At 60.4% G+C, this 110,001-nt stretch carries 111 protein-coding genes and 1 pseudogene (1 of these 112 only partly in view); 52 read left to right on the top strand and 60 right to left on the bottom strand.

All coding sequences use genetic code 11. The features are described 5' to 3' along the window. The 3 genes from AC07VX_RS23305 to AC07VX_RS23295 all read right to left on the bottom strand — a co-directional run. A protein-coding gene (locus AC07VX_RS23305) for a TIGR02677 family protein (RefSeq protein WP_493166992.1) crosses the window boundary here: on the bottom strand, nt 1-816 show its 5' portion. Its footprint begins 687 nt before the window's first position; 816 of the gene's 1,503 nt are visible here — the first part of the coding sequence; it begins with the start codon at nt 814-816; its stop codon lies beyond the left edge, outside the window. 193 nt (nt 817-1,009) lie between these two features. Continuing rightward, a complete protein-coding gene (locus AC07VX_RS23300) occupies nt 1,010-2,953 on the bottom strand; it encodes a UvrD-helicase domain-containing protein (protein WP_493166993.1) in 1,944 nt (647 codons plus the stop codon). Continuing rightward, complete coding sequence (locus AC07VX_RS23295) at nt 2,950-3,747, bottom strand: hypothetical protein (RefSeq protein WP_493166994.1); 798 nt, start codon at nt 3,745-3,747, stop codon at nt 2,950-2,952. Before AC07VX_RS23295 ends, AC07VX_RS23300 begins: the two co-directional genes overlap by 4 nt. 266 nt (nt 3,748-4,013) lie before the next feature. On the opposite strand from AC07VX_RS23295, the gene AC07VX_RS23290 reads away from it, so the two are divergent. From AC07VX_RS23290 to AC07VX_RS23280, 3 genes are all read left to right on the top strand, one after another. Next, the gene (locus AC07VX_RS23290; protein WP_493166995.1) at nt 4,014-4,655 is read left to right on the top strand and encodes an MBL fold metallo-hydrolase; all 642 of its coding nucleotides are present in this window, start codon (nt 4,014-4,016) and stop codon (nt 4,653-4,655) included. A gap of 128 nt (nt 4,656-4,783) precedes the next feature. Beyond that, on the top strand, nt 4,784-5,455 hold the full coding sequence (locus tag AC07VX_RS23285; protein WP_493166996.1) for a helix-turn-helix transcriptional regulator: 672 nt from the start codon (nt 4,784-4,786) through the stop codon (nt 5,453-5,455). A 79-nt stretch (nt 5,456-5,534) separates the two neighbouring features. Beyond that, nucleotides 5,535-6,167 (top strand): Crp/Fnr family transcriptional regulator, encoded by a 633-nt coding sequence (locus tag AC07VX_RS23280; RefSeq protein WP_493166997.1) that lies wholly within the window; start codon nt 5,535-5,537, stop codon nt 6,165-6,167. On the opposite strand, the gene AC07VX_RS23275 is transcribed toward AC07VX_RS23280, so the two are convergent. The 4 genes from AC07VX_RS23275 to AC07VX_RS23260 form a co-directional block, all read right to left on the bottom strand. Beyond that, nucleotides 6,150-7,079 (bottom strand): M48 family metallopeptidase, encoded by a 930-nt coding sequence (locus AC07VX_RS23275; protein ID WP_493167100.1) that lies wholly within the window; start codon nt 7,077-7,079, stop codon nt 6,150-6,152. The genes AC07VX_RS23280 and AC07VX_RS23275 overlap by 18 nt on opposite strands. 349 nt (nt 7,080-7,428) lie before the next feature. Next, the gene (locus AC07VX_RS23270) at nt 7,429-8,190 is read right to left on the bottom strand and encodes a hypothetical protein (RefSeq protein ID WP_493166998.1); all 762 of its coding nucleotides are present in this window, start codon (nt 8,188-8,190) and stop codon (nt 7,429-7,431) included. After that, nucleotides 8,180-8,554, bottom strand: a complete 375-nt coding sequence (locus tag AC07VX_RS23265) for a hypothetical protein (RefSeq protein ID WP_493166999.1) — start codon at nt 8,552-8,554, stop codon at nt 8,180-8,182. The genes AC07VX_RS23270 and AC07VX_RS23265 overlap by 11 nt, the downstream gene beginning before the upstream one ends. A gap of 28 nt (nt 8,555-8,582) precedes the next feature. Continuing rightward, entirely contained in the window at nt 8,583-8,954 is a 372-nt protein-coding gene (locus tag AC07VX_RS23260; protein WP_495122027.1) for a hypothetical protein, read from the bottom strand. A gap of 121 nt (nt 8,955-9,075) precedes the next feature. Here AC07VX_RS23260 and AC07VX_RS23255 point away from each other — a divergent pair, with 121 nt between their 5' ends. Both AC07VX_RS23255 and AC07VX_RS23250 read left to right on the top strand, forming a co-directional pair. Next, complete coding sequence (locus AC07VX_RS23255; protein WP_493167001.1) at nt 9,076-10,743, top strand: hypothetical protein; 1,668 nt, start codon at nt 9,076-9,078, stop codon at nt 10,741-10,743. Further along, nucleotides 10,740-13,400 carry a DUF2726 domain-containing protein gene (locus AC07VX_RS23250; protein WP_493167002.1) on the top strand — a complete coding sequence of 887 codons (2,661 nt, stop codon included), beginning with the start codon at nt 10,740-10,742 and terminating at the stop codon, nt 13,398-13,400. Before AC07VX_RS23255 ends, AC07VX_RS23250 begins: the two co-directional genes overlap by 4 nt. Before the next feature lie 14 nt (nt 13,401-13,414). Here the strand turns inward: AC07VX_RS23250 and AC07VX_RS23245 are convergent, their stop codons facing one another. Together AC07VX_RS23245 and AC07VX_RS23240 are read right to left on the bottom strand one after the other, a co-directional pair. Further along, nucleotides 13,415-14,773, bottom strand: a complete 1,359-nt coding sequence (locus AC07VX_RS23245; protein ID WP_493167003.1) for a helix-turn-helix domain-containing protein — start codon at nt 14,771-14,773, stop codon at nt 13,415-13,417. A 120-nt stretch (nt 14,774-14,893) separates the two neighbouring features. Further along, nucleotides 14,894-15,268: a hypothetical protein gene (locus AC07VX_RS23240; RefSeq protein WP_493167004.1), complete on the bottom strand. Its 375-nt coding sequence runs from the start codon at nt 15,266-15,268 to the stop codon at nt 14,894-14,896. A 191-nt stretch (nt 15,269-15,459) separates the two neighbouring features. On the opposite strand from AC07VX_RS23240, the gene AC07VX_RS23235 reads away from it, so the two are divergent. Further along, on the top strand, nt 15,460-15,996 hold the full coding sequence (locus AC07VX_RS23235) for a hypothetical protein (RefSeq protein WP_493167005.1): 537 nt from the start codon (nt 15,460-15,462) through the stop codon (nt 15,994-15,996). 190 nt (nt 15,997-16,186) lie between these two features. Here AC07VX_RS23235 and AC07VX_RS23230 read toward each other — a convergent pair whose 3' ends face one another. The 6 genes from AC07VX_RS23230 to AC07VX_RS23205 are packed head-to-tail and all read right to left on the bottom strand — an operon-like array spanning nt 16,187 to nt 23,435. Further along, nucleotides 16,187-17,641, bottom strand: coding sequence for a TniQ family protein (locus AC07VX_RS23230; protein ID WP_493167006.1), 1,455 nt, complete (start codon nt 17,639-17,641; stop codon nt 16,187-16,189). 9 nt (nt 17,642-17,650) lie between these two features. Continuing rightward, nucleotides 17,651-19,234 (bottom strand): ATP-binding protein, encoded by a 1,584-nt coding sequence (locus AC07VX_RS23225; protein ID WP_493167007.1) that lies wholly within the window; start codon nt 19,232-19,234, stop codon nt 17,651-17,653. Next, nucleotides 19,221-21,368 (bottom strand): TnsB C-terminal domain-containing protein, encoded by a 2,148-nt coding sequence (locus AC07VX_RS23220; protein WP_493167008.1) that lies wholly within the window; start codon nt 21,366-21,368, stop codon nt 19,221-19,223. Before AC07VX_RS23220 ends, AC07VX_RS23225 begins: the two co-directional genes overlap by 14 nt. Nucleotides 21,369-21,376: 8 nt before the next feature. Beyond that, entirely contained in the window at nt 21,377-22,219 is an 843-nt protein-coding gene (locus AC07VX_RS23215; RefSeq protein ID WP_493167009.1) for a TnsA endonuclease N-terminal domain-containing protein, read from the bottom strand. A gap of 22 nt (nt 22,220-22,241) precedes the next feature. After that, nucleotides 22,242-22,823 (bottom strand): hypothetical protein, encoded by a 582-nt coding sequence (locus AC07VX_RS23210; protein WP_493167010.1) that lies wholly within the window; start codon nt 22,821-22,823, stop codon nt 22,242-22,244. A gap of 45 nt (nt 22,824-22,868) precedes the next feature. Next, nucleotides 22,869-23,435 carry a hypothetical protein gene (locus AC07VX_RS23205; protein WP_493167011.1) on the bottom strand — a complete coding sequence of 189 codons (567 nt, stop codon included), beginning with the start codon at nt 23,433-23,435 and terminating at the stop codon, nt 22,869-22,871. A gap of 345 nt (nt 23,436-23,780) precedes the next feature. Here AC07VX_RS23205 and AC07VX_RS23200 point away from each other — a divergent pair, with 345 nt between their 5' ends. Then, nucleotides 23,781-24,215: a hypothetical protein gene (locus tag AC07VX_RS23200; RefSeq protein WP_493167012.1), complete on the top strand. Its 435-nt coding sequence runs from the start codon at nt 23,781-23,783 to the stop codon at nt 24,213-24,215. Nucleotides 24,216-24,343: 128 nt separating this feature from the next. On the opposite strand, the gene AC07VX_RS23195 is transcribed toward AC07VX_RS23200, so the two are convergent. The 3 genes from AC07VX_RS23195 to AC07VX_RS23185 all read right to left on the bottom strand — a co-directional run bounded on the left by AC07VX_RS23195 (nt 24,344) and on the right by AC07VX_RS23185 (nt 25,950). After that, nucleotides 24,344-24,787, bottom strand: a complete 444-nt coding sequence (locus AC07VX_RS23195) for a hypothetical protein (protein WP_493167013.1) — start codon at nt 24,785-24,787, stop codon at nt 24,344-24,346. Nucleotides 24,788-24,798: 11 nt separating this feature from the next. Further along, nucleotides 24,799-25,329 (bottom strand): hypothetical protein, encoded by a 531-nt coding sequence (locus AC07VX_RS23190; RefSeq protein WP_493167014.1) that lies wholly within the window; start codon nt 25,327-25,329, stop codon nt 24,799-24,801. 81 nt (nt 25,330-25,410) lie between these two features. Beyond that, the gene (locus tag AC07VX_RS23185) at nt 25,411-25,950 is read right to left on the bottom strand and encodes a hypothetical protein (RefSeq protein WP_493167015.1); all 540 of its coding nucleotides are present in this window, start codon (nt 25,948-25,950) and stop codon (nt 25,411-25,413) included. Nucleotides 25,951-26,656: 706 nt separating this feature from the next. Here AC07VX_RS23185 and AC07VX_RS23180 point away from each other — a divergent pair. Both AC07VX_RS23180 and AC07VX_RS23175 read left to right on the top strand, forming a co-directional pair. Beyond that, nucleotides 26,657-27,094, top strand: a complete 438-nt coding sequence (locus tag AC07VX_RS23180; protein ID WP_493167016.1) for a hypothetical protein — start codon at nt 26,657-26,659, stop codon at nt 27,092-27,094. A gap of 3 nt (nt 27,095-27,097) precedes the next feature. After that, a complete protein-coding gene (locus AC07VX_RS23175) occupies nt 27,098-27,664 on the top strand; it encodes an HAD domain-containing protein (RefSeq protein ID WP_493167017.1) in 567 nt (188 codons plus the stop codon). On the opposite strand, the gene AC07VX_RS23170 is transcribed toward AC07VX_RS23175, so the two are convergent. Beyond that, on the bottom strand, nt 27,661-28,059 hold the full coding sequence (locus AC07VX_RS23170) for a helix-turn-helix domain-containing protein (RefSeq protein WP_493167018.1): 399 nt from the start codon (nt 28,057-28,059) through the stop codon (nt 27,661-27,663). The two genes, AC07VX_RS23175 and AC07VX_RS23170, sit on opposite strands and share 4 nt — an antisense overlap. 77 nt (nt 28,060-28,136) lie before the next feature. Here AC07VX_RS23170 and AC07VX_RS23165 point away from each other — a divergent pair, with 77 nt between their 5' ends. Further along, on the top strand, nt 28,137-28,970 hold the full coding sequence (locus AC07VX_RS23165) for a DUF8758 domain-containing protein (protein WP_493167019.1): 834 nt from the start codon (nt 28,137-28,139) through the stop codon (nt 28,968-28,970). On the opposite strand, the gene AC07VX_RS23160 is transcribed toward AC07VX_RS23165, so the two are convergent. Next, nucleotides 28,927-29,418 carry a DUF488 domain-containing protein gene (locus tag AC07VX_RS23160; protein ID WP_493167020.1) on the bottom strand — a complete coding sequence of 164 codons (492 nt, stop codon included), beginning with the start codon at nt 29,416-29,418 and terminating at the stop codon, nt 28,927-28,929. The genes AC07VX_RS23165 and AC07VX_RS23160 overlap by 44 nt on opposite strands. A gap of 232 nt (nt 29,419-29,650) precedes the next feature. On the opposite strand from AC07VX_RS23160, the gene AC07VX_RS23155 reads away from it, so the two are divergent. The 5 genes from AC07VX_RS23155 to AC07VX_RS23135 all read left to right on the top strand — a co-directional run bounded on the left by AC07VX_RS23155 (nt 29,651) and on the right by AC07VX_RS23135 (nt 33,066). Next, the gene (locus AC07VX_RS23155) at nt 29,651-30,529 is read left to right on the top strand and encodes a hypothetical protein (RefSeq protein WP_493167021.1); all 879 of its coding nucleotides are present in this window, start codon (nt 29,651-29,653) and stop codon (nt 30,527-30,529) included. Between the two features lie 19 nt (nt 30,530-30,548). After that, the gene (locus AC07VX_RS23150; RefSeq protein WP_493167022.1) at nt 30,549-31,583 is read left to right on the top strand and encodes a GGDEF domain-containing protein; all 1,035 of its coding nucleotides are present in this window, start codon (nt 30,549-30,551) and stop codon (nt 31,581-31,583) included. A 562-nt stretch (nt 31,584-32,145) separates the two neighbouring features. Beyond that, nucleotides 32,146-32,589 (top strand): H-NS histone family protein, encoded by a 444-nt coding sequence (locus tag AC07VX_RS23145; protein WP_493167023.1) that lies wholly within the window; start codon nt 32,146-32,148, stop codon nt 32,587-32,589. A gap of 21 nt (nt 32,590-32,610) precedes the next feature. After that, nucleotides 32,611-32,793, top strand: a complete 183-nt coding sequence (locus AC07VX_RS23140) for a hypothetical protein (RefSeq protein ID WP_493167024.1) — start codon at nt 32,611-32,613, stop codon at nt 32,791-32,793. Nucleotides 32,794-32,817: 24 nt separating this feature from the next. Continuing rightward, the gene (locus tag AC07VX_RS23135; protein ID WP_493167025.1) at nt 32,818-33,066 is read left to right on the top strand and encodes a hypothetical protein; all 249 of its coding nucleotides are present in this window, start codon (nt 32,818-32,820) and stop codon (nt 33,064-33,066) included. Nucleotides 33,067-33,751: 685 nt separating this feature from the next. Here the strand turns inward: AC07VX_RS23135 and AC07VX_RS23130 are convergent. The 4 genes from AC07VX_RS23130 to AC07VX_RS23115 all read right to left on the bottom strand — a co-directional run bounded on the left by AC07VX_RS23130 (nt 33,752) and on the right by AC07VX_RS23115 (nt 38,342). Further along, nucleotides 33,752-34,018 (bottom strand): hypothetical protein, encoded by a 267-nt coding sequence (locus AC07VX_RS23130; protein WP_493167026.1) that lies wholly within the window; start codon nt 34,016-34,018, stop codon nt 33,752-33,754. 119 nt (nt 34,019-34,137) lie between these two features. Next, nucleotides 34,138-34,260, bottom strand: a complete 123-nt coding sequence (locus AC07VX_RS23125; RefSeq protein ID WP_493167027.1) for a hypothetical protein — start codon at nt 34,258-34,260, stop codon at nt 34,138-34,140. A 175-nt stretch (nt 34,261-34,435) separates the two neighbouring features. Next, a complete protein-coding gene (locus AC07VX_RS23120; protein ID WP_493167028.1) occupies nt 34,436-34,975 on the bottom strand; it encodes a hypothetical protein in 540 nt (179 codons plus the stop codon). 1,390 nt (nt 34,976-36,365) lie between these two features. Continuing rightward, the gene (locus AC07VX_RS23115) at nt 36,366-38,342 is read right to left on the bottom strand and encodes a methyl-accepting chemotaxis protein (protein WP_493167029.1); all 1,977 of its coding nucleotides are present in this window, start codon (nt 38,340-38,342) and stop codon (nt 36,366-36,368) included. A gap of 715 nt (nt 38,343-39,057) precedes the next feature. On the opposite strand from AC07VX_RS23115, the gene AC07VX_RS23110 reads away from it, so the two are divergent. Continuing rightward, complete coding sequence (locus tag AC07VX_RS23110) at nt 39,058-41,199, top strand: putative bifunctional diguanylate cyclase/phosphodiesterase (RefSeq protein WP_493167030.1); 2,142 nt, start codon at nt 39,058-39,060, stop codon at nt 41,197-41,199. On the opposite strand, the gene AC07VX_RS23105 is transcribed toward AC07VX_RS23110, so the two are convergent. The 5 genes from AC07VX_RS23105 to AC07VX_RS23085 all read right to left on the bottom strand — a co-directional run bounded on the left by AC07VX_RS23105 (nt 41,196) and on the right by AC07VX_RS23085 (nt 47,322). After that, nucleotides 41,196-42,032: an HD-GYP domain-containing protein gene (locus AC07VX_RS23105; RefSeq protein WP_493167031.1), complete on the bottom strand. Its 837-nt coding sequence runs from the start codon at nt 42,030-42,032 to the stop codon at nt 41,196-41,198. The two genes, AC07VX_RS23110 and AC07VX_RS23105, sit on opposite strands and share 4 nt — an antisense overlap. Nucleotides 42,033-42,106: 74 nt before the next feature. Then, nucleotides 42,107-43,237, bottom strand: a complete 1,131-nt coding sequence (locus AC07VX_RS23100) for an FAD-dependent oxidoreductase (protein WP_493183963.1) — start codon at nt 43,235-43,237, stop codon at nt 42,107-42,109. After that, entirely contained in the window at nt 43,234-43,941 is a 708-nt protein-coding gene (locus AC07VX_RS23095) for a TIGR04282 family arsenosugar biosynthesis glycosyltransferase (protein WP_493167033.1), read from the bottom strand. Before AC07VX_RS23095 ends, AC07VX_RS23100 begins: the two co-directional genes overlap by 4 nt. Then, nucleotides 43,916-44,587 (bottom strand): TIGR04283 family arsenosugar biosynthesis glycosyltransferase, encoded by a 672-nt coding sequence (locus AC07VX_RS23090; RefSeq protein ID WP_493183962.1) that lies wholly within the window; start codon nt 44,585-44,587, stop codon nt 43,916-43,918. Before AC07VX_RS23090 ends, AC07VX_RS23095 begins: the two co-directional genes overlap by 26 nt. A gap of 584 nt (nt 44,588-45,171) precedes the next feature. Beyond that, nucleotides 45,172-47,322, bottom strand: coding sequence for a dihydrolipoyl dehydrogenase family protein (locus tag AC07VX_RS23085; protein ID WP_493167035.1), 2,151 nt, complete (start codon nt 47,320-47,322; stop codon nt 45,172-45,174). Nucleotides 47,323-47,469: 147 nt separating this feature from the next. Here AC07VX_RS23085 and mtnP point away from each other — a divergent pair, with 147 nt between their 5' ends. The 10 genes from mtnP (at nt 47,470) to AC07VX_RS23035 (ending at nt 55,145) form a co-directional block, all read left to right on the top strand. Then, a complete protein-coding gene (gene mtnP, locus AC07VX_RS23080) occupies nt 47,470-48,351 on the top strand; it encodes an S-methyl-5'-thioadenosine phosphorylase (protein WP_493167036.1) in 882 nt (293 codons plus the stop codon). A 142-nt stretch (nt 48,352-48,493) separates the two neighbouring features. Further along, complete coding sequence (locus AC07VX_RS23075; RefSeq protein WP_493167037.1) at nt 48,494-48,799, top strand: BufA1 family periplasmic bufferin-type metallophore; 306 nt, start codon at nt 48,494-48,496, stop codon at nt 48,797-48,799. Nucleotides 48,800-48,826: 27 nt separating this feature from the next. Further along, nucleotides 48,827-49,732, top strand: coding sequence for an MNIO family bufferin maturase (gene bufB, locus AC07VX_RS23070; RefSeq protein ID WP_493167038.1), 906 nt, complete (start codon nt 48,827-48,829; stop codon nt 49,730-49,732). Then, a complete protein-coding gene (locus AC07VX_RS23065; protein ID WP_493167039.1) occupies nt 49,729-50,511 on the top strand; it encodes an HvfC/BufC family peptide modification chaperone in 783 nt (260 codons plus the stop codon). Before bufB ends, AC07VX_RS23065 begins: the two co-directional genes overlap by 4 nt. 86 nt (nt 50,512-50,597) lie before the next feature. Next, a complete protein-coding gene (locus tag AC07VX_RS23060; RefSeq protein WP_493167040.1) occupies nt 50,598-51,053 on the top strand; it encodes a DoxX family protein in 456 nt (151 codons plus the stop codon). A 711-nt stretch (nt 51,054-51,764) separates the two neighbouring features. Beyond that, entirely contained in the window at nt 51,765-52,532 is a 768-nt protein-coding gene (locus AC07VX_RS23055) for a DUF6969 family protein (protein ID WP_493167041.1), read from the top strand. After that, entirely contained in the window at nt 52,529-52,909 is a 381-nt protein-coding gene (locus AC07VX_RS23050; RefSeq protein ID WP_493167042.1) for a thioredoxin family protein, read from the top strand. Before AC07VX_RS23055 ends, AC07VX_RS23050 begins: the two co-directional genes overlap by 4 nt. 12 nt (nt 52,910-52,921) lie before the next feature. Next, nucleotides 52,922-53,647, top strand: coding sequence for a cytochrome c biogenesis CcdA family protein (locus tag AC07VX_RS23045; RefSeq protein ID WP_493167043.1), 726 nt, complete (start codon nt 52,922-52,924; stop codon nt 53,645-53,647). A gap of 49 nt (nt 53,648-53,696) precedes the next feature. Beyond that, the gene (locus AC07VX_RS23040) at nt 53,697-54,149 is read left to right on the top strand and encodes a GNAT family N-acetyltransferase (RefSeq protein WP_493183961.1); all 453 of its coding nucleotides are present in this window, start codon (nt 53,697-53,699) and stop codon (nt 54,147-54,149) included. A 105-nt stretch (nt 54,150-54,254) separates the two neighbouring features. Beyond that, a complete protein-coding gene (locus AC07VX_RS23035) occupies nt 54,255-55,145 on the top strand; it encodes a hypothetical protein (RefSeq protein WP_493167044.1) in 891 nt (296 codons plus the stop codon). Between the two features lie 172 nt (nt 55,146-55,317). Here the strand turns inward: AC07VX_RS23035 and AC07VX_RS23030 are convergent, their stop codons facing one another. The 7 genes from AC07VX_RS23030 to arsS are packed head-to-tail and all read right to left on the bottom strand — an operon-like array spanning nt 55,318 to nt 61,437. Further along, nucleotides 55,318-56,019, bottom strand: coding sequence for a haloacid dehalogenase type II (locus tag AC07VX_RS23030; RefSeq protein ID WP_493167045.1), 702 nt, complete (start codon nt 56,017-56,019; stop codon nt 55,318-55,320). A 19-nt stretch (nt 56,020-56,038) separates the two neighbouring features. Then, nucleotides 56,039-56,872 carry a phosphate ABC transporter ATP-binding protein gene (locus AC07VX_RS23025; RefSeq protein WP_493167046.1) on the bottom strand — a complete coding sequence of 278 codons (834 nt, stop codon included), beginning with the start codon at nt 56,870-56,872 and terminating at the stop codon, nt 56,039-56,041. After that, entirely contained in the window at nt 56,869-57,732 is an 864-nt protein-coding gene (pstA, locus tag AC07VX_RS23020) for a phosphate ABC transporter permease PstA (protein WP_493167047.1), read from the bottom strand. The genes AC07VX_RS23025 and pstA overlap by 4 nt, the downstream gene beginning before the upstream one ends. Continuing rightward, complete coding sequence (locus AC07VX_RS23015) at nt 57,722-58,489, bottom strand: PstC family ABC transporter permease (RefSeq protein WP_493167048.1); 768 nt, start codon at nt 58,487-58,489, stop codon at nt 57,722-57,724. The genes pstA and AC07VX_RS23015 overlap by 11 nt, the downstream gene beginning before the upstream one ends. A 58-nt stretch (nt 58,490-58,547) precedes the next feature. Further along, on the bottom strand, nt 58,548-59,405 hold the full coding sequence (locus AC07VX_RS23010; RefSeq protein ID WP_493167049.1) for a phosphate ABC transporter substrate-binding protein: 858 nt from the start codon (nt 59,403-59,405) through the stop codon (nt 58,548-58,550). After that, complete coding sequence (locus tag AC07VX_RS23005; RefSeq protein WP_493167050.1) at nt 59,396-60,439, bottom strand: methyltransferase domain-containing protein; 1,044 nt, start codon at nt 60,437-60,439, stop codon at nt 59,396-59,398. The genes AC07VX_RS23010 and AC07VX_RS23005 overlap by 10 nt, the downstream gene beginning before the upstream one ends. Before the next feature lie 2 nt (nt 60,440-60,441). Continuing rightward, nucleotides 60,442-61,437, bottom strand: coding sequence for an arsenosugar biosynthesis radical SAM (seleno)protein ArsS (arsS, locus tag AC07VX_RS23000; protein ID WP_493167051.1), 996 nt, complete (start codon nt 61,435-61,437; stop codon nt 60,442-60,444). A gap of 146 nt (nt 61,438-61,583) precedes the next feature. On the opposite strand from arsS, the pseudogene AC07VX_RS22995 reads away from it, so the two are divergent. Beyond that, a pseudogene (locus AC07VX_RS22995) lies at nt 61,584-61,739 on the top strand (IS3 family transposase); the annotation flags it as partial. A 151-nt stretch (nt 61,740-61,890) separates the two neighbouring features. Here AC07VX_RS22995 and AC07VX_RS22990 read toward each other — a convergent pair. Continuing rightward, nucleotides 61,891-63,144, bottom strand: coding sequence for an NADH-quinone oxidoreductase subunit D (locus AC07VX_RS22990; RefSeq protein WP_493167052.1), 1,254 nt, complete (start codon nt 63,142-63,144; stop codon nt 61,891-61,893). 369 nt (nt 63,145-63,513) lie between these two features. Here AC07VX_RS22990 and AC07VX_RS22985 point away from each other — a divergent pair, with 369 nt between their 5' ends. After that, nucleotides 63,514-64,149 carry a sigma-70 family RNA polymerase sigma factor gene (locus AC07VX_RS22985; protein WP_493167053.1) on the top strand — a complete coding sequence of 212 codons (636 nt, stop codon included), beginning with the start codon at nt 63,514-63,516 and terminating at the stop codon, nt 64,147-64,149. Continuing rightward, nucleotides 64,119-64,364, top strand: coding sequence for a zf-HC2 domain-containing protein (locus tag AC07VX_RS22980; RefSeq protein WP_493183960.1), 246 nt, complete (start codon nt 64,119-64,121; stop codon nt 64,362-64,364). The genes AC07VX_RS22985 and AC07VX_RS22980 overlap by 31 nt, the downstream gene beginning before the upstream one ends. Nucleotides 64,365-64,417: 53 nt before the next feature. Here AC07VX_RS22980 and trxB read toward each other — a convergent pair whose 3' ends face one another. Then, entirely contained in the window at nt 64,418-65,389 is a 972-nt protein-coding gene (gene trxB, locus AC07VX_RS22975; RefSeq protein ID WP_493167055.1) for a thioredoxin-disulfide reductase, read from the bottom strand. Nucleotides 65,390-65,701: 312 nt separating this feature from the next. Continuing rightward, nucleotides 65,702-66,043 (bottom strand): thioredoxin family protein, encoded by a 342-nt coding sequence (locus tag AC07VX_RS22970; protein WP_493167056.1) that lies wholly within the window; start codon nt 66,041-66,043, stop codon nt 65,702-65,704. A gap of 402 nt (nt 66,044-66,445) precedes the next feature. Between AC07VX_RS22970 and AC07VX_RS22965 the strand changes: the two genes are divergently transcribed. Then, nucleotides 66,446-67,465 (top strand): methyl-accepting chemotaxis protein, encoded by a 1,020-nt coding sequence (locus AC07VX_RS22965; protein WP_495122026.1) that lies wholly within the window; start codon nt 66,446-66,448, stop codon nt 67,463-67,465. A gap of 158 nt (nt 67,466-67,623) precedes the next feature. Here the strand turns inward: AC07VX_RS22965 and AC07VX_RS22960 are convergent, their stop codons facing one another. Then, nucleotides 67,624-68,193, bottom strand: coding sequence for a carboxymuconolactone decarboxylase family protein (locus AC07VX_RS22960; RefSeq protein ID WP_493167058.1), 570 nt, complete (start codon nt 68,191-68,193; stop codon nt 67,624-67,626). Nucleotides 68,194-68,339: 146 nt separating this feature from the next. Then, entirely contained in the window at nt 68,340-69,182 is an 843-nt protein-coding gene (locus tag AC07VX_RS22955; protein WP_493167059.1) for a cupin domain-containing protein, read from the bottom strand. A 139-nt stretch (nt 69,183-69,321) separates the two neighbouring features. On the opposite strand from AC07VX_RS22955, the gene AC07VX_RS22950 reads away from it, so the two are divergent. Then, nucleotides 69,322-69,828: a YHS domain-containing (seleno)protein gene (locus AC07VX_RS22950; RefSeq protein ID WP_493167060.1), complete on the top strand. Its 507-nt coding sequence runs from the start codon at nt 69,322-69,324 to the stop codon at nt 69,826-69,828. Nucleotides 69,829-69,989: 161 nt separating this feature from the next. On the opposite strand, the gene AC07VX_RS22945 is transcribed toward AC07VX_RS22950, so the two are convergent. Continuing rightward, nucleotides 69,990-70,319, bottom strand: coding sequence for a thioredoxin family protein (locus AC07VX_RS22945; RefSeq protein ID WP_493167061.1), 330 nt, complete (start codon nt 70,317-70,319; stop codon nt 69,990-69,992). A 153-nt stretch (nt 70,320-70,472) separates the two neighbouring features. Next, the gene (locus tag AC07VX_RS22940) at nt 70,473-72,428 is read right to left on the bottom strand and encodes a methyl-accepting chemotaxis protein (protein WP_493167062.1); all 1,956 of its coding nucleotides are present in this window, start codon (nt 72,426-72,428) and stop codon (nt 70,473-70,475) included. 366 nt (nt 72,429-72,794) lie between these two features. Between AC07VX_RS22940 and AC07VX_RS22935 the strand changes: the two genes are divergently transcribed. Then, on the top strand, nt 72,795-73,640 hold the full coding sequence (locus tag AC07VX_RS22935; RefSeq protein ID WP_493183959.1) for an alpha/beta hydrolase: 846 nt from the start codon (nt 72,795-72,797) through the stop codon (nt 73,638-73,640). A 45-nt stretch (nt 73,641-73,685) separates the two neighbouring features. Here AC07VX_RS22935 and AC07VX_RS22930 read toward each other — a convergent pair whose 3' ends face one another. The 3 genes from AC07VX_RS22930 to AC07VX_RS22920 all read right to left on the bottom strand — a co-directional run bounded on the left by AC07VX_RS22930 (nt 73,686) and on the right by AC07VX_RS22920 (nt 76,134). Beyond that, entirely contained in the window at nt 73,686-74,435 is a 750-nt protein-coding gene (locus AC07VX_RS22930) for a cupin domain-containing protein (RefSeq protein ID WP_493167063.1), read from the bottom strand. 64 nt (nt 74,436-74,499) lie between these two features. Continuing rightward, complete coding sequence (locus tag AC07VX_RS22925; RefSeq protein ID WP_493167064.1) at nt 74,500-75,282, bottom strand: SDR family NAD(P)-dependent oxidoreductase; 783 nt, start codon at nt 75,280-75,282, stop codon at nt 74,500-74,502. A 117-nt stretch (nt 75,283-75,399) separates the two neighbouring features. Next, nucleotides 75,400-76,134: a cysteine hydrolase family protein gene (locus AC07VX_RS22920; RefSeq protein WP_493167103.1), complete on the bottom strand. Its 735-nt coding sequence runs from the start codon at nt 76,132-76,134 to the stop codon at nt 75,400-75,402. A gap of 231 nt (nt 76,135-76,365) precedes the next feature. Between AC07VX_RS22920 and AC07VX_RS22915 the strand changes: the two genes are divergently transcribed. Together AC07VX_RS22915 and AC07VX_RS22910 are read left to right on the top strand one after the other, a co-directional pair. Continuing rightward, nucleotides 76,366-77,310: an AraC family transcriptional regulator gene (locus AC07VX_RS22915; RefSeq protein ID WP_493167065.1), complete on the top strand. Its 945-nt coding sequence runs from the start codon at nt 76,366-76,368 to the stop codon at nt 77,308-77,310. Between the two features lie 147 nt (nt 77,311-77,457). Next, a complete protein-coding gene (locus AC07VX_RS22910) occupies nt 77,458-77,925 on the top strand; it encodes a nuclear transport factor 2 family protein (RefSeq protein WP_493167066.1) in 468 nt (155 codons plus the stop codon). 11 nt (nt 77,926-77,936) lie between these two features. Here AC07VX_RS22910 and AC07VX_RS22905 read toward each other — a convergent pair whose 3' ends face one another. Continuing rightward, nucleotides 77,937-78,512, bottom strand: coding sequence for a TetR/AcrR family transcriptional regulator (locus tag AC07VX_RS22905; RefSeq protein WP_493167067.1), 576 nt, complete (start codon nt 78,510-78,512; stop codon nt 77,937-77,939). 222 nt (nt 78,513-78,734) lie between these two features. Between AC07VX_RS22905 and AC07VX_RS22900 the strand changes: the two genes are divergently transcribed. After that, nucleotides 78,735-79,019 carry a glutaredoxin gene (locus tag AC07VX_RS22900; protein WP_493167068.1) on the top strand — a complete coding sequence of 95 codons (285 nt, stop codon included), beginning with the start codon at nt 78,735-78,737 and terminating at the stop codon, nt 79,017-79,019. Nucleotides 79,020-79,120: 101 nt separating this feature from the next. Further along, a complete protein-coding gene (locus AC07VX_RS22895; RefSeq protein ID WP_493167069.1) occupies nt 79,121-80,209 on the top strand; it encodes a LysR family transcriptional regulator in 1,089 nt (362 codons plus the stop codon). A gap of 126 nt (nt 80,210-80,335) precedes the next feature. On the opposite strand, the gene AC07VX_RS22890 is transcribed toward AC07VX_RS22895, so the two are convergent. The 4 genes from AC07VX_RS22890 to AC07VX_RS22875 form a co-directional block, all read right to left on the bottom strand. Further along, nucleotides 80,336-80,974, bottom strand: a complete 639-nt coding sequence (locus AC07VX_RS22890) for a pyridoxamine 5'-phosphate oxidase family protein (protein ID WP_493167070.1) — start codon at nt 80,972-80,974, stop codon at nt 80,336-80,338. 128 nt (nt 80,975-81,102) lie between these two features. Then, nucleotides 81,103-81,774, bottom strand: coding sequence for a PDR/VanB family oxidoreductase (locus AC07VX_RS22885; protein WP_495122025.1), 672 nt, complete (start codon nt 81,772-81,774; stop codon nt 81,103-81,105). 240 nt (nt 81,775-82,014) lie between these two features. Continuing rightward, nucleotides 82,015-82,929: a pyridoxamine 5'-phosphate oxidase family protein gene (locus AC07VX_RS22880; protein WP_493167072.1), complete on the bottom strand. Its 915-nt coding sequence runs from the start codon at nt 82,927-82,929 to the stop codon at nt 82,015-82,017. 51 nt (nt 82,930-82,980) lie between these two features. Continuing rightward, nucleotides 82,981-83,358 (bottom strand): DsrE family protein, encoded by a 378-nt coding sequence (locus AC07VX_RS22875; RefSeq protein WP_493167073.1) that lies wholly within the window; start codon nt 83,356-83,358, stop codon nt 82,981-82,983. A 144-nt stretch (nt 83,359-83,502) separates the two neighbouring features. Between AC07VX_RS22875 and AC07VX_RS22870 the strand changes: the two genes are divergently transcribed. Further along, nucleotides 83,503-84,072: a TetR/AcrR family transcriptional regulator gene (locus AC07VX_RS22870; protein ID WP_493167074.1), complete on the top strand. Its 570-nt coding sequence runs from the start codon at nt 83,503-83,505 to the stop codon at nt 84,070-84,072. Nucleotides 84,073-84,138: 66 nt separating this feature from the next. Here AC07VX_RS22870 and AC07VX_RS22865 read toward each other — a convergent pair whose 3' ends face one another. The 4 genes from AC07VX_RS22865 to AC07VX_RS22850 all read right to left on the bottom strand — a co-directional run bounded on the left by AC07VX_RS22865 (nt 84,139) and on the right by AC07VX_RS22850 (nt 89,480). Continuing rightward, a complete protein-coding gene (locus AC07VX_RS22865) occupies nt 84,139-84,357 on the bottom strand; it encodes a GDCCVxC domain-containing (seleno)protein (RefSeq protein ID WP_493167075.1) in 219 nt (72 codons plus the stop codon). 167 nt (nt 84,358-84,524) lie between these two features. Further along, nucleotides 84,525-84,842: a DUF4148 domain-containing protein gene (locus AC07VX_RS22860; protein WP_493167076.1), complete on the bottom strand. Its 318-nt coding sequence runs from the start codon at nt 84,840-84,842 to the stop codon at nt 84,525-84,527. 262 nt (nt 84,843-85,104) lie between these two features. Further along, nucleotides 85,105-88,443, bottom strand: coding sequence for a UvrD-helicase domain-containing protein (locus AC07VX_RS22855; protein ID WP_493167077.1), 3,339 nt, complete (start codon nt 88,441-88,443; stop codon nt 85,105-85,107). Between the two features lie 5 nt (nt 88,444-88,448). Beyond that, nucleotides 88,449-89,480, bottom strand: a complete 1,032-nt coding sequence (locus AC07VX_RS22850; RefSeq protein ID WP_493167078.1) for a hypothetical protein — start codon at nt 89,478-89,480, stop codon at nt 88,449-88,451. A gap of 93 nt (nt 89,481-89,573) precedes the next feature. On the opposite strand from AC07VX_RS22850, the gene AC07VX_RS22845 reads away from it, so the two are divergent. The 10 genes from AC07VX_RS22845 (at nt 89,574) to AC07VX_RS22800 (ending at nt 101,217) form a co-directional block, all read left to right on the top strand. Further along, a complete protein-coding gene (locus AC07VX_RS22845; RefSeq protein ID WP_493167079.1) occupies nt 89,574-90,605 on the top strand; it encodes a TauD/TfdA family dioxygenase in 1,032 nt (343 codons plus the stop codon). A 78-nt stretch (nt 90,606-90,683) separates the two neighbouring features. Continuing rightward, entirely contained in the window at nt 90,684-92,051 is a 1,368-nt protein-coding gene (locus tag AC07VX_RS22840) for an HNH endonuclease (RefSeq protein ID WP_493167080.1), read from the top strand. Between the two features lie 599 nt (nt 92,052-92,650). After that, complete coding sequence (locus AC07VX_RS22835; protein ID WP_493167081.1) at nt 92,651-93,142, top strand: H-NS histone family protein; 492 nt, start codon at nt 92,651-92,653, stop codon at nt 93,140-93,142. Nucleotides 93,143-93,608: 466 nt separating this feature from the next. Then, nucleotides 93,609-93,992, top strand: coding sequence for a hypothetical protein (locus AC07VX_RS22830; protein WP_493167082.1), 384 nt, complete (start codon nt 93,609-93,611; stop codon nt 93,990-93,992). 76 nt (nt 93,993-94,068) lie between these two features. Further along, on the top strand, nt 94,069-95,301 hold the full coding sequence (locus AC07VX_RS22825) for a TolC family protein (protein ID WP_493167083.1): 1,233 nt from the start codon (nt 94,069-94,071) through the stop codon (nt 95,299-95,301). After that, the gene (locus tag AC07VX_RS22820) at nt 95,298-96,773 is read left to right on the top strand and encodes an efflux RND transporter periplasmic adaptor subunit (protein ID WP_493167084.1); all 1,476 of its coding nucleotides are present in this window, start codon (nt 95,298-95,300) and stop codon (nt 96,771-96,773) included. The genes AC07VX_RS22825 and AC07VX_RS22820 overlap by 4 nt, the downstream gene beginning before the upstream one ends. Next, nucleotides 96,770-99,901, top strand: a complete 3,132-nt coding sequence (locus tag AC07VX_RS22815) for an efflux RND transporter permease subunit (protein WP_493167085.1) — start codon at nt 96,770-96,772, stop codon at nt 99,899-99,901. The genes AC07VX_RS22820 and AC07VX_RS22815 overlap by 4 nt, the downstream gene beginning before the upstream one ends. Nucleotides 99,902-100,080: 179 nt before the next feature. Continuing rightward, entirely contained in the window at nt 100,081-100,404 is a 324-nt protein-coding gene (locus AC07VX_RS22810; RefSeq protein WP_493167086.1) for a hypothetical protein, read from the top strand. A 20-nt stretch (nt 100,405-100,424) separates the two neighbouring features. Beyond that, on the top strand, nt 100,425-100,652 hold the full coding sequence (locus tag AC07VX_RS22805) for a hypothetical protein (RefSeq protein WP_493167087.1): 228 nt from the start codon (nt 100,425-100,427) through the stop codon (nt 100,650-100,652). After that, complete coding sequence (locus AC07VX_RS22800) at nt 100,645-101,217, top strand: helix-turn-helix domain-containing protein (protein ID WP_493167088.1); 573 nt, start codon at nt 100,645-100,647, stop codon at nt 101,215-101,217. Before AC07VX_RS22805 ends, AC07VX_RS22800 begins: the two co-directional genes overlap by 8 nt. A 4-nt stretch (nt 101,218-101,221) precedes the next feature. On the opposite strand, the gene AC07VX_RS22795 is transcribed toward AC07VX_RS22800, so the two are convergent. Beyond that, a complete protein-coding gene (locus tag AC07VX_RS22795) occupies nt 101,222-101,503 on the bottom strand; it encodes a hypothetical protein (RefSeq protein WP_493167089.1) in 282 nt (93 codons plus the stop codon). Nucleotides 101,504-101,540: 37 nt separating this feature from the next. On the opposite strand from AC07VX_RS22795, the gene AC07VX_RS22790 reads away from it, so the two are divergent. The 3 genes from AC07VX_RS22790 (at nt 101,541) to AC07VX_RS22780 (ending at nt 102,345) form a co-directional block, all read left to right on the top strand. Further along, nucleotides 101,541-101,777: a hypothetical protein gene (locus tag AC07VX_RS22790; protein ID WP_493167090.1), complete on the top strand. Its 237-nt coding sequence runs from the start codon at nt 101,541-101,543 to the stop codon at nt 101,775-101,777. After that, nucleotides 101,774-102,109, top strand: coding sequence for a hypothetical protein (locus AC07VX_RS22785; RefSeq protein ID WP_493167091.1), 336 nt, complete (start codon nt 101,774-101,776; stop codon nt 102,107-102,109). The genes AC07VX_RS22790 and AC07VX_RS22785 overlap by 4 nt, the downstream gene beginning before the upstream one ends. A 62-nt stretch (nt 102,110-102,171) precedes the next feature. After that, the gene (locus tag AC07VX_RS22780; protein WP_493167092.1) at nt 102,172-102,345 is read left to right on the top strand and encodes a hypothetical protein; all 174 of its coding nucleotides are present in this window, start codon (nt 102,172-102,174) and stop codon (nt 102,343-102,345) included. 72 nt (nt 102,346-102,417) lie between these two features. On the opposite strand, the gene AC07VX_RS22775 is transcribed toward AC07VX_RS22780, so the two are convergent. Beyond that, nucleotides 102,418-102,789, bottom strand: a complete 372-nt coding sequence (locus tag AC07VX_RS22775; protein ID WP_493167093.1) for a hypothetical protein — start codon at nt 102,787-102,789, stop codon at nt 102,418-102,420. A gap of 106 nt (nt 102,790-102,895) precedes the next feature. Here AC07VX_RS22775 and AC07VX_RS22770 point away from each other — a divergent pair, with 106 nt between their 5' ends. After that, nucleotides 102,896-103,555, top strand: coding sequence for a GGDEF domain-containing protein (locus AC07VX_RS22770; protein WP_493167094.1), 660 nt, complete (start codon nt 102,896-102,898; stop codon nt 103,553-103,555). A 90-nt stretch (nt 103,556-103,645) separates the two neighbouring features. Here AC07VX_RS22770 and AC07VX_RS22765 read toward each other — a convergent pair whose 3' ends face one another. From AC07VX_RS22765 to AC07VX_RS22755, 3 genes are all read right to left on the bottom strand, one after another. Then, on the bottom strand, nt 103,646-108,160 hold the full coding sequence (locus AC07VX_RS22765; protein WP_493167095.1) for an NACHT domain-containing protein: 4,515 nt from the start codon (nt 108,158-108,160) through the stop codon (nt 103,646-103,648). A 129-nt stretch (nt 108,161-108,289) separates the two neighbouring features. Further along, nucleotides 108,290-108,529: a hypothetical protein gene (locus AC07VX_RS22760; protein WP_493167096.1), complete on the bottom strand. Its 240-nt coding sequence runs from the start codon at nt 108,527-108,529 to the stop codon at nt 108,290-108,292. Continuing rightward, on the bottom strand, nt 108,526-109,239 hold the full coding sequence (locus AC07VX_RS22755; protein ID WP_493183958.1) for a hypothetical protein: 714 nt from the start codon (nt 109,237-109,239) through the stop codon (nt 108,526-108,528). Before AC07VX_RS22755 ends, AC07VX_RS22760 begins: the two co-directional genes overlap by 4 nt. Before the next feature lie 194 nt (nt 109,240-109,433). Between AC07VX_RS22755 and AC07VX_RS22750 the strand changes: the two genes are divergently transcribed. After that, complete coding sequence (locus AC07VX_RS22750; RefSeq protein ID WP_493167098.1) at nt 109,434-109,916, top strand: hypothetical protein; 483 nt, start codon at nt 109,434-109,436, stop codon at nt 109,914-109,916. The last annotated feature ends 85 nt before the right edge of the window (nt 109,917-110,001 follow it).

Genomic DNA, 110,001 nt, shown 5'->3' with positions numbered 1-110,001 from the left:
GGTGCTCAGAAACCAGCCGCGAAGTCCCTTCCAGCGCTCGGTCCAAGTCTGCCAATGCCGAGTCGTCGCATCCAGGGCATCGGCTTCATTGCCGGGTGCCGCATCCGTCGCCTCGCGCTGCGCAACCTCCCAGAGAAGCGATCGCATGAAGGGTTCAAGCGCAACAATCAACTGGCCGATGCTCTCCGAGCGCCGCACGAGATCACCCAGGAAGCGGTTGATGTAGTCGATGAGCTGCTTCTTGTAGCGTGCCACGGTCGTGGCCTCCGCGCGCTGCAGATCGACTCCGCGAGCAACTCCCGACATGAACGCCTGCGCGTTCTCAGCCAATCCCTCGAACCGGTGCACCAGGTCCCGCAGCCCCTCATGGACCTTGATGACATCAGGCGGGCCCTCGGTGACGAGGAAATGAAGTGCCTTTAGCCGCGTCGCGATATCCTCGAGCGCTACCGACTGAAGTTCGGCGCGGCGCTTCATTGCCTCTGAGAACACCTCAAGCGACGATTCAACGGCTTCGCCGCCCAACGAGAGTCGATAAAGGAAGCGCGCTCGGTAGAAGTCGGCCAAGTTCGAGACCCGCGTGGTATCCGGCTGGGACTCCAAATTGCCCCAGTCCGTCAGCTGCTGCAGCGCTAGCGCAAGCTCCTCGGGCGTGGGTCGAGCATCACCCCAAGCGCCCTCCAGCAAAATCTCGTCCGGCCTCAGAGAAAGCCTGAACTGACGTCGTGCCGAGGCGAAGACACCCAAAATACTTCGATAGATGCGAGCCTTGTCAGCCGTCACGTGGCTGAACAGCTTGGTGTGTTCTTCCTTCATGGAACCTCCTCCCAGGCGGTAGCGGCGAAGTCGACGAGAAACGAACGGTGCGGATGGACGTCAAGCCGACACGCATCGGCGCTCAATTAGGACGTTGTCGATAGCTCATGGCGTGAGCTAGCAACCCCTATCGAATTCTTTAAGCCCACAAAGCATCTAGCGTGCCGCACCGCCGCTGTAGCAACGATCCCCCTTATTCGCTAGCTGGCGGCAGCGCAGTAAGTGCCTCCTGCTTGAAGACTGCGCTTCGCGGCAGGATCCCACTCGCCACGACGTTTTCTACGATGGTCGCCGGGTCGGCAACAAAGAACGTCAGCACCAACCCTCGCCGGGCGCGAGTGCAGCATACGTACAGCAATCGCAGCGTTCGGCTCCAGGTGTTTTCGTCACCGTCCTGGGCTCGTGCACGATCTGCAGCACGGGCATCAGCGCTGGCGAAGACCCGCTCGTAGTTGTAGGTTCGGTAGTCGCTCTCCTCCTCGTCCATCACGACGATGACGCGGTCGAACTGGGCGCCCTTCACGCCGTGCTGCGTGGCATAGGGGGAGCCTTCTGAGACATAGCGCTCATAGGGCCGAAGCTCTTGTGCAGCGCACCCGAAGAACTTGAGCATTGCCCCATCCGATGATCGCCCTTCGGTAGGCGCTGCACCGGCGGTCTCGGCCTCTTGAGCAACATCGCCAATGCCTCCGACGAACCCAAGTACACGCTCATAGTGCTCGTCGAACCCGAATAGGCCGGCGTCGCGGAGATGGAGAGCAATATCGCCAACGGTGGTGCCTGCCTCATCCAGCATGGCGACAAGTCTCAAAACGGCTGCGTGCAGCTGTCGCAGCACATCTGCGGCACGGCGGCCGACCAGTGCGTCAGGCGCCAGGCGCGGGCTGAACTCTCGGAGCAGGTTCATTGCTGCGAACTCGTTGCCGGCCTTCACGGCTGCAACGATCGGTAGCGCGAAACTGAGGAAGGGTCGAACGGGCCAACCGGTGCCGTCCTGCATCCCCTGCTTCATGGCCTCCGACGTCTTGTCGTTCAGCGCCGAGTAGATGCCGCCGAATCCGAGCCGGTTGGCGGCCATGCGGTGCACGATGACAAGAATCTTGACCGCGTTGTCTGGGGTCGTCCAACCCCCGTCGTTGTTCGTCGCCGCGTTCCACGCCCGGACTCTTGCCAGGGTCTCCGTTCGGTTCAGCGTGTTCGGCAGGACGAACATCCGGGCTGAGCCTTCCACCGGCTTGAGGTCCCCATCGACCCGCTCGTGCAGCCCGCGGACTTGCTCCATGCCGTCGCCCTGCGCGCGCACGGCGTTGGCGACGTCAAGAATCTGCTTGGCGCAGCGAAAATTCTCCGGTTTCGTGATGGCCCGCCAATGGTCTTCGAGCGGGATGTCCCCCGCGCCTCTCATGAAGATCGACTGCATAGGGTCGCCAAAAAAACCGAGGCAGAACTTGCCCCGCATCTGAGCCTCCACTTCCTTGAAGGACTTCACCACCCCCGGGAACGTGTCCTGACTCTCGTCGATGAACACGAATGGGTAGTTCAGCGCCACGACCCGTCGGAACAGCGGGCGGTTTTGCAACAGGAAGTCGGCGAGCTGAAGAATGTCCTCGTGACCGAGGATGCCCTTCGCGTAGTCACTGCCCACGCCGTAGTTGAAAGTCTTGACGTTAGCCACAGCCTCCAGGCTTCGGGCATAGCGCTCCTGGTCGGCCTTGTTCCTGTCGCGCCTGGTCTGCCGAACACGCGAGCAGTAGTTCTCGAACTCTTCTTCCACCTCGGAGATCCGCCTGCGGATGTCGTTCTGAAGCCAAACCTTGATGTCGGCCTGAAACGTCTTGGCAATGGACCAGTAGAAGCTATGGATGGTCGAGACATGGACCAGCGGGTCGCCGTTGACGTCCGCCAGGATTTCGTTGGCGGCGAGGTCGGTATACGTGATGCACGCGACCTTCTGTTTCTTCGACCGCATGCTGGTGCCGTGCTCCGACATCACCCAGTCCAGCGCCTTGATGAGGGAGGTGGTCTTGCCGGAACCAGCGCCGGCACGGACCACGAAGGGCTGCGGCGGCGTCGCGGCAATGCACGCGTGGATCTCGCGATCGGCGTCGGTGTCCGGGCTATCGACTCGCCTGCTCATGCCGTCTGCCCCTCGCCAGCAATGACAGCGACAACACCGGCTGCAGTCGGCTCACTCGTCGCGACCTCCGTGGCGATGGCCGCGTCCGCCTCAAGCTCGTGGGCCACTTTGGCTTCGAGCCAGGTCAAGCCCTCGGCGATGTACGCGGGAACCTTCCAGCCATTGAGCGGCCCACTTGCGAGGACCTCCAGTGCAAAGCGGGTCTTGTCGAAGTTCTTGCCGACCACTCTGTCGTGCAACTTCTCAGCCAGCTCCTCGGGGCTGCTCGGCGCGCGCCTGAGCTTTAGGCCGACCGCCCGGTTGACCTCTGCCTGGCACCAGTCGGCGTTCTCAAGACCAAAGGCCTCCTCAAGCGTGCGGCCGCAGAGCTGCGAGGTCGCCGCACCCACCGTCACCGAAACCTTGGTCTGATAGGCCACCCGAACCTCAGCGCTGGAACCCTCGGCCAGCGACAGCGTCTTTTGCTCCGCCGTGACTTCCCAGAGTTCGGCCACCGACCGCTTCTTCGGGATCCAGCTGATGAGGGTTTGGTTAGACGTGACGGCACCTTCCACGTGCGCATGGTAGGTGCTGCCACGCTTCTTGGACTTCTTCTTGCCGCCCGGTTCTGCTTCGTCGTCGTCTTCGAGCTCGAAGGGCTTCAGGTCGTCATCCTCGTTATCTCCGTCGACGGCGCCGCCAGCTCCTGCGCCTTGCGCGGCGGCATCCTCGGCATCCGTCTTGACCGTCACGCTTGAAAGCTGCGGAAACGTCGGATTGGGTACCAACTCAACTGCACTGATCAGGCGTTGCATCAAGGTCGCTCGTCGCATCTGACATAACGTCATGCCGAATTCGCATGGGATGAATGCGGCTGAGCAGTCGTTCTCAGCGGCCGTTGGTCTCTGTGGGTCAATGAATTTGTTTTCCGTTTGGCGGCCAAGGGCGGCCAAGCCCAGCGGGCTCATCCCTGTTGGGAGAGTTAAAACTTTGACAGCAAGTGGCGCACGCCTCTTGAGGACCGGATCAACACATTGACGCCAAGATCAAAACATTGTTATTAGCCACCAACAATGCAGCCATGCTCCAGTACCTGACCCTGCCCGTCACCCCCTTCCAGCAGAACTGCTCCATCGTCTGGTGCGACGTCACCCGGGACGCCGCCGTCATCGACCCCGGCGGTGAGCTGCCGCGGCTGCTGGCCGCGGTGAAGGAGCGTGGCCTGAATCTCAAGGCCATCTGGCTGACCCATGCCCACATCGACCATGCCGGCGGCACCGGACAGCTGGCGCGCGAGCAGGGCTTGCCCATCATCGGGCCGCACCCGGGCGACCAGTTCTGGATCGACGGCCTGCCGCAGCAGAGCAAGATGTTCGGCTTTCCGCCGGTCGAGGGTTTCAAGCCCGACCGCTGGCTGGACGATGGCGACGCCGTGCAGATCGGCCAGGAGACGCTGGCCGTGCGCCACTGTCCCGGGCACACGCCGGGCCATGTCGTCTTCCACTCGGCCTCGGCGCGGCGCGCCTTCGTTGGCGACGTGCTGTTCGCCGGCGGCATCGGCCGCACCGACTTCCCCGGCGGCAACCATCGGCAACTGCTCGACGCCATCCGCACCCGGCTCTGGCCCATGGGCGATGACACCGTCTTCATTCCCGGCCACGGGCCCGAGAGCAGCATCGGAACGGAACGCCGCAGCAATCCCTATGTTGCAGATGGCGTCTGAGCCACGGAACGCTTCGCTGTAATTCGTTCACAAACGCATCCAGCAACATTTACGCCCGTGCCCAAACATGCTCTCCTACGCTTTGAGGATGGCTCGCATGGGGTGGGCCGAGGAGTGCTTAGATGTGGATGTCCGAGTTTGTGCAGCCGGGCCAGGCGCCCGGTTCCCGTCCCCGAGAGCGCCGTGCGGCGGCCTCGCTGTCCAACCAGTGGATGAGCCTCGTGCTGGAGGAGCTCGACCATGGCGTCGTGCTGCTCAATGGTGCCGGCCGGGTGCTGCATACCAATCTCGCCGCGCGGGCCTCGCTGGATGACAACCATCCGCTGGAGCTCGTCGGCCAGCACCTGCGCGCCCGCCTGCTGACCGACGCCGTGCCGCTGGCCGAGGCGCTGGAGGGCGCCGAGGCGAGCGGCCGCCGCTGCCTGCTGCGCCTGGGCGACGAGCGCGCCGAGTGTGGCCGCGCCAACGTCGTCGTCGTGCCGCTGAACCGCGACGTCAGCCAGGCCGCCGTGCTGCTGATCCTGGAACGCCGCCAGCTCTGCGGCGACCTGGCCGCGCAGTGGTTCGCGCTGCGCTACCAGCTCACGCCAGCCGAGACCGAGGTGCTGAAGGCGCTGTCCAACGGTGTCAAGCCCACCGAGGTCGCCCAGCGCCAGGGCGTGGCCATCTCGACGGTGCGCAGCCAGATCCAGAGCATCCGCGCCAAGAGCGGCGCCGACAGCATTGGTGAGCTGATGCGCCAGCTGGCACTGTTGCCGCCGCTGGTGTCGTCGCTGCGGCCGGCCAAGCTCGTCAACTGACGCGCGTTTGAGCGCGGGGCCGCCCCAAGCCGGCCCGCGTTCAGCGGGGCCGGACTGGGCGAGGGGCTAACATTCCCCGATGGCTGACGACTCCCTCGACAACGACTACCAAGCCCTGCCGCCGTCGCTGCGGCTGCTGGCCGCGCGCGGCATGGCGCGCAGCTACCGCAAGGGCATCGTGCTGATCGAGGAGGGCTCGGTCGGCGACAACCTCTACCTGATCCTGTCCGGCTCGTTGCGTGCCTTCAGCAGTGACGCCCGCGGCCGCGAGATCACCTACGGCGTCTACGGCGCCGGCGAATACGTCGGCGAGATGAGCCTGGACGGCGGGCCGCGTTCGGCCAGCGTCATCACCGAGGAGGCCAGCCGCCTCGTGATGGTCACGCGTGCCAGCCTGCTGACCCACATCAGCGAGCACCCCGAGTTCGCCTTCGAGCTGCTGACCAAGGTCATCCGCCGCGCACGGGCGGCCACGCTGTCGACCAAGCAGCTGGCGCTGAACGACGTCTACGGCCGGCTGAAGAATCTCGTCGACGAGTCCACCGGCGACGGCCGCCACCTGGCGCTGACCCACCAGGGCATGGCCCAGCGCCTGGGCTGCTCGCGGGAGATGGTGTCCAAGCTCGTCAAGGACCTGGAGCTGGGCGGCTACCTGCGCCGCGTCGCCGCCGGCGAATACCAGCGCCTGAAGACCCTACCCGCCCGCTGGTGAGTTCGACGCCGCGGCCTTGAGCGGCGGCGCGATGGGGAAGCGCTTGTCGGGCCGCGGCGCGCGGGCGTAGAGGCCGGCCACCTTGGGCAGGTTGGCCTGGATGTCGGTGATGCGCGTGCCGCTGGACGGGTGGGTGGACAGCCACTGCGGCGGCGCGCCCTTGTTGGCGGCCATCATCTTTTCCCACAGCCGCACGGCGGCGGCGGGGTCGTAGCCGGCGCGGGCCGACAGCTCAATGCCGACGAGGTCCGCCTCGCTCTCGTCGTCGCGGCTGAAGCGCAGGTTCACCAGCTGCCCGCCCAGGCCGGCCAGGCCGCGACCCAGGTTGCCCAGGCCCAGCAGCGCCGAGCCGAGCTCGATGACGCCGTTGGTGACTGCCGACTTGCCGACCCGCTCGCGGGCGTGTTCGCGCAGCGCGTGCGCCACCTCGTGGCCCATGATGGCGGCCACCTCGTCGTCCTCCAACTTGAGCTTTTCCAGGATGCCGTAGAAGAAGGCGATCTTGCCGCCCGGCATGCAGAAGGCATTCAGCTGCGGGCTGCCCAGCAGGTTGACCTCCCACTTCCACTGTCGCGCGCGGTCGTTCCACTCGTAGCTGAAGGGGATGATGCGCTGGGCGATGTAGCGCAGCCGCTGCAGCTGCGGGTGCTCCATGGGCGCGAGGCCGCGCTGCTGGGCGGCCTCGCGCATCATCTGCGCGTACTGCTGGCCGCCGGCACCTTCCAGCTGCTCCGCGGACACGAAGCCGGTGAACTTGCTCTTGGGGCCCACGTCCACGCCCTCGCGCGCCCAGGCGGGCGTGAGGGCCGGCGACAGGGCCGCCGCACCGAGCAGGCCGGTGAACAGGCGCCGGCCGCGCTGGGCGGGCGGCGCGCAGCGGCCGGCGGCGCAGTCGGCGCAGGCGCCGAACATGCGCGTCGGCGGGTTCGAGAAACGCAGCTCCTCGCTGACCTTGAACTCATGGGCATCCATGCCGGCATTGTGCTTCGACGGTGATGGCCCCGTCGTAGGACGTGGTGGCCGCCAATAAACGCGTTTTGCAGCGCCCCACGCGAAAAGCCGTTCTTGCAGGGGACAGGACAAATAGTTGTTTCGGACGGGCCTGAAATTGAGCTGCATCTCCGGCAATAAAGTCATTTCGAACAGGCGGGGTAGCCAGTGCCGGCTGGCAGGCGCAGCGCGCCTTCAGGTTGCGCAGGTGGACTTTTCCAGCTCGAACTGGATTTACACGCTGAACGCTAGAAAACGACCGTTCTGGCGCTCACAGGGCAGCCTTCTTGGCTGACGCCCTCTTTGCGGCTGCCTTCTTAACCGCCACCTTCTTCGCCGCAGCGACCTTCTTGGAGGGGGCGGCTTTTCTTGCCGGAGCCGCCGTCTTTCGAGCGGGGGGCGCGGCCTTCTTTGCGGGAGCACCCTTTCGCGCGGGTGGAGCGGCTTTTTTTGCAGGAGCTGCCTTCTTCGCTGGGGCGGCCTTCCGCGCCGGAACTGCCTTCTTTGCTGCTACCGCCTGCAGGATGCCGGTCGAGCCGGGTCGAAGCCCCGGAAACTTGCCGCCAATGGAACCCACCTTTGGCTTCGTCGTTTTGGCTGGCAGCGTGGCAGGCGCGGGCTTCGAACGGCGCTTCTCCGCAGCGCGCCGACTCGCGAGGGCGTCGAGGCCGTCGTTGAGCCAGCTCACGGGCTTCTGTGTGAAGTACTCGGCCACCGTCCGTCCGAGTTGTATTGGCTTCTGCCCTTTGCTCACCGCACCGCGCATGTCCACGTAGACGAGCCAGTCGGTACTCGCGTGGTTTTCAGCCTGGTACAGGAACACGGCGGTTCCGTCGACCTTCATGTGGGCGACCCGGCATTCGCCTGATGCGTCATGCCGCTTCAACAACTTCGCCAGGGTCGCGACGGTCGCCTCTGTTGCCTGGAACTGAACCGCTGGGAAAAAGTTGTAGTCAGCGAAGGACGCTGGCTCCGCGGCCTTGATGGGCGGCACCTTGTCCGGTCGTACCGACGGGTTGGAATCAGCTGGCATCAGGCGTCCATTCGAAGCGGGGTTTTAGGCTCTCCGCCTTCGTGTAGCGAACCTTTCGGATTTCCACGGTGATGCAAGCAAATTCACCGCCGTTTCGGTCCTCGACCCAGGGGCTATCCGAATGAAGATGCCAGTACACCTCCGAGGGAGTCTCACAGAACGGCGTGGGCTTCACGTCGGTCTCGAATTCAATCCCGTCGACTCCATCCTTCAAAGGGCCTGGCATGGCGCGAACCACGGGGTGGTCGTTCCCGTACATCGCCTCCTTGCCCCAGATTTCACCGGTGTGGACTTGGGCGATGACCGTAAAGAAGTCCTGCTTGTGGTTACCTGTAGCGACGCGATGAAATATCCGCTTGGTCATGATGCGGTGACGGCTCCGTGGTCAGCGGTCAGTGCAGCAGCTCGCGGCGCACATCGTTCCCGGTGGCCTCGAATTCACCACCCACATCTGCTTCGCCTTGGCGAACCAGCGCCAGGTTCAGTGCATCAACCTCGGCCTGAACATCGGCGGCCTGGCGAGCGAATTCATCGCGCACTTTCTCAGCCTCCAGCAGCTCTGCCTTCTTCGCCTCAATCAGCGCCCGGACGGCTTGGATGGTGTCTTCCGAATGTTCCATCCGCACATTGTGCCCACCGGTTGCGGGCCGGGTCGGCGAGCTCAACACCGCAGGCCTTGTTGACAGCGTTCGGCGCTGCTGCTTACCATTTGCGCGCGGTTCAAGCCGAACCGCGGGCAAGTTGGCGCCCGTCAGTGCACGCATCGGTCCTCACCGACACGGCAAAGCCAGTTCGAATCGCAAGACTCCCTTCCCGGCTCGATGACCTCCACTTGGGGAGCCGGACAACGCGTGCCGTCCCTTGATGCTCTCCGGGAGTTCATCTATGGCAGCCGCTGCTGCGCCGACGGCGCATCCCGCTTCCCCTTCCGACCTGCAGGCTACGGCCGCAGCCCTGTGGACCTTTGTCCACCTCAAGGTTCCTCGCTTCACCTCGGAAGCCGCGCTCAAGGTGGTTGAGGGGCTGCAACCAAAGCCCGACGAAGACCCCAAGGCCCTGGCCAAACGGCTGCGCAAGGCCCTGAGCGACGCCGGTGTGGCCCTGAAGCACACGGCGGCTCTGGACGCCGCCTCGCGCATCCTGGGACGCTCGAGCTGGCACGCCCTCAATCGAGAACCGGCCGTTCCGAAGCTCAATCTCGCCGTCGTCGCCAAAGCGCCTGAGGAGCAGTTCTCAACCTGGCACGAGCTGGCGCCGCGGTTGGCGCAGTGGCTGGAGGCTTGGCATCAGGTCAAGCCCACCACCGTGTTTGAGGTCCGCTTCGGGAACGACTTCATCCTCGTATGCGTGCCAGAGCCCAAGCAGGACAGCACGGCCGGGGAGACCGAAATGATGCCAGCGCTGTCCGTTACGCCGATTGGAGACTTCGAGGGCTGGCTGGATGACGCCAGCGCAGCCTTTGAGCTCGTTCGCCGGCGGTTGGAGGAGACCGGCAAAGCCATCTTGGACGGCGTTGCGGCGCTCCAGGTGTGTGGCCGCCTCGCGCTGGAGGTCGCGGGCAGGCTGTCCTCAGTGCCAGGGCCCGTGACGCTTGACGACGCGTGCAACTCGGAGCTCGTGCTACTTCGTGAGGACGACGGCCCGGGGAGCAGCTTCGAAATCGCCCGTGGTGACGAGATGACGTGTTGGTCGCAACTCGAGCTGGCCGTGAAGAGCGAGGCGAAGGGCCTGCCCCTTGAAGTCTCTATGGAAGCAGGCGCGTGGTGGGTCGGGATGGGGCGCTACGTGTGGCAGCTCACAACCCTTTACCCGGACGACTATGCGCCACGGTCGGTTCAAGCCTCACTCACAGACGCCGAGACCGCCAAGCTCCTGCGGCGCTACCACCTCGCGCGGGGCATCCTTGGCGGCAAAGTGAAGCACCACCACGTCACGAAGCAGCTCAAGTACCTGAGCGGCCCGGACGACACCTATCGCGTCGACCTCAATCGGGTCTTCCATGCCCTGAACGACGCCGGTTACGACTGGGACTCGTTTTGCGCTGAGAAGGGCATCGAGCAGGCCAAGACGCCCGACGTGGCGGTCGGTTTCGTCATGACCCTGGCTGAGCACCTCAAGCTCGCGGACCCCAACAGGCTCTTTGCCTCGCCGCCGCGGGCGAAGCTGGTCAAGGCTACCGACGACAGCCTCATCCGCTCGCTGATGCCGCGTGTGGACTTCGTGCGGTATCGGTCGCCACGCGACCTCGAGCCCGACCAAGTCCAAGGCATCCGCGATGCCATCGAAGACTTCAGCGCCTCCATCCGAGTGCAAAGGATGCAGCAGCTGGGTCAACTCACAGACCCCGACGACCCGCTGCCGTACCTTTGCTACGCCGGAGACGGCGAGGAGCTGCGGCTGAAGCTCGAGGCGCTGGGCCTGGAGATATACGTTGGAGTGATGCCTCACCTGGTTCCAACCGAAGGCGTCATTGAGAAGGTGCCGAACACCTGGTCCTACGCCTTTGGCCACGCCATCTATCTGGACATCGACCGCCTTGAGGAGGGCGCATGAACAAGAAGTCGAAGCAGAAGTCGCAGGCGAAGACGACGGCTATGGCGGATGCGGACAGCGACATCGCTATCGCGCCTGCCGCGTCGAAGGCGCCACAGCTGCGACTGGACGACCTAAGGGCAGCTGCAGCAGCGCATATCGACAACCATGCCTGGTCAGAAATCGCGGCGTTGGGCCGTGTGCCTTTGGCGGACATCCACGAGGACGACCGTAAGTCGGCAGAGGTGTGGCTCCTTCGCGCCAAGATTCTTGGCCTCAAACCGCCCGGTTCGACAACGCACATCGACTTCATGCCGAAAGAGGTGCGCGAGGAGTACATAGCAGCTCTAAAGGGGCTGGCTGCCAAGGTCGACGCGCTCCATACGCTGCCTGAGTTCAATCAGTATCTCGAGACCCTCGGCTGGTCAGTTGGCGACCGTGCGGAGGCCTTCCGACGCCTGTCGCGCGCCTGCATGGAGATGACGAATCTCCATTGGCTGCGCGAACTGCGAAACAGGACGTTCGGTCTGCTCAGAGCGCAAGAGAACCCCGGCGACCCATTGTCCGCAGCCGACCAGGAAATCATGGCGGCGTTGCCGGACCTCACTCTGACCCTGAGCGAAGCGTTCGCCGCCGCAGAGCAAGGTGGTGCGCTCGATGACGAGGGACAGGCTGTCGTCAAAGTGATGCGGCTCGACCTTGACCTCATGATGGCAGACGCGTGGGACTACGAGCGGGTGGGTGAAGCACTTCTCCGGTTGCCGAGCCCGACTGAGGCTGAAGTCGCTGGGATGTACACCGACGATTCCTCGGACGGCTCGCGGCTGAAATTGACCCCCCGGGCATGGGCGTTCATGTGGATGCTCCAGCATGCCTCCGCTGAGGGTATGCGGGACCTGCTTCAGCGGTTCCCGGAACCTTTCGCGTGCGACCCTTGTGAAGGCCTTCGCCGTGTGATGTGCGCGCTGCACGGTATTGGCGACGTCGACCAGAACATGGCGACTGCGGTGCGCCTGTTGATGCGCTTTGCGAACGATAGCCCGTATTGGTTCGGCGAGTACCTGACCATGACCGTGGGCGACGGCGTTCGCGAAATCCACTTAGGGTCGGCCAATCTGCACATGGGCGCGGTGGATGACATGCTCCTGCGCCTGTACGAGCAAGCCCCGGAGGACTTTCCGAGACTCCCCGAGCTACGGGCGCTTTACCGCATCTACAGCGCTGCAGTTCAGTTCTCGGCGCTGGAAGATGAGGACGATGCCGACGAAGGCATGCCAGGCCTCGCATGGCTGTGCGAGCAGAGCATCTCCTTTCAGTTCGCTGCGGCCTACGCCATACAAGGCGTTGCCGGCCGTATGCGATTGCTCCTCGATGCCATGCGTCGCACCACGGAAGCTGGGCTGCCGCCGCCCCAGAACTACTACTCGGGTGACCTCGACGAAGGCCTTGACGAACCCGAAGCTGGGCCGGTGCTCGAGGCCTTGGAAAAGCTAGCAGCGGTGCGCGAGAGCATGGATTCAAAGACGCAGCAAATGTGGCTCGCGGTCGCCGGCGACATCTTCAGCGCGTTGTCCAAGCTTGGCGACAAGGTCCGAAAGCGCCTGTTGCCGCTGGCGCGCTTCTTCCGCGATGACCTGCTTGAAATGGGGCACGCATTCAGGTTGGCCTACCTTGAGCAGGTGGCCGGGGACCCAGTAAAAGCGCTGCGCTACTACCTCGCCTACATTCAGGTCGCCGACGACCCAGCGAGCGCTATCAACAACGCCAAGCTACTCTGGGCCAACTCCGAAAGCCTCGATGAGGTTCAGCAGCTCGTCGACACGCTTGAAGAGGACCTGAACGCATCGAGCCGTGCCGACGCTGTCCGCGAGTTGCTCACTGATGCCAAGGCGCGCCTCGCCGCCCTGAACAAGCAGGACCAGTTCGAGCGAACCGCGGTGACCCGGTGGCCGACGCTGACCGCGCCGGCGCGCAAGTTGCTCAGCGTGTTTGGCGCCATCAAAAGCTACAACGGCTTGGCTGAGGTGGCCGAATATGCCGGCATGGAGCTGAAGTGGGCTGAGAAGCACTACGACAAGCTGGTCGACCTCGGGATGCTCTTGACCACCGAAAAGCACTTCCGAATCAACCCGCACATCGCACCGTTGCTTGAGCGTGAGGCTCAGCACGCCGTCGTCGGCCGAATCGTCCGCGCCCAAGGCACCAGCGCGGTCAAGCAGGTCTTCAACAGCCAGCGTGAGTTCACCATCTACCAAGTCCTGGTGCAGCTGTGTCCCAACCACCTCGTCTTTCCGAATTGCTCGCTTCAAAGCGTGATGAGCTTTGACCGCATGAAGGAGTTAGCCAGCGAAGACGACTTCGGCTACTACCTCCGGGCGAGCGTAGACATCGTCGTCGTCTCATCTACGACCTACCTGCCGATGCTGGCCATCGAAGTCGACTCCGTATGGCATGACACCGAGCGCCAGCAGCGCAATGACGACAAGAAAGACCGCCTGTTCGCGGCCGCCGGCATTCCGTTCTTGCGTCTCCGCCCAGTTGGCAGCCCGTCAGAGAACACCATCCGTGCCCAGGTGGCAGAGCACGTCGAAGAGCTGGTGCGCAGCCTCCGCTCGGACCTGCCCGGCTACGACCAAGCGCGTGGGCTTCTGGAGGACCTATCGGGCATCCGAAGGTAAGGAAGATGCTTCCCTCAGTCGATGACGGTTCGGGGTTTCCTGCCGGGGCGCATCTTCTGCACCTCTTCGAGGCCATCTAACCCCCTCGCTTCAAGCACGCGCAGCATCGCCAGCATGTTTGGCTTCGGTGGCTTTTCCCCGTTCTCCCATGCGCTGACAGTCGTCGCCGAGACGCCCAATGCGCAAGCAAAGGCCTTTTTGGTCATGTTGAGGCGCTGAATACGCAACGCTCGCAGCTGCTCGCCAGTTGGTGCCGCGTCGTCCTCCCCGGAGCGCGACGTCCGGGAACGGCGAGTCGCCGCGCGGCCACCCTTTGCCTTCACGACTTGAGCACGCAGCAACTCCCACTTGCCGGTGAGGACCAGATGGCTGAAGTAGGCCTCCAGCGTAGTCTTGGTAATTGATGGACTCGCCACCGACTGCCAGCTATCCCCGGTAGACCGCTTGAGCAAGATGAGGTCCACCTTCCCTCGAGCGCGGGCCTCATGCAACCGCATCCTGCTGGCATGTTTGAACAGGACGTGACGCACCGAGTGCCACTCCTCGTCCGACAGAGGCGTTCTAAAGCGTGCATCCCGGATATCGGCGTCATAGCCGCCGTCCTGTGGTCCCCTCCGTGCGGATTTGTCCCAGCTGCTCTTGCGCCTCGCGGGGGAGATTTGGTCAACGTCGCGGATGACGAACTTAGCCGGAACCTTGCCAGCGGCATGGGCCATCGGCGCCTCGAGCGGCACTATGGCAGCAATGGAGAGACGCGTGGCCAGAACCGAACAATGCCCCAGCTCCTGGCCGACAAAGGACATCGTCAGGCGGGCACGGGGAAGCTCGATATCAAAGCGCCCGTTGAGCGCGTATCGAAGAACGCTCGCATGCATCTTCCGAGCACTGGGATAGCAACTCGTCCAAAGAATGCTGACGGCCAGCTCAGGGGTGTCGTCGAGCGTTCTCGTTGTGCGGCTTGAAGAGAGTTTGGCTTGAAGGCCATCTCGTTCCTCGACAAGAACCGTCTTCAGCTGATACCCGACGGGCGAGAACATTGCCTCCCGCTGAAGCCTGTACATGCCAACCAACGCCTGGATGAGGACCTGAGCAGGCACAAAGAGATTGCGCGAGCCCACCGCCAGAACCCAGAACGACTGTGCGCGAGCCACGTCTTCGTGGATGCCTGCGAGGGCAGCAATCTCCCTCGCCTCGTCGACATCCAGTCGCTTCAGGTCCGCAAGGTCACATTCGACGTATCTTGAGTACTTCCTTGATTTCGCGTCGACAAGAAGAGAAGCTTCTACGGCACTGACCTCACGCGTGCCGTCGCTGCTCCACTCGACCAGGCGCGGTGCTGCCCCGGTGTTTCGAACTCCAACTATCCAACCCATGTCTGCCTCCATGCTACCGCCGGCGCAGCGAGCAAGGTTGAAGCAAGAGGCCAGTGGTGGCGTCTATGTGAAAAGGAAACCGGCCCTCAAGGAGGGCCGGTGGAATGGTCAAAGCTGACCTTAAATATCGAGGGCGTAGCGGTCTGAAATCGGCGCCCAATAGTCCTCGGTGATAGGCTCATCTGCCCACTCGAGCTCACCCAGCGCATGCTGCTCGTAGCGATTCAGCAGGTCCGGGTTGAACTTCTGCAGGTTCTGCAGGCGAACCCACTGGCGGTCGTCCCATAGTGCATCGAAGACGGGAAGCGAGAACTCCTCGATGCGGGGCTTGTCAGCGTTCAGTACAGCCAGGACCAGGTCCTCGACGTAGGCCGACTTGTCCAGCGAGGTCCTGTCGCGCATCCGCATCTGGACGATGAGACCAAAGCGCGTGCGCCGGGTGATGCGAAGCGAGAAGGTGACCTTAGGTTCTGCCGGCTTTCGTTTCAGGGGCATAGCGATTCCACGAAGTTGTCCTCCTTCGTGTAGTCACCTGTCTTTCACAACTTTCCCCATGGCGGCAGAAGTTGGAGGCTGCTGCAGTCCCGAGAGAAAGGTGAGACAGTGTTCGTGGAATGCTGCACGCAATCCAAAACACGACGCCTGCCGCGCTCGGAGTCCGGCCGGTGCGCTGCTAACGTGCTGATATGACGTACCAAGAACAACTATTGGCCGCCATGGCGCGCACACGTGCGTCGGGCTTGCCGTCTGGTGAACTCGCTTTTTCATCGGTTCTCAAGCCGATGACCGAGGAACATGGTTTCGAGCTGATGGACCGCCTTGCAGGTCTTGCAGAAGGTGCTGCGCTTTCACCTGCGGACATCGCTTTCCAGTGCGCAAGAGTCAGCTTCGAAATGAGAAAGCACGTCGGTGATGTGGCGTCGGTGCAGGCGCTGCTCACCATCGGCACGGTGGAAATGCAAGGTCGTCTCCTCTGGAACGCAAATGGCGGAATGACCTTGACGGACCTGTGCGACTCTGGCGCCTTTCACGTTTGGCTGACGCTGCCAGACATGCAGGTCATCGACTTCACGCTGATGATGACGTTGGCAGTGCAGAAGGGTCGAGACCCGCGTGAAGTGCATCCGATGGCGACGTATCCGGACTCAGAGCCGCATACCAAGTGGATTCCGCTCTTCACCGGGGATGCCGCCTACACCCGGCTCTTGAAGCTGGCCGCATAAGGCGGCCATCGCTGCTTGGAACCTGGGCGTCGTCGGCAAGAGGATGCCGCGGCGCCGCATGTCCGCGTAGACCACGTCGAGAACCGAGTCTTCGACTTGGGGTTGGGTGACAGCCTGCATGAATCATCTCCGGCGCGTGCGAGGGCTTGCCTCTTGAGGCGACGTGTAGCAACGCGGTTTATCGAGCCCGCTAGTCGTCCGTTTGCGTCAGGCTAGGCGCCCCGTCCCAAAGCTGCACCAGCGTCGACCACTGCTCAGCGAACGGTCGCTTCGCCACCTTGGCGAACGCGGCCTCCAGCACCGCATGCTTCACGCGGCCGTCGAACCAGAACGCCGGATACCAAAGGCGATGCCCCTTGTAGGAGGTCGCGAGGATGCGTCCGCCTCGGTAAAGAGGCGGTAACGCTCGTGCGGGGATGCCAAGCTTCGCCGCGGCGTCTTCGCCGCAGATGAGGTGCCCGGCGTTGATGAGGTCGCCTCTGGTGGCAACGGCACCAGCCTGGCCCGGCACCTCGAGCAGTTGGCCCGCCTGGGGCCGACGCCCATGCTTGGACGTTCGGAAAGCCAGGACTGCCTGCTGCAGGCGTGGAAGCGCGGCTCGCTTGTGGCGAAAGACGCCCCAGCCCCCAACCTCCTTCAGCACCGTGGCCACCGACACCCGCTGCTTCCTCGCAGCGTAGCTGTCGGCAACGCGATAGAAGGCTGCCGCCAACGCCTTGTCCTCATCGACACGCGACCGAGCGACCAGGCCTTTGCGCTTGTGACTGAGGTCAATGGCCGGCTCCGCGAGAAAGCGCTCCATCAGGAGGTGCTTGAGCGTCGCCGTCGGCCTAGTCGTCTTTGTTTGCAACAACTGCGCGGCCCAGCTGGCCTTGCTGTCAGGAACCAGCCCGCACGCCGACAGCGCCTCTTTGCCAAACACCGCAACGACGTGCTCGTTCAGCCGCTGGATATTCACATCCCCATCTGGCTTCAGCCATCCACGCTCGACAGCCAAATCCCGATAGTGGGTGCTGGGCGGAGAGACTGGCGGCTCAAGCCCGCGGTGGGCGTGCCGAGCAACGTCCGCCGCCACCTTGACCCACCGCTGGTCGACCGGCTTGGCAACACAGGGCCGGCCGCGACAGTTCCGCGGTAGGTCGTAGCTGATACCTCCGCCCACGATACGCAGCTCGGTTGAGAGCAACACCCTTCCATGAGCGTGGCACACCAGCGCGCCCGGCAGCTGATGAGCGGTTCGCCAATACGACTCGCCGATGGAGCGCAGGTCCTCGGCGACGCAGTCCTGGCAGTACCGGCGATGCGACGTTCCTTGGACGGCTGTACGCATGACCGACCCGAGTGCCTGGCCGCCGCAGACGCCGCTCAGCGCATTGGCAACAGCCCGCTCCCAGACGCCGCGCGCCGAGAACGCGGTTGCGAAGGCCAGCACGGTGTGGCCTGCCAGCAAGTCAGTCGGCGCCATGTCGAACAGCTCGGCCAGATAGGGCAGAGGTGTGAAGCCGAAGAATGCTGCTCCTGAACCGCCGCCCGCGGCTTGACCGGACCTGAGCACTTGGCTCAGCGTCAGGTGATAGTGGCGGCAGCCTCGGACCAGCGCACTCGATACGAGTTCGCCGGCGTACGGACGGGCCAGGAGCAGCATGGGGCGATGTCAGACGTCGTCGTGCTTGGTGGCCAGAGCGCCGGCCTTCGTCAGCCTGGAATGCACCGTCCCCTCGTCGCCCTTCAGGGCGTCGGTGAGCTTCACCAGCTTGGCCGGGATATCGAGTTCAGCGGCCTGCGGCGACTGGGCTTCCTTGGCCTTTCGCTTCTCGTCGGCCTCGGCACGGAGCTTGCGCTTGAGGTTGCGCTCGTTCATCTCCGCCGCCACCTTCGCGTAGGTCGGCCCGGCGCGCAGTTCCACCGGTGCGATATCCGGGTACCGCACCAGGGTCTCGGGGTCCTGGGCCTCGTGAGCCTCAAGCGCCTCTTTCACGGCCTTGTAGCCGAGTCGGAACGCCTCGCGAATGACCACCTCCGTCAGCTCTTCGACGCCGTCGTGGATGGCCTTGCGCTGAGCCGAGGCGAACAGCTTGACCATGATGTCCGGATTGCCCTGCGTGAGTTCGAAAAACAGGTTGGCGCGTTCGTCGCTGAGCTTCACCGGCTTGCGAACCCACTGGTATTTCCAGAGCTTGCGGAGCAGCGCCTCGAATTCGTTGGGCTTGCGGACGTCGCCGCTGCGTTCCAGGAAGCCCCAGTACTCAGTGCCGTGCCCAACGGAGCGCCGTTCCTTCGAGAACCGCCCGGACATGACGTCGTGCAGCTCATTGGTCCCGACGAGCACCAATGGCACGCCCAGCTTGTTCGAAGCGGCAATCAGCAGCTGGATGAGCGGGGTTTCATGCTCGTGCGACAGTTTCTTGTGCTTCGGCTCGGCCTCTTGTGCCTTGCGTTTGAGTTGGTCCTCAGTCGGCTTTTGCTTCTGTGATTCGTCCGCGATGAGCAGGCCGACGCCATGCTTGGTCAGGAGGCTAGCGGCGTCGTAGATGCGCTCGCCAGCGTTCTTGCGGTTCACATTGCGCAGGTAGATATCCGCATATCCGGCAAACGGCAGACGCCGATGCAGCGCGTCAATGATTGCAGTCGCCAGGCCGTGTTCGCTCTGGCCGCCCGGCGGCATCTCAAAGATGAGTGCTGGCACTTGCCACATGGAGTCGTGCACGATGACGTCTGGGAGGAGGCCTGCAATTCGCTTCATCGTTTGCGTCTTGCCAGCACCGGAAGAGCCGATGAAGGCTGTGGAAAGCTCCGCCCCGGCGTCGCGTGAGCGAAGTGCCTTGGCTGACTTAGCCTCTGGCAGGTCCTGAAACTTGACTCCGCTCTTCTTGGCTTCGTAGAGGCGCTGCAGCTTCTGCCTGTGTTCGGGCAGGAAAGGCTCGCGGCCCACGTAGCCTTCCATCATCAAGTCCAGGAGCGCGCGGGCCATCGCAGTGGTGCGGGGCAAGGCGACCAGGCAACGGCTCAGGCGACCGATGTAGGTGCTCCGAACTGCGTCCGGTTGACTACGCTCCGACTCATCGAACAGAGGCAAGTCTTCGAGCCCGGCGATGAGCTCATCGTTGTCCAGATAGAAAGGCAGCGCGGAGATGAGCGGGTTGCCGTGATATTCCGGGTTGGGGTGGTCTTGGTAAGTCGCTTCCACGTAGCGGTGAGCGAGCTGTCGGCGTGGCTTGCTAGCTTCATTCGAGGTCATCGTCATCTCCTTCGAAGAGTTTGTTCAGGACAGCGGCCTTCATGCCCACGGGCGTGGGGGCCGGTAGGGCTTCGTTCTGCGTGAGAGTGGTTTCGGCGGGCTCTGGCGTCGTCGCCGGCGGCGAGGCGCGCGCCGGTGCGGCGGCCTCGCCGTTCGGCGACGGAAGAGCCTGCGCAACCGAGCGGTCGGCCCTGGTGTTGACGGCTCGGGCCGCGGGACCTGCCTTGCCGCGCACGGCGGGCTTGCCTTTGGTCGTCAGGCCATCTCGCTCGTCGGCCACTGACTTGTTCAGGCGCAGCGTCAGGTTGTCTTCTGAGCCCTCAACGTCGTTGCTCTTGCCGTTGTGCGTCAGGCTTGCCACTTCGGCTCTGCTGTAGCCCTTGTAGTGCTCGTTGTATTCGGTCAGCTCAGCGAGGAAGTAGCGTGAGGTGTCGGACGGGTCGATGATGTAGATGCTGTCGACCAAGCCGGGGTTGTGGCGGACCTGCACATCGAACGTGCCACGCTTTGGGGCGCGCGTGAACCAATCGCGCTCCACCGCCTCGGCCGCTGTGTACAGGCAGTCGCCAAAGCTGATGCCGTCCTGTGTCACCGTCGCGGTGTCTTCGAGCAGCAGGTTGAAGCGCACGTCTTGCTCGTCGTAGTGCGACAGCAAGCCCATGTGGGTGCGAATGCTGCGGGTGAAGACCTCGCAGGGAATAGGCTGGTAGCCGGCGCGAATCTCCGTGGGCGGCAGCTTGTAGGTGGTGTGCGCCTTGCGGTTGTGGTCGATGACGATGCGCAGCAACTGATGACGCAGCTGGTCGAGCGTCATCTTTGCGTCGCGGTAGTACTTCTTGCCCCGCCGGACCTTCGTGTTGCGAGCGGGCTCATAACCAGCGCGCAGCCGCTTCATCGGCACGTGCACGAGCTTGAACGAGCACTCGACCAGCCCCTTACCGGCGGACCAGAGCGCTCGGGCGTTCGTGACGGTGGTGTGCAGGCCTGTAGCAATGGTGTCGCTTGCGAGGCTCACCATCTCGCCACGGTCGCCGAAGAAGCGCTGAGGCATCAGGCCGTGGGCCGGCCAGTCGGCCTCGTTGTAAGGCACCTTGGCCCGCTTGCAGAGCTCGCGCTTGTCCGCAAAGATGGACAGCACCGCCTGGGTCGCGCCGGCCCAGGAAGGAGCGTCCAGGGAGACGTAGAAGCCGACGATGAGGCGGCTGAAGCGGTCGACGACCAGGTACATCGTCGCCTTGCCAATGATGGTGCGACCGTCCTCGCGGGCGACCAGCCAGACGTCCACCTGCGACGCGTCGATTTCATAGACGTCGCCGGCGCCTTGGCAGTCTTGCAGGACGTGGCCAATGGTCGGCGCCCAGTTGTTGTCGTAGTCGGCCTGGCTGTGACGCGCTGCGTGACGTTCGGAATCCGTCAGCTCCGCCTCGAGGACTGAGCGCAGCTGACGCTCTGTCGGGCGCTCACCCAGCGGAAACTGCCGGATGACACCGTCCGGGTCCACGAAGCTGTAGTGCTTGAGCATGAGCTTGTCGTAGACCTCCTGCAGACTCACCGTGGAGTCTTCGAGGTAAACGCTTCGCACCATCTTGACGGCCTTGGCCCGGAGCTCATTGGTCCAGACGTAGGGCTCGTAGTCGGCATAGATGGGCTTGCGACCACGCGGGTTGCCGTCATGGACGCTGCGGCCGCACTTGTGCAGCTCTGGTGTCATTGCCTCCGGCGTCATGCCGCCCTGCCAGGCCATGCGCAGGAGCTGTCGGACGTGCAGACCGCTCACCTTGTGCTCGTCGGCGATTTCATCGACAGCGTACTGGCGCGTCTCTCGGCGGTAGAGGCGGCTGTCGCGCAGGTGGTTGCTGACAACGGCCCAGCGGGCAGTTCGCAGGGTGAGCGCGGCCTGGGTGAGCTTGGTGGGCGCGGCCAGTGCGCCCTCGGTTTTGAGCTGGGAGCCCGCCACCCGCACCCAGCCCTGCTGCTTTGCCGCCAGCTCGAAGTCGGCCGGCTGCCAGACCTGGGGATTGGCGTTCTCAGACTGCGTGTCGATGGTGACGACCTCACCGGTGTCCGCCAGCAAGTCGATGACGCGCAGGTGCCGGCCATCGCGAGCTTTAAGCAGGGTGCGAATGGGATACATGGAACTCCTCAGGCAGCCTTCTGGGCGCGCTGCGCTGCGACCTCGGGAAGAAGCGACGCCACAGAGGCCAGGTGGATGGGGCCGCCGGACAAATCCGCCTGCAGCTTGTGGTCCCATAGCAGGAGCTGCATCACTCGCAGGCCGCAGCCGGGGAGCAGTCCCCAACGAGCATCAAACTCAGCGCAGTAGTCCTTGACCAAAGCCCGCGGCTGTTTCGCGTGGATGTCGAAGAGCATCTGCGCCGGTAGCTCGTCGAAGAGGCCTTCGACGGTGACGACTTCAAGGGGCTTGCGGGCGCCGGCCCGTATCCACTCGAGGTTGCGGATGACCTGCCGGTCAAAGGTCTCATCGGTGACGATGCTGTGCTTCCAGCCCCGCTGCTCGCAGTACATCCGATGTATGGACAGCTTCTCCAGGACTCGCTGGTCCAGCAGCGCGGTGGACTCCTTGGCGTCGTAGACCTCGCGATAAAGATTGCCCTCGTCATCGCGACGCACGACAACGGCGTCCAGGGTCATCACGAACGGCACCTTGGTGCCGATGAACACGGAATGCTTGACGCCCAGGACGTTGGCAATGGCCAGCGTGTGCTCGCGCTCCATGGCGCGCTGCTCCTGGAAGTCGACGAAGTTCTTGCCGTACTCCGCCTTCAGGAAGAGCGCTCGCTCGATGTTCGAGAAGAGGTTGTGCACCCGCCCCGTCTTCGGGCTGTGAATGCGGTGTGAGTTGCCCTTCGAGCTGAACGTGTGGACCGTTTCCCACGGCTTGTACGACAAGCCTTCGCCCGAGCCAAAACCATCGCGTATGCGCTTTCGGATATCGGCCTCGGTAACCTTCTTGCGTTTAGGCATGGAACGACTCCTCTCTGGTTGATTAGCGTTTTGCTTGCTTGCGTTCAGCCTTGAGCGCGACCTGCGCTTCGATGGCGAACTCGATTTCGACCTCAGCCTCGATAGCGCGGTCGGCGTTGGCGGCCAGGCCCTCCCGCCACTCGGCGAGGCCCTCCAGGCACTTCTTCAGCGTGCTGGCGCGCGGCACCTTTGCGCCCATCTCATTTGCTTCCAGATAGGTCCGCTCGCCGGTGTAGTTGTCCTCCGGCGCGACCGTCTGCACGGCCACGTGGCAGTCCGCGACCTTGTCGAAGAGCCAGCGGATTTCCTTGAGGGTCAGCGCACCGGGTTTCAGGGTCACCTTGGCGTCGGCGTCGCCGCCAGGGCAGACCGGGCTGGACCACCACTTCTCGATGGCCCAGTTAAGCATCCAGCGCAGCGGCAGCAGGTCGTGGCTGAACTCGACGCGGAAGCAGTACGTCCGGTCTTCGGCCCCCTCCGGCGTGGGCTCGGGAAGGCGGCGGCTTGCGTAGAACTCGTCTTGGATAGCGAGCCAGCCGTCGCTAACGATGTGAGAGGCGTGGTTGGCGGTAGTGGGGGTGGCGGCGGTTTGTGCGTTGTTCATTGCGTGTTGCTTGTTGGTTCTGTGCGGTGCCGAGCGAACTTCGGCTCAGCGCTGGAAGCGGGCGTCGACGTAGGCGACGCGGATGCAGTTCATGCAGGTGCGAAGGTGGCGCCTGAAACCACTGGCGTCGTGCTCTGGCGACGGGACGTTTCGCAGGACCACGTCGACGTGCGTTCGGTCTGGCTCAGGCATCAGGAACTTCACGATGCCCGGCACGTCGAACAGGGAGAGGTACTCGTGGACCAGCTTGGTAAAGGCCGTCAGCAGGTCGAGGCGTGGTGACCGGGCGGCCAGGCGCGCTTGCGCTTCGGACAGCTGAAGTGCTTCGGCGCCGTCGGCGACCTGGAAGAAGTTCTCAAGCAGCCAGCGAAGTTCAGGCAGCCCGAGTTCGCTGGATTCCAGCGTCACCCGCATTTCGATGCCCCTGGAGGACGCGTTGGTCAGTTCCAGGTCCAGGCACATCGGAGAGAGGAAGTTGGCCAATTGCCAGACCTCATAGCGGGATGCGAGTACGACGTGGACGGTGCGTAGCTCTTGGCTTTGCTTTGGCGTCTGCGCGCCGAATGCAAAGGCGTTGTCTTGGTCCGTTCTTGCCGACGGGTTCGTATTCATATGTCTTGCTCGGTGTTGGGATTGCGCTGTGGGACTGCAGCGATTGATGTGTTGTCTCGTCCCGTCTTGTCTTCTTGTTCTTGGTGATGCCCGGGGAGGGCATCGGACGCACATAGGCGTCGCCAGGCGGAGAGCCTGGGCCGCTCGACCTCACGGTCACCGGCGGTGCGGTTGGCAGCGCCGCTCCTCCGGAGACGAACCCGGGGTCGGCCTGCGCTTGGCAGTTTTAAAGAGCAAGGCGCTTCGGAAGCGCGATGACGCCATCCTATCTATTGCAATACCGTAGTGCAATAGACTGCGTTACATTTATGTTGAAATGCGGGGTCAGCACGAGAGAAAGAAGAGATGCCCAAGAAGGCGAAAGGCGGCCCGCGCGATTCGGTCCTTAGCGTGCGCCTGCCGGCGAAGCTGCGCTTCGGCATTGAGCTCATTGCCCGTCGCGAGCGGGTGCCGATGACGGACGTCATCGTTGCCGCGATTACGGATGCGTTGGGTTCTGAGAACAGCGGCCTTTTCGTCGACCTGCCGGACGAAGAGCTGCCCGTCTACCTGCTTCCCAGGGTCTGGGACGAGCGGGAGAGCGTGCGCCTGGTCAAGCTGGCGCTCGTCTACCCAACGCTGCTCACCAAGCCGGAACGGGACCTGTGGGACCGCATACGGGCTGAGCCGCGCTACTGGGATGGCAAGGCCAAGAAGAGCAGCCTGAGCATCGAGGACCTGCGCGCTGACCGGCTCGAAGCCGACTGGGCGGCCCTGAACACAGCACCGTCAGACGAGTAAAAAAGGGGGGAGCGCGTGAGCGACTCCCCCTGAACCACATCTGCTTGAAACTCCGTTCACCGAGCTGATGTTGCGATGTATAGGCACTGGTGAAACGGGGGCGAAGATTTAGGTCGCCCCAAGTGAAATCAGGATTCGACTGGCACCGGCAGCAGGGTGTCGAATGGGCTTGGCAGCTCTCCCTCCGAGAACTGGCAAGGACCAAGCGTCAGGCCCCAGTCGCCAGGGTTTTCTCGGAAGACTGAGCACTTGGCGACGTAGGTCCCGGTTCGAGTCTCGACACCGATGGTGACAGCACGAGGCGGCCCCGGCATGTCGAGCACCGTCATCACATAGTGCGCTTCCAACTCAGCCGCCTTCTGGCGCACCACCCTCGCAGCGAGGGTCAGAGCCTCCGCCGAGGTGTCCTCGAACTCGATGAGCTGCGTCTGGTTGGTTGCGAAGTTGCCTGCAAAGCAGCAGCGAAGTGGCTGCTCGGGAACGTGCCGAAGCACTCTCGTCACCGTCCGGATAGCGCCCTCTGCGAGTCCCCTCGCCTCATCGGGCAGCAGCGATAACGTAGTTTCTTCCATGGGTGCCACTATCAGCAGAACGGGAAGTAGATGAAGTCGTTGCGGTTCTTCAACGTCTTCTTCCAGCCCTTGGGGTCCCGAGTCGTCAGGGGGCGCTTGATGAGGTCCTTCGGCAGGTGGTGATGCGCCGTGCGCAGGTGCTCGTCGGCCAGCGCCGTCGGCGTGTGCCACAGCTCATACGAGAAGAGGTCCAGCCCTTCGAGCAGCAGACCGTAGTTGTCGGCCGGAGCCAGGTGGCGGAACTGATAGAGGTGCGGGTTAAGCCGCAGTCGCAGGTTGATTGCCGGGAGCGGCCAGGCGTCTTCGCCGGGCTCGATGAACTCGACTTGACCGGTGTGACTGCCGGCATGCGTGACCACCGTCAGCTCCGTCATGTCCATGGCGTACATCGCCGCGACGATGGTTGCCGGGTGCGTGGTCGCGAGCAGGCGTCGCTCGCCGAGGTAGAGGTCGGCGACGGGCACCGCGTTGTCGTTTAGGAAGAAAGTCAGCGTGAGCTTCGGTGCCTTGTTGTCAGAGGCGTTCAGGTAGATGACGGTCATGAGAGGTAATCCTTTGATTGGGGTTGAGTGCCTGCGCGCCGGGATGACGGGCAAGCACTGCTTCGAAATAGCGTGGTCGGCTTAAATGCGCTCGTTGACGCGCAGGTCGCGGGGCACGGCGCGCACAGCAGCGGGCAGCAGATTCGCGCGGTACCAGGCGACCAGGGACTGGACCTCGCTCTTGCTCTGCGTGCAGAGGCGCAGTGCCGTCGCGAAGCGGCGAACGAACAGTGCTTCAGCGGTTTCGTCCTGGCGCTTCAGCAGGCTCCAGCTGATGCCTTCGGCCAGCGCGATGACATCAGGCGGCAGGCCCTTCTCGTCGGCGCGCAGCTTCGAGGTGCGGCCTGGGAAAGTCGGCAGTCGAAGCTCGACGGTGCCGACATTCAGCACGAAGGCGACGACGCCGAGGGTGATGGCGTCTTCAATCCAGATGGCGTGGCCGGCGCACTCGAGGCGGCCGCCGAAGGCCTTGCCGGGTTCGCGGTTGTGGCGCTGCTTCTTGCAAGGTGCCAGGGTGAGCGTCGCGTGTCGCTTCGACGAAGCGCTCGCGGCGGCGTTGCGGTTGGCGGGCGTTGCCGCGGAAGCGTGGTCACGGGTGACGATGTGGTTGTTGTTGTGCATCGGTATCTCGTGTTGCGCTCGGCGAGTGCGAGCGTTGATGTGGGGTGCTGCGAACCGTGCAGGTGGCTCTCGGTTCGTCAGGGGGCGCCCGACTCGGGTCGGGTCTTGTGCCTTCTCGGTGAGAAGGAGAAATCGGTCGTCACAGAAGGACGGGTCCGTCGCAGCCGACAGCTATTGTTTTTTTAGTACTCCCTACAGGCGGTTACTCGGCTCTGCGGGTCAATGGGCTGCTAAAAGCTTTTTAAAGAGCAACTGGTCGAGCGCAAGGCGCTGGGCCAGGAAAGTCACAGACGGACTTCGGGTGTCGTGGTTTCTCGGGGTGTCCTCGGTTCAGAACGAACCGGGAGCGAGGGTTGAACGAGCTTGCTGTCGTTCAGTGGCCTCTGGTGGCGTCGGGGCGTGCCCTTGCCGGTGGTGCTGCTTCATGCAGTGAGGGCAACTCTAACCATGCCGGCGAGCGCCCAAGGCGAATGTCCGGCCTCGTGCGTGACGGATTTCGCAGCTCAGCCAGGTCGCGGCCGGCCGCCACCCAGTCTTTCAGCGCTGAAAGTCTGAAAGGCACCTATCCCGCGCTGCCTTTCAGGCGTGAAAGCATTCCTGCGCTTTCAGCGGTGAAAGTCTGAAAGGTCAGGGACTCGCCATGGCACTTCCCACTTTCCGCGGGGTAAGTCAGAATCGGACTGTTAACAAAAGACAGCAGAAAGCCATGTTCCTGACCTTTGATGCACTTGAGGGCCGCGTGCCGGTGCAAGCCCGAGCGTCCGGGTTTCAGTACTGGGGCGCTGCGGTTCTACCCAAAGCCGTGCCGTGGTACCTGGTCAATATCCGCCGTCGCACCTCCGCCAGGCAGGAGACGCTCTTCATTGCTTGCGAGTCCATGCTCGTGGAGCTGCTCAGCGACCTGCAGGGTGACGAGGTCGTGAGCCTGATGCGCTTCGACGCCGACGACGGCCCATCCAACGACTGGAAGTTCACGCGGGTCGACGAGGTGTGGTGCGACTGGATGCTCCCGGAAGGCTGCCGGCTCTTCTTCAAGGTGCAGGGCGAGGTCACCCTGCGGGATGCTCGCCTTCTGCCCACCGGGGCGCGCGAGAAGGGTTGGCTCCTGACCCGTGTTGGCCAGGCGCCGCTGCTTGCGGCGTAGCTGATGCAGGACGACCATCCCTCACCACTGCATGCCATCTACCTTGGCATCGCCGGCGTATTTCATCCAAGCCGGCCGCTCTACGAGTCGGTCTTCGGACGCAGCCCTGAAGAGGATGGTCATTCTGAATACGAGGCTGCTCCAGTAGTGCAGCAACTACTGAAGGACTGGCCCTCCGCCCGCATCATCCTCACCTCGACCCTGCCCTGGCGAGATGGCTTGAGTTCCGTCCTCTTCAACCTAGGCCCGGAAGTCGCTTCGCGCGTGCTTGGGTTCACCTACGCTGACCTCACTGCCAAAGCTCAGCTGGGGCCGCGTGGCCAGCCTCTGGGCAGCGCCGACTACTGGCGCCATGTGAAGGCAGAAATAGTGCGGCTCCACGTCGGTTGGGCCAAGCCAGCTGCATGGATTGCCGTTGACGATGAAACCCTTCTCTGGTCCGAGGAGGAGCGACGCCAGCACTTCGTGCAAGTGGACGGGCTTAAGGGCCTGCTCGACCCGGTGGCTCAGGACCAGCTGCTCACCAAGCTTGCCGGGAACTTCGGTCCGCCTCAGCCCCGCTCAGCCTAGTCAATCGTGTGGCGCCCGTATCGGCGCTCGATGCGACCCGCCAGTTCCGAGAGCGATAGGTCGAGGCCGTAGGCCAAGCGGAACATCACGCTCAAAGTTGGCTGCTTCCGGCCCACCTCCATCAGCGAGATATAGGGGCGGTCGAGCCCACACCGGACCGCCAGGTCCTCCTGGGTCAGCTCAAGCTCATCACGGCGTGCTTTGACCTCCACGCCGAGAGCCTCAACAAGGCCCGGAAAACTGCTCGGTTTCATCGCGGCCGCAGTGTTGGCCCGCTGCTGCCTTTTGACACGTGTCAATTGACAGCAAAATGCGCGACGCCGTTCTCGTACCATCGCCGTCGGTTGCGCAAAGAACATCTGGGAGGATGCTTTGAAGCTGAAGAAGACGCTCACGGCGCGGTTGTCACCTGCGCGTTCGGTCCCTCAGCGGTCGAGCGCCTGGGGTCACCCCATCCTGGCGGCGCGTTGAGATGGCGACCTTCAGAGTTCGCGTCCTCATCCTCTGCAAGACCTATCCGGTCCCGAGCTCGAAGTACTCCGAGACGTCGTGCGTGGCAGGGATGACCGAACAAGGGAAGCTCATCCGACTCTTCCCCGTGCCGTTCCGGCTGATTTCCGACGACCAGCAGTTCCGCAAATGGCAATGGCTGACGGTGCTGGTCGAGAAGGCCCGTGAGGACCATCGGCCAGAAAGCCACCGCATCTTCGTCGACCAGATTGAATGCGACCCCGCGCCGTTGCCAGCCGGCAAAGGCTGGCCGCACCGGATGGAAACGCTCCGGCGTGTGCCCATCTACTCGGACTTCGCCGCCATTGAGGCAGACCGGGTCGCCCACGGCAACACGCTTGCTTTGCTGCGTCCCGCGCGAATCCTTGGCCTCGACATCAAGGCGGCGAAGAGCGAGGACTGGACAGAAGAAGAGCGAGACAAGCTGCTCCAGATGGAAAAGCAGGCTGGTCTGTTCTCCGAGGAAGAGAGCAAGCGCCAAGTTGCACTGCTAAAAAAGATTCCCTTCGACTTCCACTATCGCTACGAATGTCTTGTCGACGGCAAGCCCGTCGTTTGGAAGCACAAGATTTCAGATTGGGAGGCAGGCGCTCTCTACAGGAAACTGCGGGGCGAGCTCGGCCCAAACGGATGGGAAGCTCCGTTCCGCCAAAAGTACGAGCAGGAGCTGCCAAAGCTCGACCTGATGCTGTTGATGGGAACCATGCACCGCTTTCCCGACCAGTGGCTGGCCGTCAGCGTCATCTGCCCGCCTAGGCCACCGAACGAAGACCCGAATCAGGCAGCGCTGTTTTAGCGGTCAGGTGCATCACCAGCGGGCCGCCAAGCTTGCGAGCAGCGCGCGCCACATAGGTCCGATGGCAGGCCTCATAGTCGGCCTCGAAGCAGACCAGGCATGAGGTGGTGGCTTTCGCCAGCTTCACCAACTCGCGCACGGTGGCGTCTTGGGTGTCGACGTAGGCGAGAAAGTCCCGGGTATAGCTCGACCAGTCGCGGTCAGCCTTGTAGCGGTCGCGCACATCCTTCGGGCAGCCAAGCGCCGGAACGTGGAAGTAGGCAACGCCTGCATCTGCCAGCGCGTGTGCAAACGCCGTCTTAGAAAAGCCCTTCTTGCGCGAGAGTGGAAGCTCCCTGACATCCACGACGGTTTGGATGCCAGATGCCACGACTCGCTCCACGAAGGAGTCGATGTCGAATCCCTCGTATCCGAGCGTATAGAGGCGGATGGGCTGGCTGATTGGCATGAGCGCCGCAGTGTACCGAGGCCGCCCATCGAGCCGCCCTTTTCCCGCCGCGCAGAGCCAACGCCTCCGCGGCAGCACCACGGCGCTGATTGGCCTCTCTGCCGCCGAGTGTGGATTTGTTCCGGATTGCCGCCGGCTCGCGGTGCGCCGTTGCAGCCGCGCCCCTTGCTGTCAATTGACACGTGTCAATTGACAGCAGAATCTGACCTACTCGAATCACAAGGGACCTGTCATGCCCAACGTCCTCAGTCGTCTCCTGCCCGCCTTCGCCTGTGCCGCAGCGCTTTTGGTCGCATCCGGCTGCGCAGGACCGGCGGCGCGCCAACCGGCTCATCCTCCCGCCCCACCAGTCACGGCAGACACGCCATTCGCGTCACTGCAGACCATCTTCTTCGCGAAGTTCCCGGATGCGGTGAAGCTCGTCGGGTCGGACAGCTACCTGCCGACGACGGCCCAAGCGTTCAAAGATTTGCGTGACGCCAACGCCACCGCCCAAGATGACTTCGCTGCCTGGTGTACGTTGAAGTCGGGAACGCTCTACCGCAACCCCTGGCGCCCTGACAGTCCCAACGACGTGCGCGCGGCCGTGAAGACAGTCCAGGACCTCATCTACGTCACCACCCGGCGATACACCGACGAAGACGAGACCGTGTGCCAGGTCCAGGGACGCCCTTACGTCCTTCACAGCAAGCAGCAAACGCTTGGCCCGGTCGGCGGAGCGTTCACGCGTGCCATCGCTTGGGTCTCCGCCGACGACCTCGCAAAGTTCGGACCGCTCGCTTTGCAAGCCAGGGAGGCAGAGAAGCGACAGGCCCTCAAGAAGCAGGCAGACGAGGCTGCTGCTGAGCGCACCAAGCAACAGGCTGCCGCCGCAAGCCGTGCTGCGCTCCTTGACCGCTCGCCGAAGGGAACGCAAATCGCATGCGGGGGCCACCAGTACGCCGACCAGGCCGTGACGACCATGATGCTCATGTGCAACGGCCTCGGCGTGTTCTTCGGCGACTTTGCCCAACACGGCTGGCGTGTCGTCTCGCAGCGAGCGACCCCGCAGGAGATGAACGGTGTTACCCAGGGTGCCCAGGTCGACGTGGTCTTCGAGAAGGTTCGCTGACGACGGGCGGCCTGCAAGGATGTTCAGGACGCTCTCAGGGCCTCTAATCGAGTCGGAGGCCGGTCAAGCTCACTTCCGCAGGGCTGCTGCGCTGCTGGTGTTCGTGAGCGCCGCGGTCGTTTGGATGGTTCGGCCAACCTTGGTTGGTGCCCGCGAACTCGAGGCGATTGCCAGCTATCTCGCGTACTCCCAGCTCTGGTGCTCGCTGGTTGAGCGTCGCATCGGCAGTGACGCCAACCGTCAGGGCACCGCTCTGGTCCTTGACCACCTTGTGTTCGCGTCAGGCCTGGCCATGAGCGGCCGAGTGCTTGCAGTGCTCGCGTGGGTTCCGGTCACCACAAGCATCGGACATGGCCTTCGCTTTGGCCAGAGGCGCGGCATCTGCTCAGCCATCATCGGCGGCGTGTCGTTGTTCTGCGCCGTGTCCTGGGGGCCGGCATGGATGCTTGCTCCCGAAATTGCTGTCGCCTTCGCAGCCACGGCTCTCATTACGCCAATCTATGCAGTTCGGCTCGCCCAGACCATCCAGGCGCAGCGGCGGGACACCGAAGCACGAGCAGCAGCCCTTGAGACGGAGGTGCGCCTGGACGCGCTGACCGGTGTTCTGAACCGCAAGGGGTTTGACGAAGCCTGGCGGGAGGCCGTGCGCGAGGCCGAGTCGAAGAATCTGTCACTGGGTCTCGTGTATCTGGACCTGGACGGCTTCAAGGCCATCAACGACAACCATGGCCACTCCGCGGGCGACGAGACCCTATGCAGGGTTGCCGGACTGGTCTCAGCGGCAGTCCGGAGCACAGATGCGGTGGCGCGCTTGGGTGGGGACGAGTTTGCCGTCCTGGTCCGAAGCCCGACCAGCGCTGCTGACGTCGACCAGGTCGCCGTGAAACTCGTTGCGGCAATTCGTGGCCAGGACTGGTCCGGGTTTGGCGGCCAGCTCGACGCGAGCGCGGGCGCTGTCTTCGTCGCCCCAGGCGAATCCTCGGGCACGGCCATCCAAGAGGCTGACGAGCGCATGCTGGCTGCGAAGCGCGCTCGCAAGTCAGCGCGGCGCTGAGGCCGCGCTGCAACTCCCCAAGGACCTAGTCAACAGCTCCCCGAGCCCGAGGCGGTTGCTGTTTGAACCTAGTCACTCGCTCCCTGAGGCAATGGCAAACGCTGCCCGACACTTAGTCACTTGCTCCCTCAGGCTTAGCCCGCAGCTCCCCGACTCTTAGCTTGTGGCTCCCCACCTCATAGTCTCTGGCTCCCTGGCCAGCCGATGACGGAAGCCGCAAGTCCTTCCAACGTCTCAAAGTTTTGAGCCCTTAGTTCAGGGGCGTGGTGCAGAAAAGAGAAGAAAGAGAAGAGAGAAGGACGGCGGGCATGCCTGCTGCTGGCGATGAAAGCTGCTCCGCGCGCCGCCAGCTGACCAAGGGACTTGATGTCGTCCGCGCTGCTAAGCCGCAGCCCAGCGATGTCAAAGCACTTGCCGAAGCTGTTCGCGACGGTTGGTTCGCCGGTTACTCCCTTCTTAGACCTCAGCTCCCTAGGGTCTAACCGCGACTTAGCCGTTCAGCAATCGTTCTGAGGCGATTCTGAGACTAGACTTCTCGAGTAGGACAACCCTGGAGTTCTGGATGGCCAAGACCGTAGACCAAATTCGCGAACAAATCGCCAAGCTGCAAGCCCAAGAACAGGCGCTGCTGCAAAAGGAAGCGCTCGGCGTCATCGCCCAAATCAAGGTTGCGGTTGAGCACTACGGCATCACGCCCGAGCAAATTTTCGGCACCGGCGCCGCTGCCAAGAAGACGGCAGCCAAGAAAGCCTCTGCACCGCGCGGGACGGCTGCGAAGGCATTGAAGAAGGCAGGACGCGCCAAGCCCGCCAAGGCCGAGAAGCCAGCAAAGGTGGCGCAATCAGCGAAGCCCAAGAAGGCCGCCAGCATTGCCAAGGGCACCAAGATTGCCGCGAAGTACAGGGACGATGCGGGCAACGCTTGGTCCGGCCGCGGAAGCCAGCCTCGTTGGCTGCGGGCCGCTATCGAAAGCGGCAGGAAGCTCGAAGACTTCGCCGTCGCTTGAGCAGCAAAGTGAGGCAGCATCGTGAAGGAGATTCGCGTCCGCTGGCTCTTCGGTCTGCACGAGGATGACGAAGGCCGGCCGACGGATGGCGGTCTTTGGTGGCCCGATACGCCAGAGAACCGTCGCGACCTGACCATCATCATCGAAAGCGGCTGCGAAGTCGCTGGTGAAGGTAGCCACTGGCTCGAAGAGCGAGAGGCATAGCCAGCCCGTCTGAACTCAATAGTCATGCCGCCCCAATCCGCTCGCGTTCTGGTTGCCCTCAAGCGCCCCGCCGACTACTTCGACGTCCACCCCGAGCTCGTTGCTGAGAACGCCATGCGCCCTGGGCAAGGATGGGAACTGGTTCGAGACGACGGTGCAGAGGTCGTCGTTGCGCCTGACCGGCCTGAGGAGTACGAGCGCGTCGCCGCCAAGGTTCTCGTAGCAGAGATGGTCGCGCCGACCTGGCCGGCCTGGAGAATCGTCAAGGAATAGCGGCAATCCCGCCCGGGAAGGGCGCTCGGGACGCCTTGCGCCGCTTCCTGGACGCCACCAAGGCGAACCTGTTCTTCGGCCGAGGGGTGGCTATTGTCGAGGGACCAGCCGAGGCCCTACTTTTGGCAGAGCTCGCCAAGGCGTGTGGTACGTCGTTTCGAAGCACGGCCTAGCCGTGGTGAACGTCGGCGGCGTCGGGTTCTTTAACTACGCTCGAATATTTCAGCGCGCCAACGAAGGGGAGGTCATCCCAATCCCAGTCGCGTGCCTGACGCTGCGAATGGCTATGTCACCAAGCCGGAGAAAGGGAAGCGATTTGATTCCGACTACTCCGCCGAGGAGAGGGCTGCGGTTGTGAAGGCCAAGGTGGACCGCGCAGCAGGCGGGCGCACCATCGTGTGTGCGTCAGACCGTTGAACGTTCGAATACGACCTTGCGCGCCACGGCCGCGGTGACCAAGAAGAGACGCCCTGTGCACATGCAGCAGGGCGTCTGAAAAGGGCGGGGTGGTGGCCTAGTTAGACGAACGCTCGGTCGGTGCATTGACAGTCAGTATGCTTCGCTCGGCAAGCATGAGCGCGATATTTGCAGGGGTCTGCGCGTCGAGCGCCGTGTACGTACTCAGCGATTTCCAGATGGCCAGCGATGCACCAAGCCACTTCAGAGGCCGGGCGCCGCGACCTCCTCAGCCCTCGTTTTGCATGAGGCTGCGGAAGTCCGGACTCGAACTGGCTCGGACGTAGACCTGTGCAGGTAGCGTGACGCCGTGCCCCGAGACATCGTGCAAGACCGCGACCACTTGGTAAACCGTCTCGGCAGGTTGGGCCATGCCGTCGTACTTGTAGATGAACTCGCCCCTAACGGGCAAACGCTGGAAGCTGATTTCATCAAGATGCGTCGTGAGGGCATTGGCCACATCAGTGATGAGAATGACTTTGGCAAGGCAAGACATGGGCATGAGAAGTTGAGTTGTTCCTATAAGGCGTATAGCAAACGGACTCGTCGCACCTCTATCAGGCCAAAATTTTCAACGGACACATCTTCGAGCGCCCGTCCCGACATCCCAAGCATTCATGAGCGACGGTCCCCGAAGCCTTGCTGAGATGCAGGCGTCACGACGCCAACAAACCCCAGCCGCTGGCTGCTGGTTGAAGCGAAGGCGCGGGCCTCACGGCCGATGGAGAGGTTGTCCATGCTGACCTCCGACGAGACGGTGAGTCTTCGCACTGTGCCCCGCCAAGTGCAAGATGCCTGGCAACACGACGCCTGCGAGGTGCTCACCGCCCGCAGCTCCTCCCGAGCTCTCGGCATTTGCTTTGGCCGCCTTCTTGTATCGTCTGGTCGATACATCGTCTCCGTCGCTCCGGTGTCAGCTAGGAGCACGCTCTCGGAGCGCGTCGTCTAGGTACCAGTCCTTCGCGAACTGGTTCAGGTCTTCCATCTGCTTACCAACGACGCCGAGCCACCCACCGGTCCACTGACCGTAGGCCAGGGACCCATCAAGCTTGTAGACGTTTCCCGGAAAAGTGCGCAGCGTGTAGATGGGGTTTTGGTGCTCAAACTCCTCGCCTAGCTTCCGAAAGTAGCCTCCGTCCAGCATGAATTTGGGCGTCCCCCTGTACTCGAGAACAACGCGGTCGAAGTTGGAGCTCTTGTGACCCTCGGCGCTATGGAGAAGCGCCCGCATGATGTCAACCATGGCCGCTTCGTCGTCAAAGCTCCGCAGGTCGACGACGAGCGTGCCAGGGGCGACGCCGTAATGGTAGTGGAACCAAAAACTGAGCTTGCTGTTGCGACTGTCCTCTGCAAGGCGCTTGGCCGCAGGACGATACGCTCCAAAATAGTTCATGCCCCCAATACCAAGAGCGACGGCGGCTGCGAATGTCGCAATCCAATATTTCTTCTGCATCCTTCCCCCTTCTGTGGTTCTGATGGCCTATGTAGCCAGTCAGGTGCTTAGTGGTCTAGAAACCTTGTAGGCAAGGTATGGAAACTCCAAGCGCTTCTGTTCGAACCGCCTGCCGGTCCGCAGGGGCCTTCAAGCAGACCACGGTAGACCATGAGCTCTTGCTCAGTGAGAAGCGTTGGGTCTGCGTTCCTTGACTGCGCGGGCTCGTCCACAACTCGTTCCTAATGACTCTCAAGAGTCTCGGCATCCATCATCGTCGACAGGACGCTGCCAAGGCTCGTGTGCGTTCGTGGCAGGCTGGAGAAGCCGCACGTGTCGATGTCATTCCTGCACAGGACTGATGCCCGGAGCACTCATGAGAGTTGTTCACGCGGCGCGGTTGCGTTGCCGAGCTTGATGAGCGCCATCGCTCCTGATGTGCTGCGTAGCGGCACATTGGCAGAGGCGAGTGCATATTGCGTGAGCGGGTTAGAACAAGCGCACAAGACTGCTCAAGCGTCAGTGGATAGAGCGCCGATAGAACTTGGGCGGCTTACGGCGAGCCCGCTTCTCGAGCCAGCTGATGAGGCCATATGTGCCAAGGACGGCCGTCATTCCCACCGGCAGCAGTGAATAAATGCCAAGCCCCCAGCCGTCAGCAACTTCGAGCCCAAAAGTGGAGTTGACCCAGCCAGGCAGCACCCACATAACGAAACCGCCAGCGGCGCCTCCGACCATCAACCCAATCTTTGCCCAGTTGCCGCGGTCCTCCCGGCTCAGGCCATAGCCCACATCTGCGTGGCAACCGAGGCATACATGGTCGCCATCTGGTACACGAGTTCTGCAAAACGGGCAAATCCAAGCGGGACCTTCAAGGTGGGCACCGGGGAACGGCACTCCGAGGTGTGCCTTCGCCCAGAGCTCTCGCTGAGCACGCCACTGGTGCAAAACCTCAACTGGGTAGGCGCCAGGGTCGACATCAATCTCACGTGAGTGAGTCTGGCAAAGCCAGATTGCATTCTCTATTGAACGCCGCTCTTCCGGTGTCTGGTTCGGGTCATACCGTGGGCCGCCCGGAGACCTCGCCTTGATGTGCGCAGCGACGCCAATCGACGTGGATGCGACGGGCTCCTCGTTCGGCCCGGTGGTCAGGCATGCACAGCCGGGCTTGGAGCAGTGGTTGCCTGCCCTCTTCTGAATCTCAATGATGGTTGAGCGCGTGAACGCGCTATCTGCGTAGCGGTCTGTCATCCCTTAACTGTGCGAACTATCAATCGGGCGAGCCAAATGCGTAGTCTGAATATGCGACCAGCTCTGCTGAGATTGAGAGACAGGACTGCCAGTGCGATGAAGACGCATCTAAACCGCTATCGCCTTCGGCGGCAGCTTGCAAAAGTCGACTGCTTTGAATTTAGCTTGGCTTGTCATCGGAGGAAAGCTTGAAGTAGGCAATCGCCTGCACGAGATGCTGCGCCTGTCCTTTGAGACTCTCGGCAGCGGCGGCACTCTCTTCCACAAGGGCGGCATTCTGCTGTGTCGCCCGGTCCATCTGTTCAACGGCTTTTCCCACCTCCTGAACGCTCACGCTTTGCTCTGAGCTCGCAGTCGAGATAAGTTCGACGATGGCGCTTACATTCTTGGTCGAGACTACTATCTCGTCCATTGTCTGACCAGCGTTATGGACGAGCGTTGTTCCTTCTTTGACTTGTGCCGCGCTGTGGTCGATGAGCGTCTTGATTTCCTTGGCCGCTTCAGCACTCCGACGAGCAAGCCCTCGAACTTCAGCTGCTACCACGGCGAAGCCGCGTCCATTCTCTCCCGCGCGAGCTGCTTCAACAGCAGCGTTCAAGGCAAGAATATTTGTCTGAAATGCAATACCGTCGATGACGCCAATAATCTCCGAAATCCTCTGACTACTCTGCGAGATGCGCTGCATGGTCGCAACCACGTTCCCTACGGCCTCTCCACCTAGCGCCGCAACCTGACTTGCGCCCTGCGCAAGTTGACTGGCTCGACGAGCATGGTCTGAATTCTTAAGCACAGTGGAACTCAGCTCATCTGTGGTTGCCGAGGTCTGCTGCAAGGCGTTTGCTTGAAGCTCAGTCCTGTGGCTCAAGTCCTGATTTCCAACTGCGATTTGTGAACTAGCCAATGCAACGTTTGAGGCGCTGTCCCGTACCTTTGAAAACGTCTCGAGCAACTTTCTGCGGAAGGCTTCCATGTCGGCGGTAAGTCGCCCAAGCTCATCACCGCTCCGCGACTCCAAAGCGAAAGACAGGTCGCCTTCAGAAAGTCTATTTAGCGACGCAGTCATGACGCTCACTGGCCTGGCTACTAAGCGTTTTGAGAGCCAGATAATCATTCCAAACAAGCTAAAAATCCCGGCGGCGATAGCAGCCCATAAGGCGACTAAGTTGCCGCGTGCGCTAGCCATCACCTGACTGGCTGGTGCCTCGCTTACCACTATCCAGTTCCACGCGGCACTCTTTGCATAGGAGATGCGAGTGATGCCGATAGCCTTACGGGGACTCCTCGGCGTCCAATCTGATTCGAAGTCTCCACGCACCCCTCCGTCCAAGAGTCGCCTGGAAAAGCGAGCTGGCGCTCCATCTGTCGGAGAAGCATCCTGAAGTCCAGTAGCGTCAGTGTTAAGTCCGATAAAACGTCCTTGGGCCGGACCGGGGCTGGCGTCAACGGCGTAGACAGCTCCAGATTCAAAAGGTCTGCGTGAGCGCATCAGCTCCGTTAAGGAGGCCAAGACTTCGCTTAAGTCGGTGCCGATGAAAAGGATGCCAATCGTCTGTCCCGACTGGACTATCGGCTCATAGTAAGTTGCGTAGGTCTTCCCGAAGAGAGTAGCCCGACCGTTATATGGCTTTCCGGAAATCATCAGCGGATAAGCCGGATGAGCCTTGTCAAGTGACGTTCCAACAGCGCGAGCACCATCTGCCTTCGTGACCGATGTCGTGATACGAACGAAGTCGTCGCCCTGTCTAACAAAGATGGTCGCAACTGCGCCTGTTGCTTGAGTGAACTCATCAACAATCTTGGTGTTCCCGTTAAGTGCAATGCCCCTATCAAGAAGCAGCGGCAGGGAACTCATCTCGCCAGAAGCCGGCATAGTGACGGAGAAGTTCCCTTGAAACTCCCGTTTGAACAAGCCAATGTCCTTCGTGGCGGCTTTTCGCGCTGCTTCGTCGTAAACACGGAGAATCTCAACGGTCGAATCGGCGAACTCAGCGAGCGTGGCCGCACCAAGAGTCGCTGAGCTCCGCCAGATTTTGCTGCTGACGAAAATCCCTGATGTGGCGAGAACGACCACCATTACGCCAATTGCGCAAATGGCCATCTTGTTGCCAATTGACAGGCTATTCAGGCGCTTGAGCATCGAGGGTCACTTCTAAGTTCATGCTTTGTACTCCGAAGCTCCATGGCCGCGAGAGAGTCTTTTGAATGGTTGGATTCGACAAGCGCAAGCAGTCCGGACGTGGCATTGGATAGGGATTACCTAATGTTCCGTGCTTGCACAAGGTGGCAAGGATGGTGTGCAACTTCCTGCTGCAGTGTGAACACCAAGCGTTAGCTTCACTAGCGCGTGCCTGAAAGATTTGTGGAAGCTGCAGTCTCATGCAACCTTTCCATCGTATGAACGGGAATGTTGTAGGTCAACGCCGCAACTCGACGCAACTTGGCCGAGCGTCTCGCAAATGAGGCCAAATGGCTCGTCGAAGAGGGTGGTCCGCTCAATCGGCGCCTGCGGCTGTCACGCAAGGTGCGATTTCTGGGATGCGCGACTCATCGAGTGACCGTACAAAAAAAGAGGCCACGCAAGCGTGGCCTAAAAGCCCCGTAAGGGGCTGGGAGGGATGGTGCCCTGTCAGCTCAAGTTAGACGGCTCAATTGCCATCTTCTTACACGGAGTGAAGGCCTTCAGCGGTTACGAGAAGCGGATTTACATAGGAGGCGCCACTCTATGCGTATCGAAAATCCGGCTTTCCGTCTATCTTTCTCATGCGTTGACTGTCCTTGATTCCGGCATGGCGTAAGGTGCTGAGTACATCGGAAGAGCGACTTTGGCAGCTTCCAACAACTGACGGTGCGGCATGTTTGAAGATTCAGGCTCGCGGAGAGTGGGGCGATGGAAGTCTGGCCAGCTTGGTATGCGTCTGGGAGGAGCTTTCTCCGCCTTGGTCGTGTTGATGCTGCTCCTCGTTGTAGTGGCGACTTACCGTTTGCGCGGGCTTGCAAGAGAACAAGAGGAGTCGTTGACCGTAGGCGTTCCGAGACTTCTTGCGGTTCAAGGCGTCGTTCAGCACGCCAATGGACTTAGCAACACGATGATTCGCCTCCTGACGTCGACAAGACTTGAGCGAGAAGCGCTGTACACGCTCATCGACGAAGAGCATGAGTCAGTTGAACGCCTGCTCTCAGGACTTGCTCGTGACCTATCTGGAGGCGTAAGTGCTCAACTACCGATGGCCATCTCGAAAAGTCATCACCAATATCGAAGCGCATTCCTCCGAACGGTCGAGTTGCTCGAGTCTGGCGACGAAGAAGGTGCGAAAGTCACATTTCGGCTTGAAGGAAAGCCATCACTTGATGCGCTCGTGAATGTGGCAACGACGCTGCTTTCGCTGGAGCAGGATGATTTGGTGGGGCGCCAGCGGCAATCCATGGAGGCTGCGCAGTTCACGGGCTGGCTGCTGATGTGCATTGCAGGATTCTCTGCGGCTCTAGCTGCGTACATGGCATGGTGGACTACCGCGACTGTGGTCCGGCCGTTGCGTCGCGTCGAGGAGGCCGCTCGCCTGATTGAAGCTGGTGACTATTCGGCGCGCGTCCAGATTGGTGGTGGGGAGGAATTCTCGCAAGTAGCAAACGCTATGAACGCCATGGCTTCAGCTGTTTCCGCGCGAGAGGCGGAAATTCGCAATCTTGCGTACACCGACAGGCTGACCGGGTTGCCCAATCGGGCAATGGTGCGGCGCGTCCTGACAGAGAAGAACGTAGTTGCTACTACAGCTCTGGTGATGGACGTATCCCGACTTAGAACTGTCAACGAAGTCCTGGGGTACGAGGCCGGCGACGCATTGCTTCAGGAGATTGCGAACCGATTGCGGACCGTCATAGAGAGACTCGATAAGTCTCCTGAACAAGAGAGAATCCTTGCCAGGATGCCCGGGGACACTTTTTGTGTCATCTGCACAAGCGCGTCTGTCACCCATGTCGAGGAGCTCCGAGCATTGGCGGCCGGAGCCGTAGTTTCGCCCGTGGATATAGACGGGAACAAGATTGATGTGCAGTTGGTGTTCGGGATGGCGGCCTCCAGACCTGGTGACGGCATGAAGATTGATGACCTGCTTAGGTGCGCAGAGCAGGCGCTCGAGACAGCCAAGCGAGCTAAGCGGGATTCTTCGTGGTACTTGGCTGACGCGGATGATGCCAGGGCGCGGCAACTGAGCTTGGTATCGAACATTCGAAACGCAGTCGCTGCGGGGCAGCTAGAGATGTGGCTACAGCCCAAGCAGTGCATGCGCACCAAGCGACTAATTGGTGCGGAGGCGCTCACCAGATGGAAGCACCCGGAATGGGGCTACATAGCTCCCGGTGAATTCATTCCATTCGCCGAGAGAACCGGGCACATTGGTGTCATCACCCGTGCGATGCTTGCCGCTGCTGCAAGGCAACTTGGAAGGTGGAGCGCCGAACGTAAGGAACTGACGATAGCCGTTAACGTCAGCGCCGTTGACCTTAAAGACCAAACGCTCACTTCGTTTATCGAAGCAACTTGCAGGCAACACTCAGCCCCGCTCCGGGGGCTCCGCCTCGAAATTACAGAAAGCAGCTTGATGGAGGATGCGGAGGCTGCGATGGAATCTTTGCGCTCATTGCGTCGGCTAGGGGTTCAATTGTCTGTCGATGATTTCGGGACCGGGTACTCGTCGCTTGCGTACTTGAGTCGGCTTCCCGTCAATGAACTAAAGGTGGACCGAAGCTTTGTCTCGGGCGCTGACGCAAGGCGGGAACTGCAGACGCTCCTAAAAACCATCGTTGACCTGGGGCATAGTCTGGATATGACGGTCACGGCTGAAGGAGTAGAAACTGAGGGTGAGTTGCGTCTTCTCGCCGACATTGGATGTGACGTTGTGCAGGGATACCTCATCTCCCGTCCACTCGACCCAGTGGCGTCAGAAGTCTTCTTTCAGCAGTACGTAGCGGCGCAGGAAACCGAGGCGGTGCTCTAAGGCATCGCCAGCGCAGCGGAGTGCGCATTGTCAGCAATGAATCTATCAATTTGTGCTGTATCTGCGCAGGGCTCCAGGTCCGCCGCCTTTCCAATCGCGCCAGTAGGCCTGAGGACAAGTGGAGCGGCGGGGCCGCCGTCATACAGCATGTACTCACCGCCGCAACTTCTGCAGTAGACGTAGTCGCCTCGTCGCTGCTCGCGACGCACTACGAGCGTTGGTCCACACGTGGTGCAAATCTGTAGGGGTATGCCATCGTCGCAATGGCCAGCGATGTGCTCCAACACGCCGACGGAGCCAAGCTCTATGAACGACCGACCGAGCGTCTCGTCGAACTGGGTGGCTAGACCGAGCTCCAGATTGCCTAGGGCTTGCTCCACTGTCGTCGGCTTGCGATAAGGTCTGGCGCTTGTCATGGCGTCAAAGGCGTCACAGATGCCAACAACTCTCGCAGCAATCGGTATCTGCTCCAGCTTGAGTCCATTGGGATATCCATGCCCATCAGGCGTTTCGTGATGACAGTAGATAGCCTCCCGTACGAGCTTGGCTAGCGGATGCGCTGCAACGAGACGTGCGCCGACGGCGGGGTGCGTTCTGACAATTTCCATCTCACCTGGCGACAGAGGCCCAGCCTTGCGAAGAATCCCGTCCGGGATAGCAATCTTCCCTAAGTCGTGAAGGAAACCACCAAGCGAGGCTTGGGCACATGTTTCAGGAGCCAACCCTGCGCGTTCACAGAGCAGTGCACAGTACCGCGACACTCGCCACAGATGCCCACCGGTGTACGGGTCTCGTGCCTCAACCACCCATGCGAGCGACAGGAGGCTTGCCATGAGGTCTTTGTAGTCGCTTGCAAGAACGGGGTAAGCAGACTTAGCGCCGCCGCGAAAAATTGAGCCCCATAGCCTCATTGTTTGCTCCTGGGGCTTGGAGCGGAAAAGCTACGGATGAATTGACGGTCTATCCAGTTTTTCCATAGCCAGACCCAATGCCCGCTGATGCTTCGAGTTCCCCAGGTCGCAATCGCGTGCCGACTTCCAGTGCTAATCAGTTGTAGCGCACGGGTGCGAGGAGCCCAGGGCCTAGGCTGCTCCCCTCGACAGTAAGAGCGAAGGTTCTCTGACAGGGCCGGGCCAGCCCGCACGGCGTAGACCCCCGATTTGGGCAAGCGTTCCAGGTGCGCTGCAACGTCTCCAGCGGCGAAGACATTAGGGTGAGAAATGCTCTGTAGCGTGGGCCCAACGCGTAGGAAGCCACGCTCGTCAGTCTCAAGCCCGCTCGTCCGAAGCCAAGAAGGTGCTGCGGTGCCGGTTGTAGCAAGACAGGCGTCAAATTGTTGGGGGTGCCCATGCTCAAAAGCGAGAAAGTTCGCAGTGGCGGCGACGACACGACATCCGCCCCGCCAAGCGATGCCTCGTTCGGCGAGAAGCTGAGAGACTTTCATCCGGCTTGAAAGGGGGGCGCCTTCGAGCGGCTGTGAACCCGAACCTACCAGCGTTATGCGCAGATGAGACCAACCATCCCTCAATGCGCGCCTGTGTATCGCGAAGGCGAGTTCAACGCCCGAAGCTCCTGCGCCCAGGATGACTAAGTCGAATCGTCTACAGCATCGGAGAATTTGGTCTACCAACGATGGCCACGCCGCGATGAAGACTTCGATTGGACGTATGGTCTGGATGTGGTCGGTGCGCCCTGCGATGGTCCCTAATGAAGTGACCGGCCCGGTGTTGATAGAAAGAACATCAAAGGGCAACTTCGTTCCGTCCGAGCAGAGGATAGTTTTGCGGGACATGTCGACACCGGACCCGGATTGACAGTGGAAGCTAACCGCCGCCTGGTCGGCAAGTTCGTCCAACCTTAGTGCGCATTCGTCAATGTTGTAATGGCCCGCAATCCATCCTGGCACCATCCCAGAATAGATATGGCGAGGGTGAGGAGAAATCAGCGAGACTCTCCAGCCGCTTAGCTGGCGCTTACTGAGGTCTGACAGGACCTTGACGTGCGCATGCCCGCCTCCGAGCAGGACTAGCCGCCTCACGCGTGGCTCCGAGGGCTGGACAGAAACCCTTTGAGCTGGCGTGGCCACCTGACGTCCTTACCGACCGAGGCAACTTGACCAAGATTCTCAAGGTCATCGGGAGTGTCTATGTCAGCCAGGGGCTCAAAGAGCTTGGTGCGAAGACGGCTCGATGCCGCCCGAGTTAGGGTCTGTTCCATGACCTCGGAGGTACTCCAAGGCATTCTTTCGAACAATTGGTGCTGCGGTTCCCTGAGTCCGACGAGCACGTAACCGCCATCGGCCGCTGGATAGAAGACTGCGTCTTTATCTTTCAACAGCGAATACGCGGCGACGCGTAGATGCTCAGCAGTCAGGGCCGGGCAGTCGGTGCCGATGAGGAGCACGGGTCCACGAGGGCAATGGAGTCGAAAAGCGGTGTGCATTCGCATGCCGAGGTCTCCATCAGCCTGAGCGAGTAGGCGGATGCCGAATCTTCTGCTTAGGGCGCGAAACAACGGGTGATGCCAATTCGGCGCACACCATAGCGTGACCGACCCGAGGCCCGCCTCGAGCGCAGTTCGAACAGCATGCTTCGTGAAGCTTCGCTGCAGTTGGGCCGCTCCAGTTGCTCCGATGGCGGGCATCAGCCTAGTCTTCGCATAGCCGGGAAGCGGCGCCTTGGCCAGGATTGCAACTTGCACGTCGGCAAGCTTTGGGTTACCGCTGGAGAGGTTGATATCCATACTGAGCTGCAAGATGATTAGGGTCGGCGCCAAGGAAGAATGCGAGGCGCAGCCTCCACATGAGGAAGACCGTTCGCCAGACGCCGTGCTTCTCCCAGCGTCGAGCTGACGTGACAGCCAGGTCAGGCACGCACACGGGGGCATTGATGCGTCGCAGCTGGGCTGACATTGCGACGTCTTCCATGAGTGCTATCTCTGGGAAACCTCCAACCTCGCGGAATGTCTCGTAGCGCATGAACATCGCTTGGTCCCCGGTCGCGATTCCAGTCCAACGTGACCGCAGATTGATGAGCCGCGCAATCAGACGCAGGGATGTCCGGGGGGAGTCAAGCTGGATATCAAAGCGCCCCCAGCTACGAGGCCCAGTCAGCGCTCGCCTGACCAACAGGTCAGCTGCGACGGGAAGCTGGGTGTCCGCATGAAGAAAAACGAGCATGTCGGCAGGGCAGGCGGCTGCGCCGGCGTTCATTTGAGAGGCGCGGCCACGTGGAGCGATGAATGCCAGGTCCGCATGTGCCGTCGCAATTGACAACGTGTTGTCAGAGCTTCCGCCGTCGACGACGACAACTCGGACGCCCCGCTGCCGCAGGGGCTGCAGCAACATGAGTCGCGCTTCAAGGGTTTGCGCCTCGTTCAGGACTGGCATGACAACGCAGAGCAATGGCCTCATGCGTTGACCTTTGACCCGCGCTTGAGGCTACATTGATGGCCGAGTCGGGATACGGCATGTTGGGCAGCCCTCTTGACTTCAGCCGATGAATTTCCAACTCGACGGCAAAGTCGACAGCGCAGCTTGGCGAAGGCGCTCACGGAGAAGGGGCGACCTCCTACGCCGAAGCCTGCTTCTACGAAGCGCTGTCGTTGTCCATCATGACCATACAGGCCGGCAGCATCCCCAACGGACAGAGCCGCGTGGGACCAAGTCGACTTCGCTGGGCAATTGATAGCAACGCTGATGCGTATGCTCCCACCGACGAGTAGTGCCTCAGGTGGTCGTAGGCACCCCACCCGCGTACTCGTGCCTCCGCCAACGAGTAGACCCTGCGGATGCTCGGCATGTGCCAGGTCACTGGTAAGCCGACCGCAAACTACATCAGCGAGGAGTTCGGTCAACCGAGCCATGTAGATGTTTTCCGTTCAGCTGCGACCCGCGAGAGACCCATGAGACCGCGCTCCCCGAGGCCGTCGACAGAGGCCAGTCCAATGGACGATGTTCTGTTCATCCTGTCCTTACGAGCTTCTACGCCAAGCGTTAATCTTCTCAAGCCAATCTAGAAATCTAGAGGGGGTGTGAGCGCGTCTCCAGACGCCTGCGGCGTGCTTGTTCGCCTCGGCAAATGTGGGGTAAGTGTGGATGGTCCCGAGAATCTTGTTGAGACCAATTCCATGCTTCATTGCGAGCACGTACTCCGCCAACATGTCGCCAGCGTGGTCTCCCACAATGGTCACACCGAGAATCTTGTCTTTGCCTGGCTTGGTGAGAACCTTTACGAATCCATGTGGCTCACCGTCAGCGATGGCCCTGTCCAAATCAGACAGCTCATACCGGGAGACTTCATAGGAGATGCCCCTAGAAGTTGCATCGGCTTCATTTAGGCCAACGCGTGCGAGCTCAGGCTCAGTGAACGTAGTCCACGGAACAGCGCGGCAGTCAACCTTTAGCTTTACGTAGGGGTGCAGCAGCGCATTTATCGCTGCGTACCATGCTTGATGCGCAGCGGTGTGGGTGAGTTGGAAGGGGCCAGAGACGTCGCCAGCAGCAAAAATGTTCGGGTAGTTGGTCTGCTGGTACCCATTGACATCAATAGTCCTGCCCACCTTCAGGCCCAGGTCTTCAAGTCCATAGCCAGACAAATTGGGTGTACGGCCGATTGCAACGAGCAATTCATCGAACTCGACAGCAGAGTGGACGCCGCAGTGCTCGAGCACCAACCATTTCTTTTGGTCGACAACGTTGACCTGAATAGCATTGTGTTCAAGTAGCACTCTGACGCCATCGAGCTGCATGCGCTCTAGCACGACCGAAGAGGCATCGACGTCTTCCCTGGGAAGTACGTTTGAAGAACGCTCGACAAGAGTCACTTCGCTGCCAAGCCGGGCAAACGCTTGTGATAGCTCGCAGCCGATGGGGCCGCCGCCAAGCACCACCATACGCTTGGGCAACTCACGCAGTTCCCAAAGATTGTCAGAAGTGAGCGGGTGTATCTGCGCGATTCCGGGGATGTCTGGCAGGGTTGGGCGGGCTCCCGTAGCGATGACGATGGCCCGCGTTGTAATTCGCTGGGTTTGACCCGATGGGAAAGTCACCTCTACCTCCCAAGGAGAGACAATTCGTGCTGCTCCTTGTTTGACATCAACGCCGAGCGACCGGTAGCGCTCTGGAGAGTCGTGCGGCTCGACGGCGTCGATGACGCGTCGAACTCTGGCCATGACGTCGGAAAACTGGTGCTCCACCGTTGCGGCTTTCGCTCCAAACTCCCTAGCCCGACGTACATGTGAAAGAAACTTGGCCGAGCGCAGAAGCGCTTTCGATGGAACGCAGCCGGTGTTAAGGCAGTCTCCGCCAAGCTTGTGCTTCTCGACGAGGGTTACCTTTGCACGTAAGGTCGCGGCAATATACGAGGTGACGAGGCCTGCGGAACCTCCACCAATGACGACGACGTTGCGGTCTAGCTTTCTGGGTCTCTTCCAGCGCGAGTAGGTGCGGCGACTTTGAGCAAACGTCGAGAGCCTGCGCACAGCAAATGGAAAGAAGGCGAGTGACGCGAGTGAAAGAAGAATCGCTGGCGAAGCCACGTCAGATAGCGCCCCAATCCTTGAAAGCTGAGTTCCCGCATTGACGTACACGACCGTTCCCGCAAGCATTCCCACTTGGCTCGCCCAATAGAAAGTCCGTGTCCGAATGTTGGTTACCCCCATGGCGAGATTGACAATGAAGAACGGAATTACGGGAACCAGACGAAGTGTGAGCAAGTAGAAGCTGCCATCTTTCGCAATGCCATCGTTCAGCGCTATCAAGCGCTCTCCAAATCGAGCGGTCACCCAGTCTCGCATCAGCCACCGAGACAACAGAAAAGCAACTGTCGCTCCAATCGTTGACGCGAAAGACGCGACAAAGACGCCCCAAGCTAACCCGAAGAGAGCTCCAGCGCTTAGCGTCAGAACAATAGCGCCTGGGAGCGACAAGGCAGCCAATAAGACATAGGTTCCGAAGAACGCCGCCGTGGACTGAATGGGATTGGCAACACGCCATGCGATGAGCGCATCCTGCTGCTTCTTGACTGCCTGCAGGCTCAGAGCCTCGCCAAGGCCTAGGCACTGATAAGCAAGCATCGCCAAGGCTAAGGCGGCCAGCAGAAGCCAGTGCTTTTTCGAACGCATGGACCCTCTCGATGAACGGGCGAAGGCTATGCAAGCGAGCCTTCTCCACGAATAGACGAGCCAAGGCGCTGCCACTTACATCGCAGGGCTGTAAGACAAGCTGACCAATCGCGTCTATAGAACGGACAACTGGTTGAAGGCTTAGCGATGCAGTCTGCGCGTATTGGAATCGTTGGTGGCAGTGGCTTGTACAAGATGGACGGGCTGCAGAACCTCGCGGAGGTGGAGCTCCAAACCCCCTTTGGGGCGCCGTCTGAGAAATTTGTCATCGGCGACCTCGACGGGGTCCGAGTTGCCTTTCTTGCTAGGCACGGAAGAAATCATTCGTGGCTGCCCCATGAAGTTCCGTACCGCGCAAACATCCACGGCTTCAAGCAACTGGGCGTTGAATACCTGCTGTCGGTGTCCGCTGTGGGGTCATTGCGCGAGGGAATCAAGCCATTGGACTTGGTCCTGCCTGACCAGTTCTTGGACATGACGCAAAGGCGCCAGTCGACCTTCTTTGGGTCCGGGGCCGTGGCTCATGTGTCGATGGCGGACCCCGTTTGCTTGGATTTGCACGGCTTGCTATGGGAGGCAGCCTGCAACAGTGTGCTCGGCGAGGTCGGTGTCCACCGTGGCGGGACCTACGTGTGCATAGACGGTCCGACATTCTCGACACGTGCTGAATCCCACTGGTATCGCTCCTTGGGCGCCGACGTCATCGGTATGACAAACATGCCTGAAGCTAAGTTGGCTCGAGAAGCAGAGATTGCGTATGCCACGATGGCACTGGTGACTGATTGGGACTGCTGGCACCCGCACCAAGCGTGTGTGACTGCCGAACTAGCTATCGCGAGCTTGCAGGCAAATGCGGCGAGAGCTCAACGAGTCGTTTCGTGCGCCGTAAGGCTCTTGTCGAGAGGCGGCCCGCCATCCAGTGCGCATCGAGCGCTCGACAGTGCGCTAGTGACGTCCCCAGATGCGATGCCTCCAGAGATGCGGGCACGAGTGGACCTGCTCTTGCATCGCTATGTCTCCAAGCGGTGAAGGCGCGGTGACTGCCCTGTAAGAAACGCGACTACTGCCTCGTCTATTCACTTGTGAGGCGGTCTGGTCCGCCCGCAGTACGGTCGCACGGGCCTTCGCCATGGGTCAGTGCTTATAGAACGGCTCTATCAAGGAGATGTCAATGGCTAAGAAAGTATCGAAAGCGCCGGCGGTCGCGTTGGCAGTTGCCCTCACAGCCGCGTTTGCTGCTGCGCCCGCTAGCGCGCAGCAGCCCGCCGAGAAGGAGAAGTGCTACGGGGTTTCCCTAAAGGGAAAGAACGATTGCTCTGCCGGTCCCGGGACCACATGCGCGGGAACCTCTAAGACCGACTACCAGCCCAGTGCCTGGGCGTATGTGGCCAAGGGTACCTGCGAGAAGCTCGTTTCGAAGTCCTCTCCCACTGGTTACGGCCAGCTGAAGGAATTCAAGGCCGAGAAGAAGGGTTGAGTCAGTAGCTGCGGTGTGGAGGCAGAGATGTCCGTGCAAAAAATGCCGCTGAAGAAGGGCGAGGCCAAGCACGCCGCTAGGCTTCCATCGCGGGCGGGCATTGGTCTAAAACCGCAGCACTTTCGGGATGTCATTGAATCCCTGCCGGACGTGGGCTTCTTCGAGGTTCACGCTGAGAACTATATGGTGCCCGGCGGTGGATATCACCACTGGCTGAGCCGAGTCCGCCAGGAATATCCGTTGTCGATTCATGGGGTCGGACTTTCCATCGGCGGTGAGTCGTCGTTGGACATGGAGCATGTAGACCGGCTGGGTGAGTTGCTACGACGATATGAACCGGAATCATTTTCTGAGCATCTTGCGTGGTCTACGCATGCGGGGAGGTTCTACAACGACCTCCTGCCGGTTCGCTATGACGAATCGACTCTTACCAGGGTCTGCGAGCACATCGACTTTCTGCAAACACGCTTGAGGCGGCGGATATTGCTTGAGAACCCGTCGACGTACGTCACGTATGAGGGGGCGCAGCTGAGTGAGGCGCAATTCATAAGCGAGGTGGTCTCGGAGACCGGGTGCGGGTTGCTGCTCGATGTCGCGAACGCCTATATCTCGTGTTCGAACCACAACAGGGATGCAGTTTCTTACCTTGAACACCTTCCATTGGAGGCTGTGGGGGAAATTCATCTGGCCGGGTTCAGCCGCGACGCGGACGCTCTTAAGGAGCCAATTCTTATCGACGACCACGGCTCGTCCGTCGACGCCGCCGTATGGGAACTCTATGAATGGGTCATTGCGCGGCTTGGCCCTACGCCGACGCTCATTGAGTGGGACAACGACGTACCGCCGCTAGCCGGGCTTGTCCGTGAGGCCAGCGTGGCTGAGAAGGTACTTTTCTCGGCCACGCGATTCGACGCTTATTGGGCTTTTCGATGAATGAGAAGGCGTGCGGTTTGGAAGGCGACTTCATCAAAGCCTTGATGTGTCCGACAGCGCCGGTTCCGGATATCGTGACCTCTTGGAACGGAAATGGCCGAGAGGAAAGATTTGCCATCTATCGAAATAATGTCATCACTTCTCTTGTAGAAGCGCTGCGGCAAACATACCCCGTTGTTCAAGATTTGGTCGGCGAGGATTTCTTCCGCGCGATGGCTGTTATCTTTGTTCGGGAATTCCCACCGACCTCTCCGGTACTTGCCTACTACGGACGGGGACTTGCAGACTTCGTTGAGTCCTTCGAGCCCGCGAAGTCGCTTCCCTACCTGCCAGATGTCGCTCGCATGGAGTTTGCACGGCTGTGCGCGTACCACGCCGCAGACGCTGAATCGCTAACCACGTTGGGGGCGGAATTTTCCCAAGCAAGCGAAGAGGAGCTTGGCAGGGCAGCCATCGCGTTTCATCCATCAGCACATTTGTTGCGGTCTCCGTTCGCGGTGGGCTCGCTATGGGCAGCTCACAACGGTATCGGCGCCATTGAGGACATCGACATTGACACCCATGAGGCTGTGTTGATTACTCGCGTCGACATGGAGGTAGCTGTCGTTCTGATTTCCGCCTGTGATGCCGAGTTCGTCGCAGCCTTGATGAGCGGGGCGCCCCTAGGAGATGCAATCGCGCGGGCGGTCGAGCTTGATGGGAACTTTGACCTTACCCGAGTGGTCGGAACTCTAGTCCGCCAACAGGCCTTGACTTCGATAAACCTACCAAGGACGTAACAAAAATGAATGCAAATGGCCAAAGGCCGGGGATGAGGCCTATGCCGTCGCTACCTGTGCGCCTGTTGACAGGGATGGTGGGCGCGATGAAGTCGCTGCCGAATACGGCACTTGCTCTTATCGCCAGATTCTCCATAGCGGCTGTTTTCTGGACGTCTGGACAGACAAAGGTCGACGGATTTAAGTTCAATTTCATTTCAGGCGAATTCAGCATTGGATGGCCGAGGCTTTCTGAGTCCGCGGTCCCGCTCTTTCAGGATGAATACAAGCTGCCGTACCTCTCTCCGGAGCTGGCGGCGTATCTGGCAGCGTTCGCTGAACATCTATTTCCCGTTCTTCTGCTGATTGGCTTGGGGACCAGGCTTTCTGCCGCTGCTCTGCTTGCCATGACATTAGTCATTCAGGTGCTGGTCTACCCAGGCGCGTATGCGACGCACGGCACATGGGCCGCCGTGCTGCTGTACCTCATGGCTCACGGACCAGGTCGACTCTCGTTAGACCACCTCATTTCACGCGCTTGGTCCTCGGCTAATGCACGATAAGTACTTAGTGCCCCGTGTGTCGGAGCAATGGGTACTTCCGTTGAAGTTGAAGTAGCTCGGGCTGAGTCCCGGGCCTCCTCAAGACGCGTCCATCATCCGGTGGGGGCGAATGTTCTGTACTCAAGGATAAGGAATCCCATGAGCAATATTTCCAGTCATCTCTCCCGAGTTCTGGCATCAGCCGTTGTGACTGCGGCCGCTCTTAGCGGCACGGCTGTGGCAAGCGGATGTGGAGCTGTCAAGTGTGGTCCGAACAAGTCCGCTCCAGCCAAATGCGGCGGCTGCAAAGCTAGCGGCTGCTCTGCGCAGAAGGCGAAGTCGAAGTGCGCTGCGAAGTGCGGTGGCAAGTGTGCTGCAAAGTGCACCGGGAAGTGCGCCGGAAAGTGCGGCGCTAAAAGCCCAGCCAAGTGTGGGGCGAAGTGCGGTGGAAAAAGCGGCGGCTGTGCCGCCAAGAAGTGATAGATAACGCCCGCAATAGGAGTTGCAAATGAGGCTGTCTTCTACCCTGGCAAAGGCACTCACGTTGGCCGTCGTTTCTGCGACCGCCTTGAGCGGGTGCGCAATGATGTGTGGCGCTTGCACCGGCCGCAAGTGCAGCGCTACTACCTCACAAAAGTGTGGCGGCTGTAAGGGTGCTTGCAAAGCGAAGTGCAAGGCGAAATGCGGAGCCTGCGGCGGCAAGAAGTAGACACTAAGGATGGTGCCGCTGTTATGCAGAAGCTTGCGACGAAGCTCCTCCTGACGTCGTGGGGCCAACTTTCCGATGAAGACCTTTTAGCTAAGGTATACGGCGCTCGTGCCGGCGTGGACGCATTTGGCAAGTCAACAGTCGAGTCGGGGTCGCTAATTCAGGAGTGGGTGCAGGGGAGGACAGTGGTCGAGTACGACCACTATCCACCTGACGACGTTGTCGACGAGGCATCGGGGTATCAGTTCTACTACCACGCTCACCGAGACAACTCAGAGCATGGGCATCTGCATCTTTTCTGGCATGCACGAAAGGATGGCCGAAGGCATCGGGTTGCAATCGGAACAAGGCGGTGGGTGAGTTCTGCGCCAACCCATCTGTTTTCGGTTTCGCTCGATGCTCGAGGGCTACCAACGGGTCTGTTTACTGTAAACAGGTGGGTAACCGAGGGGCATTGGTTCGATGCCAACAGGACGCTCGAGTTCGTGCGGCGATTCAAGGTTAGAGATGATGGTGCCTATACGAACTCGTGCCGGTGGCTCAACGAATTCGTCGGGATGTACCTTCCAGTCGTCGAAGACTTGCTCGTACGAAGGGACGCAAGACTAGCCAAATGTCCCGACCCGCAGAAGGGCTTGGATGACAGGCGACTTGAAGTGTTAAGCGTCGCACCCATTGATTGGAGTGCAGACCTGGATGCGCTAGAGGAGCTTCTCCGGCGCAGGAGAGATGGATATCAACACGCCACCGGCGCGACAACCTCATCAACCTTTCAGAAGGAGTTTTCATGACAATTTTGAAGTTCGCTTTTGCGACAGCGCTCGTTGCTTCTGTCAACCTGGCCTATGCGCTGGAAGTTCAGCCCTACTCTGCGTCCGCTTTGGCTTCTGCCCAGAAGGCCGATAAGCCTGTGGCCTTGCATTTCCATGCGGACTGGTGCTCAACATGCAAGGCCCAAGACGCCGCGCTCAAAGAGTTGAAGAAAGAGCAAGGCCTCGATGTTGTCGTTCTTCAGGCCAATTACGACACTGAGAAGGAGCTCAAGCGCCAATACGGTGTTCGGTCCCAGTCGACGCTCGTGGTTCTTCACGGAAACAAGGAAGTGTCCCGCCTAGTTGGGGATACGTCGACAGTCGGCATCCGAGGCGCGCTAAAGGCGGCGCTGTAAGCGCTCGGAGCAATGCTGACCCTCCCGCAACTCAGTCTCAGCATCGCGGCAGGTAGCTTGACTACGCTGTCGCCTTGTGTTTTTCCGGTGCTTCCGCTTGTGGTGGGAGGGGCGTTGCAGGGCAATCGCTTTGCCCCCTTGGCACTTGGGCTTGGCATGACCTTGTCGTTCGCCGGCATTGGGATGGTGCTGGGCGCAGTTGGGCCCGCTCTAGGCCTTGACGGCGATGTGGTTCGCACCCTTGGTGCGGTGGCCCTCGTTGTGTTTGGTGTGGTGATGCTTGTCCCCGGACTGGGGAAGCGTTTTTCTCAGTGGATGCTCCCGGTCGCCAGCAGCGCGAACGCCATATCTTCCAAGCTCGATAGCGGCACCTTGTGGGGAGCGCTGTTGCTCGGTGGCGTGTTGGGCCTGGTGTGGAGCCCGTGTTCAGGGCCGTTGCTTGGTTCTGCGCTTACGTTAGTTGCCAGCGAAGGCGGGCTGCTGCGTGGTGGAGTTGTGCTGGGGTTGTTTGGCCTCGGGGCAGCGATTCCACTCGTCGGGGTTGCTTACGCCTCGAGAAGCGGCTTCGGTCGTGTCCGTGACTGGGTGCTGTCGCGCATTGAGAACGTGCAAAAGGTGTTTGCAGCTCTGCTTATCCTTACCGGCGTAGCTGTCGTGACTGGGGGTGACAAATGGTTAGAGGGATATGTGCTGCGATGGTTGCCCGAAGCTTGGCTAAGCCTTTCGACGGGAATCTGACTCCGCCACTCCGCAGAAACCTGTCGCCTGTCAGACGTATGGCACGTACGTGGCCATCAGCAAAACTGTGATTCGCTACTCAAGCACGCCTCCAAGGGCATATGACTTCAAGGCTCTGTATGACACGACCGGCTGGGAAGAGGGCCGGCCGTTGGATGATTTCTCTGCGACGCTGAAAGGGTCGTGGCTGTTATGCGCGGCTTATAGCGGAGACATATTGGTCGGGTTTGGACGTGTGATATCCGACGGAAGATTGCACGCCTTCGTTACCGAAGTGATGGTTCAGCCAGGCTTTCAAGGCCAAGGCATTGGCAAGGAGATTGTCAATATTCTTGTCCGAGGTTGCATTGAACGAGACGTCAGGGATATCCAGCTGTTCTGCGCGGAAGGAAAGCGAACGTTCTACGAGCGGCTTGGATTTGTTGCTCGTGGAGAGACGCGCCCAGGCATGCAATTTGTTCGACTCGGTGGCATGGGATGCGGCAATAGTAGTGTTGCTTAACGCCAAGAAGGGCGGTGAGTTGAATGACGTAACGCGCGCTGCTGCTACCCACCAAAGGTGATGCCTGCGAATATCCGCTGAAGCAGGCCCTGTTGCGTCACAGAGATGTCTCACACCAATGTACTTGTGTTGCCAGTAGTCTATTGGAGAGCATTGGCTGTCAGTGCCTGGATATTGGGGCTGCATGGCGGGATTGCGAGTGCGGCAACAGTTCTGCCTGGACCTTCAAAAAATTGGATGGGCGAGGGCACGGCAATCGCGCGATGTTCGCGCTCGGTAGTTGTTCCGGCAGTGGATGTGTTGGTGCAGATAGACGCTGGGAAGCGTATCGTTCGCGACTTGGGAGAAAACAAGGCGAAGCGCCCGTCGCAAAAGCCGCAGGTTCACTGCCTACAATTCCGTAACGGAAACAATCCCATTCCGGCATTGCCCTCTAGGGTCTATCTATGGGCCGACCTGTCGACTGCACCATGGAGAATGGATGCAGTTGCCCCTGAGTTCATCCAAAGAGCACTGCACGAGCGCCCTGTTTACTGGAAAGGCCAGCCCGCCAGACTGCCGATGCTGGAGCCTGGTTGTCATGCGAAGCTCCTTGCTGCCGACGGCAAGTTGGTCGGCTTCATTAGTAAGCGCACCTCAAGCGACGCATCTCGCTGGCAGCTACTCATCGAAATTGGTGGACGCTGGGTGGAAATGTGGTACGTCGGGCGGAACACGTTTGCCGGGGAAAATCGCCAGGGAGTGTTGACCTTGCGCCATTCGGTCGAGTTCGACCCGGGGCTTCAGCCTTGGGAAACCCGGAAAATTGTCAACGTGACCTACAGAGGGGCAGTTGACACTGTTATTCCTGGTGTTGGGCCAGATAACGCGTTCGGTATTGGCCTTGTTGACAAGAAGGAAATCGCGCTCATCTTCGAGGATGCCTGCTGGCCTCGCTACTCCGCCTCTCGCGACAAAAGTTTTCTTAGCGGCATCCTTTATTGGCTACTTCACTGACGCTCTGCATGCCGCAATAGTTCTTCAGAGCGCCGTTGTGCCCTGAATGCGAAACTCCTAGCTTCGACGGTGTGCTGCCCGAATTCTGAGGTGTCCGCGTGACCTCGTCGGCTTAGTTCTTGGGGAGTTGTGTCGGACAGCAGTTGAGTGCCTACTGGCGGAGCTGATAAGGCTAGATTGCGCGGCGAATATGTTTCAGGAGGCCTATGAAATCGTGTTCAACGAAATCATATTCCATGTTGGGACTGGGGTCCGGTGGTCCCGACGGTCCCCATTCATCCGGACGTCTTATGAACGCCGTCTGGTAGCCAGCCATCTTGGCCGCATTTAGGTCAAAGTTATGGCAGGCGACCATCAAGATGTTCTCTGGCTTCAGGCCGAGCCACTTGGCAGTAATCGCATAAGCCTCCAAATGAGGTTTGTATATGCCAATCATCTCGCACGAGACAATTGCATCCCACGTGAGCCCGTTCCGTCGAGATACATCGACAACGAGAGAGGTGGGCAGCATCGTGAACGACGCGACAGGCAGTAGCGTCCTGAGTTCCGCTAGTACCTGTGGGAAGTCTGGCCAAGCATCAAGACTGTGCCATGCGGAAAGAATATGCTCAATTTCTGCCGGGTTTAGTCCGCTGAATTGGTGATGGACTAGAGTCTCAACAAGAGTTCGTCGATGGACGTCATCCATATTGAATCCTGGCCTCACTTGGCCAATGATGGATTTCATTGCTCGACGGCGCCAGTCGTTGGCAAGTCCGTGCCAGTCGAGCAACACTCCGTGCGCTTCACCCGCCCTCGCGAGCGCTCGAGCTAGGCCTGTGTGCCAGTCGAGGACTGTTCCACCTGTGTCGAATGTCAGTGCCTTGATTTGCATGTCAGTTTCCCGGTGTCTTCTAGCCCCTGGTGCCGGCTACATAGGCGGCCGTCAGCCCGTCGCGAGGATGCTCAAACAGATTCCTAGACTCGCCGAACTCGATGAGCCTGCCCACCCGCTCTTTCATCCAGAAGAACCCAGCATAGTTCCCTATACGCTTTGCTTGCGCCAGGTTGTGCGTGACGATGACTACCGTGTATCGGCCGCTCAACTGCGTGATGAGGTCCTCGACGACTCCAGAGGAGATTGGGTCCAGAGCTGAGCATGGTTCGTCCATCAGGAGAACCTGAGGCTCAAGCAGAAGCGCTCTGGCTATACACAGGCGCTGCTGCTGCCCTCCGGAAAGCGACAGAGCCGGCATGTCCAGCCTGCCAGAGACCTCATTCCAGAGTCCGACGCTGCGAAGTCCGGCCTCGACTCGGTCAGCAATCTCTCGCCTATTGGTTAGGCCGCGTTCGCGCAACGGAAGCTCGAGATTCCGTATGACTGAGAGCGGGAACGGGCTTGGCTTTTGAAAAATCATGCCCACGCGCTGGCGCAGAGTACGAACATCAGTCTCGCGAGTCAGAACCTCTTGGTCACCGAACATGACACTTCCTTGAACGCGCGCGTCGCGCGCCAGGTCGGTCATGCGGTTCAGTGCCAGTAGCAGTGACGTCTTCCCACATCCTGACGGACCGATGAGCGTCGTGATGCACCCGTGGTGAATGTCGAACGAGACGTCTTGGAGGGCGGTGCTATGGCCGTAGGTAACGCTAAGTCCGCGCACACGGATGAGAGGAACGGTCTCGCAGCGTGTTCCTCCATACTTCAATGTGTCGACCGCGTAAGGAACAAGCTGAGACTGAGTCATCCGAATTTCAGCTTTCTAGACGTCCAGGTCCTAAGCAGTCCGCTGGTAGCCAGGTTGATGAGCACAACGAGTACCGCTAGCACCGCAGCAGCTGTGTAGGCCGCCCTGTCTCCGCCAGCGACGTTCATCGCGAGGTCCCATACATGAACAGCCAGAGTGCGACCGGAATCCATCGCTGAGGAGGGCATGCGGTCGACATACCCGCTCGTGAAGATGAGCGCCGCAGACTCGGCAAGTGCCCTGCCGATACTCAACATCACGCCAGCTGCAGCTGCAGGAGCAGCTGCGGGAAGCAGCACTTGCCGCAGCAGGGTCCAACGACTGATGCCCAGCGCGGCCGCATCCAACCGCCACTCGTCTGGCAGTGCGGCTAGTCCGGCCTCCGTGGTCCGAATCACTATCGGCAAGACCATGCAGGCTAGTGTCAGTCCGCCAGAAATCAGAGAGAGTCCCATGCCCAGCGCGACGCCGAAGACTGCGCTTCCGAAGAGACCGAAGACGATAGACGGCACACCAGCTAATGCATCGAGCGCCAACCGCACCCTATGTGCATACCAAGGGTGATGTCCGCTGTACTCCGAAAGCCAGACAGCTGTCGCGACGGCAACTGGTATTGCCGTGGCTAGCGCTACGAAAAGAATGGCGAGGGTGGAGATGATGATGGGTGCAATCCCACCTGAGCGGCCGGCGCGAGTCGGCTCGCTCACGAGGTATTCAACCGAAATCTCCGGCACCCCCAATCGAGCAACATCCCAGAGAACCCAAACAAGAGCTGAAATGACAAGGAGCGCGCACAGTCTTACCGCTATCGAAAATGCCAGGTCGGCGAAGTCCGGCCGACGCCCGTGGTCAGATGCCATGGTGTGTCTGTTGATGCCGGTCCGAACCTAGCCATGTCAGCCCAAGTACCAGGAGCGCAAGTAGAAGGCCTGAGGCGAAGAGGGCGGCGCGATGTCGCTCAACGGCATAGGCCATCTCCAAAGCGATGTTCGCTGTAAGGAGCCTGACTGGTGCGAAGACTGAGTCGGGCATCTGCACGACATTGCCCGCGACCATTAGAACGGCCATCGTTTCGCCGAGCGCACGACCGGCGCCCAATGCAATTCCAGACCGTATTCCTGACCTGGCTGCTGGTATTGCTATGCCCACCGCAATTGCACGACGTGAAAGTCCCAACGCGTTAGCACTATGCAGCCAATGGAGAGGAACTTCCTCGAGCGCGGCCAAGCTTGTCAGCGCGATGGTCGGCACAATCATGAGTGCAAGCACCAACGTGGCGACAAACAGACTTGTCCCAGGCGCCTTCCATTGCGCAACCAATGGAACGATTGTCGTCAAGCCCCAAAGGCCGAATATGACAGAGGGAACGCCCGCCAAGAGCGCTAGGGATGGCTTCGCGAGCGCGACAACAGGGCGGCTCGCATAGAAGCGAATGTAAATAGCTGAGCCGAGACCCAGCGGGACTGCAACCGTCAGTGCACCCGATGCGGAAAGTAGCGAGGCAACTACCATCGGAAGCAGGCCGAACTTTCCTTCCGACGGTAACCAGCTGCTCGAAGCGAGTGACGAGAATGTCAAAGCCGGAGCAGCCTCGTGTACTAGGAAGAGAACCAGCAAGGTGAGGACGATAACCGCCCCAGATGCCATGGCACCGAAGGCTGCCGCGACAAGTGCGTCAGGTTCTCGGCGAACTCTGGTGTGCGGCCAGCGGCACGAAGTGAGCGTCTTTGACAAGGTCGTGTACCCCAGGCGATTGACAGAATGCGATGAACGCTGTCGCTAGTCGACTTGGAGCGGCTGCGGTAACCAGGTTCAGTGGCCGCGATAGAGGAAAAAGCCCGCTTTGAACCGACGCTGTTGTCGCGTCTACCCCGTTCATGGGGAGAAGGCGAATCGGGGTTCCCGACGCTGCTTCTGACTCGGCGCTGCCGATGGATACGTAACCGATAGCCCTGGGATTTCCAGCGACAGTCTTGATGCCTTGCTGGTTCTCGCCGATTACGACGTGAGCTCTCACGTCACGAGCTTGTAGCCCGAAGTAGTGCAGAAAGAGCTCAAGGGTGGAGCGTCCCTCTGACTTGGTTACAACGGTAATTGGACCTTTGGTGCCGCCCAAAGCTGCCCAGTCACTCAACTGGCCGGTGTAGATTGCCCTAACCTGCGCATCTGTAAGGACTGTAATGGGGTTGGCCTTGTGAACGATGAGCGCCACACCGTCCATCGCAATGGTGTGCGGCGTCAAATCCTCTTCGCTGGCGTGCAATGCGCGTGACACCATGCCGACATGAGCAACGCCCGACCGCACGTCTGATATTCCCCGGGAAGACCCCCCTGATTGAACATCAACGCGAGCTCCGGGCCTTGTCTTTTCGAAGCGCTTAGCCAATTCGAGAGCCAACGGTGCGATTGTGCTTGACCCTGTCAGCACAAGGCGCTCGCCGCCGAAGGAAGTTCGCGGCACGGCCAAGGCCGCCGAGACGCCAGCGAAGAAGGTGCGCCTTGAAAAACGGGCGGCGCTTGGCATCAGCAGCATGAGGAACCAGATGGCTGGCTTGCTCCGCTGAAGGGTATGGCGCTGCCACATCCTTCGAAGAGACCAAAGTGGCGCGAGAAGTCGCCAATGAAATCGAAATGCTTCGAGAACCGAGTGTCATGAAGCATTCGCCAGGTGTTGCCACACACTGGGAACACCTTCCCGGCGTCAATCTCGTGGTGTTTATCCAGCACAAATCGCGACGGACTTTGCATGATGGTTCCGCGATAGATGACGGCTTGGCCATAGTCTTCGCAAGCCGACTCAAGCCCCGGCAAGTTGAAAAGTCGATATGTGGCGGAATAGAAGTCAATTCCCTGCACCAAACTTGCGAGGTCGGAGTCGTTGATGGTCAACCGCCGGTCATCGACCAAACGCGGGTCGACGAAGCCGGCTTCATCGGCCAGACGAAGGAAGTCATTCCAGTAGAGTGCACCGCCCAGGCATTCGCCGTACAAAACAGGGTCGTTGCGCGCGTCCTCGGGGATGCGGCGACTTGCATAGACATCAGAGAAGTAGAACTCTCCACCAGGCTTGAGAAGGCGGCGGACGCCGCGCAGCACCGCTGACTTATCAAGCGAGAGATTGACGACACAATTGGAGACGATGACATCGAAGCTTTGCGGCTCCAAATCGAGTTCATCAAGACGCTCGATGAAGCCCTGTAAGAAGCGCACATTGTCGAATCCGAAGGCATGGACGTGATGCGACTGGAGTCGGATTGCGACCTCGAGCTGTTCGCTGGTCATGTCCAGGCCAACCACCTCGCCGTGAGGCCCAACCATTTGGGATAGCGCATAAACATCGCGTCCTGCGCCGCAGCCCAGGTCAAGCACGCGGCAACCGTAGAGTGACTGAGGCGTAACCAGACCACATCCGTAGTAGCGAGCGAGAATGTCAGGGTGAATTCTGGCTAGAAGCGGCTTGAGCCAGCCAGGGACCTGAGTTGCATCACAACACGCGCTGGTTCTAAGGTCGGCGGAAGACTGCAGACGTCTGCCGTAATAGTCTTGAACGCCTTCGAGGATGGACATAGTTAAAGAACGCAAGAAGGATTGGTAGAGGAGGCCGCAAGCGACCCCCCGCAGCTGGAGCCCTGTCCGGCTGTGCAGCCGAAGCAATGGTTGGCAACACGGATATCGCCACCCGCAAGTTGAGTGCTCAAAGCATGCGAGATGTGGATGCGACCACCTCGAGCGTCTACCAGTGACAGGCCCAACTGTTGGTTGAAGTCACAGTCGTAGAGAAACCCCTGCCAGTCAACGCTGATATGGGAACGGCACATCACCCCGCCAAGATTGCTCGTTTGATGGGCGTTGCGTAGCAAATCCATGTAGCTGCTGAACTGCCCCTTGGATATCAGCATCGAGCCAAAGCGCTGGATAGGCATGTTTGCTAGGGTGAAGAGCTGATTGAAAGTAACACCGAAGTCCTCAATCAGCCGCACCTTATAGTCCTCTTGTAGCTGCCCTTGTGGGGGTGGCAAGCTAGGGCCTTGCGGGTTGTAGACAAGGTTGAGAACAAGGCTGGTCCCCTTGCTTCCATACCCGAGTCCGTTGAGCCTCTGCAGGCCGCGTATGCTCGCCTCAAAAGCGCCCTTGCCGCGCTGCTTGTCAACGTTGCGCTCCGAGTAGCACGGCATTGAAGCAACCACTTCTACCTTGTACAAGGCAAGGAACTCGGCCAAGTCCTCATGGCCTGGCTCCTCCAGGATGGTGAGGTTGCAGCGGTCAATGACCTTGATACCCCTTGTTCGCGCTTCAGTAACGAGCCTGCGGAAGTGCGGATTTAGCTCGGGGGCTCCACCGGTTAGGTCGAGGGTCCTCACTTGCGGGCTGCCGTCAAGGAACGCGATAAGACAGTCGACGTTTTCGGCCGACATCTCCTCGACGCGGGTCGGGCCAGCGCCAACGTGGCAATGGACGCAGCTTTGGTTGCAGCGATAGCCGAGGTTCGCCTGCAGGGTCTCAACGACCCCTCGGTTCAAGGGTGGAAAGTCGGTCGCAACAAGAAGAGGAAGGGTGGGATGCATAGTGATGAAGCGTGCCTCTCCATTGGACGAGAGTTGGGCCAGTGCCCTTACAGATGGCGCCACTCCACCGCGAGTGGCCCCGAACGGATGCATCAGGTCCCGCTTGAACTGTGCAGCGGCTTCGAGAGCGTCGCAGCCGGGCGTACCGCCGCCAGGTCCACGCCACCCGCAACGACGCCCGTGCCGACGATTTCAACTACCTCGAGATGTTCTACAACCCCAAGCGGCGCCACGGCACTGCCGGCGACACTTCGCCGGTCGAGTTCGAACGACGCCATTCCCAACGGCTCACCGGTGTCTAGGACACACGGGGCGACTCACACTCAGCATGTACCCAGGCAAGGAGCGGGTCCGTATTGCCAGCAGGCAGGCGGGGAGCAGGCGGTGTCCGCCATGTGACCGGCGCCGCGACCCAGCCGGGTTCGAGAGTGCTGCGCACGAGAAGGGGTGGGGCTAGCGGTCAATTTCGCCAAAGACGAGGTCCATAGTTCCAATGACGGCTACAGCGTCAGCAAGCATGTGCCCCCGTACCAGCTCGTCTAGCGCCGCTAGGTGTGCGAAGCCGGGTGCCCGAATCTTCAAGCGGTACGGCTTATTTGCTCCATCGCTTACGACGTAAATGCCAAACTCACCCTTTGGGTGCTCGACTGCGGCGTATGCCTGCCCCTCGGGCACTCGCATGCCTTCGCTGAAGAGCTTGAAGTGGTGGATGAGCTCTTCCATGTTCGACTTCATGTCGACGCGAGACGGAGGGGCCACCTTGTGGTTGTCAGTAATTACTGGACCCGGATTTTCACGAAGCCAGTCAACACACTGCTTGATGATGTGATTGGACTGTCGCATCTCCTCAACGCGAACGAGGTAGCGGTCGTAGGTGTCTCCGTTTGTCCCGACGGGTATATCGAAATCCAGACTGGCGTAGACCTCGTACGGCTGCGTCTTGCGAAGGTCCCACTCGACGCCACATCCTCGCAACATGGGGCCCGTCAGGCCGAGGTTGAGTGCCCGCTCCGGCGTAACCACGCCGATTCCAACGGTGCGCTGCTTCCAGATACGGTTGTCGGTCAGCAGCGTCTCATAGTCGTCAACATTCTTGGGAAAGCGACTACAAAAATCCGCAATGAAGTCCAACAGCGAGCCCTGCCGGCTTTCGTTCAGCTGAGCAATCGTGCTGGCCTTCCGTACTCGAGACTGCTGGTATTGGGGCATCGAATCGGGGAGGTCACGGTAAACACCGCCAGGCCGGAAATAGGCTGCGTGCATCCGCGCGCCCGACACCGCCTCGTACATGTCGAACAGGTCCTCACGCTCTCTGAAGCAGTAGATGAAGATGTTCATGGCGCCGCAGTCAAGACCGTGCGCACCAAGCCACATCAGATGGTTAAGCAGCCTTGTAATCTCCGCGAACATCACGCGGATGTATTGAGCACGGATGGGAACGTCGACACCGAGCAGGCGCTCAATCGCAAGACAGTAAGCCTGCTCGTTGCTCATCATGGAAACGTAATCCAGGCGGTCCATGTAGGGAAGCGCCTGGATGTAGGTCTTGGACTCGATGAGCTTCTCGGTGGCTCGATGCAGCAGCCCGATGTGGGGGTCGGCGCGCTGTATGACCTCTCCATCTAGCTCGAGTACTAGGCGAAGGACGCCATGGGCGGCGGGATGCTGTGGTCCAAAGTTGAGCGTGTAGTTCTTTATCCCCGGCATGCCGTCCTCATCACTCTGAGTAAATCTGTTCTTGCTTAGACGAGCGAGACGCGCGGGCATTACCACGAAGCGCGGAGCAAGGGCGTCGCCACTCGGCTGACAGGGTTAGCCAGCCTGCAAGAGGCTGGCTCCAGCCTCGCACCAGCCATCTAGTTCATCGTCGACTTCCGTCCCTACGCAACCCTACGTGCGTTGGCTAGGCTCTGGCGCATCTCGAAGATGAGACGAATGGGAAACGTGGCGCCATGAATCCGAGACGGGCGGTAAGGTTCGCCCAGGCGGCCATCCTTAGCATGCTTGAAGCTCTATGCCGGGAGTGCCTCATCAGGAGCTCACGCTCTTACCCCGGCTGCATGCGAAGGAGACGAGATGGCGCAGGCCACTACCGCTGAAGCCGGACTGCTTGCAGTGCCGGATTGCCGTCCAGGGGTCAGCGCGGAAGCTCTGACCGCCCTGCGGTCGGATATGCTCCGATTCGCCGAGCTTCAGCTACGGCATCGGGAGACTGCCGAAGATTTGGTTCAAGAGTCCATCGAAGCGGCGCTGAGGAAGTCTTCCTCATTTGCTGGGCACTCGACGCTGAAGACATGGGTATTCGCGATTCTTCGTAATCGCATTATCGACCATCTCCGGCAGGCAGACCGCGTCGTGAACATGTCGAGCCTGATTGAAGAGGGTGAGGACATCGACAAGCGCCTCGATGAACTCTTCAATGCGAACGGCGGCTGGAAAAATGGCCCGCGCCCAGTGGCCTGGCCCTCTCCCGAGGAGGCAATGCAGTCCCAACAATTCTGGGGAGCTTTCGAAGCTTGCATGACCGTTCTTCCAGAGAAGACGGGACGGGTGTTCATGATGCGCGAGCTTTTGGGGCTGGAGGCAGATGAAATCTGCTCTCAGCTTGGCATCACTCTGACCAATTGCCATGTCATCCTACATAGAGCGCGCATGAAACTGCGCTCCTGCATGGAAGCTGGGTGGGGGCGAGCGGGAGTTGGCTTGTGCTGAATTGCAGGGAAGCGACACGCCTATGCTCACAAGGGCTCGACAGACGCCTGAGCCTGCGTGAACAACTGGGCTTGCACACTCACCTTATGGTGTGCAGCGGCTGCATGAACTTTAGTAAGCAGACGAAATTTCTTCGAGACGCCATACGCGCCTACTCGTTAGGCAACGCGGATTTGCCGACCAGCGACAGACCTACCTCTTCGAGCGAAAGTTGACGGCGTTGATGCTCCCATTCGTGGCGCACCACTTGAATCTGTGACCTCAAACATCAGAGTGAGGATTCCAGGAAGCGTTGGGCGTCGAGAGCGGCCATGCAGCCGGTGCCTGCGGAGGTGATGGCTTGCCGATAGATACTGTCTTGAACGTCTCCCGCAGCGAACACGCCCGGCACACTTGTCATGGTCGACAGTGATTCGGAATTTCGGCCGGTAACGATGTAGCCGTTTTCCAATTTGAGCTTGCCGTCGAACATCGTGGTATTCGGACTGTGCCCGATGGCGACAAAGCACCCGCTGACGCTCAGATTTGTCTCAGTTCCATCTTCGGAGCTCCGTAGCCGGAGACCTGTGACGGACCTATCGTCCCCCAAGACTTCTTGCACTGTTTTGTGAAGATGCAGCTGAATTTTTCCGGCGCTGACTTGGGCCATTAGTCTGTCTACCATGATGGGTTCGGCGCGAAACTGGCTACGGCGGTGAACCAGGTGCACCGTGTCTGCGATGTTCGAAAGATACAGCGCCTCTTCGACGGCAGTGTTGCCGCCGCCGACTACTGCTACCTCCTCACCGCGGAAGAAGTAGCCGTCGCAGGTCGCGCAACCAGAGACGCCACGACCTAGGTACTTCTCTTCAGAGGGAAGGCCAAGGTACTTAGCTGTAGCACCCGTAGCCACTATCAGGGCATCACAGGTGTAGGTTCCATTCGCCCCCTTCAATGTGAAAGGGCGTGTGCTCACGTCTACGTCGATGACCTGGTCATGGATGACCTGCGTCTTGAAGCGAAGGGCATGCTGTTCCAGGCGTTCCATCAACGCAGGACCCATGATGCCTTTTGCCGCGCCGGGCCAGTTGTCAACTGCTGTGGTTGTCGTGAGCTGCCCTCCTGGGGCAGGTCCCGTGAGCAGCACCGGAGATAGGTTTGCCCGAGCGGCGTATATCGCCGCGGTGTATCCAGCCGGGCCAGAGCCGATTACCAGAACACGTGCGTGAATTGAGGACATGATGACTTTCAAGACTTGCATTCCGGCAGCCCGTAAGCAGGCTGCCAGGCATAAGGAAGGTAGGGTTGAAGGCTGGCGTCTACAGCGCTGACGTTCCTGTTCTCGTCACTTTGCCGGGGCGCTCCGGCAACTTGAGCCTCGGAGAGCCCTTTGTGCCAGCTTGGAGAAGTAGACGCATGCGCTAGAGAGCGCTGGTGAGGTGCCACGCACCGACGAGCACTTTTGCCACCTCAAGGGCTTGCCAACGAAAACTGAATGGTACGAACTATGCTGGGCAGATTGCTGTCTCAGAGTCTGGTGCAAATGCCCGCGCGTATCACAATGGTCACGAAGTCAGGAAGAGCCTGATTGCTTAAGCGAGTCATCTATCCACTGCTTAAGGGAATTCAGCGTTGAAAAGCCAACTGTCCGCGTCACTTCCTTCCCTGACCTGAACATGATGATGGCGGGTATGTCCGCTATTCCATATGACGCAGCAATGCTGGGGGATGTATCGACGTCCACCCTCGCCATCGGGAGCCGCGCCCCGTAGATTCTCGCGACGTCGCGCAATGCTGGCGCTATTGCCAAACAGGGAGCACACCAGGGGGTGTAGAAGTAGACCAAAGCAATCACGCTCTCCATCGAAAGCAGAGCGTCTAGTTCGTCCTGACTGACTTCTGGCCAATCTTTCATTACGTACCTCGCAGTTTTGGCCTAGGAAGCCATCGGTGCCCTGCTGCGAGTGTCGTAATAGTCGTCATGGCTTCGGCAACTTCCAGTCTCAAGAGGAAGGCCGCTCGTCGCCCGCTCCCCTAATGTGTGTGGCGACCGCCGCACCTGGTTTTAGAGACGGTGGACTCAGGTTTTGAGACGAATGGTGTGCCATCTACCCAAGATGGAAGCCTAAAGTGCCACTTGCTGGGCGCGCGTGGCGTTGTTCCCGGGAGGGCATCCAGCACTTACTCGGACATTGCGATGCGGACTCGAGAGAACTCGGCAGCGGTACCTAGAACTGGGCGTCGTACGGTGCCGTCAAGTCTGAGGAGCTGACAATTGGTCGTCTCTGGCTATTTCAAGCATTGCGATGGCGCTGTCTTGCGCCGCTCTGCACTGGTCGCCGCCATCGTCGGGCCAACACTGGTGGTCGTTAACCAGGGAAGTGGACTTCTGAGCGGAATGGAGGTGGACTATGGAAAGGCGGCACTCACCATGCTTGTGCCGTTCCTGGTCTCCTGTTTTTCAGGCACGCTTGCGGGAGCTAGCGGAAGCCGGGCACTTGCGAGTAGGGACAGGCGTCTCGCCGAGGACCTGGCGCCCCTTGAGGGCATGGTGCAGAACATTCAAGACAATGCCAAGCATGTCAACGCAACCGCTAAGGCGCGGTTCAAGGAGACCAGCGAGCTCTTGGTCCGTGCTCAGGAGACGCTGGCTGACATTGAGGGCGGGGCGTCTTACGTTCAACGGGCGCTAGGGGCCACCGCAGAAGTGGCACGTCAGTTTGACGCGGCGTTGGAGCAGGAAGACTTACTCCGGGTAGAAGTGGAAGGATGCTCTGCGAACTCTCGTGCGGTCTCCGACGCAATAAAGCTGACGCAAGCTCACTTCAAAGATATTTCCAATCTAGCCTTCGAGATTGAGCGAATCGGGAGACAGACAACGTTGCTGGCGTTGAATGCGGCTGTCGTGGCGGCGAACGCCGGCCCCGAGGGGCGCCAGTTCGCGGCAATTGCTCAAGCTGTCAGGAAGCTCGCTGGCGAGGCGGAGGCTCAGGCTAAGGCTATTGACGGAACTACGAGGAAACTCATGGGCTCCACCGACGATATGGCCAAAGAGTCGCTGCGCCTTGACGAGGGTATGGCTCGCCTGCTTTCCTGTAGCGACCGGGCTCGGACGGCGTTGCGTGATGCGACGACGTCCATGACCAGCTCAAGCGAGGCGACGCTACAGAGCTTGCAGTTGCTTGAGACGCAGTCGTCACACATCCGTGACATTGCGGCCGGGATAGCACGAGTTGTTGACCACGCCGGCGCGGCAATCGAGGGGTCTGCGGCAAATGCAGGCTTGGCGAGCACAGTCTCAGAGCGGCTTGGCGCATTGGCCAAGCCTACAACCTGAGCTTCGTCCCGCGGCGTTCGTGCTCCCGAGCTGAGCAAGCTGAATCGCGACAACGGGACCGCCCAGTGTCTACGATGACCTGTCCGGGCGAATGATGTGGCTAATCGCCTCATCGAATCCGGAGGCGGACCGGATGCGCGTCGTCCGCCTCCCCGCGCTCAATCCACTGCGTATGACGCAAACCGACCGTCTAACGGCGTGCTGAACGCATGGTTGCTGTAGTTGCTCAGAGTCTTCACGGAGATGGCGAGGACCACATAGAGCAGCTGAGTTTCACTGAAGCCTGCGGAAACAAACTTCTGGATTTCGGAGCTTGCAGGACGACCGTTGGTCTTCACCATTTCGGTGGTCAAATCGTAGAGTGCTCCGAGCTTGGCATCCGGAACAACTTTTCCAGTCCTAATTGCATCTAGGACTTCTGCGGGGACCCCAGAAACCTTGTCGGCAATCATGCTGTGGGCGGCAGTGCAGTAGTCGCATCCATTGCTCTTGCTGACGGCGAGAAAGACGACTTCTTGTTCAGCTGGCGTTAGCCCAGATTCCGAGCGGAACAGGGCGTAGCCGTGGAGGTACGTGTCAAGAACAGCGGGGGCGTTCGCCATGCCGCGGTACATGTTTGGCAGGAAGCCAACCTGCTTTTGGGCAGTGTCAAGAATTTCCCGCTGTCGCCCTGTGGTGCGGTCGTATTCCAGCAGGGTGAGGGTCGGCAAGAGTGGTGCTTTGGACATCAGATTGCTCCGGGTAGAAGTGGCAACGAAAGCTCCATGAGATGATTTCGTCGCGTTCAATCTATTTGACGCTACGCTTTTCAGGCACCCTTCCTGTTTCGAGTTGATGACCCTGCGTATCCACCTAGCTGCCGTCTTCCGTTGGGCTAGGTCGACGGAACGCTCTCATCCTCAAGCATCCGCAACCAGTTCTTGGGCGAGGTGCCAATTTTTCGCACAAACGCACGCGTTAGCGCGCTCGGGCTGCCGTAGCCAACCTCAGCCGATACATGCTTCAGCGGTCGGCCCGCGCGGAGCAGTCCTTGCGCAAGAGTGATGCGCCACGATGCGAGGTAGTTCGCTGGTGTCTCCCCAGTGACCTGGCGGAAATGCACGGCGAATCGAGCACGTGACATCCCGGCCAGGGTCGCCATTTCGGAAAGCTCCCATTCACGAGCGGGGTCCTCGTGCATGGCGACGAGCGCCTTGGCAAGGCGGGCATCCGACATGCCTGAAAGGGCCCCACCCTTGGCTATTCCCTTTGCCAAACAAAAGCGAAGAAGCCGGATGAGGAGGAGCTCGCACATCCTGTCCAGTGATGCCTGCCGCCCGCAGTTCTGTGAGAAGGCCTCCTCATAGAGGAGCTCGAGCATCGGCTGTGCTCCGGTGAGCTCCGCAAGAGGCACGATTACGAGACTCGGCAGAGAGTCCGTGATGGGGTTGTGGCCGCCAGCGCCGAACTGGATGGATGCGCAAACGACGTCCGCTCCGAAGCGGTCGTCCGTGATGAGTTGGTGGGCATCAGGTCGCGGCATGAAAAGCAGGCTCGGCTCAGTGATGGAAAGCCCACCCTCTGGTCCGCCGACGAGTTGTACAGGTCCGCGCTTTATGAGGTGAACATGGCCGCGACGCGTATCACGGTCGAAGCCGTGAACGCCGCAGATGTTGCCTGTGTAGAAAACGCCTGCACTGAGCGAAAAGCGGTTGAGAAGCTGCGATAAATGGTCCATGGGGCTTGAGACTCCAAGTCATATCTACGGAACGACGCGTAGCCAACATTGAACTTCAACTTCCTAGAGTGTGAACCTCTCGCTTCATCGTCTTGAGCGAGCGACTCTGGTAACCAGGAAACCTCAACGGAGAACTTTCATGAAAGTAATGTCTATGCAAACGCGTCGAGTGCTGCTGTCGATGTTTGCCTCGGCCGCAATGGCCGTGGCATTTGCCCCTACGCCTTCGTACGCCTACGATGAGAACTCGCCTGCCGCAGTCAATGTCGACACCAAGGGTGTAGCTTTGAAGGGCTACGACCCGGTGTCCTACTTCACTGCCAAGAATCCCCAGCAAGGAAAGTCGAGCATCACGGCAACTCACGACGGCGCCACCTACTATTTCGCAACGACCGCGAATCGGGACAAATTCAATTCTGCTCCTGACAAGTATGCGCCGCAGTATGGTGGGTTCTGTGCAATGGGCGTTGCACTGGGTAAGAAGCTGGACGTTGAGCCGTTGGCGTACCGAGTCGTCAACGAGAAGCTGTACCTCAACGTCAACAAGGATGTTCAGAAGCGGTGGCTTGACGACGTGCCGGGTAACCTCGCTACTGCCGAGAAGTCCTGGCCCGGCTTGAAGGACAAGGTTCCCAAGACGCTGTAATCTTGGTTGCCGGACTGTGTCCGGTTCGCCTTTGCGGCCCCATCGCGTTTTGCGTCGGGGCCGCGCTGCTTTGGGGAGGTCGGAACTTTGCTCCGCGTTCAAGCGTTCGGGGCTCACGGCTGAGCGGTGGCTGGCTGTGCCCGCCACCACAACGAGAGCCATCAGGAAAGCGCGCCGTCAACAAACGCAGCGAGCATCGGTTTGGGCATCGAGCCGGCCCGTGCAGCCAAGACCTTGCCGTCTCGTACGACCATCAGAGTAGGGACGCTCCTGATTCCGACTTCGCCGGCAAGGGTGGAGAACTGGTCGATGTCAACCTTGACGACGTTCAACGTGCCGGCTCGTTCGGCTGCGAAGGCTTCGAGAACAGGGGCGAGAGCCTTGCATGGCCCGCACCACGCTGCGGAGAAATCCACGAGAGTTGGTGTTCCAGTAGCGGCGAGGATTGTGCGTGCATCGGCTTCGCTCTTGGGTTCAATGACGGAGGACATGGGGCTACCTTTCGTGATGGGTTGTTGACATGGAAGCACTTATAGGCACATGGTCGATTCAGCAAGCTGCCGAGAGCCAGCCTCTCGTCTCGTTTACCTGTCCAGTCGTATCCCGAGAGCACCTCTGCAAGAGAAGCGCGGAGCACACGGTGCTTACGAAGCGGCCGCTGGCTTGGTTGAAAGCTTGAAGACCCCAACAAGGTCCGCGAGTCGACTGGCCTGAGCCTGCAAACTGTCGGCCGCCGCAGCTGCCTCCTCCACGAGCGAGGCGTTTTGTTGTGTCGCGACGTCGAGCCGACTCATGGAGGCATTCAAATCTCTGATTCCGAGTGCCTGCTCATTGGTCGCCGAACCAATCTCCCGAACTAGGTCAGTAACCTTTTCAACGCGCGCAAGCATTGACTCCATCACAGCGCCAGCCTGGCCGGCAAGGGCGGTTCCAGCGTGCACACGCTCGGTGCTCCGCGCAATGAGCGCGCTGATTTCCTTTGCGGCCACGGAACTGCGTTGGGCGAGAGCCCGAACTTCCGACGCAACCACTGCAAATCCCTTTCCTTGGTCGCCGGCGCGAGCCGCCTCCACTGCAGCGTTTAGCGCCAGAAGATTGGTCTGGAAAGCAATGCTCTCGATGATTCCAATAATCTCGCCAACTTGGCTTGCGCTTGAATTGATGTCGTTCATCACCGTTACGACCTCGCGCACCACCGACCCGCCGTCTTTAGCTGCGTCAAAGGCATCGTCAGCCAGGGTAGCAGCCGTCCTAGCGCTTTCAGCGTTCTGTGAGACCGTTGAGGACAGTTGCTCCAGGGACGCGACTGTTCGCTGCAGGTTCGACGCTTGCTCCTCGGTCCGTTTCGAAAGGTCGAGATTGCCCGAGGCAATCTGTGCAGACCCCGTGGCTATTGAGTCACTGCTATTGCGCACTTCGGACACAATTCTTGCGAGGCTTTGGTTCATCGCACTTAACGACTCGAGCATCTGCCCAGTTTCGTCACTTGAACGAGAGTCAATCGTGGATGTAAGGTCGCCCGACGCAACAGTAGTCGCCACCTGGACCGCGCGTCGAATAGCCCCTGTAGTACGACGTGTGACGAAAGCGGCGAATGCGATAGATGCGGCCACCGAAGCAAGGACGCTTGCTAGGGTGATTACCAGGTGCCGCGTCCTTCGCCTTAATTCATCGTCGAGCTGCTTTCTTAGAAGCTGCGCGGCCTGAGAAATGACGTCGAATTCGCTGTCAATTGCCTTTGTTGTCTCTAGAAAGTACTGCTCTGGAGTAGGTGGTGACTGCTCCTGTGATGCCGTCGACTTCTCTGCGAGCTGAAGAATAGTGTCGACATCAGAGAAGCTTCGCAATGCCATTTCCTGCAGAGGAGCTTCTAATGTGTTGTCATCTGCAATCGCTTTCGTGAACGACCTATTGATTGTGTCGCGCGCTTTCTTAACGGTGCTGGCGATGGCCGCAATTTTCGCTCTGCCCTCGACTGAGTTCCTCCCCTCAGTTAGGTGCAGATAACCTAGCGCCCTCAACTGACCTAGCCCGTCAATTGAAGATGGCATATGAACAAAAACCGCTTGAATTAGAAAATATCTGGCTGCGGAAGAGTCCAAAGTCATTCCGGTTGCGTCAGCTATCTCCTCCAGGAGCTGAAGCTCGGAGTCAATAAGGGAAGTATGAAGTGCGAAGCTATCAGAGCCTTTGAGCGCTCCGCCGCCAATGCTTGCCACTAGCTCGCCCCATGAGTCCTGAATCTGTTTGATGTGCTCGGTCAGTCGCGGACTTCCCAGTTTCGAGATTGACGCTGCGCTTGCACTGAGGGCACGTTCGAGCTTCTCCTTAAGTTGGAGACGCGATTCAGGAGCATTGTTTGAGCCTGACAGAAGCGCTGTTGTTAGTCCCCTATGTTGAAGCGTCATTCTGATGACGGCGAGCATATCTTCCGCCGGAGATATTCCGGCCGCCTCGGCGCGGGAGACCTTTAGCGACGTGTAGTCCTCGCTGACGACTTGCACTGAAATGATGGCCAGCACGAGCATCGGCAATAGGCCAACGGCAAAGAACTTTTGAGAGAAGCGTAGGTTGGCAACTAACCGTCGCAGCCGATTCATGGAGACTCCTTGTTTGTCGTGAAGAATGGCTACGCCTCATCGTCCCCACTTAAGCCTTGGTTGGCTCTGATGGGTGGGTGCGAGACGAGGGGGATGAACTTCGATACGAATGGACTTATGCCGACAATCTGAACGGGCAGACTTGGACCAAGCAGACGCTCGCCCCATCTTGGCGTGAGCGACAAGTGGTCGCGGTGTGTGACCACTCAAGCTCTTGCAGTGCGGTCTATGTGACCCGGCTCGCCAACGAGCGCTGTTACTTTCAATTTAGGTCCGTAATCGAGCCGATTGGTGATAAATCGTATTGATTTCATGACTGCTCGTCTTTGGTCGAGCTTCGCTTTCGAGCGACGTTAAGGGGGCTAGATGGAGGCCTTAGTTGGTGCCGCATTGCGGCTACTGCCGGATTCGCTTGCCTTTGCTGTTGCGAAGAGGATGGCGTCTCGCCCGGCGCGCGCAAAGGTCACTGACGTCGAGGCCAAGGCGGCTTCGATTTCACGTGGCAGGCTGTTGCCTGGAGTCAGTCGAGTGCCCGCTCTTGAATGGGGAGATGGACCCGTCGTGTGCCTCGTTCATGGGTGGGGAGGCCGAGCCACCCAGATGGCGCTCTTGGGCTCACAGCTCGCGGAAAGAGGATTTCGAGCGGTGGCAATCGACATTGCCGGGCACGGTAAGTCGGAGGTTGCAGGCGCTTCTTGGAGGCGGTTTATGACCGACACAGCCGAGGCGTCTGCCGCCCTTAAGCCGGTTGCGCTGATAGGCCATTCAGCTGGCGGCTTGGCGATGATGGGGGCCCGTGGGCTGCTAGGACTCAGCGTGCCAAGCTATGTTTGCATCTGCGCGCCGCATCATCCGTATCCACCTCTTCATGCCCTGCGCCGAAGGCTGAATCCAACCCCGGGGGTGGTTCACCGATTCAGGCAGGACTTGGCCATGCAGTTTGGCCTGCCATGGGCCATGCTCGAAGAGGGTGCTGTCTGGGAAGGCGCCGGCGACAACTTGCTGCTTGCCTATGACGATGCCGACCGCTATGTGAGCACGGCGGACGCTGAGAAAATCCGACAAATATGCCCAGACGCATCGTTCACCCAAACTGTAGGCTACGGGCACAACAAAGTCCTGGGTGCGAAGGAGCTGGCCGATGCCATCGGCGGGTTCTTGCTGAAGAGGCTTGCGACTCTTGAGTCTGACGCAGACTCGCGCCTCTCATAAGAGCTGAGGTGAGAGGTCGCCTTGTAGCCTATGTAGGTCGCGGTGTCATGGCATGTCTAGATGACCGGTCTTGACGAGGATGGTTGCACCTTGGCGGCTAAAAGGCGTGTGTTGGCTAAGGTGAGGACTTCGCACCCAGGTCCCTGCGGGGTAGCTTCCATGCTCGTCCTCAAAGACGCCGTCAAGCACGAGAATCTCCTCCCCGCCGAAGTGCCGATGCTGGCCGAAGGTTGTGCCAGGAGCCCAGCGAACTAGCGCAGTCTGGTTGCTCAGCGGCAGCACGGAAAGTCCAGCAACAAGGCCGGGGAGCCATTGTGCGCGTTCTGTTTCGACTACAGACCTGGTCTTGTCGGTGCTGGCAAGGTACTGGAGTTTCACAAACAGCGTGCAGCCTTCGTCAGTGCCCGGTCTATGCTTTGACCCCGCTGGGTTCTTGATGTAGGTACCAGCTGGATAGACGCCGTGCTCATCCGCAAACGTTCCGTTGAGCACGAAGACTTCTTCTCCAAAAGGGTGTTCATGGGCCTCAAATGATGTGCCGGGCTCAAACCTTACAACCGAGGTTGCTCGAGCTCGCTCACCGCCATGCCGTTCGATGAGAATTCGACTCACCCCGGCATGCGTCGTGCGCGTCCAGGGCAGGCCGAACAGATTGACCACAGCGCGGACGCTGTGGTCGTTGCGGATGCGTGTTGTGTCACTCAACGGCTCCCCGGCCTGCGATGCAGCCGAAGCATCGAGTGAACTGGTGTCTTGTATTGGGAATTCAAAGGTGGTGCGTTCGCGTGACTGCATTCGTTGGCTCCACTACAAAGGCGGGTAGCGATGCAGCGATGACGTGCAGGCTACCCTCAAAGTGCTATTCGGCGAGATTTCGGCCGGCCATGACGCCGCCATCAACATCCCATACAGCGCCCGTCACCCATGCGGCCTTATCCGACAGAAGGTACACAATGGCCTCAGCCACGTCTTCGGGCGTCCCTACTCGGCCAATGGGATGGAACGAATTGAACGACTGGACGGTGGCCTGCAGGTTCTCTGCGGGGACGAACTTCTCGTAGATGGGTGTAGCGACTACTGCAGGGGAAACAGCGTTCACTCGAATCTTGTGTGTGCCGAGCTCCATGGCGAGATGCTGCGTGAGCGAATGCAAGCCTGCCTTCGCCATCGAGTAGGCAGACGATGGGGTAGCTTGGATGGCTTGCTTTGCCCACATCGACCCGACGTTCACAATTGCTCCCGGCCTTCCCGTTTCGACAAGGCGCTTGGCGAACGCCTGGGTGATAAAGAAGAACGCCTTGTTAAGCGTCGCATACTTTTCGTAGTCGTCTTCTGTATGCTCGAGGAACGACTTTGGAAAGAAGACACCTGCAGCGTTGACTAGGAGGTCGAAAGGCTCAGCTGCGTTCTGCACCATTCGCGAGACTTCCAGTCGGCCTGTTGGGCTGGAGAGGTCCGCACAGAGTGCGGTGACCTTGGCGCTGTGGCCAAGCGATGCGATGGCAGCGTTGGCCTTGTCCGCGCGGTGCCCAACGATTGCCGCAGACCCGCCTTGGGCAACAAATGACTTGGTAACGGCCAGGCCAATGCCACTTGTGCCGCCGATGACTAGGAGCCTCTTGCCAGAAGATGAATTGTTCATTTGTGTCTAAAACCTGTGAGTTTTCCCAGAGCTAGGCGGTTCGCGGTGTAGCGCTGCCTAGCGACTGGGGTCTTGTCGAAGTAGTGGGTGCGGGGATGCCTTTGGCCGCTTTGCTCTTCAGCGAGAGCCACTCATCCGAGCAATGGTCTCGTCTGTGGTCCAGACAGCGTTCGCGATGAATCGGAAGTTGGTCAGCGCAGCTAGGTAGCCGTCACCTTCCGGCAGGATTGCGGCCGCCGTTGCATCCTTGACAACTGCCACCTCGAAGCCTTGTTCCAGCAGTTCGCGCATGTGGGACTCGACGCACAGATTGGCCGACATGCCCGCCAGGATGACCTGGTCGACACGGTTCTTGCGCAGCTGAAGCGCGAGGTCGTTCTGTTCTGGTCCGTAAACCTTGTGCGGGGAGGCGATGATGGTCTTGTTGTCGAAGATGTACTGCTTGTACTCGGGCATGAAGTCTGCTCCGGACCCCTCGAACCCCGTCAGGTCATAGGGGCCTGCGCGATTGAACATGCCAATCTTGTGCATAAGCTTTTCAAGCGCGCCTTCAAACTTCCAGCCTTTGTCGGTCGGGTAGTAGTGGTGCGGAGACACGGCTACCGTCAGGCCGGCCTTCTTGGCTTGAGCGAACAGCTTGCCGATGTTCTCGACGACGTTGTGCTCCTTGACGCTCTCGCCCACGGCGCCCCAGGCAACACCCTTCGGGCTGAGGAAGTCAACCTGTGGGTCAATGACGACCAGTGCCGTGCGGCGCAGGTCGAGTTGCATGTTCGACGGAGGCAGCATTGGGTTCTTGGGCTCAGCATATTTCTCTGAGGACTTCCCAGCGGCTGCTGCAGTTGTGGACATGACGGTTGCAGCGGCAGCTGCTGCTCCGCTGTGGACGAGGAATCGGCGGCGGTCTTCTTGTTGCGACATTTGGTGCTCCTTGGATGAGGGATGCGTGAGCCAATTCAGGGCTCGCGAGCAACCGACTGCGTGCTTTGCGATGTGGTCGGCGTCTTAAATCTAGTTCTAGACAGAACGACCGTCGATGCCTCATAGTCGCGCATCGTTGTCCAACAGTACATTTTTTGAGACATGGACGTACTCGCAGACATTCTTGATGGAGTCCGGCTCGGCGGTGGGGTGCGCTTTCATTGCGAAATGGCTGGGCCGTGGGGCATGGAATTGCCCTCTGGCCAAGCCGCGGAGTTCCACCTGCTCGTGCGTGGCAACGCTTGGCTGCGCCTGCCAGGCTTGCGGCAGCCGATTGCCATGCAAGGTGGCGACTTCGTCGCAGTCCTTGGCGGAGGCGAGCACAGTTTGTCCGACCAGCCGGACGGGCCGGTGCTGCCGATTGCTCAGATTGCGGACTTGGATGCCATCGAGGGCTACGGGCCTCTACGCTTTGGCGGTGAAGGGTTGCCTGCGCAGCTTCTGTGCGGCTACTTCACTTTCGACCGGAGCAGCCTTCACCCGTTGCTTTCCACATTGCCTAGCGTTATTCATTTGCGGAGCTCGGACCTGCCGCAATGCATCTGGCTTCAGACGACGCTGCAGTTCATGCAGCAAGAGACGCAAGCAGCCCGGCCTGGTGCAGAGGCGGTTGTGAATCGGCTTGTAGGTGTTCTGTTCATCCACATGGTGCGGAGGTACTTCGAGCAGCACCCTCAGAAGGCGGGGGTCCTCGGGGGGCTTTCGGACAGGCACGTTGGGCGAGCCCTGATGCTGATGCACAAGAACCCGGAGGAGAACTGGACGCTGGAGTCTCTTGCGCGAGGGGTGGGCCTTTCGCGGTCGGCTTTTGCGACAAGGTTCCATCACCTCGTCGGTCAGACGCCGATGCACTACCTCACCGTGTGGCGGATGCAGCTCGCTAGACAGTTCTTGGTGGAGGGGGCGCTAGGAATTGCCGATATTGCGGCGCGGGTTGGCTTCGAGTCAGCGGCAGCGTTTTCAAAGGCATTCAAGCGTACGACCGGTGCAACGCCGGGTGCTGTTCGCGCCGGACCCGCACGAACGCCTCGACGGGCGCCCGGATAAAGACAGACAGGTCTGTCTCTGTTAGCATGAAGGAACGGCGGCGACAGCAAATGGCGCCGCCGCAGAGGCTTGGACCTCGCCCTCCGTCTTCTGCTCAGCTCTCCACCGCTTCGCGTATTGATGCTGTGCTAACTAAGAGAGTTTTCAATGCAATCTCGCCCGCCAATTCCCCCGTTCACCCATCAATCGGCAACAGAGAAAGTCCGACTTGCCGAGGACGCATGGAACACTCGAGACCCGGACCGCGTATCGCTTGTCTACACGGAGGACACGGTTTGGAGGAATCGCGCGGACTTTCCCGTGGGGCGCGAGCAGGTCCGGCAATTCCTGCGCCGGAAATGGACGGTCGAGCTGGACTACAGGCTCATAAAGGAGCTGTGGGCATTCACTGACAACCGAATTGCGGTGCGCTTTGCCTATGAATGGCGAGATGATTCTCGTCATTGGTATAGAAGTTATGGCAATGAAAACTGGGAGTTCAATGCAGAAGGCCTGATGCTGCGTCGCTTTGCTAGCATCAACGACATGCCTATTCAAGAGGGCGAGCGAAAGTTCCACTGGCCCTTGGGACGTCGCCCTGACGAGCATCCCGGCTTGAGCGACCTCGGTCTCTGAAATAGAACGCCCTACGCTCTAGCGTCCAGTCTTGCCAGGAGGCGTGCGGCTACGGCTATCACGCTCTCCTCATGAGTCATCTGCGCGCGAACAATGGCGCCCTCGACAATCATGAGCGCTTCCTCTGCGACCATAGAAGGCCTCGTGTGACCGCAACTTTCGGCAAGTGACTCCAGTAGGCTTTGGAGTTCCGCTTTGTGGCTTTGTACAAGGCTGAGAACTTCGCCCGTGTGCGCCCCCTCGGCCAGGACGTTGATAAAGCTGCAACCCCGAAAGTCGGGCTCCTTAAACCACTCAGCAAGCACGTAAGCGACTTGCTTCAGAGAGGGGCCATTCTTCCCACAGAACCTTGCGAGACTGTCGCTGAACCACTGCATCCACAGTTCATGACGCCGATAGAGGTAGGCCAGCACCAGGTCGTCCTTCGACTTGAAATGCCGGTAGAACGTCGCCTTGGCAGTCCCTGCCTCCGAGATGATTCGGTCTATGCCAACTGAGCGGACTCCCTCCCGGTAGAACAGGCCAGCGGCCGTATGGAGGATACGGTCTCGTGGGGCATCGGCTAAAGCAGGGGTTGGGGCTGGCATGGTACGAAATGCATTCCTTCGTGTCGTCGGCAGGTGACTAAGACGGTGTTTAGCGTATGCGATGAGCGCCTGAGTCGTCTTCGCAGGCCGACCGAGATGTGAGCGCACTCTTGCGAGACGCTTGGTATCCACAGGATGGGTGTTGCATCGTAGATTTCCTCTGCGGCAATCACAGTCTCGATTGCCGAGCATAGGCCAGGCTCCATCGCCTAAGGGTAAAAAATGATTCTCGCAAACACACCGAGTCCTCTTGTCGAAGTCTTCACTGGAAGCCACTGCTCTTACTGTCACCGGGCCAAGGCGCTGCTCGAGAGAAAGGGTGTCGAGTTCTCCGAGTTCAATGTAAGTCACCCAGACTACCGTGCGGACATGTCGGCGCGCCTACCGACAGCTCGGACAATTCCTCAGATTTTCATCGGCGGACGCCACATCGGTGGCTTTGATGACTTGAATCGCCTTGACATGCTGGGCGAGCTTGACCGAATTCTCGGTCTTAAGGCGGCCTAGCTTCGGCCCGCGTTGGTCGGCGGCAGTGGGGGGCGCAGCCGAGCCAGTCGGCTGCTGGACGCGAATAGTGGCTCCTGCCACCCCGTCATTGGAGGTGCTCGATGGACCGTCTAAAGGCAATGGCCGTTTTTGTTGCCGTAGTGGACAGCGGGGGATTCGCCAATGCCTCGCGCAAGTTAAGCCTGTTGCCCTCGATGGTGACTCGCGCGGTGGCCGAGCTCGAGACTCACCTCGGCGTGCCGCTTTTAACACGTACGACGCGCAATGTCCGGGCTACGGATGCGGGTCTGCGGTACGCGGATGACTGCAGGCGCATTCTTGCCAAAGTCGATGAGGCAACTGCAGCTGCAGCAGTGGCTCATCTGAGTCTGTCCGGAACACTTACCGTCGCGGCGCCGCCGATGTTCGGCGTGCGGTTTCTGGCGCCGCTACTAACGAACTACCTGGCGCGGTATCCCGGCGTCAACGCGCAGTGTCTGTTCCTCGACAGAGACGTCAACATAATTGGCGAGAGTGTCGACGTGGCGCTTCGGATTGGGCCACTGCCAGATTCAGAATTTCATGCAGTGAGGGTTGGAGAGGTCCGCCGTGTTCTGGTTGCAGCGCCAAGCTATCTAAATAGATTTGGAGCTCCTCTGAATTCACGGGGCTTGGTGAACCACGCGACCATCTTCTCATCGAGTGTCTTCCAGACTCCGGAGTGGCGCCTCCGAGAAGGTGCCCGAGCGGCCTCAATTCGCATTAAGCCCCGTCTATCGACGACGTCCGACATTAGTGCAATCTCCGCTGCGGTGGCAGGGGTCGGCATAACGCAGGTGCTCGACTATCAGGTCGCTGATGAGCTGGAGCGCGGAGTGCTCCGCGTCGTTCTTGAGCAATCTGAGCCTGCACCGGAGCCGGTGAGTCTCGTCTATCCGGGGACCCGCCTGGTCGGCCAGAAGGTTCGAGCGTTCATCGACCTCGCGGTCGAATGCCTCCAGGCCGACGAGTCATTGAACCGGCCTAAGAAAAGCAAGGATGCAAGTCCATCGACTTCAACGGAAGGCGTCTCGCAATATCACGAAGCGCCCATCGCTAGTCTTCGGCCTAGCTTGCGGGTCATTCCAAGCGGTAACAGCATTCAAGACAAGCAGCGCAAGACCCGGCGGAGGGATGATTGGAGTCTGCCGCCGCATGCCGATGCCCAATAAAGCATCTGGAGACCCGGCTGTAGGCAGAAGACTTTGCGTGCACCGGAACCATGATTCGGCCATAAACAGACCCAGCCTCAGCTGTGCACGTTGTGCTTCACCGGCGCCAGGCAGCCTTGATGTGGCCTAAGAAGCAGTTGGGTCAAGTGCTCCCGTGTCGCGCGCAGATAGCCGCTCCTCCAATAATGTGATGCGGGCGTCACGCTCGCGAAGCATGGCTTCGACATGTTCGATGTCAACGCGCACGGGAATGTGCTGAGGGCAGTTCCAATCAAATGCCTCGACTGTGATGGAGATAATGCGGCGGGGCTCGGCCACGTAGCCTGAGCTGTAGTGGGCAACTACGAGAGGCTCGGCTTTAGAAAGGTCCAGCAACCTTGCGCGGCCGAGAATCTTCAGTCTCACGCGATGCGCGTAGTCCACCAGGATGATTGAAACCCTGTCGTTGACGGAAAGATTTCCAACGCTGACAAGCTGTCGATTCCCAGAGTAGTCGGCAAAAGCGATAGTTTGGGCATCGACGACGTGTAGGAAGCCTTGTGGCCCCCCACGGTGCTGCACATAAGGCCATCCTGTTTCCGAGACCGTGGCCATGTAGAAGCTTCGTTGCGCCTCGATGAAGGCGGCCTCCACTTCGCCGAGTTCGTTCCCGACGGTTACGCCTTCAAATTCGAATCCGCGCGCATAGTCTTCTCTGCTTCCTTCCTGTGTCTGCGCGTCCTTGACAGATTGCGTAAACGCAATGCTCGCAAATGCATGTGGCATGGGTGGGGTTCCTTGTGTTTAACAATGACCTCGGCTGCCGTCTAGCCGAAGACGGAAGGAGCTGCAAGGCTGCTGGGCAGCACGCTTCAGCGAAGTGCAGAGCGTGTCCGTACGAGGGTGACGGGCCGCTACAGCTCTAGGATGAGTCCGGGGCTCTTTGCCCAGGACACGCACGTGCACATACCTTGAGCTCGTTGTTCGGAGGTAAGGCAGACGTCACGATGCTCCACTGTGCCCCCAAGCACGCGCACGTAGCAGGAGCCACATTCGCCACGGTTACATTCATGTGTGGCCCACGCTCCAGCCTCAAGCGCTGCGCTCAGGATGGACTGACCGGGCTCGACGCGAAATCTGGTGTCGCTTAGGCTGAGATAGACATCGACGGGCGAGTCAGATGCCTTCTTGGTTGCCCCAAAGCTTTCCATGCGTACGGATGCAGAAGGAATGCCTCGAGCCCCTGCGGCTAAGCGAATGGCTTCCAGCATTCCGTGCGGACCGCAGGCATAAAACGTTGACCCGGAGGGGGCGGCCGCCAAGACCTGCTCGATGTTGATGGTCGACCCCTCATCCTCAACATAGGTAGCCAGGCGGTCGCCAAGTCGCTCCACAGGAAGCAGTCGGTCGCGAGAGCGAACCGCATAGTGAACCTCGAAGCTGGAGCCTTGGCTCAGCAACTCGTGCGCCATGGTGAAAAATGGCGTCACGCCGATTCCCCCCGCAATTAGCACGCTGTGTGACGCGCCGGATTGCATGGGAAACCCATTAAATGGCCCCTCGACTTCGATGGTCGAGCCTTGCATGAGCGTGTCGTGCACATAGTCAGACCCACCCCGGCTCGGCTTCGCTCGCTGCACGCAAATCTCGTACTGCCCTGCGTCCGTAGAGGTGAGGGAGTACCGCCGCTCAATGGCGCCGAGTCTTACGGAGATGTGTGAGCCTGGACTGAATGGGCGAAGTGGCTCGCCGTCAACCGAGGCTAGGGCGACTCGCACGACATCAGTGGCCAGTTGAGACTTGTCGACTACGACGAGCTTCATAGCTTAAGGGTTGTATGGTGATGCTTCCTTGAGTTCCCACTGGAAGTGGGAGACAAGGGGTGATACCGACCAACGTTGCGGTCGGAACGTCCACCAGCGACCGGTGCCTGCGGTTTCCTCCGACGGCGTGTTGCCGAACTGAAGCTGGGCGAGCCCAGTCAACTGCAGCTGCAGGTTTCGCTCGAAGTCCAGTATGCAAAGGCCAGCCTGCGGGTTGACGCTGATGTTTCCGAGCGTCCCGAACATTGAGTTGCCCGGGTAGTCAGGGATTCGGATTACATCCTCGTCAAGCCTCATAAATCCTGGGCTCCCTCCTCTGTGGGAGCAGTCAACGCCGCGCTCAGGATGAAGGCTGGCAACGAACATGGTGTCGGCGGTCTTCAACCAGGCCGCCATGTCGTGTGGCACGCCTACCCCGTGTGCACCGTGAGCTCCTCCAGAGGGAAGCTGAGCTGACTCAGCGACAGAGGCTGTTCGCTTTTGGATGTATTTGGGACAGTTTGGGAAGGCTTCCTGGACAGATACTTGGAAGCTATCAGCATTGATGTGAGCTACTACTCCGTTCACACGCAGCCGACGCCGAGTGGCGAACTCGAGGAACAGCATGCCGACCCTCCGTTCCTCGGCAATTCGGGTGGTATCAACAGGCCAGGGCAAGTACCTTCCGCTGTGGCTGATGCTGACCATGCTGCCATCAGCGTTGCTCTGTGCAAAGCCCTTCTGACCTTCAATGAGGGCCACCCACGGCACACCGGCGTCATCAGTCCAAGCCAAGGCGCAGTAAGTCTGCTGACTGACGAAAGCGCGTGCCGCCGCAGGGACGGTAAATCCAATCAGCCTTCCGTTCAGGATGGCCTTATCGCGCTCTCCGGTTAGTTCTTGGAGGGCAATCTCGCCGTTGTGGAATGGTTCGTCCATGGGAAGCCCCTTAGGGTTGGCGGCCTCAGTGAAGGCCGTCAACCGACGTTCTTAGAAGTTCAGGATTTGGTATCCGTTGTCCAGGTACTTGGACAGGTCCACAATGCCAGAGGTCCCGGGAATTGCCTTTTCGTAGACCAGCTTGGCGCCGGCCGCCTTGATGTCTTCGGTCGCGCCGAAGACGTCAGCACATCCGCCGCAGACGCCGGCCACACGGTCCTTCACCGCGGCATACAGCGGGTGGGCCGGGTGGGTCGGCTTAGCCAGTTCGCTGGCCCAACGGACGCCAGCGCCTTGGAAAATCAGGGCGACTTCTTGCTTCTTCTCTTGCAGTTCGTACGTAACGAACAGCGCGTTGAACAGGCGGCCGAGAGCTTCCTCGGAACCAGCCTTCGGGTCGGAATACACAACAACAGCAGTCTTGGACATGCTTTTCTCCACAGAAGGAAAGGTTTCAAAATTACCGAACGTTCGGTAAACTAAGCATGCCAGTGCGCTGGACTTGCAGTCAACGCCTGGGAGACTTTTGGTTTAGACAACGGAACTCCCGGTGTCAATGTTCTAGGAGGCCCCTTGGGTAGGAAGTCTTCAGTAGGTGATGCCGAGCTACTTCGTAGACTCGGGGCAGTCTTTCGCGATATCGGCTACGACGGGGCAACGCTGTCAACGCTTGCGGGCGCGGCTGGTCTGCACAAAGCCAGCCTTTACCACCGATTCCCGGGAGGGAAAGAGCAGATGGCGGAGGAGGTGTTACAGCACACTGGCAAGTGGCTGGAAGCCAACCTCCTTGCTCCGCTAAGGGCTGGCAGCTCAGCTCCTGCCGAGCGAATCGCTGGCATGGTCCGCGGGCTCAATGGCTTCTATTCCGGTGGCGAGCAAGACTGTTTGCTCAATGTACTTTCGATGGGAAGAGCTTCTCCAACCCCTTTTGGGGCCACCGTCAAGGAAATCATTGAAGCGTTCGTTAGTACGCTGTCTTCAGTCTTGGTTGAGGCAGGAATTGAGCCTCCGACGGCAAGACTTCGTGCGCAGCGTGCAATGGTGGGATTGCAAGGAAGTCTGGTTGTCTCACGCGGCCTTGGAACAACGCGGCCGTTTCGAACCTTCCTGAAAGAGCTGCCTGAGGAACTTTTGCTTCGCTGACCCTCTCTTAGTGAGATACGGTCGTCCAGCGACTTCAGGGAGAGGCAATCTTCCCTTTTGCGATGTCTAGCAGTCGCAGGCTGGCTGCTTGTCTCGCTGGATTGGCGGGCACTTGACGCTCCCGTATGAGCAGAAAACGCAGCAATCCGAGCCCTCGGGTGTTAGTACTGCGTTGCAGTTCTCGCAGTGATGGAACCAAACACAGGCATCAGTGGGCATCTCATGTTCCGAGAGGTGCCCGCATTTGGGGCAGGCAATCGTAGATTTCAGCTGAGTGGCTGGCATGAGTTCACGCTCCAATGAGAGCCAATATGAAACTAAGAGGGGGGCTATCTTGAGCTGCAGCGGTCCGACTCGCGCAGGCTGACTCGCCGCGAGTTTCACGGAGCGCCAGGCCGCAAGAGGCGGAGGCGCCCCGTTCGGCCGGCATCAATGAGCCGCGTCAGACGAACTCAAGAGGACTTGGAGGTGCGTCGATTCGGCTTAGTGGGCGACGAGATATGGCCCGCGTTTTCGCTGTTTAGTGCGGCAAGCTCACCGTTGGCGCGTGCTCGAGCGAGTTCGGCCAGCACCTCAGACCGGGAAACTGGCTTGCCGCCAGTCACGGAGCGACTGAAGGCTTGCGGATGCTCACTGTTCAAAAACGTCAGCTCCCCACTTGAGCGGGCCCTCGCAAGTTCATTCACGACATCTTGACGCGTTAAGGCTTGTGCCGGCGCGGCGCTGGAGGCAATGAGAACAATGGCCATACTGATGATAGGCAGATGCATGGTAAAACTCCGTACTGATTGGCGGATTGCCAATGACGGTACGGAATTTGCGCCAGGCGGCATCAGAAAAGTTGCCCGTGCGTACGGTAAGCTTGACTCGGCGTGCCAACATGCCATTCACTCCCGAGCCGTGACCAGGTTCGCATGCCACGATGGGGTGAATGTCTGCAGCACAAGCGACAAGGCCTGGGGGCGTGCCGTTAAAGACGAACGGTCAGAACTTTTTACCCGTTGACCCTCAATGGCCAAGAGGTCGCACTGCCTACAAGGCAGGTGCGGAGGGGCATAGAGTCATGTAAGAGCAGCGACTGCAGTGCCGACCTTTTGTTGGTCGGTTATCTCCCGCGAGCAGACGAACCGCGGACTTGAAGGACTTGGTTGCCTCAAGTTTCTTTCCGCCGGGTACGTCGTCCACTTTGTCAGAGAGCACATAGTTGAGCGTGAGCTTCTTCGTTCCCGGCAAGTTGAGACCAGGAACGAAAGGTTTCAGAACAGTCTTTATGTCCGAAACGCGACGACGCGAGAAGCGCATCATCGCGAACTCGGTTGATTGCGGTCCCTCAATCACAAAGCCCCATGGCATCTGGACGCTGACGCCACCAACGAGGGCGGTTGGCTCGGCGAACCGGCCGCCCTCCTCCAGAATGACCCTCATCAGCTCGACGCCGCGGACGAACGCCAGATTCGCGTCTCGCCACAGAGATGGGTCCTCGACATGACTCGGTAGCCTCGCCAACTCCCAAGCTGACAGCAGCTGAGCATCCGGGTCACCGCCGACACCTGACGCCACTGACTTCATTGCGTTCATTACAGCCCAGCGCGCTCGCAGAGAAGTGTCAATATCCGCCTCACTCCTAAGCCCGGCCGCATGAGCGTACCAGTACTGAAGCGAACAAGTCGTATAGGTATCGAAGTGCTCAAAAGGCATTTGGCCGGACGGCCTGAAGGCGCGCACCGGCTCGGCAGCAGCGACCTTGACCGTTGACCCCACGTAACGAGATGGCGTGAACTTCCCGGGAGCATATTGAAGCTGCGGGGCAAGTGTTTCGTCGCCGAACTCGTTCTCCTGATAGATGTGGAGGTGGCGCTTCGCTCGCGAGACGGCGACATAGAGGAGGTTGTTGCGTTCGACGGCAGCCTCGTCGTCGTACTCATCCTTGCTGCTGCCAAGTGCTTCCGGTGGGACGATATCCAATACATTCTCTGCTGGAGTCCAAGACGGGATTTGTGCGCCGTAACTTCCAGCGTTGACATAAGCAACGTGAACCGCATCGAACTCGAGCCCCTTGCTGCCGTGAACCGTCAATAGCCGTACGCCGTCAAGAGCGCCTGCCTCGGGTGGCAGCTCTCGGTCGACGTAGCTCTCGCCGATGCGCTGGCGCAGGCGTTGCCGCATCAGGAAGCGCGACAGTCGTGCTTCCTTCATTTCACCATCGCCATTGCGAACGGCATACGCAAACTGCCACAGCGCAATGCGTATCACCCACGCGGAAACGGACTGGTCCGCATGTGCGGGCAATCCAAATCGGTGCTCAAGAAGGAGGTCGCAAACGAACGCCCACGGGTTGGAGCTATGGCGGTAGCCCTTAACCAGCCGCGCAAGTTCCGTGATGACATTCCGCCCCTGCGCTGAGAGGCCAGGTGGGGGCACGGTCAGCCATCGGCCTCTCTGATACGCCGGGTTATCGTCGGCTGCCTTCAGTAAAAGCTGTATGTCCGCCGCGGCCATGGCCAAGCCGGGCACGTCCATCAGTCCCAAGAGTGCTCTCGGCTGGCGCTCGACGAGTAGCTGCATCAGGCAAAGCAGCCGTTTCACTTCGACGCGCTGCGCCAGTTCTCCGATGTAGACGACAGGGATTCCTCGCGCCGCCAGCACCTCTGCGGTCTGCTGCACATCGTTGCCGTTCCGGCACAGCACTGCCTGGCGCCCGTAGTCGACCCCGTCTCTTTTCAGGGTCAGCACGTTCTCGATGACGGCGTCGACGAGCTCGCTGCGCTTGGCGCAGGTCACCACTTTGGGCAATTCCCCGCATGGCCCCTTGGCCGAAGTCATTCTGTCAAGGGGCATGGTTGACTCCAGCTTGTGCTGGCGCCCTACAACCTGAACTAGCTCGAGAATCTCGCTGGAACTTCGTCGATTGGTGTCCAACGCATAGCGCTGAATCTTTGTGCCGCCAGCGTGGACCTTGAACTCGGCGTCGAATTTAAGGAGGCTCTTCAGCGAGGCGCCACGCCAATGATGTATGGCTTGCCGAACGTCGCCGACAACCCAGATTGACTTCTTGTGCGCCAACTGCCGCAGGAGCTCCACCATGGCCTGAGTGACGTCCTGGTATTCATCGACCAGGATGTGCTGAAACCGGTCTGTGAATTCTGCGAAGGGCTCACGACCCGCCTTCAGCGCCAGTGCTGGCTTTGCAATAAGGTCGACGAAATCAATTGTCCTCTGCTGAGCCAATAGTGCTTCATGGGCCTCGTAGAGCGTCGCGACATCCAGGCGGCGCCGCTGAAGCTCAGCATCTTCCGCCGGGTGTCGTGTGATGTAGTCGCCGTATTCACGCGGGGAGACCAGTTCTTCCTTAAGCCGTTTGATGCCGTCAACGACGGGACTGAGCCAGTCATAGGGGTCTTCGACTCTCAGGTAATAGTTCAACGTTAGTTGCGGCAATCCAGCGACCAGTGTTGTCAACGAGTTCAGACGGTCTGCCACGCGTAGGTCGGGTTCCAGGTTGAACCGGTGGTGGAACTTGCGCAGGAACTCGAGTCCGAAGGCGTGGAAAGTGCCCGCCCAAATGTCGGCCGCTCCCTCGATGCCCGCACTGCGCAGTCGCTCGACCAGCTCGAACGCGGCCTTGTTGGTGAATGTCAGAACCAGAATCTGACTCGGGTCTACGTTCTTCTCTTCCACCAGATGCTTGACTCGATGGATGAGCGTCGACGTCTTTCCAGTTCCTGGGCCCGCGACTACGTTGGCCGCGCGTTCTTCTGCTCGCGCGGCCGCAAGTTGGTCAGGACTCGGTGGATTTAGCGCGCCGGTGACGGACTCAGCGTCCGGAAGCAGCAGGGCGTCAAGCATCTGCTGACGAGCGAACTCAAGCGGAATGCCGAGGTCTTTGGCAACCTTGCATGGACCTGCGCCGCTGGAGGCAAGGCTGCGAGCCACTTGCCGTGGAAGTAGCAGTTCCCTGGCATAGACGTTGGCTTGGAGTTCCTGTCGCTCTCGCGCTCCGTACGCCTCGACCTTCAGAACGGCCGGTGAACCGTCGCTCCCAAACAGCGTCTTCAGACGGGCAACGGTTGAGGGAGCCTTGGTTGCGTCCAGGAACCAGTGACCGAGCTCGTGAGCAACGAGTCCGCAGAACTCATCACCCCAAAGGGGAATCTCGTTGCTGACGTAGATGAACTTCTGCTCGCGCTGTAGCACGGCGCTACCGTCGCCCAGGTCTGGATACGATGGGTCGACGGGCTCGATAGCTAGCCCAAGCCTGTCCTCGACTGCACTGAGCAATTCCCGGGCCCCTATCGCGGCGCCAGCTCTCCCCGGTGCAAGGGTCTCTCGGGTTGCTCTGGCTTCGTCCCGAGCACGCTGGAATGGATTCATGTGCTCTATTCGTCGAGCTGCAGGAGCTCCGAGGTTTGGTCTGCTGGAAGGTTCAGAGACCTGACCGCGTCAGCCCATGGGGTTGGGGAACGGGCAACCTGAGGTTTTCCGTTTTCTGCCTTGAACGCAGGCACTGCTCTACTTTCGAAAGAGAGTCTGAAGAGCTCGGAAAGCGCGACCTCCGAGCTCTCGAAGGCTTCACAGAGATGCTGTAGCACAGCCCTCGGCGCACGAACTGTGCCCGCGAGCACGCTTGAGAGAAGTGCAACGTGCTTTCCTAGGCCAACCTTTGGGGCCAACGTGCGTATGGCCGCGCCTTGCACTGCCGCAACCTTGCGCTCGAGCTCGACAAGCTGTGTTTGCATAACCAGCCCGTGGGCTAGGCACATGGCGCCAAACTCAGAAGCGGACCGCCGATATTCCTTTGCTGCTGAGCGAAGGCGCACAGCGAAATGTGGGTCGAGTCTGAGCATGACTTGCTCTGTTTCGGCAAGGGGCCACTTCCCAAGCTCAGAAGAGAAGGATGCGAGCAACTGGTCTGATGCCTCGGAAAAAGTACGCTCATCGAAGTCTTCAAACCCGATGGCGGCCAACTGTCGGGCGGCCTCAGCGAAGCTGGTCCGCTGTTGTTCGGCAACGCGCTGTAGAGAAGCTTTGAGACTTAGAGGCATCGTGACTCCAATCGTGACTTGTCGTGGCTTCGACTGAAACCGTTCCGGTTTCAGCATTGCGCCATCCAAGCCACCTTGTTCGTGCGAAGAGGGCGAAAACCGATGCCATTCCGCAGGCCATTGGTCTGCAGGTGTCTTGGTTAGCTCTTCTGTCAGCTCAAGAAGAACTGCGCGGATGGCCTCTCTGGCCGTGGCCGCAGTCTTCGTCCGTTTTCCTAAGACTGGCAGCTCAAACGTGCAATGGACTATTGCATTAGCTTCCTGCTCAATTCGCGTACCCTTTAGGACAGCGAAATAGAGGTCCGGTAGCTGGTCCAGCATCGCTCTTCCCTCAGCGGTCCCCATCGGGTCAGGAGCGAGTTTCATGGGCGCCCTCCATGGCATTGCAAGGCAAACGGCTGCCTCTTGACGACAGTGTAGTCACGTATCAATAATGTATCAACCCTAGGGAGAACGCGGATGACGCAGACCGCACTTGCTGCGGCCGTCAGGGCCGTTGTGGAAGACTGGATTCAGACGACGTTGCCCGCCAGGCAACTGGTGGAGATGGCCAACCCCGCAACGCTAAGCGCGGTCCTGGGCCTGGCTGTTCAGCAGCAGCTTCTCTCCATTGGCGTTACATCAGCAGAGGTTCGAGCATTGGTCCTCGAAGCACCCTATTGCCATCTCAAAGGGATTTTTGCTGCAGACGCGCTGGTGGACACCCCGCTGGGCTTTGCGCCTGTGCCCGACATTGCGGGAACTCTTGCCGGACGAGCCGCCGCGCTCGCGGTTCACGGTGTGGTGGGGCTTGAAACGGTGTCCTATGGAGCCGAGAACGATGGCAGCCTCTTCGTGAACCTTGTGGCAATGCCTGGGAAAGGAGCGTTCCCGGAAAAGTCCAAGAAGAGCATGCGTGGCCACACTGATGCCGTCAGTTTCCCGTTCAATGGCGATGAGTACGAGGACAAACGCATCGCCCCGTCACCAGACCTCGTGACCCTGGTCGGGCTGCGCAATCCCAAAGCCGTTCCGACTACGGTGATGCCGCTAGCCGCGGTCCTGGAGCGCCTGACTGCGGACGACGTCGAAGAGCTTAAGAAGCGGCAGTACTCAGTTCGGTCACAGAAGACCTTTGTTCAGGGGATGAAGCGCATCCTCACTCGGGAACTGGTGGCGCTCGAAGAGCCGGTTTTGAAAGACTTCGCGAACGGAACCTACGTTCGATATAGCCATAGCACCGTTGTTGCAGCGGAACCCGGCGGTCCAGCCGAGCGTGCATCCAACAACTTCGAAGCTGCTTGCAATGAATGCGCTTCTGCATTGGTCATCGAGCCGGGGGACGTGCTTGTCGTCAATAACCGCCTTGGCCTGCACGGCCGAGGGGAGGTCGGCGACGAGGTCGGTGGGCAGTCTAGGTGGCTGCTGCGCACCTACGCTCTCGATACATCAAATCTTCCTGCCCACAAGCGCCACCTTGGCGCCAAGCCTCCGCACGTCCTCTTCCCATAGGCGCGCCGACTCTCTGAGTAGGTCGAACGCAACATTAGAAGCGTTTCCCTGCGACTTCCGCAAAGGAGTGATATCTCGATGCAGTGCTATCTGTGCTCGCTGCCGTTTGACGGTGTTTCCGTGCGGCAGCACGGTGAGCATGTGCTACAAAACTCTATTGGCGGCAGATTGATTTCTCCAGACATCTTGTGCGAGGCGTGCGGAACTATTCTGGGCGATTCAGTTGATTCAGCTTTTGCGCGTGAGATTGCCCCAATCTCTGTGCTTTTCAATGTCGCCCGTGATAGGGGGCAGCCATTGGCTGCAAAAGCACAGGCGGTGGCCAAAGGGGCGGCTAACGCAGCCGTCGAGGCCGTCCAGTTCAAACTGGGGGGCGACTTTTCAATCACCCCTGTTCGGCCGATTCATATCACGGATGATGAAGTGCGCAGGGTCTCGATTTTTGCCGCGACGCCCAAGCAAGCAAGGCAATATGCCCAATCGCCCGCGCTCCAAAAGCTTGCGGCGGATGGATTCGAAATTGTGGAAAAGGATAATATCGCCGAGAGAATTCAGGAATTGGTCCTGCAGATTGACGTTGAGGCTGTTGCTTTATTGAGAGGCATCCTGAAGGTTGCGCTTGGGTTTGCAATGCATCAGGGCGTCGCCCGTCAAGACGTGTGCCACCTATTCGCCGGCATGGACTTAATAAGCGACCCCGCCACTTTAGCCCAGGTGGTTTTTCAGTACTACCCAACTACGAACGCGGAAAAGCTCTTCGAGACGGAGAAGAGCGGACACGAAGATTGGTTCCCCAATCATCAAGTCTATTTGTTCAGTCGGGGGCGAGACCTATTCTGCTACGTGGAGATATTCGGCGTTGTTCAAAAATACGTCCACCTCAGCTCCTGCTATTCGGGGGCGCCCATAACGGAAAAATTCCTTCAGCGCGTGGAGCGATGGGATTACTGCGAGCGCGCTTTTGTTGCGAGTAGTGCAAGCGATTTGCACATTCTCGCGGGCCAGTTTAATGTCGAGACTGCCGGAAGAACCTGGGAAGATATTCAGTCAGAAATTACTCAGAAGGCAAAGTCCAGAGCCTATGAGCTCGACCCGGCCGCCCAGATTGAGAAGGTGGCTCATCTTGTGGGATTGGTCGTGGAGTTTTCTCTACTGAAGTCGCCTGAGAAATTCGAGACGGTTAAGAAGTTGCTAGCAAAAGCCAATGAAGCTAGGCGGGAGTTGGGATTGTCGCTTCTCGATGATTTGGCAGCAAATCCGTTCACTGCGCTGCATGCGGTGCGCGCGGACTATTCAGACTTTCGGATTGGTTCAGGGAGCCACTTTTGTCCTGTGGAGGCGAAGAAGGTTCCAGTTGCGGAGGTGAGGAAATATGTTGCCTACAAGTTCTTCGACTTGCTAAGAGGCCGCGGCGAAGAAGATTGGCTTCGCTACGAGGTGGCTTAGGGGTAGCAAACCTCGTGGTCGGCAGCGTCGTCCATTGTTCGAACACGAGCGTCCAGCGAGGTTCTCTCCAAAAAAGAGGGGGAGTGGCAGTGCCGCTCCCCCTAAACACGAATGCCGGAGGCACCGTGTGCACCGGGCAGGTGTTGACCAATATAGGAACAAGCGGTTTATCTGCAGCGCAGGTTTGATGAACTACCGCCACTGAGCGCTGCGCGCTCAGTGGCGATTTCTAGGCGCTTGCGCGCCCGAGGGACAGTTCCTGCCCCCTGTTTCGCCCGGCAAGCTCAGTGAGCAGCCAGTCGTAGATGACGTGATGCGACTATGCGTACTGAGTGCTGCGGCACTGCAACTGGTGAACGCTTGCAAGGGGGAGCAGCGTGCACTAGGAGGCTGGCAAATCGTCGGGGCAGCGCCATCTCGCCATGAACTCGCCCTGCCCGCGAACAGGGAGAGGGAGGAAGGACGCAGGAGTTGCAACGGCGCCGCATCCTCGACCGGTCTACATCTGGCTAACGGCTAACGGCTAACGGCTAACGGGGCCTCGCGTCGAAGGGGCTTTCCGGACGTAGACTGCGCCGTCCCCTTCAACTGGAATTGGTATGGCAACCAGCGTTTCTCGAATCCAAGCGCAAATCGCAAAGCTCCAGCAGCAAGCCGATGTGTTGAAGCAAGCCGCTGTGAAGCGCGCACTGCGCGAAATCGAACTCCACGGTCTGACGGTTGAGGACCTTTTCGGTAACGCGGCAAGGGCTGGAGCCGGTCGAAAGGCGAAGTCTCCGAGTGCAGGGAAACCGGGCCGGCCGAAGGCCACCAGGGTGCCGAAGTACGGCGATGCCGCGGGAAATACTTGGGGCGGCATGGGCAAGCGCCCTCAGTGGCTCAAAGACGCACTGGAGGGCGGCGCCTCCTTGGCAAGCTTTCTTCTTGATGCTGGCGTTGCGAAGCCGACCGGAGCGGCCGCTGCCAAGCGAGCGCGCAAGGTTGTGGCGACATCGGGTCTAGCAAAGAAGGCAACGAAGAAAGCTGCAGCGAAGGGTGCTCCCAAGCGCAAAGTGAAGCGCTCTGTCGAGCCGCCGGCGGCGTCGGCATAACTTCTATCCAGCGGAATGGAAACAACCGCATCGTTGCAAATGAGATTGCGGGCGTGTTCAAGGTATCCGACTCCTCGGCGCAGGCTTCGGATACCTTAACGAGACAGTCACCATGCTTGACGGCGGCAACTAGACATCTTCAAAGGCGTCAGAAGGTGCGTCTCAGACCGGTTCGATAGGGACTCCAGCAAAGACCCGTTCCATCATGTGGCTGGAAAAATCGCGCCCGGCGAGAGGCCTCTGCGACTGGCGTATCACCCAGAATCAAATCTCAGCTCGTCACTATCTACTGCACGCTCGACGGAATTCAGACGCAGCGCCACATCCCAGACGCGCCGGCACTGGGTGGCCCCTACCCGGTTCTATTCGAGGTGAAGACGGAGCGCGACGCAGTGCCGCCGAGCGAGCATGGGCATTCGCATTGGGTCCAGGCATTTAAAGCTGAGGCGCTAGACTTCTAGTGGTTATGTTCCGCCGTTCCACCCGTTGCCTGACCACCGTGTTCTTCGTGGTGTTGTCGCTGCTGTTCTCGCAGATAGCGTTGGCGAGCTACGTCTGCCCGCAACAAGCTGACCCAGCTGCAATGGCGGAAATGATGGTGGCCGGCGTGCCCTGCGTGGGCATGGACCAGGACCAGCCGGGACTGTGCGCGGTGCATTCCTCTGGTGCCGCGCAGTCCTTCGAGGCCGTCAAGGTCCCAGCTGTGTCGCTGCCCATGGTGGTCCAGGTGCTGGAACTGCCGCTGGTGCTTGGTGCCGTCGAAGCGGGGACCGTCCCAGTCGTGGCCACCCCTGAGGCCCAGCCGCCTCCCGCCCCACTCTTCCTTTCCACGCGCAGACTCCGAGTCTGACCAGCTCCGTCGACTGAATGGCGCCGGTGCGGCACGCCCGCATCCGGCAACGCTGCCGCTCGTCCACGGAGTTTTCATGCCCTCACCACGTTTGCTGCGTGCAGCCACCTTGGCTGCAGCATTGCTGCCAATCCTCTGCGCGGCAGCACCTCTGACGCTCGACCAGGCCCTTGAGCTGGCCGTCCAGCGTTCCGAATCTGCCCGCGCAGCTCGCGCTGGCGCCACCAGCGCCGCCGAAGCGGCCCGTGCCGCTGGTCAACTGCCCGACCCCGTCCTACGGGCGGGCGTCGACAACCTACCCATCTCCGGAACGGACAGGTTCAGCTCGCGAGACTCGATGACGATGAAGCGCATTGGCGTCAGCCAGGAATGGCTCTCGGCCGAGAAGCGCGCAGCACGCCAAGCCGCTGCCGACGCAATGGTCGGACGGGAGACCGCTATCGTGCAGGCCGCAACTGCGGAAGTTCGTCTTCAAACCGGCCTGGCCTACCTCGACGTCTGGTTCGCGGGCGAGACGCTCAAGCTCACCGCGCTGACGGAGCACCACGCCCACGACGAGCTGGAGGCTGCACGTGCCCGGCTGTCCTCCGCCATCGGCAACAGCCAGGAAGTCCTTGCGCTGACTGGCGCCCGGGGCGTTGCCGAAGAAGTGACTGCCGAGGTTCGCCAGCTGCATGCCTCCGCGAAGGCCGCGCTGGAGCGCTGGGTGGGCACCCACGCCGATGAACTGGCGACGCCAAACCCTCTCCCGACACCAGAAGAACAGGCCTACGTGGCCAGCCACCCCACCGTCATCGCCGCGCAGCTGGACGCCGACGTGAGCCGCAAAGAGGCTGAACTTGCGCGGACCAGCCGCAACCCCAACTGGTCGTGGGAGGTCAGCTACGGCCAGCGTGCCGGCTATCCGGACATGGTGTCGGTGGGCGTCAGCATCCCCCTGACCGTTGCACCAGCGCGCCGGCAGGACCGCGACATCGCGTCCAAGCTGGCCCTGACGGAGAAGGCCGAAGCCGCCTTGGCCGAGGCCACCCGCATGGCTACCGGCGAATACCGCGCCCTGGCAAGTGACGCCAAGCGCCTTGCCGACCGCATCGAGCGCTACCGCGCGAGCGTTCTCGTTGCCGCGCAGCAGCGCACGGTAGCTGCCATGGCCGCCTACCGCTCGAACCAGGCTCCCCTGATGACGCTGTTCGAGGCCCGCCATGCCGAGGTCGAGGCGCAGCGGAAGCTGCTCTCCCTCCAACGCGACCTGGCCAAGACCCAGGCCCAGCTCGCCTTGAAACCCATTCTCGAAGGGGCCGCACGATGAAGCGCGCAACTCTGGTCGCCGCACTCGTCGCAGGCGGCGTCCTATTGGCTGTCGGCGGTTTCTACGCCGGCCGTTCCACACAACCCGCCGCCTCCGCGCCGGAGACCCCCATGTCTTCGGCAGACCGCAAGCCGCTGTACTGGCATGACCCCATGGTCCCAGGCCCGCGCTTCGACAAGCCGGGCAAATCTCCGTTCATGGACATGCAGCTCGTGCCCGTTTACGCCGACGAGGCGGGCGACGGTGGCGTCAAGGTAAGCCCGACGGTCCAGCAGAACCTCGGCGTGCGTACCGCAGTCGTCAAGAAGGCCAACGTGTCGTCCACCTTCGATGCCGTGGGCACGGTGCAGTTCGACGAACGGCTGAATGTTGCTGTCCAGACCCGGGTTGCCGGCTATGTCGAGCGCCTGGCGGTTCGCGCGCCGATGGAGCAGGTCCGCAAGGGTCAGGCCCTGGCCACCGTCTTCGCGCCCGAGTGGCTCGGACCGCAGAACGAGCTGTTGGCGCTGAAGCGTGCGGGCGTCGCCCCAGACTTGATTGCAGCGACCCGCGACCGCCTGCGCGCCATGTCTATCCCAGATGCCCTGGTCCGTCAGGCCGAGGAGACGGGGACTGCACAGGCTCGGTTCACACTCAGCGCGCCAGCCGCAGGCGTGGTGGCGGAGTTGGGCGTGCGCGAAGGCGTTGCGGTGTCGCCGGGCATGACGCTCTTCCGCATCGCAGGCCTCGAGAAGGTCTGGGCAGTTGCCGAGGTCCCTGAAGCGCAAGCGGTGCACCTGGTGCGAGGCCAGAAGGTCAAGGCTGAACTGCAGGCCGACGCCTCGCAGACCTTCGGGGGCGAACTGAAGGAAATCCTCCCCCAGGTCAGCGCCAACACGCGCACCCTGCAGGCTCGGTTCGAGGTCGACAACCGGTCCGGAAAGCTGACCCCAGGAATGCTGCTGCGCCTGCAAGTCGCGGGTGCCACATCGTCGCGCCTGGTCGTGCCCGTTGAGGCTGTCATCCGCACTGGCACGCGGGCCGTGGCCATTGTTCGCAAGAACGGCAGCGCCTTCGAGCCGCGTGAGGTCAAGCTGGGTGCAGACCTCGGCGACCAAGTCGAGGTTCTGGACGGCCTGCGCGAGGGCGATGAAGTTGTCACAAGTGGGCAGTTCCTCATCGACTCCGAGGCCCGGCTGAAGTCCGTGCTCGGTGCCATGAGCGCTTCGCCCGCAGCATCCGAACCTGCAATGGCCGCTCCTGCCGTCTACAGCGCGGACGGGAAGGTCGAAAGCGTTGAAGCCGGCAGCTTCACCATCAGCCACGGACCGGTGCCCGAGTTGAAGTGGCCGGCCATGACCATGGCGTTCTACCGGCCCGGTCCCACGGTCTTCGCTGACATCAAGCCTGGCGACTCGGTCCACTTTGAATTCAAGAAGCAGCGCGACGACTACGTGCTGGTCTCGGTCGAGCGGACGGGGGGCACCAAGTGATTGCGTCGCTGATTCGCTGGTCGGTCACCAACCGCTTTCTCGTCCTCATTGCCACAGCCTTCCTGGTGGCTGCGGGCCTGTGGTCCGTGGCTCGAACACCTGTGGACGCGTTGCCGGACCTTTCGGACACCCAGGTCATCGTGCGGACGACCTACCCAGGCAAGCCACCCCAGGTCGTCGAGGACCTTGTGACCTACCCGCTGACCACGACCATGCTGAGCGTGCCTGGCGCCAAGACCGTGCGCGGCTACAGCTTCTTCGGCGACTCCTTCGTCTACATCCTCTTTGACGACAAGACCGACCCGTACTGGGCGAGGTCGCGCGTGGTCGAGTACTTGAACCAGGTCCAGGGCCGCTTGCCGGCTGGCGCGACTGCGGCGCTGGGACCCGATGCAACCGGCGTCGGCTGGGTCTACGAGTACGCGCTCGTCGACCGCAGTGGCAAGACCGACATCGGCCAGCTCCGAGCGCTCAACGACTGGTTCCTGAAGTTCGAGCTGAAGACCGTCCCAGACGTGTCCGAGGTCGCCAGCATCGGCGGCATGGTGCGCCAGTACCAGGTGGTGCTGGACCCTGGCCGCATGCGCGCGCTCGGCATCACCCACGCCATGGTTGTCCAGGCGCTTCAGAAAGCCAATCAGTCGTCGGGCGGCTCAGTCGTGGAAATGGCCGAGACCGAGTACATGGTGCGCTCGCGTGGCTTCCTGAAGTCGCTCGATGACTTCCGCACCGTCCCCTTGAGCGCGGCCGGTGCGACACCGGTGCTGCTCCGGGACGTGGCGACGGTTCAGGTCGGGCCGGAGATGCGTCGTGGCATTGCCGAGTTGGATGGAGAAGGCGAAGTCACCGGCGGGGTGGTCGTTATGCGCTCGGGCAAGAACGCCCGCACGACCATCGCAGCGGTCAAGGCGAAGCTGGAGGCCTTGAAACCCAGTCTGCCCAAGGGAGTCGAGGTCATCGAGACCTACGACCGCTCCAAGCTCATCGACCGCGCGGTCGACAACCTGCGCGTGAAGCTCATCGAGGAGTTCGTTGTCGTTGCCGCGGTCTGTGCGGTGTTCCTGTTCCACCTGCGCTCGGCGCTGGTAGCAGTGGTGACGCTTCCCGTCGGCGTGCTTACGGCATTCATCGTGATGCACTGGCAGGGCGTCAGCGCGAACGTCCTCAGCTTGGGCGGCGTGGCCATCGCCCTGGGCGCCATGGTTGACGCCTCGGTCGTGCTGGTCGAAGCTGTGCACAAGCACCTTGAGCACTTCGAGGAGAAGAATGGCCGGCCACCAACCGTGGCAGAACGCTGGGAGCTTGTCTCGCAGGCGTCGATGGAGGTGGGGCCGGCGCTGTTCTTCTCGCTGCTGGTCATCACGTTGTCCTTCCTGCCGGTCTTCACACTCGAAGCTCAGGAGGGCAGGCTGTTCTCGCCGCTGGCCGTCACCAAGACCTATGCAATGGCAGCGGCTGCTGGCCTGTCGGTCACGCTGGTGCCAGTGCTGATGGGGTACCTCATCCGTGGCCGCATTCCCAAGGAGACGGCGAACCCGGTGAACCGCTTCCTCATCGCCATCTACCGGCCGGCGCTGGAAGCCGTCCTTCGCTTCCCCAAGGCGACGCTAGCCATAGCGGCCGTGGTGCTCGCGGTGACAGCCATCCCGGTCATGCGGCTGGGCGGCGAGTTCATGCCGCCGCTGGATGAGGGTGACCTGCTCTACATGCCCTCGGCACTGCCCGGCATCTCGGTGTCGAAGGCTTCCGAGCTACTTCAGCAGACGGACCGGCTCATCAAAACTGTGCCCGAGGTCGAGCGTGTGTTCGGCAAGGCCGGCCGGGCCGACACCGCGACCGACCCGGCGCCGCTGGAGATGTTCGAGACGACCATTCAGTTCAAGCCTCGCGAGCAGTGGCGCGCCGGCATGACGCCGGACAAGCTCGTTGAGGAACTCGACCGCGTGGTCAAAGTGCCGGGCCTGTCGAACGTGTGGGTGCCACCCATCCGCAACCGCATCGACATGCTGGCCACCGGCATCAAGAGCCCGGTGGGAGTCAAGGTCGCCGGTGCCGACTTGGCGACCATCGACAGGCTGGCCACGCAGATTGAATCGGCCGTGAAAGGCGTGCCTGGCGTGTCCTCGGCCCTGGCCGAGCGGCTGACCGGTGGGCGGTACATCGACGTGGATGTTGACCGGGCCGCAGCCGCGCGCTTCGGGCTGTCCGTAGCGGATGTCCAGGCCGTGGTGTCCACCGCCATCGGCGGCGACAACGTCGGCGAGGTCGTCCAGGGCCGCGAGCGCTTCCCCGTCAACGTGCGCTATCCCCGCGAGGTACGCGACTCGCTGGAGCGTCTGCGCCAGCTGCCTTTTGTGACCGAGAAGGGCGCAACGGTGCTGCTTCAGGACGTTGCCCGCATCTCCATCGAGGAAGGTCCGCCCATGGTCCGCAGCGAGAACGCGCGGCTCTCAGGCTGGGTCTACGTCGACGTGCGCGGTCGCGACCTGCGTTCGGTCGTCCACGAGATGCAGGAGGTTGTCCGCAAGCAGGTGCCGCTGCCGGCCGGCTACTCGGTCTCGTGGTCGGGGCAGTTTGAGTACCTGGAGCGGGCCACAGAGCGTCTGAAGGTCGTCGTGCCGGTCACCCTTGCCATCATCTTCGTGCTGCTCTACCTGCTGTTCCGCTCGGCAGGCGACGCCGCGCTGGTCATGGCGGCGGTCCCGTTCTCGCTCGTTGGTAGCTTCTGGCTCATCTGGGCGCTGGGCCATGCCATCTCCGTGGCCACGGCCGTGGGCTTTATCGCCTTGGCCGGCGTGGCTGCGGAGTTTGGGGTGGTGATGTTGGTCTACCTGCAGAACGCATGGAACAAGCGCCTGGCGGGAGGCGAGCCCGAAACCGAAGAAACCCTGCTGGCAGCAATCCGTGAAGGCGCGGTGCTGCGAGTGCGGCCCAAGGCCATGACAGTAGCGGTTGTGATGGCTGGCCTCCTACCCATCCTGTTCGGGCACGGCACCGGCTCGGAGGTCATGACCCGAATCGCCGCGCCCATGGTTGGCGGGATGGTCACGGCCCCACTGTTGAGCATGTTGGTAGTGCCGGCAGCATGGCTTTTGCTTCATCGTCGTCAGGGACGACGTCTTGTTTGATGGCGGGCGCCTTGAAGATTTCTTTGCGACTACGTGCATTGCACGTTGTGGCCGCGATGTGAAGGCGCGAAGATGACGGCACAAAGACGTCTGCCTGGCCGGTGTGGTAAGTCGCAGCGCGCCAGGAGCTCGGCGAAAGGCCTTGCTGGCTGAGCCGGCCAAACCCTTCTACACCTCGTATGAACGCGCTACTGACCTCCGCGCAAGCTCGTCTTGATGAAGCGCTGTCTGGCGAACTCTCGGACCCGGTCGGCGCGGCAATCATGTCCATGTACGACGCCCTGATGTCGTCGTTGCCCGACGGGGAGCGCTCGAGGTTCGTCGACCACCCCAATGCAGAAGCCGCGCGGCTCGCGGTGACCCAACTGGCATGGCCGCGGGCCGAGGCAGACCATGCGGTGCAGGTCGTGCAGCTTTACTACGCTCACAACCGTGACCGCCTCGTATCGCTCAGCGATGCGGTTCATCTGGCTTGTCGTGCTTTCGAGGCGGCGAGTCAATGAGGAACGACGCTGCCCTCGAGATGCTGAAGGAATACGTCCTCACCGGCAGCATCACCGTTGACGCCGAGCTGCTCCGCGAGCTTGGCTGTGATGGGGCAGAAGCCGACCAGTTTCTTGCCGCCGACCAAGTGCGCGAGCTCATGAACCACTACTGGATGACAGAAGAACTGACTCTGGACAACGCCCAGCGTCTTCTCTCTGAGTGGCGAGCACGAAACGTCCCGCGTGATAGTTCCGCCGATGTCTGATGAGCTTTTGAGCATCGCAGAGGCTGCCAAACGCCTGGGCGTGCCTAGACCGTATGCAACCATGCTGGCCGATACGGGCAAGCTTGGTGCTGTGGCCGAGAAGGATGGTCGGAGGGCCGTTTCCTCTGCGGCCGTTGAGGCCTACTTGCGCTCACGGAACCAGAAGCATGCCGGCGCCAAGACGCCACGCGAGGCAGCGGCCGAGGCGAACCTCTATGACATCTATAGCTTGGCCATCGAGCTCGACGTTCCCGTGAAGGCCCTGCGGATGTTTGCAGCCATCTCCGACCCGGCGAACCAGCATCTGTTCACGCGCGAAGCGTTGGCCAAGGCCTTGGAGCGCAACCTTGCGAGTCGTCACGTCACCGCCGCTGAAGGCAACGTCTTCGCCGACCTGGGCTTCGATGCCGAAGAGGCCCAGCGCTTGCTGAAGGATGCCAATGAGCGACTGCTTGGAGAGACGGTTCGCTCGCTCGCGGAAGAAGGCCGCTCGAATGACGCGGACATCGCGTTCGACCCGCCTCACGTGGGCATCAAGGCAAAGCCGGCTGACCTCGACGACTGAAGCACTACCGGGACTCAGTTAGACCGTCCGAAATCTGTCGGACGTCGGTGTACATGCCGAGCGTTGCTTCGAGCGTGAACGCGCCGCTGGTCGTTATGCCGGTCAGAAACTTTTTCTCGGCAAACGACAACTTCGCTAGTTGCAGTCGCTCCCTCTTCGATTTCCGGACACGGGCTTTCGCGAGGTGCCGCCGAACCGCAGCAAACAGGTCCTCCTCCGATGCATAGACGCGGACTCGGCGAGACAGCCGATGCTTTAAACGTCTCGCGTGGTGCTTGAGCTTCACGCTTCGAAGTCTCGTCGAGCAGTGAGGCGTCGACAACGTGCAATGCACGTATGCCATCAAGTTTTCTGCTACGGCGGGATACAACTTCTCAGAACTTCTCGGCACTTTTGAGAATCATTGCGCGCAATCGAATGCCTGCCTGCAACCCGGCGACGTTGTTCCTCGCCGCCAGAACTTCTCACGACTTCTCAGCGAAAGTGAGAAGTTCCACGCCGTGTTCCACGCCACACCCGGCTTTGCTCTTCGCGAGGCGATTCATACACTGGTCGCATGAAGGGTGGCCTTGTCTTTCGGAGCATCTACGTTGACATGGACGTCGATACGGCATTGCGCGCGCAAGCTGTGAAGGACGGAGTCAGCAAGGGAGAGATGTGCCGAAGGTACCTGCGGGCCGGCCTTGCCCGCATGAACAAGGCGTCCCCAATACAGCCTGCCCCAAAAGGGGTCAGCCTTGGCATGCGAGCTGTCTACCTTGCTGCGGACATGGACGTGGCCGTTCGACGCCTGGCGCGTGAAGCGCGAGCCTTGCAAACCGACGTGATTCGCCACGCAATGCGCGCGGGGATGAAGGCGCTGACGGCCAAAGCCTCCAAGGGCCACGCGTGACCTCAGTTCACCGGTTCACGCTGCTGTATGCCCTTCCTCCCGAGGCTGCAGAAGAGGGCTTCATGGCCAAGCTCTTCTCGGCCGGCTGCAACGATGCATTGGTCGGACTTGGTCGACCGGGATTCGCGGCGTTGGAGTTCGAGCGTGAGGGGGCGGACCGAGAGCTGGTAGTGCTGGCTGCCCGGCAGGCTGTGACTTTGGCTTGGCCTGACGCCTGCCTTGTGCAGATTCGATAGCCGACTACGTGCTTGGGCGCGGCTATCGGTCGGAGACTTCCTGACGCCCGTGACGTTGCCGGCCGCCCCGGCTCACTCCGCCCAGCCCGCCGCAGCTTGTGCGCGGCGCGCCAGGCCAATCTGGCGATGCAAGGTGACCTCGGACGGCGGTACGGGCGAGTAGTAGGCGGCAGCACCTTTCTCGGCATTCAGCTGGTCGTCGGGCCCCAAGGAAAGGCGCTGCGCACCCCGCCTGGCGACCCGCGGGTCTGGATGGTCGGCAACGGTGCCCACCTCCGCTAGCGACAGCGACGAGAGCAGCGCGCAATACGTTGCCATGAAGGCGGCGTTCACCGCTCCGGTATCCGCAGAGGTTGCCTGCAGGGCCCGGGACAGATGGGACGAACTTTGCTGCTCGAGCGCGGTGTTGCGCGTAGGCGCGTCGATAGTGACGGACTTGACCATGCAGGCAGCCTACGGTTCGGGCTGTGACGGGTCAATGCCAAGATATTGCCGTTTGGCGGTCGACCACTGACCTTGGGGCGAAGCGGGGCGCACGTAGACTGGTCCGATGTCCATTCGCGTCCCAAGGTTGTATTCGTTCCTTTGGTACTTGCAAAGGCACCTTGAACGTCTGCCGTTTCGACAGAAGGCAGCAGCACCCTCCCTTTGGCTGGCACGGCTCCGGGGACGCCTGTACCCCTACGACTTCGTAACCGGCCTGTACACCCGCGAGGCGTTCATCAAGCGCGTGGAGGCCGCTCTCGCCGCCGGCGGGACCGGTGCGTTGCTCGCGGTGGACGTGGACAACTTCGCATGGGTCAACTTGGTCCATGGGCACGTCAAGGGCGACGAATGTCTGCGGCACATGGGCGTCCTTCTGCGCGAAGCCGCTGCCGGCAGGTTGATTGGTCGGCTCGCTGGCGATGAGTTTTACGTCTACACCGAGGTCGGCTCGGAAGCAGCCGATGTGGCAGAGCGAATCCGCTCACGATTCGAGCGCGACAAGATGTTTGAGGAGCTGCGGCCAGCGGTTCCTCGTCGGAGTAGCGCGAACTCGACGGAGCATGGCTACTGGGGTGCATTGCTTACGGTGAGCATCGGCGTTATGCATGCTTCGCCTCGTAGTTCCGTCGAAGAGCTGATGCGGACTGCATGCGAGGCGCAGCTGGCTGTGAAGGCTGCTGGGCGCAACGGCGCGGCGACGGGTGGGGTCAGCAAAAGCGACTGACTGTGCCGATGGCAAACCAAGCACTCCGGTAGGTGAAAGAAGCCCTATCGGCACCTGACGTTGACGAGTTCCTCATGGACGCCCCCTTCTCTAACCGAGCCCGACGGCAGAGCGTCCGCCCTTCTCGGATGGTTGTTCCGGCGATGCAAGGCACTGTGGCCATGGCAGCTTCGAGGCGATATCCGGGTGCCTGGGCTCATCCGAAGGGCGGCCGAGCATGAAACGACGCTCCTCGATATCGAGCAGGAGTTCCGCTGCAATATGCGCCGAAGCAGTCGCCCCTGTGGCCCTGCCAAAGAGGGCGGCGCGAAGATAGTTGTGCGAGCGCGGATACACATTTTGAGTGTTGGGTGAACCTTCCGCCGCTATGTGCTTCTCGAACAAAACTCCGAAAGAGCTGCCTAGTTGCGTCTTGCCGTTCTGGCCGGCGCTGTCCACGACCCGCAATAGATAGTCGATGGACAACGTATCTGGGTCTGGGAGCGCCGCGACAAGTTCAAAGGCGAGTTCATCGGCAGCAGCTGTGCCTTGCTGCGCGCACGCATGCAACACCCTATGCAGGTCACGGACTTCATTTCGCACCAAAGGAACAAGCGCGCCGACCACTTGCCGCACGTCGAGGTGGCCGCGTACGAGATTGAACAGCGACCCGTCGGATGCCATTTCCAAGAGAAGATTCGGGCCATTAGCATCGACCATGAGGGCATGTAGCGCCTCATCATTCTTGCGAAAGCCGTGGTGCTTGCTCAGTCGGGATAGTTGAACCATCGCCAGAGGCGTGCCGACTTCTCGCAGCTTCCTCACGACGACATAGTCTGGCGACTGCGCTGCCCATTGGTCTACGGTCGATTCGAGGTCGGCTGCTGAAAGAAGGTGGTCAGGAACAAAGAAGTGCAGCGCCGCCAAATCTTCCAAGCTCGTGTCGTTCTGGCCACGCCATCTTGTGGAGGTCACGCGGTCGGCGAATTGCTTGCGTAGCGCCGCTGCGACGACAGGCTCGTCAATATCAGCTCCCTGATTGACCAGGGAGTTCAGCGCATACACAAAGCTCTCGGCTGGGGCGTCGGCACGAATCAGACTCGCTTTCAGTTCTTCACCGCCTACCGTGGTGGGCAAGGCGGCCATCACGTTCATGAGCCACCAACGGCGGTAGAAGATGTTCTGTTTCTGGTCTACCGGGGCTTCACCACAGTCCTCCAAGCGGCGGGCCACCTTTGAACCAAACTCGTCGGCGACTACCTGCATCTCTTGGTCAAGAGTTCGACGGACAGCCCCTTCCGCTTGTCGCTGCTGTCGAGCAGACATGTTCAAGTTTGCGTGGTGCCCAAGCCAGGGCCAAGGCTGAATCACAATCTGGCGCACGACTCCGAACAGCAAGTCTGCGGCATCCTCGGTATCCAGCATCGGCAGCAAGCGCTTTGCCATGGCCGTGCCGCACGCTACCGCTGCTTGCGCGAACTCATGCCCATACGAGAAGCCAGAAGCGGCTCCGCGCCGCCCAACCTGCGCAGCGCGGCACGCCTTCGCAAGCATCAACCCTTCGAAGATTGGGTCGATGAAATCCTGCGCCGCGGAGCGCGACATGAGAAAGCAAAGCGCCGCTTTCACTCCGTGTGATTGAGGCTCCGTGGGGTCGATGAGGTCCCAGTAGGCCTCGTTCAGGTTTTGGACCGCATCCGGCGACAACACGCGACGCTGCCCATTCGAGTCGTCGATGTCGCGCTCGACAAACTTGCGCTCTCCAAGCAGCTCAAGCATCTGCCGCACTTGCTTGTAGGTCACTTGGCCTTTGCGCGACGTCACGGCGGCAGTAAGGTCATCAGTGCTGCACGCGCCGAGGATTCGAGATAGGACGCGCTTGCGGTCGCGAGCGGAAGGGCTGTCTTCCTCAATAAGGGCCAACCACGCGCCTAGGACCTCGGAAACCTGTTCGGTGCTCGGGAGGCCGCCGATGCGTGCGGCATCGACCTTCTCGCCGTCAATATTCGCGGCAGCGCCGTAGAGGCGTTCGAACACTGCCGACCGCTGGTCAGCGTCTAGCGTCCTCAAATGTTCGGCGACCCAGTCGGGGGCAACATGTTGCTTCAACAGCTCTTCCTCCGCGATGGTCTGCAGGCTCTCCGGGTCGAACTTCGCTAGCAGCACCACAGTATCTTCGTCCACATGGGGGCGAGACTTGCGCAGCGAATCCTTCGCCGCCTCGACGGCGAAGCCCCGTTCCTCCATAGGGAGCTCTCGAGCGAGCTGAAGTAGGGGATAAGAATTGTTGGTGACCTTCGCCAGCCGTTGCACTTCCGGCAAGAGCCGCGACATGCAGTCCTGGCTGCCAAGGTACAGCACGGCGTTGAACGGTTCATGCGCCAGCTTGACTTCGTCGGGGGCGGCGAACCAGGCTTCTAGTGCGGCATCCGAAGCTGGATAGTCCCACGCGAGCGAGGAGATGGCCTGTGCACGGACGGCCGGCTCAGGGTCTTGCGTCGCAACTTCCGAAAGGAAGGTCAGGTTTTCCGGGTGGCTGCCGAGGCTGTGCAAGAGGTTCTGTCGCCTCTTGGTCGGCCAGACCTTGAACTGCCCAATCAGGTCATCGCCAAAAGACAGGATGCTGAGGCCTCCGGAGTCATGGGCCATACCGAGTGTTTTCTGCTGGTCATCGTTGACCGCAATCAACTGCGTTGCAAATTGCGGGGACCGGGTCAGAGCCATGCATACCAATGCATGCCGTTGTGCAGCCGATGACTTCGCCTCGTACATTTTGCAGACGGCCCCGGCGAGCCTCTTGAACGAGCTCCCATCGGCAGGGGATAGCCGAAGCCGGCCTGCGAGCTTGCACGCGAGTGTGAGGTCAGCGCCCATCGCCAGCTCAACCAACTGGACACGGCGAACGACCTGGCCGCTAGTCGCCACTTGTTCAGCCGCCAGGTCGAGGGCCTCCGTCCACGCCGGCCAGTTAAAAACTTCGCAGGTCAGATGCCACGCTTTCTCAGCGTCGTTGGCAGTCGCCCCGAGCCGCCCCAGAACCCATGTGGCAGCGAAGAACTCTTGGAACTTCTGGTGCGCGAATTTAATCGTGGTGGCATCGCGGTCACGATGCAGGAGGTGGGTGTCGCACAGAGCATCTAGAAGGTCTGCCGGCTCCAAGTTTGTCCCATTCACCTGCCCGGCGTTCTGCAATTCGGACAGCGTGGTGCCGACGGTCCGTCGCGCGGCATCCAGCGGCATGTCTACCGCTCCGGCAGCAGTCATTGCTCGCGCCAGCGCCATCAGATAGGTTCGCTGCTGACCGAGTAGGGGCGCCTCACGAAGAGCAGCCTGACGCTGGTTCACCGTCTCCAGAACTGGCTGAACCGCGTCCAGCAGGTCAAACATGGTGGCAGGGATAGCGCGTCCCTTCTGCGCCAGCAGGATGGCACTGGATAGCACCAGCGGATTGCGCGCCGTCAGCCGAAGCGGCGTGTCGGTCTTCAGCCTTTGAAGCAGCCCTTCAGCCTCATCACCGGGAAGCGCCTGGGTGATGAGGGCGCGTTGGCGCTCCCAGTTGAACTCAAGCACCGACACGACGGAGGCTCCTGAGGCCGCAAAGGGCCCTTCAGCGCGCCTGGACGTACAAGCGACGAAAACTCCCGGGTGGCCGGCGAGGAAGTCTTCCGCGTCTGCAATGGCACGACCCTTCTCGCCGGCGGCAATCTCGTTCCAGCCGTTCAGCAGAACGGCGACCTTGCCGTTCACCAGCAGGCGGGATAAGGTGATTTCATCGACGCCGGCTCTGACGACACCCCCGAAGCTCGCCATATGGGCCAAGAGCGTCTTGCCTGACCGCAGCCAGCTGGAGGCGGAGACGTAGATAGGCACTGGCGCTTGGCCCTCAGTTAGGAGCGTGTGTCCGAGCTCGACCAGGGCGGTGGTCTTGCCACAACCGCCTTCACCTTCGATAACGACCAATCGCCGCTGAAGCAGGAGCTTGGTGAGCGCGTTGATATCCAGGCGTTCTCTCAGTGCAGGCTCAGCCCGGGTTTCGAATGCACAAGGAATTCGTTGCTCCAACAAGCTCGCTGCCTTTGGGGCCTGTTCAAGCAGGTCGCGAGCCGCCAGACCCAACGCCTCCAAGTTGGGCTGGGCCTGGCGCGCCAAGCGCAGCTCCCTGCTTTCCGCGAGCAGCTCCGTCACCTGGGCGCCTACGTACTGCGTGTCGTCTGCGAGCTGGGCTGCCACATAACTGGCGACGGCTTCCACCGGCCCGCGAGCAAGCTGTGGGGCTTCGCCAGTTGCATGGGAGTAGCCGTTGGCGAGTGCGACGAAAGCCCTCTCGGTAAGCGCCTCGCTGCCTGCGGTTCTAGCGACCAGATATTGGGAGAGGGCGGCTTGGGTTTTTGGGTTCGAGAGCCACACCCGAGAGGCCTCAACCAGCATGAACTTTTCAGCCAGCAGTGGTTCGGCAAGTAGCTGTGAAATCACCGCTGCAACACGTCCTTGGGCGCTCTGGTCACCGATGACGTCGCCGACCCGCAGGGCCCTTCGCGCACGCGCTCGCTTGCCGAACAAGGGCAACTTGTCCAGCAGCCACTCGGTTGCCTTTCCCAAAATCGCATCTGAGAGCCAGGGGGGCATTTCGCGCTCCGTCAAACCTACCGTCGAGCCAGTCTTATTGGCGTCGAGGGAATTTGGCTATTGGCATATCAACCGGCCGCCCAAAAACAAAAAGCGGCCCTGAGGCCGCTTCGATTCTGTTCGGTCAAATCACTTGATGCCGGCGCTATGCAACGACATTTCTGCGACTCGACCCTTGCGGATTCGAGCTTCAATATCCTCAGCTGTCAAACGTGGACTTGGCTGCAAAAGCTCCAAATCGACCGTGCGAATGCCGCCCCGGACCGCTTTGGCCTTTGCCGTTCCAAGCTTATTTGGCTTTCTTTTGACCACGCTCTTCGCAGGCTGGCCAACATTCAGCACGTTTGTGAAAAAATATTTGAGCTTCATTTCCGGTACCCGTTGTTTGACAGGTAGGTATAGAGAGTGTGCCACGAACGACTGTTTTCCTGCAAGTCGAAGGTCATCTCGCCCCCGGCTCCCTCGTCGCGCCACCAGTCAGGGTCGCGCTCGACGATGTCCAGCAGGTCGGTGGCGCCAGCAAGCTGAGGCAGCGTCGCAATGAGCTTCGCCGTCATCGGATGCAGAGGTGCATTGAACCCAAAACGCGCCCAACTGTAGTACCCGTTGAATCCGGGGTTCCATCCGCCAAGGATTTTGTAGTCCTTTCCTCCAGCGGCGAGCAAGTCAATCCGCGAGAAACCCAAGATGGAGCACATCTGAGCGCAGCGAAGAAATCCCACAGCGCCGAGCCCCCGGGGACCATTCTCAAACATTGCAAGTTCAATATAAAGAAACAGCTCTAGGGTCGCTGGGTCCGCTCGGATGAAAAATTCGTTCGTGACACCGCTTTTGATGAGGTCCGGGTGTGACACCTCCATTGCAATGTCGTTGCCCTTCAATCTGACCACAATCGTTGAACCGCGTGGCGCCATGCAAAGCGCTTGAATCTGGAACCGATTCAGCGATTGTCCGCCCAATCGTGGTTTGTCAATGAATACCACCTTGCAATGGCCTCGAAAGAAGTCGTCGTGCGTGCAGCGCTCATCCTCAAGCCGCCAAAACAGATTTCTCCAGAACCAGGTGTTTATTATTCCCATATGTTCGGTCCATTGGACGCAACGATATTGATTTGAGGACTTGCCCCTGTGCGGTGCTAGTACCGCAACTGCGGGCAACCCGTGCCAGAATGTAACGAACAAACGCTGCTGCTCAGGCTCGAGGGAGACTTAGAAATGCGACCTGTTGGCTGTCAACAGCAGCTCCTCGCACGTGAGAGCAGGGAGACCAAGCTTTGAGCGTCCAAACGCTTCTTCAGAAGCTGGTCCAACCGATGAACCCGGTTGCGCGACAGGCCGTCGCCAGGCGCTTCGACGCGATGAATCGGGAGTTGACGTTCTTGGCGAAGAAGGAGTCTGAGGACCTGCAGCTCATCCTTGAGCGCGGTTGGTCTTCGGAGAAGCTTCAAGTTTTGTTTGCGCTGAACTCGACGTACCAATTGGTCATCGGGCCTCAGCATGCCGCCAGCCATCTGGCGCCGGCAGCTTTCGGTGAGAAGGGCGTCATCGTTCACGGGAGCTTCGCCGTCGATGCGTCATTCAAGCGGCGCACGCGCTCGGCAGTTGACGCGTTGTTCGGCATTTGCGGAGACGCGGGAATCCGCATCGAGCTGCTTTCCGCCGCAACCTGCGGGGACATCGTCTACTGGGAAGCTAGGCACCAGCGTGAGGGAGGAGACGATGGCGGGAGCCCGAGGCGTCGCCGCAAGCGAAAGTAGCGCGTGGATGGTGTCAGCGATCGGCATAAACCGGCCACCTGAGGATCGGCATATACCGGCCAGCTGAGCCGGTAGACAACGGCGA

It is taken from the genome of Roseateles sp. GW821-FHT03B02, from assembly GCF_059421025.1.
The sequence above is the reverse complement of the archived record's forward strand: the minus strand, read 5'-3'. Positions and strand labels throughout refer to the sequence as shown.

What these genes read in the sequence shown, in the direction of transcription:
- AC07VX_RS23300 (WP_493166993.1), bottom strand. Translation starts at nt 2,953, where the DNA reads ATGAGCAGGCGAGTCGATAGCCCGGACACCGACGCCGATCGCGAGATC.
- AC07VX_RS23295 (WP_493166994.1), bottom strand. Translation starts at nt 3,747, where the DNA reads ATGCAACGCCTGATCAGTGCAGTTGAGTTGGTACCCAATCCGACGTTT.
- AC07VX_RS23290 (WP_493166995.1), top strand. Translation starts at nt 4,014, where the DNA reads ATGCTCCAGTACCTGACCCTGCCCGTCACCCCCTTCCAGCAGAACTGC.
- AC07VX_RS23285 (WP_493166996.1), top strand. Translation starts at nt 4,784, where the DNA reads ATGTCCGAGTTTGTGCAGCCGGGCCAGGCGCCCGGTTCCCGTCCCCGA.
- AC07VX_RS23280 (WP_493166997.1), top strand. Translation starts at nt 5,535, where the DNA reads ATGGCTGACGACTCCCTCGACAACGACTACCAAGCCCTGCCGCCGTCG.
- AC07VX_RS23275 (WP_493167100.1), bottom strand. Translation starts at nt 7,079, where the DNA reads ATGTTCGGCGCCTGCGCCGACTGCGCCGCCGGCCGCTGCGCGCCGCCC.
- AC07VX_RS23270 (WP_493166998.1), bottom strand. Translation starts at nt 8,190, where the DNA reads ATGCCAGCTGATTCCAACCCGTCGGTACGACCGGACAAGGTGCCGCCC.
- AC07VX_RS23265 (WP_493166999.1), bottom strand. Translation starts at nt 8,554, where the DNA reads ATGACCAAGCGGATATTTCATCGCGTCGCTACAGGTAACCACAAGCAG.
- AC07VX_RS23260 (WP_495122027.1), bottom strand. Translation starts at nt 8,954, where the DNA reads ATGCGTGCACTGACGGGCGCCAACTTGCCCGCGGTTCGGCTTGAACCG.
- AC07VX_RS23255 (WP_493167001.1), top strand. Translation starts at nt 9,076, where the DNA reads ATGGCAGCCGCTGCTGCGCCGACGGCGCATCCCGCTTCCCCTTCCGAC.
- AC07VX_RS23250 (WP_493167002.1), top strand. Translation starts at nt 10,740, where the DNA reads ATGAACAAGAAGTCGAAGCAGAAGTCGCAGGCGAAGACGACGGCTATG.
- AC07VX_RS23245 (WP_493167003.1), bottom strand. Translation starts at nt 14,773, where the DNA reads ATGGGTTGGATAGTTGGAGTTCGAAACACCGGGGCAGCACCGCGCCTG.
- AC07VX_RS23240 (WP_493167004.1), bottom strand. Translation starts at nt 15,268, where the DNA reads ATGCCCCTGAAACGAAAGCCGGCAGAACCTAAGGTCACCTTCTCGCTT.
- AC07VX_RS23235 (WP_493167005.1), top strand. Translation starts at nt 15,460, where the DNA reads ATGACGTACCAAGAACAACTATTGGCCGCCATGGCGCGCACACGTGCG.
- AC07VX_RS23230 (WP_493167006.1), bottom strand. Translation starts at nt 17,641, where the DNA reads ATGCTGCTCCTGGCCCGTCCGTACGCCGGCGAACTCGTATCGAGTGCG.
- AC07VX_RS23225 (WP_493167007.1), bottom strand. Translation starts at nt 19,234, where the DNA reads ATGACCTCGAATGAAGCTAGCAAGCCACGCCGACAGCTCGCTCACCGC.
- AC07VX_RS23220 (WP_493167008.1), bottom strand. Translation starts at nt 21,368, where the DNA reads ATGTATCCCATTCGCACCCTGCTTAAAGCTCGCGATGGCCGGCACCTG.
- AC07VX_RS23215 (WP_493167009.1), bottom strand. Translation starts at nt 22,219, where the DNA reads ATGCCTAAACGCAAGAAGGTTACCGAGGCCGATATCCGAAAGCGCATA.
- AC07VX_RS23210 (WP_493167010.1), bottom strand. Translation starts at nt 22,823, where the DNA reads ATGAACAACGCACAAACCGCCGCCACCCCCACTACCGCCAACCACGCC.
- AC07VX_RS23205 (WP_493167011.1), bottom strand. Translation starts at nt 23,435, where the DNA reads ATGAATACGAACCCGTCGGCAAGAACGGACCAAGACAACGCCTTTGCA.
- AC07VX_RS23200 (WP_493167012.1), top strand. Translation starts at nt 23,781, where the DNA reads ATGCCCAAGAAGGCGAAAGGCGGCCCGCGCGATTCGGTCCTTAGCGTG.
- AC07VX_RS23195 (WP_493167013.1), bottom strand. Translation starts at nt 24,787, where the DNA reads ATGGAAGAAACTACGTTATCGCTGCTGCCCGATGAGGCGAGGGGACTC.
- AC07VX_RS23190 (WP_493167014.1), bottom strand. Translation starts at nt 25,329, where the DNA reads ATGACCGTCATCTACCTGAACGCCTCTGACAACAAGGCACCGAAGCTC.
- AC07VX_RS23185 (WP_493167015.1), bottom strand. Translation starts at nt 25,950, where the DNA reads ATGCACAACAACAACCACATCGTCACCCGTGACCACGCTTCCGCGGCA.
- AC07VX_RS23180 (WP_493167016.1), top strand. Translation starts at nt 26,657, where the DNA reads ATGTTCCTGACCTTTGATGCACTTGAGGGCCGCGTGCCGGTGCAAGCC.
- AC07VX_RS23175 (WP_493167017.1), top strand. Translation starts at nt 27,098, where the DNA reads ATGCAGGACGACCATCCCTCACCACTGCATGCCATCTACCTTGGCATC.
- AC07VX_RS23165 (WP_493167019.1), top strand. Translation starts at nt 28,137, where the DNA reads ATGGCGACCTTCAGAGTTCGCGTCCTCATCCTCTGCAAGACCTATCCG.
- AC07VX_RS23160 (WP_493167020.1), bottom strand. Translation starts at nt 29,418, where the DNA reads ATGCCAATCAGCCAGCCCATCCGCCTCTATACGCTCGGATACGAGGGA.
- AC07VX_RS23155 (WP_493167021.1), top strand. Translation starts at nt 29,651, where the DNA reads ATGCCCAACGTCCTCAGTCGTCTCCTGCCCGCCTTCGCCTGTGCCGCA.
- AC07VX_RS23150 (WP_493167022.1), top strand. Translation starts at nt 30,549, where the DNA reads ATGTTCAGGACGCTCTCAGGGCCTCTAATCGAGTCGGAGGCCGGTCAA.
- AC07VX_RS23145 (WP_493167023.1), top strand. Translation starts at nt 32,146, where the DNA reads ATGGCCAAGACCGTAGACCAAATTCGCGAACAAATCGCCAAGCTGCAA.
- AC07VX_RS23135 (WP_493167025.1), top strand. Translation starts at nt 32,818, where the DNA reads ATGCCGCCCCAATCCGCTCGCGTTCTGGTTGCCCTCAAGCGCCCCGCC.
- AC07VX_RS23130 (WP_493167026.1), bottom strand. Translation starts at nt 34,018, where the DNA reads ATGTCTTGCCTTGCCAAAGTCATTCTCATCACTGATGTGGCCAATGCC.
- AC07VX_RS23125 (WP_493167027.1), bottom strand. Translation starts at nt 34,260, where the DNA reads ATGGACAACCTCTCCATCGGCCGTGAGGCCCGCGCCTTCGCTTCAACC.
- AC07VX_RS23120 (WP_493167028.1), bottom strand. Translation starts at nt 34,975, where the DNA reads ATGCAGAAGAAATATTGGATTGCGACATTCGCAGCCGCCGTCGCTCTT.
- AC07VX_RS23115 (WP_493167029.1), bottom strand. Translation starts at nt 38,342, where the DNA reads ATGCTCAAGCGCCTGAATAGCCTGTCAATTGGCAACAAGATGGCCATT.
- AC07VX_RS23110 (WP_493167030.1), top strand. Translation starts at nt 39,058, where the DNA reads ATGTTTGAAGATTCAGGCTCGCGGAGAGTGGGGCGATGGAAGTCTGGC.
- AC07VX_RS23105 (WP_493167031.1), bottom strand. Translation starts at nt 42,032, where the DNA reads ATGGCAAGCCTCCTGTCGCTCGCATGGGTGGTTGAGGCACGAGACCCG.
- AC07VX_RS23095 (WP_493167033.1), bottom strand. Translation starts at nt 43,941, where the DNA reads ATGGATATCAACCTCTCCAGCGGTAACCCAAAGCTTGCCGACGTGCAA.
- AC07VX_RS23090 (WP_493183962.1), bottom strand. Translation starts at nt 44,587, where the DNA reads ATGCCAGTCCTGAACGAGGCGCAAACCCTTGAAGCGCGACTCATGTTG.
- AC07VX_RS23085 (WP_493167035.1), bottom strand. Translation starts at nt 47,322, where the DNA reads ATGCGTTCGAAAAAGCACTGGCTTCTGCTGGCCGCCTTAGCCTTGGCG.
- mtnP (WP_493167036.1), top strand. Translation starts at nt 47,470, where the DNA reads ATGCAGTCTGCGCGTATTGGAATCGTTGGTGGCAGTGGCTTGTACAAG.
- AC07VX_RS23075 (WP_493167037.1), top strand. Translation starts at nt 48,494, where the DNA reads ATGGCTAAGAAAGTATCGAAAGCGCCGGCGGTCGCGTTGGCAGTTGCC.
- bufB (WP_493167038.1), top strand. Translation starts at nt 48,827, where the DNA reads ATGTCCGTGCAAAAAATGCCGCTGAAGAAGGGCGAGGCCAAGCACGCC.
- AC07VX_RS23065 (WP_493167039.1), top strand. Translation starts at nt 49,729, where the DNA reads ATGAATGAGAAGGCGTGCGGTTTGGAAGGCGACTTCATCAAAGCCTTG.
- AC07VX_RS23060 (WP_493167040.1), top strand. Translation starts at nt 50,598, where the DNA reads ATGAAGTCGCTGCCGAATACGGCACTTGCTCTTATCGCCAGATTCTCC.
- AC07VX_RS23055 (WP_493167041.1), top strand. Translation starts at nt 51,765, where the DNA reads ATGCAGAAGCTTGCGACGAAGCTCCTCCTGACGTCGTGGGGCCAACTT.
- AC07VX_RS23050 (WP_493167042.1), top strand. Translation starts at nt 52,529, where the DNA reads ATGACAATTTTGAAGTTCGCTTTTGCGACAGCGCTCGTTGCTTCTGTC.
- AC07VX_RS23045 (WP_493167043.1), top strand. Translation starts at nt 52,922, where the DNA reads ATGCTGACCCTCCCGCAACTCAGTCTCAGCATCGCGGCAGGTAGCTTG.
- AC07VX_RS23035 (WP_493167044.1), top strand. Translation starts at nt 54,255, where the DNA reads ATGTCTCACACCAATGTACTTGTGTTGCCAGTAGTCTATTGGAGAGCA.
- AC07VX_RS23030 (WP_493167045.1), bottom strand. Translation starts at nt 56,019, where the DNA reads ATGCAAATCAAGGCACTGACATTCGACACAGGTGGAACAGTCCTCGAC.
- AC07VX_RS23025 (WP_493167046.1), bottom strand. Translation starts at nt 56,872, where the DNA reads ATGACTCAGTCTCAGCTTGTTCCTTACGCGGTCGACACATTGAAGTAT.
- pstA (WP_493167047.1), bottom strand. Translation starts at nt 57,732, where the DNA reads ATGGCATCTGACCACGGGCGTCGGCCGGACTTCGCCGACCTGGCATTT.
- AC07VX_RS23010 (WP_493167049.1), bottom strand. Translation starts at nt 59,405, where the DNA reads ATGCTGCTGATGCCAAGCGCCGCCCGTTTTTCAAGGCGCACCTTCTTC.
- AC07VX_RS23005 (WP_493167050.1), bottom strand. Translation starts at nt 60,439, where the DNA reads ATGTCCATCCTCGAAGGCGTTCAAGACTATTACGGCAGACGTCTGCAG.
- arsS (WP_493167051.1), bottom strand. Translation starts at nt 61,437, where the DNA reads ATGCATCCCACCCTTCCTCTTCTTGTTGCGACCGACTTTCCACCCTTG.
- AC07VX_RS22990 (WP_493167052.1), bottom strand. Translation starts at nt 63,144, where the DNA reads ATGCCGGGGATAAAGAACTACACGCTCAACTTTGGACCACAGCATCCC.
- AC07VX_RS22985 (WP_493167053.1), top strand. Translation starts at nt 63,514, where the DNA reads ATGGCGCAGGCCACTACCGCTGAAGCCGGACTGCTTGCAGTGCCGGAT.
- trxB (WP_493167055.1), bottom strand. Translation starts at nt 65,389, where the DNA reads ATGCAAGTCTTGAAAGTCATCATGTCCTCAATTCACGCACGTGTTCTG.
- AC07VX_RS22970 (WP_493167056.1), bottom strand. Translation starts at nt 66,043, where the DNA reads ATGAAAGATTGGCCAGAAGTCAGTCAGGACGAACTAGACGCTCTGCTT.
- AC07VX_RS22960 (WP_493167058.1), bottom strand. Translation starts at nt 68,193, where the DNA reads ATGTCCAAAGCACCACTCTTGCCGACCCTCACCCTGCTGGAATACGAC.
- AC07VX_RS22955 (WP_493167059.1), bottom strand. Translation starts at nt 69,182, where the DNA reads ATGGACCATTTATCGCAGCTTCTCAACCGCTTTTCGCTCAGTGCAGGC.
- AC07VX_RS22950 (WP_493167060.1), top strand. Translation starts at nt 69,322, where the DNA reads ATGAAAGTAATGTCTATGCAAACGCGTCGAGTGCTGCTGTCGATGTTT.
- AC07VX_RS22945 (WP_493167061.1), bottom strand. Translation starts at nt 70,319, where the DNA reads ATGTCCTCCGTCATTGAACCCAAGAGCGAAGCCGATGCACGCACAATC.
- AC07VX_RS22940 (WP_493167062.1), bottom strand. Translation starts at nt 72,428, where the DNA reads ATGAATCGGCTGCGACGGTTAGTTGCCAACCTACGCTTCTCTCAAAAG.
- AC07VX_RS22935 (WP_493183959.1), top strand. Translation starts at nt 72,795, where the DNA reads ATGGAGGCCTTAGTTGGTGCCGCATTGCGGCTACTGCCGGATTCGCTT.
- AC07VX_RS22930 (WP_493167063.1), bottom strand. Translation starts at nt 74,435, where the DNA reads ATGCAGTCACGCGAACGCACCACCTTTGAATTCCCAATACAAGACACC.
- AC07VX_RS22925 (WP_493167064.1), bottom strand. Translation starts at nt 75,282, where the DNA reads ATGAACAATTCATCTTCTGGCAAGAGGCTCCTAGTCATCGGCGGCACA.
- AC07VX_RS22920 (WP_493167103.1), bottom strand. Translation starts at nt 76,134, where the DNA reads ATGTCCACAACTGCAGCAGCCGCTGGGAAGTCCTCAGAGAAATATGCT.
- AC07VX_RS22915 (WP_493167065.1), top strand. Translation starts at nt 76,366, where the DNA reads ATGGACGTACTCGCAGACATTCTTGATGGAGTCCGGCTCGGCGGTGGG.
- AC07VX_RS22910 (WP_493167066.1), top strand. Translation starts at nt 77,458, where the DNA reads ATGCAATCTCGCCCGCCAATTCCCCCGTTCACCCATCAATCGGCAACA.
- AC07VX_RS22905 (WP_493167067.1), bottom strand. Translation starts at nt 78,512, where the DNA reads ATGCCAGCCCCAACCCCTGCTTTAGCCGATGCCCCACGAGACCGTATC.
- AC07VX_RS22900 (WP_493167068.1), top strand. Translation starts at nt 78,735, where the DNA reads ATGATTCTCGCAAACACACCGAGTCCTCTTGTCGAAGTCTTCACTGGA.
- AC07VX_RS22895 (WP_493167069.1), top strand. Translation starts at nt 79,121, where the DNA reads ATGGACCGTCTAAAGGCAATGGCCGTTTTTGTTGCCGTAGTGGACAGC.
- AC07VX_RS22890 (WP_493167070.1), bottom strand. Translation starts at nt 80,974, where the DNA reads ATGCCACATGCATTTGCGAGCATTGCGTTTACGCAATCTGTCAAGGAC.
- AC07VX_RS22885 (WP_495122025.1), bottom strand. Translation starts at nt 81,774, where the DNA reads ATGCAAGGCTCGACCATCGAAGTCGAGGGGCCATTTAATGGGTTTCCC.
- AC07VX_RS22880 (WP_493167072.1), bottom strand. Translation starts at nt 82,929, where the DNA reads ATGGACGAACCATTCCACAACGGCGAGATTGCCCTCCAAGAACTAACC.
- AC07VX_RS22875 (WP_493167073.1), bottom strand. Translation starts at nt 83,358, where the DNA reads ATGTCCAAGACTGCTGTTGTTGTGTATTCCGACCCGAAGGCTGGTTCC.
- AC07VX_RS22865 (WP_493167075.1), bottom strand. Translation starts at nt 84,357, where the DNA reads ATGCCAGCCACTCAGCTGAAATCTACGATTGCCTGCCCCAAATGCGGG.
- AC07VX_RS22860 (WP_493167076.1), bottom strand. Translation starts at nt 84,842, where the DNA reads ATGCATCTGCCTATCATCAGTATGGCCATTGTTCTCATTGCCTCCAGC.
- AC07VX_RS22855 (WP_493167077.1), bottom strand. Translation starts at nt 88,443, where the DNA reads ATGAATCCATTCCAGCGTGCTCGGGACGAAGCCAGAGCAACCCGAGAG.
- AC07VX_RS22850 (WP_493167078.1), bottom strand. Translation starts at nt 89,480, where the DNA reads ATGAAACTCGCTCCTGACCCGATGGGGACCGCTGAGGGAAGAGCGATG.
- AC07VX_RS22845 (WP_493167079.1), top strand. Translation starts at nt 89,574, where the DNA reads ATGACGCAGACCGCACTTGCTGCGGCCGTCAGGGCCGTTGTGGAAGAC.
- AC07VX_RS22840 (WP_493167080.1), top strand. Translation starts at nt 90,684, where the DNA reads ATGCAGTGCTATCTGTGCTCGCTGCCGTTTGACGGTGTTTCCGTGCGG.
- AC07VX_RS22835 (WP_493167081.1), top strand. Translation starts at nt 92,651, where the DNA reads ATGGCAACCAGCGTTTCTCGAATCCAAGCGCAAATCGCAAAGCTCCAG.
- AC07VX_RS22830 (WP_493167082.1), top strand. Translation starts at nt 93,609, where the DNA reads ATGTTCCGCCGTTCCACCCGTTGCCTGACCACCGTGTTCTTCGTGGTG.
- AC07VX_RS22825 (WP_493167083.1), top strand. Translation starts at nt 94,069, where the DNA reads ATGCCCTCACCACGTTTGCTGCGTGCAGCCACCTTGGCTGCAGCATTG.
- AC07VX_RS22820 (WP_493167084.1), top strand. Translation starts at nt 95,298, where the DNA reads ATGAAGCGCGCAACTCTGGTCGCCGCACTCGTCGCAGGCGGCGTCCTA.
- AC07VX_RS22810 (WP_493167086.1), top strand. Translation starts at nt 100,081, where the DNA reads ATGAACGCGCTACTGACCTCCGCGCAAGCTCGTCTTGATGAAGCGCTG.
- AC07VX_RS22805 (WP_493167087.1), top strand. Translation starts at nt 100,425, where the DNA reads ATGCTGAAGGAATACGTCCTCACCGGCAGCATCACCGTTGACGCCGAG.
- AC07VX_RS22800 (WP_493167088.1), top strand. Translation starts at nt 100,645, where the DNA reads ATGTCTGATGAGCTTTTGAGCATCGCAGAGGCTGCCAAACGCCTGGGC.
- AC07VX_RS22785 (WP_493167091.1), top strand. Translation starts at nt 101,774, where the DNA reads ATGAAGGGTGGCCTTGTCTTTCGGAGCATCTACGTTGACATGGACGTC.
- AC07VX_RS22780 (WP_493167092.1), top strand. Translation starts at nt 102,172, where the DNA reads ATGGCCAAGCTCTTCTCGGCCGGCTGCAACGATGCATTGGTCGGACTT.
- AC07VX_RS22775 (WP_493167093.1), bottom strand. Translation starts at nt 102,789, where the DNA reads ATGGTCAAGTCCGTCACTATCGACGCGCCTACGCGCAACACCGCGCTC.
- AC07VX_RS22770 (WP_493167094.1), top strand. Translation starts at nt 102,896, where the DNA reads ATGTCCATTCGCGTCCCAAGGTTGTATTCGTTCCTTTGGTACTTGCAA.
- AC07VX_RS22765 (WP_493167095.1), bottom strand. Translation starts at nt 108,160, where the DNA reads ATGCCCCCCTGGCTCTCAGATGCGATTTTGGGAAAGGCAACCGAGTGG.
- AC07VX_RS22760 (WP_493167096.1), bottom strand. Translation starts at nt 108,529, where the DNA reads ATGAAGCTCAAATATTTTTTCACAAACGTGCTGAATGTTGGCCAGCCT.
- AC07VX_RS22755 (WP_493183958.1), bottom strand. Translation starts at nt 109,239, where the DNA reads ATGGGAATAATAAACACCTGGTTCTGGAGAAATCTGTTTTGGCGGCTT.